General features: G+C 38.4%; 98 protein-coding genes (2 of these 98 running past the window's edge). 64 read left to right on the top strand and 34 right to left on the bottom strand.

Annotated features, from left to right (window positions below):
• The 9 genes from BUA72_RS19895 to rimP all read right to left on the bottom strand — a co-directional run.
• Positions 1-863, bottom strand: partial view of a LysM peptidoglycan-binding domain-containing protein gene (locus BUA72_RS19895; RefSeq protein ID WP_072924755.1) — the 5' end (the start) only. The gene continues 1,087 nt to the left of window position 1, outside the view; only the first 863 of its 1,950 coding nucleotides appear in the window; the start codon lies at positions 861-863; its stop codon lies off the left edge, out of view.
• A gap of 38 nt (positions 864-901) precedes the next feature.
• Complete coding sequence (gene bshC, locus BUA72_RS19890; protein WP_072924753.1) at positions 902-2,488, bottom strand: bacillithiol biosynthesis cysteine-adding enzyme BshC; 1,587 nt, start codon at positions 2,486-2,488, stop codon at positions 902-904.
• Positions 2,489-2,501: 13 nt separating this feature from the next.
• Positions 2,502-4,439 (bottom strand): putative porin, encoded by a 1,938-nt coding sequence (locus BUA72_RS19885; RefSeq protein ID WP_072924752.1) that lies wholly within the window; start codon positions 4,437-4,439, stop codon positions 2,502-2,504.
• A gap of 127 nt (positions 4,440-4,566) precedes the next feature.
• A complete protein-coding gene (locus BUA72_RS19880; RefSeq protein WP_083544257.1) occupies positions 4,567-5,244 on the bottom strand; it encodes a hypothetical protein in 678 nt (225 codons plus the stop codon).
• A 64-nt stretch (positions 5,245-5,308) separates the two neighbouring features.
• Positions 5,309-6,736, bottom strand: a complete 1,428-nt coding sequence (locus tag BUA72_RS19875) for a RagB/SusD family nutrient uptake outer membrane protein (protein WP_047450611.1) — start codon at positions 6,734-6,736, stop codon at positions 5,309-5,311.
• Positions 6,737-6,746: 10 nt separating this feature from the next.
• Positions 6,747-9,590, bottom strand: coding sequence for a SusC/RagA family TonB-linked outer membrane protein (locus tag BUA72_RS19870; RefSeq protein WP_072924751.1), 2,844 nt, complete (start codon positions 9,588-9,590; stop codon positions 6,747-6,749).
• A 659-nt stretch (positions 9,591-10,249) separates the two neighbouring features.
• The gene (gene infB, locus BUA72_RS19865) at positions 10,250-13,222 is read right to left on the bottom strand and encodes a translation initiation factor IF-2 (RefSeq protein ID WP_047450618.1); all 2,973 of its coding nucleotides are present in this window, start codon (positions 13,220-13,222) and stop codon (positions 10,250-10,252) included.
• Positions 13,223-13,302: 80 nt separating this feature from the next.
• On the bottom strand, positions 13,303-14,538 hold the full coding sequence (gene nusA / locus BUA72_RS19860; protein ID WP_034723922.1) for a transcription termination factor NusA: 1,236 nt from the start codon (positions 14,536-14,538) through the stop codon (positions 13,303-13,305).
• Positions 14,539-14,553: 15 nt separating this feature from the next.
• Complete coding sequence (gene rimP, locus BUA72_RS19855) at positions 14,554-15,021, bottom strand: ribosome assembly cofactor RimP (RefSeq protein ID WP_047450620.1); 468 nt, start codon at positions 15,019-15,021, stop codon at positions 14,554-14,556.
• 487 nt (positions 15,022-15,508) lie between these two features.
• Between rimP and BUA72_RS19850 the strand changes: the two genes are divergently transcribed.
• The 28 genes from BUA72_RS19850 (at position 15,509) to BUA72_RS19715 (ending at position 42,166) form a co-directional block, all read left to right on the top strand.
• Entirely contained in the window at positions 15,509-16,825 is a 1,317-nt protein-coding gene (locus BUA72_RS19850) for a UDP-glucose dehydrogenase family protein (RefSeq protein ID WP_072924749.1), read from the top strand.
• Positions 16,826-17,905 carry a dTDP-glucose 4,6-dehydratase gene (gene rfbB, locus BUA72_RS19845; protein ID WP_034723929.1) on the top strand — a complete coding sequence of 360 codons (1,080 nt, stop codon included), beginning with the start codon at positions 16,826-16,828 and terminating at the stop codon, positions 17,903-17,905.
• Positions 17,906-17,912: 7 nt separating this feature from the next.
• Positions 17,913-18,365: a hypothetical protein gene (locus BUA72_RS19840; protein WP_072925068.1), complete on the top strand. Its 453-nt coding sequence runs from the start codon at positions 17,913-17,915 to the stop codon at positions 18,363-18,365.
• A gap of 3 nt (positions 18,366-18,368) precedes the next feature.
• On the top strand, positions 18,369-19,232 hold the full coding sequence (gene rfbA / locus BUA72_RS19835; protein ID WP_034723931.1) for a glucose-1-phosphate thymidylyltransferase RfbA: 864 nt from the start codon (positions 18,369-18,371) through the stop codon (positions 19,230-19,232).
• 204 nt (positions 19,233-19,436) lie between these two features.
• Entirely contained in the window at positions 19,437-19,850 is a 414-nt protein-coding gene (locus BUA72_RS19830) for a sugar 3,4-ketoisomerase (RefSeq protein WP_047450633.1), read from the top strand.
• A 54-nt stretch (positions 19,851-19,904) separates the two neighbouring features.
• Positions 19,905-20,432, top strand: a complete 528-nt coding sequence (locus BUA72_RS19825) for a GNAT family N-acetyltransferase (protein ID WP_047450636.1) — start codon at positions 19,905-19,907, stop codon at positions 20,430-20,432.
• Positions 20,433-20,436: 4 nt separating this feature from the next.
• Complete coding sequence (locus BUA72_RS19820; protein ID WP_047450639.1) at positions 20,437-20,667, top strand: acyl carrier protein; 231 nt, start codon at positions 20,437-20,439, stop codon at positions 20,665-20,667.
• Positions 20,668-20,677: 10 nt separating this feature from the next.
• Positions 20,678-21,646 carry a 3-oxoacyl-ACP synthase III family protein gene (locus tag BUA72_RS19815; protein WP_047450642.1) on the top strand — a complete coding sequence of 323 codons (969 nt, stop codon included), beginning with the start codon at positions 20,678-20,680 and terminating at the stop codon, positions 21,644-21,646.
• A 24-nt stretch (positions 21,647-21,670) separates the two neighbouring features.
• Positions 21,671-22,771: a DegT/DnrJ/EryC1/StrS family aminotransferase gene (locus BUA72_RS19810; protein WP_072924748.1), complete on the top strand. Its 1,101-nt coding sequence runs from the start codon at positions 21,671-21,673 to the stop codon at positions 22,769-22,771.
• Positions 22,772-23,038: 267 nt separating this feature from the next.
• The gene (locus BUA72_RS19805; RefSeq protein ID WP_047450646.1) at positions 23,039-23,887 is read left to right on the top strand and encodes an ABC transporter permease; all 849 of its coding nucleotides are present in this window, start codon (positions 23,039-23,041) and stop codon (positions 23,885-23,887) included.
• Between the two features lie 15 nt (positions 23,888-23,902).
• Positions 23,903-25,159, top strand: a complete 1,257-nt coding sequence (locus tag BUA72_RS19800) for an ABC transporter ATP-binding protein (protein ID WP_072924746.1) — start codon at positions 23,903-23,905, stop codon at positions 25,157-25,159.
• A gap of 52 nt (positions 25,160-25,211) precedes the next feature.
• A complete protein-coding gene (locus BUA72_RS19795; RefSeq protein WP_047450648.1) occupies positions 25,212-26,189 on the top strand; it encodes a hypothetical protein in 978 nt (325 codons plus the stop codon).
• 16 nt (positions 26,190-26,205) lie between these two features.
• Positions 26,206-27,102, top strand: a complete 897-nt coding sequence (locus tag BUA72_RS19790) for a glycosyltransferase family 2 protein (RefSeq protein ID WP_072924745.1) — start codon at positions 26,206-26,208, stop codon at positions 27,100-27,102.
• 1 nt (position 27,103) lies between these two features.
• The gene (locus BUA72_RS19785) at positions 27,104-27,925 is read left to right on the top strand and encodes a glycosyltransferase family 2 protein (RefSeq protein ID WP_072924743.1); all 822 of its coding nucleotides are present in this window, start codon (positions 27,104-27,106) and stop codon (positions 27,923-27,925) included.
• 1 nt (position 27,926) lies between these two features.
• Positions 27,927-28,805 carry a glycosyltransferase gene (locus BUA72_RS19780; protein ID WP_072924742.1) on the top strand — a complete coding sequence of 293 codons (879 nt, stop codon included), beginning with the start codon at positions 27,927-27,929 and terminating at the stop codon, positions 28,803-28,805.
• A 5-nt stretch (positions 28,806-28,810) separates the two neighbouring features.
• Positions 28,811-29,479 carry an NAD-dependent epimerase/dehydratase family protein gene (locus tag BUA72_RS19775; RefSeq protein ID WP_072924740.1) on the top strand — a complete coding sequence of 223 codons (669 nt, stop codon included), beginning with the start codon at positions 28,811-28,813 and terminating at the stop codon, positions 29,477-29,479.
• 1 nt (position 29,480) lies between these two features.
• The gene (locus BUA72_RS19770) at positions 29,481-30,437 is read left to right on the top strand and encodes a glycosyltransferase family 2 protein (RefSeq protein WP_228407928.1); all 957 of its coding nucleotides are present in this window, start codon (positions 29,481-29,483) and stop codon (positions 30,435-30,437) included.
• Between the two features lie 9 nt (positions 30,438-30,446).
• On the top strand, positions 30,447-31,235 hold the full coding sequence (locus BUA72_RS19765; protein ID WP_072924738.1) for a glycosyltransferase family 2 protein: 789 nt from the start codon (positions 30,447-30,449) through the stop codon (positions 31,233-31,235).
• 10 nt (positions 31,236-31,245) lie between these two features.
• On the top strand, positions 31,246-32,208 hold the full coding sequence (locus BUA72_RS19760) for a glycosyltransferase family protein (protein ID WP_072924737.1): 963 nt from the start codon (positions 31,246-31,248) through the stop codon (positions 32,206-32,208).
• Positions 32,209-32,211: 3 nt separating this feature from the next.
• Positions 32,212-33,345 carry a hypothetical protein gene (locus BUA72_RS19755; protein WP_072924735.1) on the top strand — a complete coding sequence of 378 codons (1,134 nt, stop codon included), beginning with the start codon at positions 32,212-32,214 and terminating at the stop codon, positions 33,343-33,345.
• Positions 33,342-34,481, top strand: a complete 1,140-nt coding sequence (locus BUA72_RS19750; RefSeq protein ID WP_072924734.1) for a hypothetical protein — start codon at positions 33,342-33,344, stop codon at positions 34,479-34,481. The genes BUA72_RS19755 and BUA72_RS19750 overlap by 4 nt, the downstream gene beginning before the upstream one ends.
• A gap of 7 nt (positions 34,482-34,488) precedes the next feature.
• Positions 34,489-35,418: a glycosyltransferase family 2 protein gene (locus tag BUA72_RS19745; RefSeq protein ID WP_228407927.1), complete on the top strand. Its 930-nt coding sequence runs from the start codon at positions 34,489-34,491 to the stop codon at positions 35,416-35,418.
• A 47-nt stretch (positions 35,419-35,465) separates the two neighbouring features.
• On the top strand, positions 35,466-37,262 hold the full coding sequence (asnB, locus tag BUA72_RS19740) for an asparagine synthase (glutamine-hydrolyzing) (RefSeq protein ID WP_072924732.1): 1,797 nt from the start codon (positions 35,466-35,468) through the stop codon (positions 37,260-37,262).
• Positions 37,263-37,271: 9 nt separating this feature from the next.
• A complete protein-coding gene (locus BUA72_RS19735) occupies positions 37,272-38,210 on the top strand; it encodes a glycosyltransferase family 2 protein (RefSeq protein ID WP_072924731.1) in 939 nt (312 codons plus the stop codon).
• 2 nt (positions 38,211-38,212) lie between these two features.
• Positions 38,213-39,157 carry a glycosyltransferase family 2 protein gene (locus BUA72_RS19730; protein WP_228407926.1) on the top strand — a complete coding sequence of 315 codons (945 nt, stop codon included), beginning with the start codon at positions 38,213-38,215 and terminating at the stop codon, positions 39,155-39,157.
• Entirely contained in the window at positions 39,144-40,142 is a 999-nt protein-coding gene (locus tag BUA72_RS19725) for an acyltransferase family protein (RefSeq protein WP_072924728.1), read from the top strand. Before BUA72_RS19730 ends, BUA72_RS19725 begins: the two co-directional genes overlap by 14 nt.
• 50 nt (positions 40,143-40,192) lie before the next feature.
• On the top strand, positions 40,193-41,137 hold the full coding sequence (locus BUA72_RS19720; protein WP_072925063.1) for a glycosyltransferase family 2 protein: 945 nt from the start codon (positions 40,193-40,195) through the stop codon (positions 41,135-41,137).
• A gap of 87 nt (positions 41,138-41,224) precedes the next feature.
• Positions 41,225-42,166, top strand: a complete 942-nt coding sequence (locus tag BUA72_RS19715; protein WP_072924726.1) for a glycosyltransferase family 2 protein — start codon at positions 41,225-41,227, stop codon at positions 42,164-42,166.
• Here BUA72_RS19715 and BUA72_RS19710 read toward each other — a convergent pair.
• The 8 genes from BUA72_RS19710 to BUA72_RS19675 all read right to left on the bottom strand — a co-directional run bounded on the left by BUA72_RS19710 (position 42,158) and on the right by BUA72_RS19675 (position 49,794).
• Positions 42,158-43,081 (bottom strand): hypothetical protein, encoded by a 924-nt coding sequence (locus tag BUA72_RS19710; RefSeq protein ID WP_228407925.1) that lies wholly within the window; start codon positions 43,079-43,081, stop codon positions 42,158-42,160. The genes BUA72_RS19715 and BUA72_RS19710 overlap by 9 nt on opposite strands.
• A gap of 1 nt (position 43,082) precedes the next feature.
• The gene (locus tag BUA72_RS19705) at positions 43,083-44,495 is read right to left on the bottom strand and encodes an MBOAT family O-acyltransferase (protein ID WP_072924725.1); all 1,413 of its coding nucleotides are present in this window, start codon (positions 44,493-44,495) and stop codon (positions 43,083-43,085) included.
• A 2-nt stretch (positions 44,496-44,497) separates the two neighbouring features.
• Positions 44,498-44,878 carry a VOC family protein gene (locus tag BUA72_RS19700; protein ID WP_072924723.1) on the bottom strand — a complete coding sequence of 127 codons (381 nt, stop codon included), beginning with the start codon at positions 44,876-44,878 and terminating at the stop codon, positions 44,498-44,500.
• Positions 44,878-45,117 (bottom strand): acyl carrier protein, encoded by a 240-nt coding sequence (locus BUA72_RS19695; RefSeq protein WP_047450687.1) that lies wholly within the window; start codon positions 45,115-45,117, stop codon positions 44,878-44,880. Before BUA72_RS19695 ends, BUA72_RS19700 begins: the two co-directional genes overlap by 1 nt.
• Positions 45,118-45,122: 5 nt before the next feature.
• Entirely contained in the window at positions 45,123-46,028 is a 906-nt protein-coding gene (locus BUA72_RS19690) for a class I SAM-dependent methyltransferase (protein ID WP_072924722.1), read from the bottom strand.
• On the bottom strand, positions 46,025-47,752 hold the full coding sequence (locus tag BUA72_RS19685) for an HAD-IIIC family phosphatase (protein WP_072924720.1): 1,728 nt from the start codon (positions 47,750-47,752) through the stop codon (positions 46,025-46,027). Before BUA72_RS19685 ends, BUA72_RS19690 begins: the two co-directional genes overlap by 4 nt.
• Before the next feature lie 167 nt (positions 47,753-47,919).
• A complete protein-coding gene (locus BUA72_RS19680) occupies positions 47,920-48,948 on the bottom strand; it encodes an acyltransferase family protein (protein WP_072924719.1) in 1,029 nt (342 codons plus the stop codon).
• Between the two features lie 75 nt (positions 48,949-49,023).
• Positions 49,024-49,794, bottom strand: a complete 771-nt coding sequence (locus tag BUA72_RS19675) for a class I SAM-dependent methyltransferase (RefSeq protein WP_072924717.1) — start codon at positions 49,792-49,794, stop codon at positions 49,024-49,026.
• A gap of 105 nt (positions 49,795-49,899) precedes the next feature.
• Here BUA72_RS19675 and BUA72_RS19670 point away from each other — a divergent pair, with 105 nt between their 5' ends.
• Genes BUA72_RS19670 through BUA72_RS19660 form a run of 3 tightly spaced genes read left to right on the top strand, consistent with a single transcriptional unit; the run spans position 49,900 to position 52,454 of the window.
• Positions 49,900-50,442, top strand: coding sequence for an acyltransferase (locus tag BUA72_RS19670; RefSeq protein WP_072924715.1), 543 nt, complete (start codon positions 49,900-49,902; stop codon positions 50,440-50,442).
• 6 nt (positions 50,443-50,448) lie between these two features.
• Positions 50,449-51,288, top strand: a complete 840-nt coding sequence (locus BUA72_RS19665; protein WP_072924713.1) for a glycosyltransferase family 2 protein — start codon at positions 50,449-50,451, stop codon at positions 51,286-51,288.
• Positions 51,288-52,454 (top strand): glycosyltransferase, encoded by a 1,167-nt coding sequence (locus BUA72_RS19660; protein WP_083544256.1) that lies wholly within the window; start codon positions 51,288-51,290, stop codon positions 52,452-52,454. The genes BUA72_RS19665 and BUA72_RS19660 overlap by 1 nt, the downstream gene beginning before the upstream one ends.
• Here the strand turns inward: BUA72_RS19660 and BUA72_RS19655 are convergent.
• The 3 genes from BUA72_RS19655 to BUA72_RS19645 are packed head-to-tail and all read right to left on the bottom strand — an operon-like array spanning position 52,451 to position 54,447.
• The gene (locus tag BUA72_RS19655) at positions 52,451-53,209 is read right to left on the bottom strand and encodes an SDR family NAD(P)-dependent oxidoreductase (protein ID WP_072924711.1); all 759 of its coding nucleotides are present in this window, start codon (positions 53,207-53,209) and stop codon (positions 52,451-52,453) included. The genes BUA72_RS19660 and BUA72_RS19655 overlap by 4 nt on opposite strands.
• Positions 53,209-53,442 carry a phosphopantetheine-binding protein gene (locus tag BUA72_RS19650; protein WP_047450700.1) on the bottom strand — a complete coding sequence of 78 codons (234 nt, stop codon included), beginning with the start codon at positions 53,440-53,442 and terminating at the stop codon, positions 53,209-53,211. Before BUA72_RS19650 ends, BUA72_RS19655 begins: the two co-directional genes overlap by 1 nt.
• A 30-nt stretch (positions 53,443-53,472) precedes the next feature.
• Complete coding sequence (locus BUA72_RS19645; protein WP_072924709.1) at positions 53,473-54,447, bottom strand: ketoacyl-ACP synthase III; 975 nt, start codon at positions 54,445-54,447, stop codon at positions 53,473-53,475.
• A gap of 49 nt (positions 54,448-54,496) precedes the next feature.
• Here BUA72_RS19645 and BUA72_RS19640 point away from each other — a divergent pair, with 49 nt between their 5' ends.
• The 8 genes from BUA72_RS19640 (at position 54,497) to BUA72_RS19605 (ending at position 65,959) form a co-directional block, all read left to right on the top strand.
• Positions 54,497-55,060, top strand: coding sequence for an acyltransferase (locus BUA72_RS19640; protein ID WP_228407924.1), 564 nt, complete (start codon positions 54,497-54,499; stop codon positions 55,058-55,060).
• Positions 55,060-56,211, top strand: a complete 1,152-nt coding sequence (locus tag BUA72_RS19635) for a glycosyltransferase (RefSeq protein WP_072924708.1) — start codon at positions 55,060-55,062, stop codon at positions 56,209-56,211. The genes BUA72_RS19640 and BUA72_RS19635 overlap by 1 nt, the downstream gene beginning before the upstream one ends.
• Before the next feature lie 11 nt (positions 56,212-56,222).
• Entirely contained in the window at positions 56,223-56,774 is a 552-nt protein-coding gene (locus BUA72_RS19630) for a serine O-acetyltransferase (protein WP_072924707.1), read from the top strand.
• 461 nt (positions 56,775-57,235) lie between these two features.
• Positions 57,236-62,200, top strand: a complete 4,965-nt coding sequence (locus tag BUA72_RS19625; RefSeq protein WP_072924705.1) for a T9SS type A sorting domain-containing protein — start codon at positions 57,236-57,238, stop codon at positions 62,198-62,200.
• Positions 62,201-62,542: 342 nt separating this feature from the next.
• Positions 62,543-63,211 (top strand): carbonic anhydrase, encoded by a 669-nt coding sequence (locus BUA72_RS19620; protein ID WP_047450711.1) that lies wholly within the window; start codon positions 62,543-62,545, stop codon positions 63,209-63,211.
• 22 nt (positions 63,212-63,233) lie between these two features.
• Positions 63,234-63,533 (top strand): hypothetical protein, encoded by a 300-nt coding sequence (locus tag BUA72_RS19615; RefSeq protein ID WP_034723978.1) that lies wholly within the window; start codon positions 63,234-63,236, stop codon positions 63,531-63,533.
• 148 nt (positions 63,534-63,681) lie between these two features.
• Positions 63,682-65,274 carry a SulP family inorganic anion transporter gene (locus BUA72_RS19610; RefSeq protein WP_072924704.1) on the top strand — a complete coding sequence of 531 codons (1,593 nt, stop codon included), beginning with the start codon at positions 63,682-63,684 and terminating at the stop codon, positions 65,272-65,274.
• Positions 65,275-65,323: 49 nt separating this feature from the next.
• A complete protein-coding gene (locus tag BUA72_RS19605; RefSeq protein ID WP_047450716.1) occupies positions 65,324-65,959 on the top strand; it encodes a carbonic anhydrase in 636 nt (211 codons plus the stop codon).
• 130 nt (positions 65,960-66,089) lie between these two features.
• Here the strand turns inward: BUA72_RS19605 and pth are convergent, their stop codons facing one another.
• From pth to mfd, 7 genes are all read right to left on the bottom strand, one after another.
• Positions 66,090-66,653, bottom strand: coding sequence for an aminoacyl-tRNA hydrolase (gene pth / locus BUA72_RS19600; RefSeq protein ID WP_072924702.1), 564 nt, complete (start codon positions 66,651-66,653; stop codon positions 66,090-66,092).
• 86 nt (positions 66,654-66,739) lie between these two features.
• Positions 66,740-67,684: a hypothetical protein gene (locus tag BUA72_RS19595; protein ID WP_047450720.1), complete on the bottom strand. Its 945-nt coding sequence runs from the start codon at positions 67,682-67,684 to the stop codon at positions 66,740-66,742.
• A gap of 98 nt (positions 67,685-67,782) precedes the next feature.
• The gene (locus tag BUA72_RS19590) at positions 67,783-68,658 is read right to left on the bottom strand and encodes a hypothetical protein (protein WP_072924700.1); all 876 of its coding nucleotides are present in this window, start codon (positions 68,656-68,658) and stop codon (positions 67,783-67,785) included.
• A 151-nt stretch (positions 68,659-68,809) separates the two neighbouring features.
• The gene (locus BUA72_RS19585; RefSeq protein WP_047450724.1) at positions 68,810-69,553 is read right to left on the bottom strand and encodes a hypothetical protein; all 744 of its coding nucleotides are present in this window, start codon (positions 69,551-69,553) and stop codon (positions 68,810-68,812) included.
• A gap of 7 nt (positions 69,554-69,560) precedes the next feature.
• Complete coding sequence (locus tag BUA72_RS19580) at positions 69,561-70,376, bottom strand: hypothetical protein (protein WP_072924699.1); 816 nt, start codon at positions 70,374-70,376, stop codon at positions 69,561-69,563.
• Positions 70,377-70,379: 3 nt separating this feature from the next.
• On the bottom strand, positions 70,380-71,201 hold the full coding sequence (locus tag BUA72_RS19575) for a hypothetical protein (RefSeq protein ID WP_047450728.1): 822 nt from the start codon (positions 71,199-71,201) through the stop codon (positions 70,380-70,382).
• Positions 71,202-71,742: 541 nt separating this feature from the next.
• Positions 71,743-75,111 carry a transcription-repair coupling factor gene (mfd, locus tag BUA72_RS19570; protein ID WP_072924697.1) on the bottom strand — a complete coding sequence of 1,123 codons (3,369 nt, stop codon included), beginning with the start codon at positions 75,109-75,111 and terminating at the stop codon, positions 71,743-71,745.
• A 256-nt stretch (positions 75,112-75,367) separates the two neighbouring features.
• On the opposite strand from mfd, the gene BUA72_RS19565 reads away from it, so the two are divergent.
• From BUA72_RS19565 to BUA72_RS19475, 18 genes are all read left to right on the top strand, one after another.
• A complete protein-coding gene (locus BUA72_RS19565; protein ID WP_072924696.1) occupies positions 75,368-75,760 on the top strand; it encodes a hypothetical protein in 393 nt (130 codons plus the stop codon).
• 182 nt (positions 75,761-75,942) lie between these two features.
• Complete coding sequence (locus BUA72_RS19560; RefSeq protein ID WP_072924694.1) at positions 75,943-76,215, top strand: hypothetical protein; 273 nt, start codon at positions 75,943-75,945, stop codon at positions 76,213-76,215.
• A gap of 875 nt (positions 76,216-77,090) precedes the next feature.
• On the top strand, positions 77,091-78,590 hold the full coding sequence (locus BUA72_RS19555) for a GH3 auxin-responsive promoter family protein (RefSeq protein ID WP_072924693.1): 1,500 nt from the start codon (positions 77,091-77,093) through the stop codon (positions 78,588-78,590).
• A 69-nt stretch (positions 78,591-78,659) separates the two neighbouring features.
• Positions 78,660-79,022, top strand: a complete 363-nt coding sequence (locus BUA72_RS19550; RefSeq protein ID WP_034723995.1) for a hypothetical protein — start codon at positions 78,660-78,662, stop codon at positions 79,020-79,022.
• A gap of 93 nt (positions 79,023-79,115) precedes the next feature.
• Positions 79,116-80,351, top strand: a complete 1,236-nt coding sequence (locus BUA72_RS19545; protein ID WP_072924691.1) for an MFS transporter — start codon at positions 79,116-79,118, stop codon at positions 80,349-80,351.
• Between the two features lie 91 nt (positions 80,352-80,442).
• A complete protein-coding gene (locus BUA72_RS19540) occupies positions 80,443-82,578 on the top strand; it encodes a T9SS type B sorting domain-containing protein (RefSeq protein WP_047450739.1) in 2,136 nt (711 codons plus the stop codon).
• A 106-nt stretch (positions 82,579-82,684) separates the two neighbouring features.
• Positions 82,685-84,802 carry a T9SS type B sorting domain-containing protein gene (locus BUA72_RS19535; protein WP_047450741.1) on the top strand — a complete coding sequence of 706 codons (2,118 nt, stop codon included), beginning with the start codon at positions 82,685-82,687 and terminating at the stop codon, positions 84,800-84,802.
• A 359-nt stretch (positions 84,803-85,161) separates the two neighbouring features.
• Positions 85,162-86,751: a replicative DNA helicase gene (gene dnaB / locus BUA72_RS19525; protein WP_047450743.1), complete on the top strand. Its 1,590-nt coding sequence runs from the start codon at positions 85,162-85,164 to the stop codon at positions 86,749-86,751.
• Between the two features lie 86 nt (positions 86,752-86,837).
• On the top strand, positions 86,838-87,314 hold the full coding sequence (gene rnhA, locus BUA72_RS19520) for a ribonuclease HI (RefSeq protein ID WP_047450745.1): 477 nt from the start codon (positions 86,838-86,840) through the stop codon (positions 87,312-87,314).
• Between the two features lie 158 nt (positions 87,315-87,472).
• The gene (locus BUA72_RS19515; protein ID WP_072924688.1) at positions 87,473-89,725 is read left to right on the top strand and encodes a T9SS type B sorting domain-containing protein; all 2,253 of its coding nucleotides are present in this window, start codon (positions 87,473-87,475) and stop codon (positions 89,723-89,725) included.
• Between the two features lie 247 nt (positions 89,726-89,972).
• Positions 89,973-92,231, top strand: coding sequence for a T9SS type B sorting domain-containing protein (locus tag BUA72_RS19510; RefSeq protein ID WP_072924687.1), 2,259 nt, complete (start codon positions 89,973-89,975; stop codon positions 92,229-92,231).
• Positions 92,232-92,361: 130 nt separating this feature from the next.
• Positions 92,362-92,988 (top strand): NAD(P)H-dependent oxidoreductase, encoded by a 627-nt coding sequence (locus tag BUA72_RS19505; protein WP_072924685.1) that lies wholly within the window; start codon positions 92,362-92,364, stop codon positions 92,986-92,988.
• Between the two features lie 29 nt (positions 92,989-93,017).
• Complete coding sequence (gene nadB / locus BUA72_RS19500; RefSeq protein WP_072924683.1) at positions 93,018-94,589, top strand: L-aspartate oxidase; 1,572 nt, start codon at positions 93,018-93,020, stop codon at positions 94,587-94,589.
• Between the two features lie 12 nt (positions 94,590-94,601).
• Complete coding sequence (gene nadC, locus BUA72_RS19495; protein ID WP_072924682.1) at positions 94,602-95,462, top strand: carboxylating nicotinate-nucleotide diphosphorylase; 861 nt, start codon at positions 94,602-94,604, stop codon at positions 95,460-95,462.
• Between the two features lie 209 nt (positions 95,463-95,671).
• The gene (locus tag BUA72_RS19490; RefSeq protein WP_072924680.1) at positions 95,672-98,263 is read left to right on the top strand and encodes a TonB-dependent receptor; all 2,592 of its coding nucleotides are present in this window, start codon (positions 95,672-95,674) and stop codon (positions 98,261-98,263) included.
• A gap of 94 nt (positions 98,264-98,357) precedes the next feature.
• Positions 98,358-98,795 (top strand): hypothetical protein, encoded by a 438-nt coding sequence (locus tag BUA72_RS19485; protein ID WP_034724008.1) that lies wholly within the window; start codon positions 98,358-98,360, stop codon positions 98,793-98,795.
• 75 nt (positions 98,796-98,870) lie between these two features.
• Entirely contained in the window at positions 98,871-99,863 is a 993-nt protein-coding gene (locus BUA72_RS19480) for an aspartate-semialdehyde dehydrogenase (RefSeq protein WP_072924679.1), read from the top strand.
• A gap of 53 nt (positions 99,864-99,916) precedes the next feature.
• Positions 99,917-100,918 (top strand): cation diffusion facilitator family transporter, encoded by a 1,002-nt coding sequence (locus BUA72_RS19475; RefSeq protein WP_072924677.1) that lies wholly within the window; start codon positions 99,917-99,919, stop codon positions 100,916-100,918.
• Between the two features lie 125 nt (positions 100,919-101,043).
• On the opposite strand, the gene BUA72_RS19470 is transcribed toward BUA72_RS19475, so the two are convergent.
• Positions 101,044-101,490: an exosortase F system-associated membrane protein gene (locus tag BUA72_RS19470; protein WP_072924676.1), complete on the bottom strand. Its 447-nt coding sequence runs from the start codon at positions 101,488-101,490 to the stop codon at positions 101,044-101,046.
• Positions 101,477-102,007: an exosortase family protein XrtF gene (xrtF, locus tag BUA72_RS19465; RefSeq protein WP_072924674.1), complete on the bottom strand. Its 531-nt coding sequence runs from the start codon at positions 102,005-102,007 to the stop codon at positions 101,477-101,479. Before xrtF ends, BUA72_RS19470 begins: the two co-directional genes overlap by 14 nt.
• Before the next feature lie 290 nt (positions 102,008-102,297).
• Here xrtF and BUA72_RS19460 point away from each other — a divergent pair, with 290 nt between their 5' ends.
• From BUA72_RS19460 to BUA72_RS19440, 5 genes are all read left to right on the top strand, one after another.
• On the top strand, positions 102,298-103,317 hold the full coding sequence (locus BUA72_RS19460; RefSeq protein ID WP_072924673.1) for an aminoglycoside phosphotransferase family protein: 1,020 nt from the start codon (positions 102,298-102,300) through the stop codon (positions 103,315-103,317).
• Between the two features lie 100 nt (positions 103,318-103,417).
• A complete protein-coding gene (locus BUA72_RS19455; RefSeq protein WP_072924671.1) occupies positions 103,418-103,837 on the top strand; it encodes a RapZ C-terminal domain-containing protein in 420 nt (139 codons plus the stop codon).
• Between the two features lie 65 nt (positions 103,838-103,902).
• Positions 103,903-104,616 (top strand): nucleotidyltransferase family protein, encoded by a 714-nt coding sequence (locus tag BUA72_RS19450; protein ID WP_047450782.1) that lies wholly within the window; start codon positions 103,903-103,905, stop codon positions 104,614-104,616.
• Positions 104,617-104,624: 8 nt separating this feature from the next.
• The gene (locus tag BUA72_RS19445; protein WP_081873875.1) at positions 104,625-105,377 is read left to right on the top strand and encodes an LOG family protein; all 753 of its coding nucleotides are present in this window, start codon (positions 104,625-104,627) and stop codon (positions 105,375-105,377) included.
• Positions 105,378-105,435: 58 nt separating this feature from the next.
• Positions 105,436-105,906 carry a DUF6702 family protein gene (locus BUA72_RS19440; RefSeq protein ID WP_228383983.1) on the top strand — a complete coding sequence of 157 codons (471 nt, stop codon included), beginning with the start codon at positions 105,436-105,438 and terminating at the stop codon, positions 105,904-105,906.
• An 87-nt stretch (positions 105,907-105,993) separates the two neighbouring features.
• Here the strand turns inward: BUA72_RS19440 and BUA72_RS19435 are convergent, their stop codons facing one another.
• The 3 genes from BUA72_RS19435 to BUA72_RS19425 all read right to left on the bottom strand — a co-directional run bounded on the left by BUA72_RS19435 (position 105,994) and on the right by BUA72_RS19425 (position 110,867).
• Positions 105,994-106,362 carry a hypothetical protein gene (locus BUA72_RS19435; protein WP_228407923.1) on the bottom strand — a complete coding sequence of 123 codons (369 nt, stop codon included), beginning with the start codon at positions 106,360-106,362 and terminating at the stop codon, positions 105,994-105,996.
• Between the two features lie 210 nt (positions 106,363-106,572).
• A complete protein-coding gene (locus BUA72_RS19430; protein ID WP_072924668.1) occupies positions 106,573-107,970 on the bottom strand; it encodes a M949_1556 family lipoprotein in 1,398 nt (465 codons plus the stop codon).
• Positions 107,971-107,990: 20 nt separating this feature from the next.
• Positions 107,991-110,867, bottom strand: a complete 2,877-nt coding sequence (locus BUA72_RS19425; protein ID WP_072924666.1) for a carboxypeptidase-like regulatory domain-containing protein — start codon at positions 110,865-110,867, stop codon at positions 107,991-107,993.
• A 246-nt stretch (positions 110,868-111,113) separates the two neighbouring features.
• Here BUA72_RS19425 and BUA72_RS19420 point away from each other — a divergent pair, with 246 nt between their 5' ends.
• Together BUA72_RS19420 and BUA72_RS19415 are read left to right on the top strand one after the other, a co-directional pair.
• Positions 111,114-112,301 carry an endonuclease/exonuclease/phosphatase family protein gene (locus BUA72_RS19420; RefSeq protein ID WP_047450791.1) on the top strand — a complete coding sequence of 396 codons (1,188 nt, stop codon included), beginning with the start codon at positions 111,114-111,116 and terminating at the stop codon, positions 112,299-112,301.
• Between the two features lie 55 nt (positions 112,302-112,356).
• Positions 112,357-112,776 carry a DUF6146 family protein gene (locus BUA72_RS19415; protein ID WP_072924664.1) on the top strand — a complete coding sequence of 140 codons (420 nt, stop codon included), beginning with the start codon at positions 112,357-112,359 and terminating at the stop codon, positions 112,774-112,776.
• Positions 112,777-112,855: 79 nt separating this feature from the next.
• On the opposite strand, the gene BUA72_RS19410 is transcribed toward BUA72_RS19415, so the two are convergent.
• Together BUA72_RS19410 and rho are read right to left on the bottom strand one after the other, a co-directional pair.
• Positions 112,856-113,452 carry a superoxide dismutase gene (locus tag BUA72_RS19410; protein ID WP_034724027.1) on the bottom strand — a complete coding sequence of 199 codons (597 nt, stop codon included), beginning with the start codon at positions 113,450-113,452 and terminating at the stop codon, positions 112,856-112,858.
• Positions 113,453-113,794: 342 nt separating this feature from the next.
• A protein-coding gene (gene rho / locus BUA72_RS19405; RefSeq protein ID WP_072924663.1) for a transcription termination factor Rho crosses the window boundary here: on the bottom strand, positions 113,795-115,343 show its 3' portion. 329 nt of this gene lie beyond the right edge of the window; 1,549 of the gene's 1,878 nt are visible here — the last part of the coding sequence; its start codon lies beyond the right edge, outside the window; its stop codon occupies positions 113,795-113,797.

Here is a 115,343-nt window from a genome sequence, read left to right as displayed (position 1 = left end):
AGGGCGATCAGTTCATCAATCGAGATTCCGAATTTGTTAACAATAGAGAATACGGTATCTCCCTGCTGAACGGTATAGGTTACATAATCATCAGCTGCTCCTACGGGAGTTGCAGTGGATGTAGTCGATTTTTCGTTTCCTGAATCTATTTTGGTTTTCGGGTTTACCGGCTCAGAGACTGAGGTGGTATCCGTTTTTGAATTTTTTACGATAATGGTTTCGCCCGGCTTCAGTCCTTTTTCCTCCAATCCAGGATTTAAGGTATACAGTTCCTGCTGGCTGATTCCAAACTGTTTTGTAATTCTGTAATAATTATCTTTAGCCTGAATAACATACATGGATGCGTCTAAAGATGCTCCTGCATTGACTCCGCTATGAGGTTCTGTCGGCTTAGGATCTACAGTCTGAGGAGCAAGCTGCTGGTCTCCCCCATATTTTTTGATGCTGTCGAGCGGCAAAGTGATCTCGTCCCCTATTTTCATATGGGTATCCAATTCAGGATTCAGCTTTCTAAGGTCTGTTTCAGAGATACGGTATTGTTTTGTAATTCCGTAAACCGTCTGTTTAGGCTGAAGGATAATTTTTCCAACCTGAGCATTTGAATGACTTGGTTTTGCTTTTTCAACTACTGCAGGCTTAGACACCGGAGCGGTCTGTTTTTCAGCTTTCACTGTAACAATATCTCCAATAGCCAGCTTACCGTCTTTGAATTTTGGGTTCAGCTTTAACAATTCATCTACAGTTATCCCGTATTTTTTTGCAATATTGTAAGGATTATCTCCTTTCACAACGGTGTGTGAGTTTTGGGCAGATACTCCCAAAACCATACATAAACTGGACAAAATAAAAAACCTCTTTATCATACTCGATAATTATAATTTACAAAAATACTTCTTTAAAATTAAATGGCAACAATTATTAATTTGGATTCTTGAACCACCATTTCTTCCCAACAATTTTCAAGCCATGAATAGCCGTAATCGGAAAAGAATACACTGAAGTTATAGACTCTTTCCTGCCAGGTTTTGGAAGGATGAACATCTAAAAACAGCTTTTCCAGTCTTTCGAGCAATTCGCCCTGTTTTATCTTTTCGGCGTGTAACAGACGTTTTTTCATTCTTTTAAATGATTTCAACTGTCTTACTTCTTCTGCCTTCACCATATTCCCGAAAGAAAGTTCGGTAGTTTCTGCTATCGTTTTCAGTTCGGAGAAGCTTTTCTCCAAAAGTATTTCTTTTTCTTCAAGCAACGACAATACACTGCTGTCTTTTAAAATTTTCTGATTGGTAATGGCTGTAAAGTTTCCAAAGAAGTCTTCAATGCTCAAATCCAGTTTTTCAATTTTCCCTACTGTTTTTTCTTTAATGAAAAGCATAGAGTTTCTCGGAATCAAAACAGGGAACGGAATATTGACTGCTGCAAAATAATCTTTAAGCTCCAGCCAGTACATAATCTCTGCATTTCCTCCGATGTAGGCTAAATTGGGAAGTACTTTTTCCTGATACACAGGACGCATTAAAGCATTCGGGCTGAATCTTTCGGGATGATTCTCCAGCTCCTGAAGGATTTCTTCCTGCGTAAATTTTTTGTCTGTATCTACTGCACTATATTTTCCACCGTCAAAGTCGATTCTATCTCTGGTTTCTGAAAGGTAGAAAAGGTTGATATCTCTTGGATTCACCTGAACTTTTCCATATTTCCTGGTCAGAAAATCTACTTTTTCTTTTGAGTTTTTCTGTAAACTGAAATGAAGCAATTCATCTCTGAAAATATCTTTGATCTGGTTTTTAAGTTCTTTGGAGTCGCCATCCATGATCAAAAGACCAAATTCAGAGAACAACCTGTTCACTAAGGTTTTGATGGCCTCCGTTAATGTATTTCCAACTTTATACGCTTCCTTCATCATCAGGATCAGCTCTGTCCCGAATACGGAATCTTTAAATTCCTTTTCAAATTCTGAAATGAAAAAGGTATCGCTGATGGTAATTCTTCCTACCGGACCGCCTGACTTTTCATTGATCTCATAATAATTATTTTCCGTCTTAAAATGATTAATTTCTACGAAATCATGATCTTCTGACGCCATCCAGTATACCGGAACGAAATTGAAATCCGGAAAATTCTCCTTCAGATAGGTACAGGTTTTAATGGTCTGTAAAATTTTATAGACAAAGAAAACAGGTCCGGAAAACAGGTTTAACTGATGTCCGGTCGTTATGGTAAAGGTATTGGACTGCCTCAGGTTTTCCAGGTTCTCTTTCTGCTTTGAGGAAAGTGTGAATCCCGAAAGCTGTTCTTCCAGTACATCAGACAAGATCTGTCTCTGATCCGGTGTAAAGGAATTCTGTTTGAGATGGATATGATCTTTAAAGTGATCTAAAGAAAAGGTATTGTTTTCAAAGCCCTCAATCTTTTGGTTCAGAAAATCTTTTACCAGCTGAGGAATGCTTTCTATATCGTTAAATGATATTTTATTTATTGTTTTCAACTTGGTTTGGCTTTTAGTTGAACAAATACCACACAATCCCGATGTTTAATCTGAAATCATAAACCGGATAATGTGGAAATGCATATGCTTTATTATTGGAGATGAATGTTCCTATCTGCTGTCCTTCTACGTAGAAAAACATTTTTTTAACCTTCATATTGATATAAAGATCGGCAATAGGCTGTCCTCCGATAGAGAATGAATCTGCGCGAGGCAAAATATATTCATTAAGGATCGGGAAGTAATCTCTTGATGCAAATTTTGAGAAATAATAGACTTTCACTCCCATCTGAACCTCGGCCGCATCTTTAAAGGCTTTGCTCTGGAAGAAGAAATTGGCTCTTCCGATAAAGCTTGGCATTGGCAGAAGTTCTTTATTCGTCAATGCATTCTGGAAATGAAGTCTTGTATTCAAATGGAATTTTCCGAAACTGAATGTAGCATCACCTCCAATCTGAGAAATATTCAGCGAGCTGCTGCTCTGTTGTGGAGCTCCGTCTGCATTGAAATACGTGTAGTTGTCTATTCTGAAATAATTAGCGAAAATTTCGGTTTTGAACCATTTCAGATTAACACTTCCTCCGATTTCTGTTACCGTCTGGTTTTTAGCATTTTCCAGATAGTAATTGTATTTATTGTAAACGGACGTATTTAAAAGATAGTTAAATGAAGGATAAGCACTCTGGAAATTCACTTTCGCATTAACGAAATAATCTTTTATCGGCTCAAATTTGATGTTGTTGGTTGTTCGAAGATAACTTCCGAACTGGCTTCCATTTGAAAATTCTAAGAATGATTTCAACTGGAATTTATCCCAAAGTTTAATCTGTAAATTTCCAACTGCTCCGATTCTGTTTTCTTTAAATTCACCCGGAAGCGCTGTTCCGTTGACAGTAGCAAGATCTCTCACTCCAAATTTAATCATCTGATAACGCACTCCACCATCAAGCTTGAATTTTTCATTATTAAAAACCAAACTTACCGTATTGCTGAAGTTATCTGAATATTTTTTCGTGGTCAGCGGGAAACCGTTCGTCAGTTCTGAAGCATTATCAAACCAGTACGATTCCACAGCTCCTTGGTTATAAAAATACTTATTCCCCTGGTGAGATAAGGTATGTCTGATGCTGAAAGGAAATTTCTCAGCATTGAACGGCGTAAACTGATGGCTCAGATAATATCTTCTGTATGAATACTGAGAACTTGATGACGCCAGATTAACCTGGGCATTCTGTCTGTTTTTGTAATTACTGTCACCACTTTGGAACAGATCATCTTCTGTGATCCCTCCACTTTCCTGGTTGTTGACATTCTGATGTAGATAATGGGCAAACAATTCATAATTCCCGCTCTTGGAAGTATAGTGTCCTGAAAACAAAGTATTGTTATTGGACGCCAATGAATTCCTGTAAAACCCCTGAGAACGAAGCCCCATATAGTTGATGGCAAAGTTGAATCTTTTTCCGATATTCTGGGTATATGTAGAGTTCAAAGCTGCCCCGTTTTTCATCGCGGTATGGTAAACGAAAGTGGCTGTAGGTGTTTTTACATCATAGTACTTCACATCATTGGCACCGATAATCATGTACGATTTATTGGAAGGCAGCAGAGACAGGTTCTGCTCCGGATTTACTTCATATACCAATGGATTGAATCCGGCTCCTATATTCGCAACCTGGGCTTTCCCAAAGTTGTCTGTATTATTATACTGTGAATAGATATGGGTCTTGTCAAAAGTCATCACGGTATCAAAAATCTTCTTTTCAGAAAATTGGGTCTGATACAGATAATCATTAATGGTAGGTTTAAAAATTTTCAGGGAATCTTTTTTCCCGTTGTCTACAACAAGGGTGTCTTCTTCTTTCTGCGGGCTCTTGATATCTGTTTTATTAACAACTTGAGCCTTCGAGACAAAACCGAAGAAGATTATGATAAAAAGGATGTACTTCATGCGTTTATTTATATTGTTCAAAAGTAACATGAAACCTTAAAGTTCCATTATTGATTTTTGTACAGCAAAAATAAGAAATAAAAGGAAACAAAAACCCCTGCGAATGGCAGGGGTTTATATATGGTGTTTACTTGTTTACAAATTCTACCAGTTTTATCATATCCGGTTCTTTGTTGAAGTTGATTTTATTGGATTTCACAAAGGTTTCAAGCTCTTTTTTGTCTATTGAAAAAATTTCTGATGCTTCTGAAGCGTTCTTTGGAAATTTGGAAAACTTTTTGTCTTTGGCTACCAGATAGAGATCCTTATCCCTTTCATAATAATCGTTAGCATCGCGCGTAAAGCCATTATTACTTTTAGTTCCTCCCATAAGCTCCATTTTTTCTCTTTTGTACAAAGAAAATTTAGGATTGTTTACCAATAGTACAAGATACCCTGACTTCGTTTTGTTATCATACGAATAGTTAATAGATTCATATGTCTTTTTCAATGATGGAAACTGAACTTTAAGGCCTTCTGTTTTATTAGCATTATACAATTCGTCTCCTACTTTGAACTCCATTTCATCGCGGTAAGCGTTGTATCGGAGATCCTGAACATTTTTACTGTAATCTTTTATAATCACTTTTTCAAATTTATCTCCATTAACATATGGGGAACCATCAATTTTGTGATCTTCTTTACGGACTTTTCCAGGTTTACTGTAGAAGCCGTCTGGTGTAGTTACAACATTGAGAATATCGGTTTCCTGGGAAAAAACGCTCTGCGCTAAAAGCATTCCAGTAATAAAAAGTATTTTTTTCATATTAATATTGGTCTTAAGATTAAAAAAGCCGCTCTAGAGCGGCTTTTTTATTATTTATTTATTATTAAGCACCAAACCCAGGGTTAGGCGTTACCAATGTTCCAGGAACGTTAATTTCGTTTCTAGGAATAGGGAATGTTAATAATTGATTTCCAACATTTCTTACAGTACCAGCAGCACCGCTAGAGCTTCTTTGGATAACCGGTTGGTTTCTTCTTAGTAAATCCCAATATCCAAATCCTTCTCCTACAAGTTCTTTCTGTCTTTCTGTGTAAACATCGTTTAACGTAAGTGTTACTGCAGGTGCTAAAGCGCCAGTAGCTTTTCCACGTTTAGCCTGAATCATATTGTAGTAGGTCAATGCAGTTGCAGCAGTTCCTCCTGCTTGAAGTTCAGCTTCAGCCCCATTTAACAATACCTCTTCGAATCTTACAATACGAATGTTGTCAAAACTATTTACATATTTACCGTTAAGAACGTTCGTTGTTGAAATAACTGAACCTCTCACATCATCCGGAATATAAGAAAGTCTTAAAGCAGGAACAACTTTCATATTTCCATATCCTTTTGGAGCAATGTTTAACTTATTAGAAGTAGATGTTGTTCCAAGATCGTTAGTAGCACCTACTGCAATTTCAAAAATTGAGTTAACTGAAGAATCCGGTTTTGAGAAACTTCCGGAGAAATCAGATGCACCAATTACAGAATATTTACCTGATGCCACCAAATCAGCAACTAGAGTTCTTACTTTTGCATAATCCCCTTTGTAAAGATAGTATCTGGACATTAAAGCCTTCACTCCATACTGGTTAATTTCTGTTCTGGTTAAATGTATACTGGCTGTAGGAGTTCCCATTAAGGAAAGTGCCATATCAAAATCAGCTTCGATCTGAGCTCTTGTCTCAGCTACTGTAGAACGGGCCTGTTTAGCTTCAGCGTTGTAAACTGTAGGAACAACTACTCCTGTAGTCCCTCCAGCATACTCCTGTCCGAACATTCTTAATAAGTCAAATAATGCCAGAGCACGAGATGCATAAGCCTGACCTTTTAAATAGTTAGCTCTTGCCTGGATCACTGCAGGGTCCTGAGATTGCTTCCATGTTAACTGTCCTGAAGGTACATTGTTAATTACAATATTAGCCTTTGAAATAACTTTATACATTTCCGCATACGGGCCAGAAGAATACTGATCTGCCGCAGTCATAGAATATGAAGCAACTGTCTGATAATAACCTGCTCCATTCGCAAAATCAGAATACATATTATTACTTCTCAATTCTCCGATCATTGTGAAATCACACCCATAATAAGAAGCATTTCTCATTGACAAATACTGTCCTTTAACAAAAGCATCTAGTTCTTCAATGGTATTTAATGGTGACTGCTGAACCTGCTGAAAGAATTCAGTTTCAATGAAGTCATCACTACATGACGTTAATGTTACAGTTGATATAACTGCTAACATTCCATATTTTAAAATATATTTTTTCATTTTTTACTAATTAAAATTGAATATTAAACCCTAGTGAATAAGTTTTTTGAACCGGCAAGTTAAGGTTATTAGTTGAGTTCAAATTGTTTTCAGGGTCAAACTTAAGGTTCTTATCATAACGGTGCGTCAGGATATTGTTTCCTTGAGCATATACTTCGAATCCTTGAAGCCCTGTTCCTTTTAACATCTTAGCATCAAATTTATATCCAACTCTGATGTTGCTTAGTCTTAAATAATCTGTTTTCGCCAAGAACCTTGTTGAAGTTCTGTTTGAGTTTGTTGCGTTATTATATATCGGTTTTGGATTAGCAGCATTTGGATTAGAAGGTGTCCAGAAATCAAGTGCATCCGTAGAACCAGGGTAAGAATAAGTATACTGACCATCTGATTGAGTATATGAGCCCCAATCGTTTAGAACTTTACCACCAAATCCGAATGTTCCTAAGGCAGATAGGGTAAAGTTTTTGTATGCTACATTAAGGTTTACCCCTCCAAATACATTTGAATAAGATCTTCCCTGTACAGCAAGTGCCGCATCTGCATATTTGTTGGTAGTTTCTCCATCCATCCCGTTCTTATACCATAATGGATCTCCATTTGTAGGATCTACTCCTGCCCATTTTCTGATATAGAAAGTACCTATTCCTTCACCTTCTCTAAGAATAGTAGCACCTGTAATCACGTCTTGTCCACCATATAATGATGTAATTTCGTTTTTCAGGGTACTTAAGTTACCACCAATGCTAAGGCTGAAATCTTCTTGTTTGATCACATCGTAGTTCACTGTGAATTCAAATCCTTTGTTTACCAATGATCCTACGTTTATATCTTTGTATGGATATGTTGGAGTAGTTTCAGCAGGTAATCCCTGAGATAACTGTAAAGGCACACTGAATACTAAGTCTTCAGTCTTCTTGTTATAATATTCTGCCGTAACGGTAAGTCTGTTTTTGAAGAAGCCCATATCAAGACCGAAACTCAAAGGTTTTACTGTTTCCCATCTTAGATCCGGATTGTAAACATATCTTGGTGCAGCAGCAGGCTGATCATTATAGTTTCCTGTATATTGGTATAAAGAATATGGAATACTTGAAATAGTGTTACCTACTTTACCGTAAGATCCTCTAAATTTAAATTGAGAAATTTTGTCCCAGTCTTTTACGAACTGAAGTCTTGCCAAATCAACTCCGGCACCAATTGAATAGAAAGTTCCCCATTTCTGCCCCGGTACAAAGTTTGACAATGCATCCCTTCTTATGGAAGCATCAATTAAGATCAATTTATCATAGTCATAGTTTAACACACCAGCATAACCGTTTCTTGAGCTTACAGATCTATCTCCGGTTGCATAGATTGGCTTGATGAAGTTACTTAATGTTTCAAGGGTTGGAGAACCTACGTTCACTCCTTGTCCTGCAACAGCTCTGTAATTTCTTTGGTAAGCTTCCTGAATTGCTGAGATATTGAATCTGTTTTTGTCTCCTAACTTAAAGTTATAGTTAACAATGTTCTGTAAGTTCCAGTTGAAATATCTTGCTGTAGTTTCAGTTTTTCTACCATTTACCTGATATCCGTCACCATGAACAGGGTTGTAATATGTATCATTTTCGATGTTGTTATATTCAGCTCCGAAAACTACTCTGTATGATAAGTTCTTTAAGATTTGATATTCTCCATATACGTTACCAAATACTCTTGCGGTAGAAGCTCTGAAATAGTTATTATCCTGTACATAACCAGAGTTGAACAAGTTATTACTTAATCTTCCGCTGTTTCCTAGATAATAAGTTCCGTCCGGATTGTAAGCCTGATCTGTAGGTCTTGCAAATAATTCAAATAAGATTGGATTTGCAAATCCACCTCCGTTTGGAAGAGTATTGATTCTACTGTATGAAAGCTGAACATCTGTACCAAACTTGAATTTATCTGTAGCTTTAACGTCTACTTTTGTAGTAAAACCTAAACGTTTGAAGTCAGATCCTTTCAATTCACTTTCCTGAAGGAAATAGTTAGCAGAGTTATAATAAGTAACCTTATCATTTCCACCGCTGATAGATGCATTTACTGAATTCTGATACCCGCTTCTGCTGGTTACATCTCTCCAGTTTGTATTATTAGTTGTAGTAAATATCTGCTTTGGAGCAGCTCCGTATAAACCAGCTATCATATCTGCATAAACCCCCTCAGGAGTTGTTGTAGGATCTGCATTAGCAAAAGCATACGATAATATATGTCTATACTGCTCTGTATTTAAGCCTCTCATTCCTTCAATAGCACGAGAGTTTGTCCCTGACTCGAAGTTTAATGAAATCTTTGGTTTACCTTTTTTTCCTGATTTTGTGGTAATAACGATTACCCCAGCACCTGCATCCGCTCCATATACCGCTGTTGAAGCAGCATCTTTAAGGACCGTTACACTTTCAATATCATCACTGTTAAGGTTAGCAAGGATGTTAGCAGTAGTAGCCCCGCTGGTTAAATCCCCACTTTGTACTCTGATACCATCAACTACATAAATAGGGTTTACACCACCATTTACAGAAGCGATACCTCTTACTCGAACTGATGCGAAACCTCCAGGCTGCCCGGAAGCATTTCCTGTTTGAACACCAGAAACCCTACCTTGAAGCATTTTATCAACTGATGCTACAGGAACATCCTTGATTGCATCACTCTTCATTGTACCTACAGATCCGGTTAATTCCTGCACCGTCTTCTTCTGTCCAAATCCAACCATTACTACCTCTTCAATCTGCGTAGTAGATGCTGTGTCTTTTTTAGTTTTTTGTGCGAAAGCAGTTTGCCCTAAAAAGAACAATGCTCCAACACTCAATACACGTAGTTTAACATTCATATTAACAAATTTTAATATATTTTAATTCGCAAATATGTTAATAAATATTAACATTCACAACTATTACACTTTCGTAAGCAGAATGTTTTTTTCATATATTGTTTTTAACTATTCCGTGAAATAATAAAGATTAAGCAATAATATCTAGCTTTATTTGTATAAATATTTTTTTTTCACTATAGTTATTTTTTTTAACAAATTATTGCCAGTATAGGAAATATTATTTAGAATCAATATAAATTATATTAAAATTTTTCTTAACAAAAAATACGCTCTATAAAAAAGTGGTTTTCATACATTTATCAATCAGGTACTATTATTATAATTCCTTTTTATAAAGCTGTTTTTCCATTACTTTACACATGACCTTTGCCTCAATATAAGCTAGGGCCTTTTGGATATTCTATTATTAACTTCGCTTTCAAGAATGCTTACTACACATTCATTCCCTTAAAAAGTTCTGTACTATTTTCGTTTATTCATTTTGCTTATAAACTTCTTATATTTTAACATTTAAGTTGCATAAATTGACAACTCATTATGGGGTGAAATTATCAATATGAAAAACAGTATATGATATTAATAAAAATTAAATAATAGCAGGACACAAAAAAACCACTTTCATAAGAAAGTGGTTTTGTATTTATAGTTAAAAACTGTTATTTCAGTTTCTTCTTAACAGCTACTTGCTCGTACACTTCAAGAATATCTCCAACTTCAATATCGTTGTATCCTTTCAGGTTCAGACCACATTCGTAACCTTTTGTTACTTCTCTTACGTCATCTTTGAAACGCTTCAAGCTTTCAAGCTCTCCGTCGAATTTCACGATACCATCTCTCAGTACTCTTACTTTCGAGCTTCTCGTTACTTTTCCTGAAAGAACCATACAACCTGCGATTGTTCCAACTTTAGAGATTTTGAATACTTCTCTGATCTCAACGTTACCCATTACCTGTTCTTTGATTTCCGGAGAAAGCATACCTTCCATGGCTTCTTTCACCTCATCAATTGCAGCATAAATTACTGAGTACGTTCTGATCTCGATTTCTTCTTTATCTGCTAATTCTTTAGCATTGGCTCCAGCTCTTACGTTAAATCCGATGATAATGGCATCAGAAGCAGTTGCTAAGTTAACGTCAGATTCAGTGATCTGTCCAACTCCTTTGTGAAGGATATTTACATTGATCTCTGCTGTAGACAATCTCTGTAACTGATCAGATAATGCTTCAACTGAACCATCCACGTCACCTTTAAGGATAATATTCAATTCCTTGAATTCTCCTAAGGCAATTCTTCTTCCAAGTTCTTCAAGCGTAGTATGCTTCTTAGTTCTGATAGAAAGTTCTCTCTGTAACTGCTCTCTCTTGTTGGCAATGGTCTTAGCCTCACTTTCATCTGCATATACTTTGAACTTATCACCTGCTGTAGGCGCTCCATCTAAACCTAGAATAGTAACAGGAATTGAAGGGCCGGCTTCTTTAAGGTTTCTACCTCTTTCATCAAGCATTGCTTTTACCTTACCGTGGTTCTTACCGGCAACTACATAGTCTCCTACTCTTAAAGTTCCTGTCTGTACCAACATGGTCGCTACATAGCCTCTTCCTTTATCTAATGAAGCTTCAATCACAACACCCTGAGCGGCTCTATCCGGATTAGCTTTAAGATCAAGCATCTCTGCCTGAAGTAATACTTTCTCCAATAGAACATCCATATTGTTACCAAACTTCGCAGAAATTTCCTGCGCCTGAACGTTTCCACCCCACTCTTCTACAAGGATATTCATCCCTGAAAGCTGCTGACGGATATTATCAGGATTAGCACTTGGTCTGTCCACTTTGTTTAATGCAATGATCATTGGTACTCCTGCAGCCTGTGCGTGAGAAATTGCTTCTCTCGTTTGTGGCATTACATCATCATCCGCTGCAATTACAATAATGGCAATATCGGTGATCTGAGCACCTCTGGCTCTCATCGCGGTAAACGCTTCGTGACCCGGTGTATCTAAGAATGTAATTCTCTGTCCGTTTTCTAATTTTACGTTGTATGCTCCAATGTGCTGTGTAATACCTCCTGATTCACCAGCAATAACGTTGGTCTTTCTGATGTAGTCAAGTAGGGACGTTTTACCGTGGTCAACGTGACCCATTACAGTTACAATTGGTGCTCTGGAAGAAAGATCTTCCTCAGTATCCATATCTTCTTCAGACTCGACTTCTTCTAAGTCAGCATCCGAGAATTCAATTTTAAAACCAAATTCATCGGCAACCAATAATAAGGTATCAGCTTCCAGTCTTTGGTTCATTGTTACCATTACTCCAAGGGAGAAACAAGCAGAAATAACTTCTGTAGGAGAAACGTTCATTAAACTTGCCAATTCACCTACTGTGATGAATTCAGTTACTTTTAATGTTCTGTCCTGAGCATCAATCTCCTGCTGACGTTCGTCCTGTTCTCTACGGTACGTTCTTTTATCTTTTCTGTGTTTAGCAGATTTAGACTTACCTCCTTTGTTGGTTAGTTTTTCAAGAGTTTCCTTGATCTGGTTTTTAACCTGCTCGTCGGTAAGCTCAACAGGCATGGTTCTTTGCCCTGGTCTGTTGTTGTTTCCACCGCCTGGACCTTTCTTGAATCCGCCTCCCTGACCTGGTGGACGATTTCCCTGGTTATTTCCAAAACGGTTTCCTCCTGGGCCTCCCTGTCCTGGTGGACGGTTTCCTCCTGGGCCACCTTGTCCTGGCGGACGGTTACCTCCTGGGCCTCCCTGACCTTGAGGACGGTTGTTACCCTGACCTCCCTGGTTATTGTTATTATTTCCTGAGTTTTGATTATTCCCCTGGCCTTGTTGATTCGGGCCTCCCGGTTTTTCAATTCTCTTTCTTTTCTTTTTAGCGCCTGAACCAGGTTTTGGTGCAAATTGCGTTAAGTCTATCTTTTCACCTACGATCTTAGGACCATCAAGTTTCTGATAAACGGTTTCTATTTTCTGAGGTTCCTGAGATTCAGGCTCAGCTGGTTTTTGAGGCTCTGCTTTCTTTTCAGCAGCAGGCTCTGGCTGCTTTGGAGTTTCTTTCACAGGTTCTGCCGGTTTTTCCTCTTCTTTTTTCTCCTCCATTTTGGGTTTATCTTTTTTTACAGGTCTATTTCTAGATTCTATTTGGGACAGATCAATTTTATCCAGAACTTTGAATTCCTGCTTTTCAGGAGCAGCTTTTACTTCCGGTTCAGCCACAACTTCTTCTTTCTTCTCTTCTACCGGTGCTACCACAGGTACAGGTGCTGCTACGGGTGCAACAGGCACTTCTTCCACTTCAGGGGCTTTAGGTTCAAGATCTATTTTACCTAAAATCTTAGTTTCTGGTTTGTTTGCTTTAGCTCTTATTACTTCAGGGGTTTTCTTTTCCTCAATTTCCAGTTTTTCTTCCGGAACTTTGGTGATCACCACCTCATGGGAAGCTTTTCTTTGTTCACCGTCTTTGGCAAACTCAGCCTCCAATGCAGAATATGCCGCTTCTTCTAATTGAGCGTTAGGATTGTTTTCAACTTCGAAATCCTTTGACTGTAAAAATTCTACTAATCTGGACATCGAAATGTTGAATTCCTTAACCGCTTTATTTAATCTTATTTTTGGCATCTATATTATTTACTATTTTTTTTAATTCTTAAAATTAAAGTATTTCTTTTTTACTGTTTATTAAAATTTATTTAAAAATCTTAATCTTCAAATTCTTCTCTTAGAATACGTTTAACATCTTCAATAGTTTCCTCTTCAAGATCCACCATATTTAAAAGACTTTCTGTATCCTTATCCAATACTGATTTCGCAGTAGTAAGACCTACTTTCTTAAATTCATCCAAAATCCACTGCTCGATGTCATCGTTAAATTCTCTCAAATCAACGTCGTCATCCTCGCTAGCTTCTCTATATACATCAATTTCATATCCTGTCAACCAAGAAGCCAGTCTGATATTCTGACCCTGTTTCCCGATTACTTTAGAAATCTCTTCAACTGGTGTATAAACTAAAGCATAGTTTGAATCCTCGTTGATGTCAATTTTGTTGATGGTAACATTTCCTAAAGCTCTCTTTACCAAAATTTCAGCGTTTTTAGACCACTGAATAACATCGATGTTTTCATTTCTCAACTCTCTTACCACTCCGTGAATTCTTGATCCCTTCACACCCACACAGGCTCCTACAGGATCTATTCTGTCATCGTAAGCATCTACTGCAATCTTCGCCTTCTCACCAGGAATTCTTACTACTTTTTTAAGCATAATCGTTCCGTCCTGGATTTCAGGAATTTCCAGCTCTAATAACTTCTCTAAGAATTTAGGTGCAGTTCTGGAAATAATAATCTGTGGTTTTGAACCTTTAAAATCTACTGTTTCAACAATAGCTCTGATATTTTCGCCCTTTTTAAAGAAGTCGGACGGGATCTGGTTTTCTTTTGGCAAAATGAATTCATTCCCTTCATCATCCAATAGGATCACATGTTTGTGACGGATGTGGTGAATTTCTCCAATTACAATCTCCCCGATCTTGTCTCTGAACTGCTCATAAAGCATCGCATTGTTATGCTCCTGAAGTTTTGTAGCCAGGATCTGCTTTAAAGTAAGGATATTTCTTCTTCCCAATTGGGCAACAGGAATTTCCATGGTAAAATCTTCACCCACTTCAAAAGTAGGGTCAATTTTTTTAGCTTCAGAAAGTTCGATTTCCAGATCATCATCTTCAGACATCTCGTCCTCTACAATCGTTTTATTTAAAAATATCTGAAAATCTCCTTTATCAGGGTTCACAATTACATCAAAATGATCATCTGAATCAAATCTTTTTCTCAAAAGGGTCTTCAGTGAATCTTCAATAATTGCCATAAGATCAATCTTACTGATCCCTTTTTCGTCTTTAAAATCACCAAAGGATTCAATCAACGCTATATTATCCATCTATTCTTTTTTCTTTTAAAATTTAATTACTACTAACGCTTTTTTTATCTCAGAGTAAGGAATTTCTTTTTCCTCCTCCACATCCACTTTCCCTTTTCCGATCTCTTTCGGTTTTCGGTAGCGTAAAATAAGTGTGATCTTCTCATCATCTACTTTGGCCAGTTCACCTTCTATTTTGGTAGCATCATTCAGCATTACCTCGATCTCTCTTCCAAAATTTTTCTTGAACTGTCTGGGAGCCGAAAGTGGCTCGCTCAGTCCTGCAGACATTACCTGAAGGCTGAAGTCATGCTCTTCACGGTCCATATTAAACTCTATCGCACGGCTTGCATCAAGGCAGTCCTGAAGAGTCACTCCATTATCACCATCCAGGATTACAGTAATGTCATCTCCTGTAGAAAATTTAAGATCCACAAGAAACAAATCCTCTCTGCTATCAAGGAATTCGTTTAATAATTCTTCAATTCTTTTTCTAAACTCCATACATTAAATATCTTGATTTACCAGTACGAAAAAAGGCTTTCTTCCGAAGCCTTCCCATTTTTTCCTGTAAATCCACTGCAAATATACGCATTTTTTCTAAAAAAGCAAAATCTACTTAGTTATCAAGTAAATACCTTACAATTTTTCGTTAAAGTTACGGGATGCGGGCTTGAGCGTTGGAGCGTCAGAGAGTTTCAGGGTTTGAATGTATGAGGGTCAGAGAGTTTGAGTGCTCTCCAATAATCATTGTACTTCCAATATTAATCTTTTGCTGAGTCTTAGTGCAAAACCTAATGTCTAAATCTTTATTCTTTATTCTTTGCTCTTTGCTCTTTGCTCTTTATTCTCAGCCCTGCCATTTCCCATTCACTTGCGAAGCAAAATTGACCATTCACCTTTTTCAATCTCAAACTCAGGTTAAAGTAAATTAAACAAGCAGGTGAAAGTATTTTTATTATTTTTGTCTTAAAATTTAAAAACAGACATTTTGAATATAACAATTGTAGGAACGGGTTATGTAGGGCTGGTTACAGGTACTACCCTGGCAGAACTTGGCAATTCAGTATACTGTGTTGACATTGATGAAAAAAAAGTAGAAGGTTTGAAAAACGGCATAGTTCCCATCTATGAGCCGAACCTTGAAGAGATGTTCTTAAGAAACATTCAGTCCGAGAGATTATTTTTCACCACAAATCTGAAAGAAGCTTTGGACAAAAGCGAAGTGATCTATCTGGCATTGCCTACGCCTCCGGGCGAAGACGGTTCTGCAGATCTTTCCTATGTCATTCAGGTAGCCAACCATATTGGAGAAATGATGACTGAATATAAAGTCATCGTCAACAAAAGTACCGTTCCCGTAGGTACTGCTGATAAAGTAAGAGAAGTGATTGCTTCTAAAACAAACATCCCTTTCGATGTGGTTTCCAACCCGGAATTCTTAAGAGAAGGTTTTGCAGTGGAAGATTCCATGAATCCTTCAAGAGTGGTGGTAGGTGCCAGTTCAGAGAAAGCACAGAATATTATGGCTAAAATTTACCAGCCATTTACCAATACCGGAATCCCGATCATCTTTATGGATGAGAAATCATCGGAACTTACAAAATATGCAGCCAATTCATTCCTTGCCGTAAAAATTACGTTTATGAATGAGATCGCCAATTACTGCGAAAAAGTAGGTGCAGATGTAGATAAAGTAAGACTTGGAATGGGTAGTGATGACAGAATAGGACACCGATTTTTATTCCCTGGAATCGGGTATGGCGGAAGCTGTTTCCCGAAAGATGTAAAAGCGCTTATCAAATCCGGAATCCAGGAAGATTTCAATTTCCAGATCCTTGAAGCTACAGAAAAAGTAAATACCACTCAGAAAGTAATCCTGGTTTCAGAGATCGAGAAATATTTCGGAGGAGACATCAAAGGCAAGAAGATTGCGATGTGGGGACTTGCTTTTAAAGCCAACACAGATGATATCCGTGAAGCATCATCTTTAGACAATATCGCTTTGTTATTGGAGAAAGGCGCAGAAATTGCTGCCTATGACGCGGTAGCAGAAAGTAATGTACAGAAACTTCTGGGCGACAAAATACAGTACGCCAAAGGAATGTATGATGCCCTTGAAGGAGCAGATGCTTTATTCATCGCTACAGAGTGGCCTGAGTTTAAAAATCCTAATTTTGAACTGATGGCTAAGAAAATGAAAAACAAAGTCATTTTTGACGGAAGAAATATGTATCCACTGGAAATCCCTGAACAGAATGGATTCCATTATAAAAGTATAGGTAGAAAGACCATAGAAAATAAATAGATGAAAAATATAATTATTACCGGGGGAGCCGGATTCATAGGCTCTCATGTCGTTAGAGAATTCGTGAAAAACAATCCGGATGCTACGATCATTAATCTTGACGCCCTTACTTACGCAGGAAATCTGGAAAACCTGAAGGACATTGAAAATGAGCCTAATTATGTTTTCGAAAAAGCAGATATTACAAAACCTGAAGAACTGAGAAAGATCTTCGAAAAATACAATCCTGATGCCATCGTGCATCTTGCAGCAGAAAGCCACGTGGACAGAAGTATTACAGATCCGATGGCATTCATCAATACCAACGTCAACGGAACGGCTAACCTTCTTAATTTGTGTAAAGAATTCTGGACCCTGAATCCTGATCACACCCACGGAAGGTTCCCAGACGAAAAAAGAACTCATTTATTCTACCACGTTTCTACAGACGAAGTGTACGGAAGTCTCGGCGAAACCGGATTCTTCCTGGAAACAACGGCTTACGATCCGCAATCTCCTTATTCCGCTTCAAAAGCAGCTTCTGACCATTTGGTGAGAGCATACGGAAATACCTACGGAATGCCGTTCATCGTCTCCAATTGTTCCAACAACTACGGACCGAATCATTTCCCTGAGAAACTGATCCCGCTTTGTATTTCAAATATCATCAACGAAAGACCATTACCGATTTACGGTGACGGAAAATATACCCGGGACTGGCTGTATGTAATAGACCACGCCAGAGCAATCCACCAGATTTTCAATGAGGCTAAAACCGGAGAAACATACAATATCGGAGGTTTCAACGAGTGGCAGAATATTGATCTTGTGAAAGAACTGATCAAGCAGATGGATGCTAAACTGGGTAAACCTGAAGGCTATTCTGAAAAACTGATCACCTTTGTAAAAGACAGACCGGGACACGATAAGCGTTACGCTATAGACGCAGATAAGCTTAATAAAAACTTAGGCTGGAAACCGTCTGTAACTTTCGAGGAAGGTTTAGGTAAAACCATCGATTGGTATCTGGAGAACAAAGAATGGCTTGAGAATGTCACCAGTGGAGACTACCAGAAGTATTATGAAAAACAGTATGATTAAACCCATCATGAAGTCAATTATTCTGTTGTTTTCCATCGCGATTTCTTCTCTGGCAGGAGCTCAGACTCTCCTTCCACCTCCGGCTATGGCCAATGTAGCCCAAAAACGTCTTATCGACGAATTTATAGAAGTTTCACATTACAGGGAAGCACTGATCAATTATGCTAAAGAATATATTGAACTCAAAATGTTTGATTATAATGTAGATCCACCCAAGGAGCTGCTCACTAAAGATCAGGCCAGAAGTATCATTAAGAATTTTGATTTTGACGGCTTTAAAGTTTCAATGTACAGTTCGTTTTCTTTAATCCCGGAAGAAAACTTAAAAGAACTGATTCAATTTCATAAGACGATCGGAGGTAGTCTGTCCAGAGGAAATTCTGCTCTTTTAATGACTCCGACTATTGATCTTAATATCAAAAATCAAATAGATTACGCCATAGAAAACATAAAAAAATAACCGATGAAAGGAATTATATTGGCCGGAGGATCCGGAACAAGACTTTACCCTCTTACTATCGCCGTAAGCAAGCAGCTAATGCCTGTTTACGATAAACCCATGATCTACTACCCTCTTTCAACACTGCTTCTGGCAGGAATCAAAGACATCCTGATCATCACAACACCCCACGACCAGCCTGGATTTATTAAACTTTTAGGTGACGGTTCACAAATCGGATGTAACATCGAGTATGTGGTACAGCCAAGCCCGGACGGACTGGCGCAGGCCTTTATTTTAGGAGATGCCTTTATTGGCAGCGATCCCGTTGCATTAGTCCTAGGAGATAATATTTTCTATGGCTCCGAAATGGGGACCTTACTGAAAAACAAAACCAATCCGGATGGCGGAGTTGTTTTCGCTTATCACGTTTCAGACCCGGAACGATATGGTGTTGTAGAATTTGATGATGATTTTAAAGCTGTTTCCATTGAAGAGAAACCTTTAAAGCCAAAATCGAATTATGCGGTTCCAGGACTTTATTTTTATGACAATGAAGTCGTGAATATTGCCAAGAACATCCAGCCTTCTGCAAGAGGAGAACTTGAAATTACAGACGTAAACAACGTTTATTTAAGCAAAGGAAAACTTGAAGTAGGCGTTCTGGACAGAGGAACAGCGTGGCTTGATACAGGAACTTTTGATTCTCTGAATGACGCTTCTGAATTTGTAAGCGTTATCGAAAAAAGACAGGGCTTCAAGATAGGATGTATTGAGGAAATTGCATTCAGAAATAAATTCATCAACGAAGAGAAACTTCTCGAAACAGCTGAAAAATATGGCAAAAGCGGCTACGGTGAATACCTGAAACAGCTTGTAAAAAAGTAATCATACATTCATGTAAATGATATAACTATTGGCTTTACTGCCGATAGTTTTTTTAATGTAAAACCATCTGGTCCTTTTCCTCAAACTGAAGTATATAATTGGATGTAGATTTTTATTTGCAGTTACATAATAATAACAGGCTTCTTTGCGATAGTAATTTTATAATTAACTTTGAGGACTTTAAAGAACTATTTAGAAACATTAATGGAATACAATAAACCACAAATCATCACATTCGATAAGATAGGATCATCGCAGTTGGGTTATATCACCATAGCAGAAACCCAGAAAAATGTTCCTTTTGAGATACAGCGTGTCTACTGGACCTACTACACTCCTCATGATGTGACAAGAGGCGGACATGCTCATAAAGAACTGCAGCAGGTCATATTTGCGGTCTCGGGAACTATTGTCTTTAATACGGAAGACAAAGACGGCAATAAAGAAACTTTCACCCTGGATCATCCGACAAAAGGTTTATATATTCCTAAACTGGTATGGAGAGACATTCAGTTTTCCCACAATGCGGTACTGCTTTGTCTGGCCTCTGAAATATATGATGAGGAAGACTATTTCAGAGATTTTGAAAGCTTTAAGGAAGCAATCGACAAAAAATAAATTTTCATCCCTGAAGTTCTCTTTGGCGATGAGTATTAATACAAATAACAAAAGATGATAATTGAATACAAAGGAATTAAACTGAGATTCGTTGAGACCGATGATGCTTCATTTATAGTATCGATCAGAAATAATGAAAAAAAATCCAGGTTTATTTCAAAAACTTCTCCTGATGTAGACGCTCAAAAGCAATGGATACAAAGCTATAAAGAACGGGAACAGCAACAGAAGGAATATTATTTTATTGCCTTTGATGAAAACAATGAAGACTTTGCGACGTACAGAGTTTACAAAATAGATTCCGGACTTCCTGAAATAGGAAGCTGGGTTTCCAAACCGGAGTATTCAAACGTCAAAAACTCAGTAAAAGTGGATATGGCTGTCAAAGATTTTGTTCTGAACGAATTGAATTTCGATAGCATTCAGTTTGAAGTAAGAAAGCAGAATACATCCGTCAACAGCTATCACAAAATGTTTAAGCCGGAACTCATCAGAAGCGACGATGAAAACAACTATTATCTATTAACAAAAGACACTTTCAATACGGTAATTCCGGATATTCTCAAAAAATTTAAAATATAAGCTTATGTCAATCAATGAATTTATCAAAAATTTTCAGGGTCAACTTGAAAATACGGATACAGTAATAGAACCTGAAACTGCATACAGCCAGGAAAGCTACTGGGATTCACTTACCGCTATGGTGATCAAAGTAATGATCGAAGATGAATATGGCGTAGATATCGAGCCGGAGCAGATTACTTCGTTCAAAGACATCAACGAACTTTATTCTTTTATTGTTGAGAAAAAACAGTAAATATTAAACAATGGCTTTTATAAAACATATTTCAACCTATATTCCTGAGAACGTCATTTCCAATGAGGAGATTTCAAAAAAGTTTCCGGACTGGGAAAGTGATAAGATTCTTGAAAAAATAGGAATCAGAAACAGGAACATTACCGGAGAAGATGAGTTTACTTCAGATATTGCCGTAAAAGCACTCAATAAACTCGTTGAAGAATACCAGATCGATAAATCTACGATAGATTATCTGATCGTCTGTACCCAAAGTCCTGATTATTTCCTTCCTGCAACAGCCTGTATCGTTCAGTCGCAAGCCGGTTTAAATACCAGTTGCGGAGCGATAGATATCAATCAGGGATGTTCGGGTTATATTTATGGTTTATCTCTGGCCAATGCCCTTATTGATTCTAAAATGATGAAGAATGTTGTTTTGATCACAGCGGAAACGTATTCAAAACATATTCACGAGAATGATAAAGGAAACATCAGTCTTTTCGGAGATGCCGCAGCAGCAACGCTGATCTCTGAAGATGGTGATTATGAAATCCTGAAGTTTTCTGTAGGTACAGACGGAGAAGGCGCGAAAAACCTTATCGTTAAAAACGGTGCTGTAAGAAATAAAAAAACAGACAACACAGAAGACAAAGACAACTATCTTCACATGAACGGTCCGAAGATTTTTGATTTCACGTCAAAAGCGATTCCCGGACTTGTAGAAGAAAACCTGAAAATAAACGGCTTTGAAAAAAGTGACATTGACACTTACATTTTTCACCAGGCCAACACCTTTATGCTCGATTTCTTAAGAAAGAGAATCAATATTCCACAGGAAAATTTCGTCATCGATATGCTAGACTACGGGAATACCGTATCGTCTACCATTCCTATTGCCTTTAAAAATTCATTTGCAACAAGAGATTCCAAAAATGTGATGCTTGTTGGTTTTGGCGTAGGTTATTCCTGGGGAGCAGTCTGTTTAAGAAAAAAATAATTGAGCGTTTAAAATAATAGTATTATGATAAAATTTCTTGATCTTCAAAAGGTCAATTTACAGTATCAGGAGGAAATTGAAAACAAACTTGTCAGTGTTTTCCGAAGTGGCTGGTATCTGCAGGGCAGCGAGCTTAAAAACTTCGAAACCAATCTGGCATCATACATCGGTTCAGAATATGCTCTGGGCGTAGCCAACGGACTGGATGCGCTGCGTCTGATCTTCCGTGCCTATATTGAATTAGGATTCATGAAAGCCGGAGACGAGGTTCTTGTTCCCGCCAATACGTATATCGCTTCCGTTCTGGCTTTATCAGACAACGGACTGGTTCCTGTATTTGTAGAACCGGATGCCAATACCTATAATATTGACATCGCCAAAATTGAAGAAAAAATAAGCACGAAAACAAAGGCTATCCTGATCGTTCACCTTCAGGGAAGAATTGTTTTTTCTGAAGAGCTTAAGAATATAGCGAAAAAGCACAATCTGAAAATTGTAGAAGACAATGCACAGGCCATCGGTGCAGAATGGAACGGTATCAAATCCGGAAATCTGGGCGATGCCGCAGGTTTCAGCTTTTATCCCGGAAAAAACCTGGGTGCTTTAGGTGACGCAGGAGCTGTAACCACTAATGACAAAGAAGTCTTTGAAGCCATCCGTGCTATAGCCAATTACGGTTCAAACCAGAAATATGTCAACATCTATAAAGGATTAAATTCAAGACTGGATGAAATTCAGGCTGCCGTTTTAGACGTAAAGCTGAAATACATCGGTCATGAAAACGGAACCAGAAGAGACATCGCTAAAAGGTTTATCTCTGAGATCAACAATCCCAAGATCATCCTTCCTGAAAATCCGGCTGACGAAAATGAGCATGTATGGCACGTTTTTGTAATCCGTACGGAAAAAAGAGATGAACTTCAGGCCTATTTAACGGAAAAAGGAATCAGTACGATTATCCACTATCCTATCCCGCCTCACAAGCAGGAAGCATATAAGGAGTACAATGACCTTTCTTTCCCTATCACCGAAAAAATGCATGAAGAAGTACTGAGTCTCCCGATCTCTTCAGTTTTGGAAGAAGAAGAAATTCAGGTGATCATCGATGCTGTAAACGGGTTTTAGTTAGAAAAAGATGAAAGTAAGCTGGCTGAAATCCCATGTTCCACTACCGGAAAACAGTCATGCACAATATCATTAACTCCCCGTTATTAAATAAGAGTTATTATTATAAATTTCAAGGGCTATTGGCTTTATAGCCGATAGTTCTTTGCTCATACTAACAAATAGTAATATATTAGTTGTTATTTTCCGTTTTATGTGAATGATTATTCACTCATCAGGAAAGTTGGATAAGAATTAAATATTTTAAATTTGCAAAAACCCACACAAATGAATGAACCACAACAGAAGTGGACAGAAACGATTGAGGCCGACCATTCTTTATTTGATTTAAGACTTAAAGAAGTATGGAGATACAAGGATTTAATATATATGTTTGTAAAAAGAGACTTTATCTCAAGTTTTAAGCAAACTATTTTAGGTCCTGTTTGGTTTTTCATCAATCCTATTTTTACGACAATTGTATACCTCGTTGTATTTGGTCAAATAGCCAAACTTCCTACAGACGGGGCCCCTCCTATTCTGTTTTATCTTTTAGGAGTTACCCTCTGGAATTATTTTTCAGGCTCACTTACCGCAACCTCCAATACCTTTGTAGGGAATGCCAGTATATTTGGAAAGGTCTATTTTCCGAGACTTGTCACTCCTATTTCCATTGTCATATCCAATTTAATGCGTCTCGGCGTACAGATTTTATTATTTATCATAGTCTGGACGTACTATCTGGCAAAAGGTGAAATTCATCCGAATATATGGGTACTCGCTACTCCTTTGCTCATTATCCTTATGGTTATTTTTGCTTTAGGGGTGGGAATGATTTTTTCCTCCCTGACCACAAAATATAAAGACCTTGGAATGCTGTTAGGCTTTGGTATAAGTTTATATATGTATGCTACGCCGGTTATTTATCCCGTATCCGCGTTGGCAGGCCCTTTCAAAAAGCTGGCGTACTACAATCCTTTAACCGGTATATTTGAATGCTTCAAATACGGATGGCTTGGCTCCGGAGATTTTTCTCCGCTGATGCTGGGCATAAGCACTGCGATTATTCTTGTACTTTTCGCAATAGGCCTTGTTATTTTCAATAAAGTTGAAAAAACATTTATGGATACTGTATAATTTAAACTTAAAAAAATGCTGGCTTTAAAAGGAGAAAATATATCAAAACAATACCGCTTAGGACAAGTGGGAACAGGAACTCTTACCCATGATTTAAATAGATTCTGGTATAAAGTAAGAGGAAAAGAAGACCCTTATCTCAAAATAGGAGAATCCAATGACAGAACCACAAAAGGCGAATCGGAATATGTATGGTCACTACAGGACATCAATTTCGAGATTGCTCAGGGAGATGCCATGGGAATTATTGGAAGAAACGGGGCTGGAAAATCTACACTGCTTAAGCTTTTAAGTAAAGTTACAAAACCTACTACAGGTAAAATCCATACCAACGGAAGAATTGCATCCCTGCTGGAGGTGGGAACAGGTTTCCATCCTGAAATGACGGGACGGGAAAATGTCTACCTTAATGGAGCAATCCTTGGGATGACAAGAAAAGAAATCACAAGAAAATTTGATGAAATAGTAGATTTTTCAGGGGTAGAAAGATACATTGACACTCCTGTGAAAAGATATTCCTCAGGAATGTATGTACGTCTTGCATTTGCTGTAGCAGCCCATCTGGAATCTGAAATCCTTATTATAGATGAAGTGCTTGCAGTAGGAGATGCCGAATTTCAGAAGAAATGCCTTGGAAAAATGGGCAATGTGACCAAAGGAGAAGGGCGAACCGTTCTTTTTGTAAGCCATAACATCACTGCCATCAAAGAATTATGTAATACTGGATTATTACTAGATAAGGGAAAACTGGTCACTCAGGGTGATGTGAACAAATGCATCATCGACTATCAGAAAAACGCTGATACAAAATTGTTTTACAACTACATGGATGATCCCACAGTATTTGAAAATGAGAATATCCTGATAAAATCCTACAAAGCCGAACCGATAAACGGAGATATCATCACCGTGAAATCCGGCATTCGTGTAACGGTAACTTTTACATCCAAAATGGTGGGAGTAGATCTCGATATGTCATTCTATCTCAGAAACAGCCACGATCTTACGATCATGAGTACCGGAATGATGATCAGCGAGGATAAAAACATAGAAAAAAGGGACTATACGGCAAGCTTCGAAATTCCGCCTTATACGATTAATGAAGACTCTTATTATTTCGATTTGTTTTGGGGAATCAACAGAACTAATGTGGCATACAGAACAGAAGCATTTGGTTTTGAGATCCACGGAATACAAAATGAATTCGGAGAAATTGTAAAATCTCCGGGTATTCTGTTTCCAAAAATTACCCATTCAATAGAGAAATTGTAGTCATTTTTCCTGCTGCCATACTCTATATATCCATCTTAAACGCTTATCACATATGATACTTAATGTAATATTTTCTTACAACCGCGCTGTACAGCTGGACTATCTGCTTCAGTCTTCTCTGAAACATTTTAAAGCAGATGCTAAGCTTGTCATCTTATACCATACTACCGGCGTTCATCAACAGGGCTATGAGCTGTTGAAAAAAAAATACGCCGGATATCAACATATATCTTTCGTTGAAAGAAAACATGTCTTTTTTGACTTCTCTTACATTCATGCGCTGAATACGGAAAGAGACTGGGAATTTTTTAAAGAAAAAAATCTGTTCAAGAAAAACGGAGATAACTTTAAGGGAGCTCTTCAAAAAATCATCAAAAACAGTGGCTGTGAATTCGTCATGTTCTGTACGGATGACAGTATTTTCTTTAAAGATGTTCATATCCCGGATGAAGTGCTGGATGTCATAAGAAACAATCCTGAAAATGCTTCTTACAGACTTTATGTAGGAGACAATCTTGAAGGATATCCTGACTATCTGGAGAAAAAAGGAGATTACTATCAATGGGATTATTATACTGATACGGAGGTGCATCACTGGTCTTATCCTTTTGCTGTAGATGGTACCATTTATCATTCCGAAGGACTCCTTAAACACCTGAAACCACTGAGCTATCACAACCCGGTTACCCTTGAAGACAGGGGGTTCAGCTATATCAGATACCGTAAGCTTTTCCGCATCGGAATGAGTCCTATACGCTCACAGTTACTGGCCACCAAGCTGAACAGGGTTTCTGTAGACAGCCTTAATCCCACGCTTCATATCCAGCCGGATTTTCTTAATGAAAAATTCCTTGATGGTTATACTCTGGATCTCGTGATTCCTCAGCATATTATCAACTCCAACATCGTTCCTTCCGAAATTTATCTGGTAAAAGACGGCGTGCGTGAGATGATCTATTCCATGGATGAACAGGGGGAAAAAGTACAGGGCCTTCTGGGTATTGAAGGATCAAAAGAACAGTTAGAATAAATAGTGTGCAATAACAATGGAGCAACCGTTAGTAACAGTCGTTGTCGTTTCCTATAACCACTCAAAGTTTGTTAAGGAAAACCTGGACAGCATAAAAAATCAGACCTACAGCAACATCCAGTTGATTGTAGGCGATGATGCTTCTCCCGATAATTCGGCGGATGTTATTGATCAATGGCTGACAGAAAACAATTATTCAGCAGAAAAAAAATTCCATGCCCAAAATACGGGCCTGGCTACCATGCTCAATGAATGTATTGCTCTTGCAAAAGGAAAATATATCAAGCTCATCGCAGCAGATGATTTTCTTCATCCTGAAGCTATTGAAAAATCCGTTTCTAAGCTGGAAAGTTCAGGCGATTCATACGGAATGGTTTTTACCCATACTTATACCATCAATAACAACAGTCAGATTATGGAAGATATGGCTGATTATGATGCTTTAGGTAATATAGATCCTTATGTGTTCAGAAAAGAACTTATCAAAGGAAACCGGATTGCTGCTTTGACGGTTTTACAGAGAACTGATGTTTTAAGAGAAACCGGAGTCTACGATTCCCGATTGACGGTAGAAGATTATTACCGCTGGCTGAAAATCAACGAGAAGTATCTCACCGCTTATGTCCCTGAAAAACTGGCCTATTACCGTTTACATCCCGAAAATATTTCAAAAGTAAAAGAAGAAAAAATACACATAGAAACCATCCTTCTTCAAATGATGTTTGATAAAGAAGGTGTTGCAAAAGAAAGAATCAACGGACAGACTCAGAAATTTTACCTGACTGGAAAAACGCTGCCCCCGGAATATCGTGAGGTCTACAGCAAATATCCTTTTCATATTAAAAGATTAAGCTTTGCACTCAATAAAAGGCTGCCTGTTGTCATGTACAAACTTTTAAATAAAATCATTTAAGATGAATCCTAAAATTTCCGTCATCGTACCCTGCTACAATCAAGCCGTCTATCTTGAGGAATGTCTTGGATCTGTCCTGAATCAGACATACCCAAACTGGGAATGTATTATTGTCAACGACGGCTCTACAGACCATACCGGGGAAATAGCCCAGCAATGGACTCAAAAAGATGAACGTTTTATATACATTGATAAGAAAAATGGTGGTTTGTCCGCTGCAAGAAACACCGGAATAGAAAATGCTAAAGGACAATGGATATTACCTTTGGATTGTGATGACAGGATCGGTGATGAATATCTGAAACGCGCTGAAGAAAAATTCAATGACGGGTATACAGTCATTTACTGTAAAGCAGAATTCTTCGGGACAACCATAGAACCCTGGAATCTGAATGATTATAATTACGAACAGCTATTGGTGGAAAACCTTATTTTCTGCTCAGCCTTCTTTGAAAAAAGTGAGTGGGAAAAGGCTTCAGGATATGATATCAACTTAATTTACGGGAAGGAAGACTGGGACTTCTGGTTATCCATTTTAGATGAAAAAAAGAAGGTTCATCGTCTGGATTATGTAGGTTTCTTTTACCGCAGAAAATTAGAATCCATGGATATTGAGATCAATCAGAACAAAGCTAAAAAAGATTTTTCCTTAAATTACATCTATAAAAAACATTTGAATAAATACATTCCAGGGAATTTGAATGCTATTGAATATTACCATCAGCAGAAAAAACTTGGCGCCAATCTCAATTTTTATAATGAAGCCGTTCATAAAAATGGGGTTACCAAATTTTTATTTAAATTAATCAACAAACTGTCGTAAAATGCTATCCATTATAATTTCATCCTACCAGAAAAACTACTATGATGATCTCGTTAAGAATATTGGTGAGACAATCGGTGATGGTTTTCAGTATGAGATTATTCAGATATGGAATCCTAATCTGATGGGGATTACAAAAGCCTACAATCAGGGAGCAGAACAATCCGTTTATGAAAATCTTTTATTCATTCATGAGGATATTCTTTTTCACACCAACGGTTGGGGAGAAAAACTATTGGCTCATCTTAACCAGCCCAATGCCGGAATTATCGGTTTGGCAGGATCATCTTACGTTCCTGTGGCACCCAGCAGCTGGACGGTTTCGGAGCAATACAATTTTGTACATATTCTTCAGGGAAACAAAGAAAAATCAGCATCCACGCTCATCAATACCACCAAAGAACGCCTCCATAAAGTATATGCCGTAGACGGCGTTTTTATCGCTGTGAAAAAAGAAGTTTTCAATGCATTTAAATTTAATGAAGAGCTTCTCAAAGGGTTTCACGGGTATGATCTCGATTTCAGTTTAAGGGTTTCTAGAAAATTCCAAAACTATATTATTGATGATATCCTTATAGAACATTTTTCGCAGGGAAATTTAGATCAGAAATGGCTTGATGCCAACATTCTCATTAAACAAAAACAAGGTTCGGATTTTCAGAAAATACCGGACCCCGAAACAGAAAAAAAAATATTTTTGGGCTTTTTATATAATTACTTTCAGTATTATCCCGTTGATCAAAGAAATATCCTCTTTACGATGAAATTTTATCCGTTTAAAAGGATTAATTTTAAAGATCATTTTTTAATTGCTAAAAAGTATTACCATTATCTGAGGTATTCTTCAGACATTAATAAAAAGCTAAACACTACAAAATAACACAAATGATTGTAGGAAACGGTCTTATCGCAAACTCATTAAAAAAAATAGATTCAGAAGACTTATTATTCTTTGCTTCCGGTGTTTCAAACTCCCTCGAAACCAGGACTTCAGAATTTGAAAGGGAATTTTCTCTTTTGAAAACCATGATTGAAGAAAATATGGAAAGAAAACTGGTCTATTTTTCTACACTGAGTATTCATGACCAATCTAAACAGAACAGCCCGTACGTGCTGCATAAAAAGGCTATAGAAGACCATATACAAAACGTATGTGATCATTTTCTTATTCTGCGGATAGGCAATATCGTGGGAAAAGGAGGAAATCCCAATACCCTTTTTAATTTCCTTACGGCCCAGATCTCCGGAAACAGTGAATTCACCCTTCATTTAAAAGCAAGAAGACTGCTTTTGGATATTGATGATATTTCAAAGTTTCTGAGCTCACACTGTCTGGATATGGAAAACAAAACCCTTAATCTGGCTTTCCCGTATTATTATGATTTGAAAGAAATCATTAATGCCATTGAAGACAAAACCCGGAAAAAGGCCTGTTTTTCTGAAGTGGAAGAAGGCGACTTTTATAAGGTTGGCTTTGATGAATCTATAGAAACTTTTTTTACCGGAATACAACCGGAAGATTATTTGAAAACCTTAACCCAAAAGTATATTTAAGATGAAAATGTCTGCTATTCACGTTATCATCGTCACTTACAATGCTATGAAATGGGCGGAAAGATGTTTTACCAGTTTAAGACATTCTTCGGTTCCTGTAAAGTGTATTGTGATCGACAACGGATCTACGGACGGAAGTCAGGAATACATTAAAACCCATTTTCCTGAAATTGATCTTATAGAATCAGCCGAAAATCTGGGTTTTGGAAAAGCCAATAATTTAGGAATAGAAAAAGCTTATCAGGAAGGAGCAGATTTCTTTTATCTGATGAATCAGGATGCCTGGATTTTTCCGGACAGTTTCCAGCATATGCTGGATGTTTATAACAATGCTCTGGATAAAAGCAAGATTGGTATTTTAAGCCCAATGCATCTGGATGGAAGCGAGAAAAAATTTGACATCCATTTTGAGAATTATCTGGCCAAAGATGTCAGAAACAACAGAATGTTTTCCGATGTTTATTTCGGGGAGGCGAAACCGTCTTATGAAATCAGTTTTGTGAATGCGGCTCATTGGTTTATTCCCAGAAATATCATTGAAAAAGTAGGCGGATTCAATCCTTACTTCTTCTATGGTGCCGAAGATTATGAGTATGTCAACAGAATTACCTATTTCGGATTAAAGATATTGGTCTGCACAAAAAGTAAAGTTGTGCATGATGCCGTACAGTCTTTCCATAAAAAACAGCCGAAAGACAAAGCTGAATTACTGGCCAACACCCGTCTTTCGATGAGAATGCAGCGGGAAACCAAGTATCTTGACCCCAATTATGATTATAACGTCAAAAGAGAAAAAACGGCGATCCTTTCCTATATTTTAAAATTAAGTGCTAAAGGAAATATCAACGAATCAAAATTTTATCTGGAACAGTATCAGTACTTTTCAAAGAAATTTAAAGAGATCGAAGCGGCAAGAAAGATTTCAATGACAGGCCAACATCCTTTTCTCAATCTTTAAGGCATTCCTATGGAAAAATTACCAATAAGCATCTGCATCCTCTCCTGGAAAACCGGAGAAACGCTGAACAACACTTTGAAATCCTATAAAAAACACGGTCTTCTTGAGATGACGGATGATATTCTCGTTCTTTTTCAGGAAGTAAGTGAACAGGATAAAAAGACGGCCGGAAAGTATGGAATCCGGTACATAGGACTGGATGAAAATATCGGGATCGGGAAAGGAATGAAATTGCTGGCTGAAAACGCCTCATCTGAAAACATTCTCTTTCTGGAACACGACTGGGAGCTTATTGAAGATCAGGCAACCACCCTTTCACAGCTTAAAAGCGGCATAGAACTTCTCGATCAGGGATTTGATGTTATACGCTACCGAAACAGGAAAACACCCGGATATCCGCTGATCTCCATCAGACATAAAGGCAACGAACTTGATTACTATGACGACTGGCATGAATGTACCTCGCCACACCTCCTGGAATCTCTGCACTGGCTGGATCCTGCACAAGAATTTCCGGACAAAATACAGAAACAGGGTGACTATTTTATAACCACTTCCCGCTGGGCCAACTGGACGAATAACCCTTATCTTGTCCGAAAGGATTTTCTGCTGGGTACCATCATTCCTTTTTCAGGGGAAACTGCATCACTTGAAAGAAATATTGCCGCGTGGTGGGTAAAGCAGGATTTCAAAATTGCACAGGGCGAAGGCCTTTTCAAACACAATGATCTTACCAAGTACCCGAAGAAAAGCATCATTCGGAAAATACTTAGTAAATTGAAAAATAAATTTAAATAAACCGTACAGAATGAAAATTCTTTTCCATGAGAACGAACTCAACTACAGAGGAACTTCCATCGCATTATATGATTATGCAGATTTCAATGAACGATATCTGGGAAACGAATCATTGATTGTATATGATAAAACTTCGACAACCAATCATCCGCTGGGTATCGAAAAATTCTCCAAACGCTTTAATGTGATTGGCTATTCTGACTTTAAAGAAGTGGATGACCTCATCAGTAAAAATAATATAGACCTGTTTTATGCCATTAAAAACGGTGATATCGATCATATAGAGACCAAAGAATGTAAAACATGCATCCACAGTGTCTTCAAGCATTTTGAACCGCACGGTGATGTGTACGCCTACGTTTCCGAGTGGCTGAGCCATGAAATGACAGGTTCAAAATATCCTTTTGTTCCGCATATGGTTAATTTTGAAGAAGGAACCAACCAGGATCTCAGAAAAGACCTGAATATTCCTCCACATGCAAAAGTATTCGGTTACTATGGCGGTCATGCCAGCTTTAACATCCTATTTGCGCAGCAGACCATCGAAAAAATAGCTTCAAAATATAAGGATGTTTATTTTATTTTTATGGGCGTAGATTCTTTTGTGAAAAAAAGATGGTGGAAATCAGCTCCTTCCAACATTATTTTCCTGCCACCAAGCTCGGATATTATCATGAAACAAAAATTCATCAATACCTGTAATGCTTTGCTACATGCCCGTGAAAGAGGAGAAACCTTCGGAATTACGGTGGCAGAATTTGCCATTAAAGGAAAACCGGTGGTCGCTTTTGCAGATCCTCCTGAGAAAGCGCATATCAGTCACCTTGGAAATCAGGCCTATTATTACCGTAATGAAAAAGAGCTTAGAGATATTCTATTAGATGCGGATCTGAGTCGGTCTGCAGAAGAATTATTCCGAAAATTCCTGCCGCATCCCGTGATGGATACCTTTAAGGAGGTTTTTATTTATTAATGTATGAAAACGAAAATAATTAACTATTTAATTGGTTTATTATTAGCCATTTATTATTGCGTATATCTGCAAAATACTTATTTGCAGCTGGTCGTCAATAAAAATGACTGGCATCTTGGAGAATGGCTGATCAATTATCAGGATGGAGGATTTAAACGGCGAGGGCTTCTCGGAAGTTTATTTGTCTTCATCAATGAACTCACCGGAGTTCATCTGGCCAATATCGTTTTTGTTTTCCTGTTCATCATTTACACACTTTTCTTTATTCTCTTCATAAAGTTTATCTGGCCGAATAAGAATACCCTTTTAACGATAAGTCTTTTGCTGCTCCCTGCAGGTCTGGGAATGGTTTTAAAAGATCATACCATCATCCCTAAAAAAGAGATTATATTCTTTCTCTTTTATCTCGTGTATCTTCTATGTCTGCGGTCTAAAATGGTGATCAAAGATTATGTGATCACTTTGTTTATACTCATAGCTCTGCTCATCCATGAGGCAGCATTTTTTTATCTGCCTTTTGTGAGTCTTGCCTATTTTGTAAAAAACAGCGAACCAACGGCTCATAAAATAAAGAAAATATTTTTTTATCAGTTACTTCCGGCTACTCTCGTTATGTTGTTCTTCTATAAATTCGGGATCAGCATCAAAACGGAAAACACCGTATCATTTTTTAAAGATCATGGTTATCTGCTAAAAGAATTAAACATATACGATTATTATCAATCTGATTTTGATGTGTCCAGCATCTATAAAACCTATCTGTATGGCTATGTGACCTACAGCATCAGTCTATTTCTGGCCGCACTTACTGTATTCATCTACTGTAAGCTGAATAAGATTAAAATCAATCCTGTTTTTCTCATCATACAGGTCATTTTCCTGATTCCATTATTTATTAAAGGCTTTGACTGGGGCAGATGGATTAATATTTTCTTTTCTTTGCTGACTCTTTTTATCATTGGAGAAAAGCAATTGGTCAGCAGTCTGAAAAAAGATGGTGTTGCGATATTATTAATTATCTTTAATTCTTTTTGGACGATGATGGCCTTTTATCAGGGGTTCTCAAGCTTTACACTGCTTGATGTCATGATAAAGAAAGTGTACTATTTTTTATATTTTAATCTATTTCGCGGATGAAACCAAAACCAGTTACTTATATAATCAGCATCGTATTAGCAATTTATTATTTTGTTAGTATAAAAACTACCTATTCGCTTATTGTAGAGAATAAAGGAGGATGGTATCTTGGAGAATGGCTGATTAACTATCAGGACGGAGGCTTCAAACGGAGAGGCTTTTTCGGCACCCTGTTTATCGCGATTAATGAACTCACTAAAATAAATCTGGAGTACATCATATTCGCCTTTCTATTCATCGTTTATACGCTGTTCTTTTATTTACTGGTGAAGCTGTTCTGGAAGGAAAAAAACAATCTTCTGGTTCTAGCGCTTGTCATGCTTCCGGCTGGTTTCGGGATGATGGTAAAAGATCCTTCCATTGCATCAAAAAAAGAAATTATATTCTTCCTTTTCTACCTGATGTATATCCTTTGCCTTCGATCTAAAATCGTTGTGAAGGATTTTGTCATCACGCTGTTTATTCTTATTGCTATTTTAACCCATGAAGCAGCCTACTTTTATATTCCTTTTGTAAGCTTCACCTATTTTGTGAAAAATGATGGTTTATTATTGGATAAAATAAAAAAAATAGCCATTTATCAACTGATTCCCGCTACCATTGTTATGCTGATTCTTTATAAATTCGGGATCAGTATTAATACACAAAATTCTGTGTTATTTTTAAAGAACCATGGATTGATACTGGATGAATTGGGAATTTATGAATATGATCCGAACTACAATGTCTTAGCTTTTTACAAACAAAATTTATACAGTTATCAAACTTATATCATTAGCATACTGATTGGGGCATTTACCTTTTACTTCTACTGCAGATTGAATAAAGTGAAAATCAATGTTCTGTTTATAGTGATACAGACCGCTTTTTTAATTCCTCTATTTTATCTGGCTTTAGATTGGGGAAGATGGATCAATATTTTCTTTTCTCTACTGACTATATTTATTGTCACCGACCAGAAATCCATTCTTACCAGAAAACAGGAAATCATGACCTTTATATTGATCCTGTTTAATCTTTCGTGGACGATGATGCTGAAGACCGAAGGTTTTTTAACATTCCCGGCTCTTGACGCTTTACTTAAGAAAGTCTATTATTTTATTTACTACAAAATTCATAATATATTGATCAATTAATGCCTGTATGAAAATACCCGAAATCCATATTATAATCGTCACTTACAATGCCATAAAATGGGCAGAACGATGCTTTACGAGCCTTAGAAAATCTTCGGTTCCTGTGAAATGCATCGTGGTAGATAACGGATCTGTGGACGGCACGCAGGAGTACATCAGAAATAACTTTCCTGAAGTAGATTTTACCCAGTCTGAAACCAATCTGGGTTTTGGAAAAGCCAATAATATAGGCATCGAAAAAGCATATAAAAACGGAGCAGATTTCTTTTATCTGATGAATCAGGATGCATGGCTGTATGAAGACAGCATGGAAAAAATGCTGGAGGTATTCAACCACCATCCTCGTCAGGAAGAAGTGGGAATCATAAGCCCCATTCATATAGACGGTACAGAAAAATATATGGATATTTTCCTGGATCAGTATATTGCCAAGAACTACGAAAAGACCAGAATGATTTCAGATCTGTATTTTCAGACGCTGAAGCCTTGGTATGAGATTAATTTTATCAATGCCGCCCACTGGCTTCTCCCAAGAAAAACAATAGAATCTGTAGGTGGATTCAATCCTTATTTTTTCCATTACGGAGAAGATGATGAATATGTCAACCGCGTGCATTTTCACAACATGAAAGTGATCCTAGTTCCGGGGAGTAAAGTGGTACATGACGGTGTTCAGCTGCTTCATAAAATAGATTTTACAAAGTATGAAGATGTAAGAATAGAGATCAACGCGATGAATCCTAATCTTCCGAATGGTCTTCAGCTTGAAAAAAAATCTCTTAGACAGAGTATGTTTAAAAATATCATTACCGGAAACTTTGACCATTATAAAAAGTTGTCAAAAAAGTATAAGAAAATCTGTTCAGACAGTGCAAAATTAAGCAGTTTCAGAAATCAGGTGATGCAGAAAGGTCCGGCTTTTCTTAATCTGTCGTAAATTAGCCTGAACATAAGCGAAAAATAAATGATGAAAAATACAATATTATGTGTGGAATAGCAGGAATCATAAGCAACAATGCAAGAAACTATCAGGAGGAAATCCGGAAAATGACGGATTCTATGATACACCGTGGTCCGGATTCTTCGCATTATGAATTTTATGACCATGCCGCTTTGGGCCATCGAAGACTTTCCATTATTGATCTGTCTGAAAATGGAAAACAGCCCATGTTCTCAAGCACCAAAAATGAATGTATTGTTCTGAACGGTGAGATCTACGGCTATCAGGATATTAAGAAAAAATATGGGGAATACCCTTTTCACGGAGGTTCAGACACAGAAGTTATTCTGGCGATGTACCAGAGAAAAAAAGAAAACCTCATCCATGATCTTCCCGGGATGTTTGCTTTTGCGATCTGGGACGATCAGCAACAGCAGCTGTTCTGCGCCAGAGACAGATTCGGGGAAAAGCCTTTTTACTACGCAATAGGGAACAACAATGAATTTATTTTCGCATCAGAAATCAAAGCTATTTTAGCCTCCGGATTGATACAGCCTAAAGTAAGTTCCGAAGCCCTCTCCCACTATCTTCAGTACGGATATGTAAGCACTTACCAGAGTATCTACAGTAATATTTTCACCCTTCCTCCCGCTCATCAGCTGATCTGGAAAGACGGAAAAATTACGGTTTCCCGTTACTACAGCCTTCCGGCAAAAGACAGAACGCTAAGTCTTTCTGATGCTAAGGAAGAATTTCTGTATCTGCTGAAAAATGCAGTAAAAAAACAGCTTATTGCAGATGTCCAGGTCGGAAGTTTCCTGAGCGGAGGTCTGGATTCATCATCCATAGTCGCTTTGGTAGACGAGTTTCTGCCTCATCAGACGACCATCAGTTTCGGGTATGACCATAAAGACAATGAGCTGAAATATGCCAAAGAAATTGCCGATAAATACAACACCAACCATATAGAAGTTCACGAAAAAAAAGAAGACCTCGTTGCCTCTCTGCTGAAGATTACTCCGTTTTTTGATGAACCTTTCGCCGATGCCTCATTTATCCCGCATTATGAGATCTGTAAATACGCCAGACAAAATCTGACCGTTGTATTGTCAGGGGATGTTGGGGATGAGCTTTTTGGAGGATATCATTTCTATACCGTTGAAAATAAGTTAAGAAATCACTTCAGTTATAAAAATATCGTTGCTCAATTTGGACTGAAACTTTATCAGAAGATGAGAACAACCTCCTATTTGACGCAGAAAAATTTAAAACATTCATCCATCATGGACTTTCACCTGAACGCTGTGAGAAATGATTTCAACAAAAAAGAGCGCGATCTTCTGGGTGTTACAGCCAATTACCTTCAGGATTATAGTTTTACCCCGGATCCGGATTCTCTTAATGACATTATGAGAGTGGATCTGGAAAATTATGTTCCCGCCAATATGATGGTAAAATCAGACAGAATGGCTATGGCCAATTCATTGGAAGTACGAACACCTTTCCTTGACCTTGATTTCGCAGAATTCTGTATCCAGCTCCCGGATCAGCTTAAACTGGACGAGAAAAACGATAAGATTATTCTTCGTGAAGCGATGGGCTCTTACTGGACGGAAACCATCAGACAACGTCATAAGCAGGGATTCGGTTTGGGAGTGAAAAACTGGTTTGCAGAAGAAAATCTGATGAATCTTTCCAATGATCTGCTTCATAACCCCAATCATAAAGTGTTTAATTTTATTGATTATAAAACAACCCAGCAATTCCTGAATAAGGATGAAAAGCACTGGAACCTGTTACAGCTTGCCCTTTGGGCGGATAATAATCAATCTGTATTATAATTTTCTATAATGATTGAAATCTCTGTGATTATACCCGTTTACAATGCCGCTGATTTTCTTGAAAAAGCAGTTCATTCTGCGGCACAATTTAACGAAGTAAAAGAAATCATTCTGGCGGAAGATCAGTCTACCGATGATTCGCTGGAAATCTGCAGAAGGCTGGCTGCGGAAATATCTAAGGTAAAACTGTTTCAGCATCCGAATGGAGAAAACCGCGGTGCCGGTGCCTCAAGAAATCTCGGTATCGACAATGCAACCTCTGATTTCATCGCATTCCTGGATGCCGATGATTATTACTTATCAAACAGATTTGATGCGGAAAAAGAACTTTTTGAGGATTTAAAAATTGAAGGAATTTTTGGTGCGATCGGGACAGAATATTTAACCGAAAAAGGAAAGCACGAATTTCAGTCTAAATTCAAAGAGATGTCTTTGAGTACAGTCGAATATCCGGCGGAAGAAGAAGAAGTTTTCAGAGGGCTTTTAAGTTTAACCCCTAAAACTTTCGGTACCTCATTTCACCTAAATTCACTTACGGTGAGAAGGGATTCTCTGAGACGTAACCATATCCGTTTTAATGAAGCTCTCCGTGTTCATCAGGATTCGGAACTGATCATCAGGCTGGCTTATCATTGCCACCTGAAAACCGGTATTATCGACAAAGCGATTGCCATAAGGGGAATTCATGATGACAACAGAATTACAAAAATCATAAAATACACGCCACAATATAACCAGAGGCAGTTTCTTTTCTGGAAATCTATGAATGACTGGGCTGTTTCTCAGCAGATCGCTCCCGAATACAGAAAGAGAATTTATTTAATTTATAAATCATTCGATCTGTCTTTAAAAAATGGATTGGCGAAATATGGCAGTATTTTTCTGGAAATATTGAAAAACCCGGATATACTAAAGACGAAATACCGCTTCACTTACTACAACAGATAATCATGGAAATCTCAGTAATCATTCCTGTATACAACGCCGAAAAGTATATTTCAAAAGCTGTAGAGTCCGCCCTGCAGCTGGAGGAAGTAATGGAAGTGATCCTGATCGAGGACCAGTCTCCGGACCATTCACTTTCAGTATGCCGGGAACTTGCTCAGCAATATGAAAGGGTAAAACTTTTTCAGCATCCGGATAAAGGGAATCATGGTGCGGGAGCCAGCAGAAACCTGGGTATTGAAAAATCTACAGGTGATTTCATTGCTTTCCTGGATGCCGATGATTACTTCCTTCCCAACAGATTTGATGCGGAAAGGGATCTTTTCAGCAATCCCAATGTAGAAGGGGTATTCAATGCCATCGGTACTGAATTTTTAACAGATAAAGGAAAAGAAGAGTTCCTATCCAATATCAATGATACGTATCTGCTGACCGTCAATTATCCAGCGGAAGGTACTGAGGTTTTCAGAGGATTATTGGGGCAGACTCCAAAAGTATTCGGTACATTTTTTACGCTGGATGCCCTTACTCTGAGAGCATCTGCTCTTGAGAAAAGCGGTTTAAAATTCAACGAAGATTTACGGGTTCATCAGGACTCCGATTTTATTATCAAACTGGCGTATCACTGTTATTTAAAAGCCGGAATTATTGATGAAGCTGTCGCTATGAGAGGTATCCATGATGATAACAGAATCACGAAGATCAAAAAATATTCTACTCAGTATAACCAGAGACAGTTTCTTTTCTGGAATTCTTTATATCAATGGTCCAAAACGAACAGATTAGATCAGGATGTAAAACAACATATCAGTCTGCAAAAAAAAGCTTTTGAACTTTCTGTAAAAAAAGGATTTCCCAAAGCGAAGACTCTTCTTGCTGCCATACTTAAAGATCCAAAAATTCTAAAAACCAAATACAGATTTACGTACACAAATCATGAAGCTCAATAATTTACAAATATTAAGAGGCATATCTGCTCTTCTGGTGTGCTGTTTTCACTTCAAAGAATACATCAACTTTGAAAATCTTCCACTTGGCAATATTTTGTTTGCAAAAGGGAGTATTGGTGTAAGCATCTTTTTTGTGATCAGCGGGTTTATCATGGCGTTTACGACCTTAAAAAAGGATTTCAGCATTAATACGTCAAAGGAGATCAAGTTATTCTACAAACGCAGAATCATCAGGATTATACCTCTTTATTTCCTACTTTCCGCAGGATGGATGATTATTGGAGGAACTCTGATGTTTTATTTCCATGGGGAAGGCTTGAGAAGACTTATCCATTCCGTGTTATTTCTTCCTCAAAAAGATACGTTTCCAGTACTCTATCTTGGCTGGTCTCTTAATTACGAAATGTTTTTTTACCTGATATTCGGCCTATCTCTGTTCTTCAAAAAAAGAAGATATATTTTTATTTCCTTATTTTTCATCTTAACGTATATAGCAGGACTTTTATTCCCAACCGAAAATGCTTATCTGAAAATGGTTTCCAGTCACCTCAACCTATATTTTGTAGTGGGAATTCTGTTTGCCCTTTTGTTGGACAAAATTTCTATTAGTAAAACATGGGCTCAGGTTATATGTACTGTAGGTATCCTTTTATTTTCAGCATTTTTATTCAATTTTATAGCCATATCAGACAGTTTATTAGTATTGCTGATCGTGTCTTTATTCGTTTTATCATTTCTACTGTTTGATTACACACTTCATTTCAAAGGGAACAGGTTTCTTATCTTTTTAGGTGATATTTCCTATTCTCTGTATCTTTCACATCCATTTGTAGAACTGTTTTTCAGAAGATTTAAGGTAGAAGAATATTTCAATATTCCCTATTTCATATTAAAATTGATTATTGTCATTGGCGTTGCCGCATTTTTGTATTATTTTGTAGAGAAAAAAATAACTGAATATTTAAAGCTTAAATTAAAAGCTTAAAGCACATCGTGCCATAACACAAATATTTTTTTAATTGTTCCAAAATGAAGATGAAAATATCAATAATCATTCCCGTATACAATGCGGAGAAATTCGTTTCTCATGCCGTAGAATCAGCGCTTCAGTTTGATGATGTTTATGAAGTCATCCTGATAGAAGACCAGTCTCCGGACAATGCCCTGCAGGTATGTCAGCAACTCGCTGAAAAACACGAAAGAGTTAAGCTCTATCAACATCCTGACAAGGGGAATCATGGTGCTTCGGGCAGCAGAAATTTAGGGATAAGAAAAGCTACCGGAGATTTTTTAGCATTTTTAGATGCTGATGACTATTACCTTCCTAACCGCTTCGACGCAGAAAAAGAGCTTTTCAAGAATCCTGAAGTGGAAGGTGTATATGGTGCACTTGGAGTACATTATTATTCTGAAAAGGCTAAAGAGCAATATTACAGGATATTTAAAGACAGGCTTACTACTGTCTATAAAAAGCACCGTCCTGAAGATGTCTTTTTTGGACAGATCCATATGCTGGGAGCTTTTGGTCTGTTCAGCATTGATACTCTGACACTCCGCAGGGAGCCTTTAATGCAAAAAATGGAGGTATTATTCAAAACTCATTTAAGGCTTCACGAAGATACCGAGTTTCTTTTCCGTTTATCATACTATCTTGCCCTGTACCCGGGAAGTATTGATAAAGCAGTGGCTATGCGAGGGGTGCATGAACACAACAGAATCACCAAAGTGGATACTTTTATCATAAATCCGGCGGTCTCCAGAGCATTATTGTGGAACGAAATCCATCATTGGGCCGAGACAGAAGATACGATTCCCGAAAATGCGAAAGTTCACATCAAAAGGATGCGTCGCAGCTTTGAAATAGCCAAAGCACCCAGGTTAAAAAAATGGAGCATGGTGTTCAAATATCTGTTCACGGATTACCGAAGCATCAGATCGGGGCTGTATAATATCAACTTCAAGCGCACGCTAATTTCTTAACATAATATAAATTCCGTAACTGCATGGAATTAAAACACCTATAAAATTTAAGACTTCACTATATTTGTGGTTGCTTATTTTAAAAACATGAAAATCTCGGTAATCGTACCTGTTTATAATGCTGAAAGATTTGTTTCTCAGGCCGTGGAATCTGCGCTTCAGTTTGATGATGTGCATGAAGTGATTCTGATAGAGGACAAATCTCCTGATAACGCTTTAGAAGTATGTCAGCAGCTTGCCGGAAAACATGACCGGGTACAGCTCTATCAGCATCCGGACAAGGGCAACCATGGCGCTGGCCCCAGCAGAAATCTGGGAATAGAAAAAGCTACAGGAGATTTCATTGCTTTTCTGGATGCCGATGATTATTTTCTTCCAAACCGCTTCGATGCAGAAAAAGAACTTTTCAAAAATCCCGATGTAGAAGGAGTTTATGGTGCTCTTGGAGTACATTACTACACGGCAAAGGCCAAAGAACAGTATTATTCTTTGTTTGAAGATAAGCTGACTACCGTTTACAAAAAGCACGGTCCAAAAGATGTTTTTCCCGGCCAGATCTATATGTTGGGAAGCTTTGGGCTTTTCAGTATTGACGCGCTCACTATCCGCAGGGAAGCGATGATGAAAAAAATGGAGATCTTATTCCGGACCAATTTAAGGCTTCATCAGGACACCGAATTTCTTTTCCGTCTCTCTTTCTACCTTGATCTTTATCCCGGAATTCTGGATGAAGCTGTAGCGGTAAGAGGTGTACATGAAAATAACCGGATCACGGCAGTAGATTCAAAGAAAATAAACCCGGCAAGCACGAGGGTTCTTTTATGGAAAGAAATTGATAGCTGGGCCGCTGATGAGAAAAAGATGCCAGAAAACGTAAAACAGCACATCAGCAGGATGTACCGCAGCTTTCAGATTGCAAATGCCTCTGTACTAAACAAATGGGGAATGATTCTGAAGTATTTAGTGACAGATTATACAAGCATCCGTTCAGGACTATACAACATTAATTTCAGAGACCGTTTATTTTAATTTTCTCAGGTCTGCCTTTACAGAATCTGCGATCTGAGCAGTAAGCACCTTACTGGATTCTTTGTACATATGATTTCCGTCTGTATACACAAAATCATTACAGCGTCCGGAAAAGTCGTAAAATTTAATATTCTTTCTCGTTGAAAGATCTCTCATCAGTCCGCTAAATTCAGGGAATCTTTTGTTTTCAAGATTCATAATGTTTTGAGTGGCAGGAATCCGAACCAGATAGATAGTTCCTTTGGGCTGCAAATAGTCTATGATCTCATTAAGCGCCTTCATCCTTACCTGAGACAGCTTGTAATCCTTCAGCATAAGTTGATATTCCTGTGTTTTCTTGGCTATTCTGGCATTTACAGAATCTTTGTTCATATCAACATTTACTTCCATCCATCCGTCTTTATGAAGAAACGTATTGGACTTTACGACAGCTTCTCTGTCCAGGTATATTCTGAACCAGCTCTTATTTAAATTTTTAAGAAGATATTCGTAATTGGGCGACATGTTATAAAAATACATGTTTTTGAACGGTGATTTCTCTTCAGGGTAATCTGCTTTCGTGAATACATCATTTTTCAGGGACAGGTTCCATGGATTGACGGTAACAATAAAAATTCCGTTTTTGGTATCCGGATCCAGTTTTCTTTTTAAAGCATTGAGATAGATCTCGCCGTAAGGAGACTGGGCAATGTTCAGTGAAAAATTGTCAAAGGGAGTGGCCAGTTTATTTTTCAAAACTTCAGGCACGATTCCCTGCACACTTCTGGAATCTCCTAAAATAATATTCTTCGGTTTCTCCACTGCAAAGTGCATATAATTATCATCCGTATTACCGTCTGCATAAGAAGCCAGAAGCATCAGCACCGCAATAATTCCGATGATATAGAATGATATTTTAAATAAAAACTTTCCCATATTAAAACTGTTCGTAAATAAAGCTACCGTTGGAAAATACTCCGTAATACATGATGAGGAAGATCAGAAAAACATACATCCCTCTTCTTACCAAAGGATTCAGTCTTTTGATATCAAGCCCGTGTTCCTGATCTTTGTTGATCCAGTCAATTAAAACGACGATGGCTATTAAGGCCAAAATTTTAATTTTAATAAACTGTGGGATTGAAAAAAGCGATAGACTAAAGATCTTTCCGTACATCCCAAAAGCTTCTTTTAAACCTGGAGCCACAAATAAGATTAATGCAAAACAAACTAAAGTCATCGTATAAAAAATATTCCCCAATTCTTTAAATGTCGGGAAGTTTTTAGATAACTTTTTCTTCTTGTTGATCTGATTATTAACCACCAGAGGGATATAATACAGCCCCTGTAGCGCGCCATAACAGATAAACGTCCAATTCGCACCATGCCAGAAACCTATGATGACAAAATTGAGGAATACGGCGAGCAACAATCCTTTTTTATCATAATCACGAAAAGCAATGACCAATGGTGTAAATACGTATTCCGTAAGCCATGAGGTCAGAGAGATGTGCCATTTTCTCCAGTAGTCAGCGATATTCTGGGCAAATAGAGGAAAAGCAAAGTTCTTGGTCGTTTTGAAACCTAAAAGTTTAGCAAAACCTATAGCCATATCCGAATACCCTGAAAAATCTGCATACATCTGAAAAAGGAAAAGTATCGCTCCAAAAGCAACGGTACTTCCTGAAAGATGTTCGTAATTGGCAAAAATATTCTGAGTTATAGGAGCAATGGTATTGGAAACCACTAATTTTTTAAAAGCCCCGAATAAAATCTGTCTTGCGGCATCCGAGCCGTTTTCTAACGTAAAAACTCTTTCTTTTTTAAGTTGAGGAAGCAATAATCCACCTTTATCAATAGGTCCGGAAGTCATGCTTGGAAAAAAAGAAATATAATTAAAGAAGGCCAAAGCATCAGTCTCAGCTTTCAGTTTATTATTCTTGATGTCAATCAGATAACTGATCATTCTAAACGTATAAAAACTGATTCCAAGCGGCAGAATGATTTTTAAGGTCAGATCATTTTTAATCCCAAACAGGTCGGTAAAAGATTCAATAAAGAAATTGAAATATTTAAAATATAACAGTGTTCCCATAGAAAAGATTAAACCGAGATTGACCCAAAGCTTTGTCTTAGGACCTTTTTCAGCAATTTTTAGGCCCAGAAAGTAAATGATAGCAGAACTTCCTATCAACAGTGTGAGAAATCTCCAGTCCCAATACGCATAAAAGATATAGCTTGCCAGCAGCAGAAATATATTTTGTGCTTTAAGATTTTTCCCTAAAACCCACCAATACATGGCAAAAAAAACGGAAAAGAAGAGCACAAATATTAATGAGGTAAACTGCATCGTCAGTTACTGTTTAAAAGTTCAACAATTCCATAAGAAAGCATTAAAAAAGCAACCTTCCTGTTATTGAAAAGTATGGCTTCTTTTGGGGGTGAGATGAGCATTCCTCCTTTTTCTGTAAGGTCTTCTATCGTGGCTTCAATATCTTCCACTTCATAGCAGATGTGGTAGTATGAAATTCTTTTTTTCAAAAGATTTTCTACCGGTTTTCCGGAAACAAGCTCAATATTAAGACCGTCTTCAACCATAATCATGCATAATTCTGCTTCCTGTTTCGGGTCAAAAACAACGGGAGTTTCTTCTATGATCGTGTGCAGCTTCCTGATATTCTGGAGTTCTGCCTGTAAATCCTTACAGGCAACTCCTATGTGGTGAAACTTCATTACAGCTTTGCAGCAACAGAGTCTGCCATTTCTCCTACATTATTCCAGGTCTGGATCTCTGAAGAAGTGAAACGAATTCCAAAAGCTCTTTCTACCGCTACGATTAATTGAATATGAGAAAGGGAATCCCATTCTTCCACATCGTTTGCCGTAGTTTCAGCGGTTAAAGTAATTTCTTCATTGTCTAATTCTTCACGGAAAATTTCTGACAGTTTTGATAAAATTTCGTTCTTATTCATAGTGCTTAAATATTTTTTATTTTTAAAAATGATGCATACAATGTAGCAATCTTTCTTTTTTCTGCTTTCTCCAGATCGACATCTTCGCTTACAAAATAGCTTTCACTGACGATCTCCAAACCGGCTTCATCAATCAAATCCCTGATCTCCTGAACGGTATTAAAAAGATAAATATGATCCATTGAAGGCGCATTGGTAGGCGTTGTAATAAAGATGGTTCCTTCCGGTTTTATTAAGTTCTTGATTTTCTTTAATAATGATAAAGGATCTTCCACATGTTCCAGAACTTCACCCATTGTAATAAAATCCTTCTTCTCATCATCCCCGTAATCGAATACATTTTTAAGATGATAAAGAACTTTATCGCTTTTTATAAGGCTTTTGGTGAGTTCAAGTGAAGATTCACTGATATCGAGGGCTTCAAAAGTACAGTCGTCCCCAATTTTTTCCATCGCAGCCTCAAGATACAGACCGTGTCCGGCACCAATTTCAAGATACGTTTTTACTGGAGTATACTTTTGAATATTGTTTTTAAAATACTGATAAACAGAATAGTGATGTTTCCAAAGAAACTGTGAAAGCAATAGCCCGTGCATATGAGAAACCATCACATCGGGATTGTTATACATCGCCCTGTTCACATCATCAAATGAAGTGTTTCTGTATTTTCCGGTTCTCACGAAATCCAGCATTTCTTCATTAAAATCACCAATCATTTTTAGGTAATAATTGATAGAATCATCAAAAGTGAGGTTTTCTTTTTCAAGAATTCCTTTATACTTGTCCATAAAAACAGTATAATCGGATATATAGTTTTTTTCTTCTTTCAGTAAAGAAAAATTCTTTTGAAGCTTTTTGCCATGAATGGTATTTTTAGCTGCAATTCCTTCAATGAGTTGTTCTATTTTCATAGGTTGGGATTTATAAAAACTTCTTTAGTTTGGTATTCATTTACGTTTAAAATCCATTGATCTTCCTTAGCTGAAAACCCCAGTCTTTCATAATGGTCTCTTACCATCTGGTTTTTAGCCGTCGGGAGATATTCTCCAACTACATATTGATATCCGTTTTTCTTTGCTGTTTCTACGATGGTGTTCAGCGTGAAGTCTTCCATTCCTCTTTTCAGGACCCGGCAGCTCATCAGCCATGTATCGATAAACAGGGTTTCTGGACTTTTCTTTTCCAGGACGATCACACAGATCAGCCCGTTGTCTCCGTATTTATCTTTCAGAGTGAATGACAGGGTGTAATGATCATCAGATTTAATCAGAAGATCTACATCCTGTTCCGCATACCTTACCGTTCTCAGATTAAACTGGTTGGAACGTTGGGTCAGCTGGGAAACTCTTGGTTTTGAAAAACTGTCGAATGCTTTTACATCAGACGTCATATTCATGCTCTTCAGAAAGTCTTCCACATTGGTAAAACTGTCCAGATCCACAGCTCTTTGTGCTTCTACCTGGTACTGTTTTGTTCTTTCCGCATCATTTTCTGAGAAACTCGCTGTTTCAAAAAGATTCAGACCATATAAATATTCGAGATACCCTGCAGGATCTTCCGGTAATTCAGGAACGCAGACTTCGGGAAGGTTTTCTCTGACAATATTTCTTTCAAAAGGATTGTCGTCCAGAAAAACTATAGAATCGAATCCGATATTCAGGATGCTCTGGATCTTTCTGATGTTATCCGCTTTATTATCCCAATTGGCTACGAAAACGGCAATATCTTCCATTTTAAGGACCATATCCGGATGTTTTTCGAAAGGTTCTCTGGCTTTATCTTCATCATTTTTACTGCAAACGGCAAGGATCACACCTCTTCTCTGAAGGGCCTTGATCCAGTATTGAAACTCAGTAAATGCTTTTCCAATCCCCAGGCTTCCGATCTGTATTTTCTCCAGTCCGTCATCTCCGATGATTCCGCCCCAGGTCGTATTGTCCAGATCCAGGATCAGACATTTCTTAAACTTCCCTTCAAGAGAGGAAATAATGCCGGTGATATGATGTGCTACAATCGGCAGCGCATCCAGTGAAAGCACCATTTCGGTGTTCACATAAATACTTGGTGAGAACATAAAGTCTCGCCCCCATTTATTCTGGATTGAAAGAAGATCCGCAATAAAGAAATTATCATGGTGCATAGCAATCTGTGCAGACAGCAGATAGTTAAGTTTATTCAACTGAAAAACAAAGGAAGATTCTATCTTACCTGCAAAGTTTCCAAAGACCTGATTGTCTATTCCCGGAAAATTACAGTAGATCACTCTGCTTTTGGTTCTGCTCTGGATCGTGCGGTACAGATCCTCGATATAGGAGATCTTCTGTTCCGCGAAAATAGCCTGTGAATCGTATGATTTATAATATTGACTTAATAATTTATGGGTAGATTCAAAGATGATGGTATAATCCGGATTAAACTCATAATATTCTGAGGTAGGATCCAGGATTTGTCTTGAAATCTGACCAAAATCTGCCTCAAAAATTTCAAAGTCAAAACCATCATTCACAGCGGTTCCTCTCAAAGCAATATTGAGAAACTGAGTAGCGGTGTCGCCCAGTAATGCGATTTTGATTTTCTTAAGCTGAGGGATTTCTCTGCGGAGTTCTTTTTTCAGTTCTGAAAACGTTTTGTACATGAATTCTTTTATTTTATTAAAATATGAATGTACCGGCTCCCAATTCTATCAGTTGTTTATTGTTCGTTTTACAGGCGTCCCGAAGTCCGGGATTTTCGCTGTATATATAAGTAATGGGAACGTTTGTCATTTTTTCTTTGTGTTGTTTGATTACAAAAATAAAGATTTTATCTGATATTTACCTTTTTAAGAAGATCTCTAAGCGGTTTTTCGATAAATTGATAAAACAGCATCGAAGTAATGATCAGAACCGCAAGATATATCCAGAATACACTATTGATATCAAGCTTAAAATTCTGCCATTTCAGAACCTCTCTCAGAATATACAGGACAGGAATATGGGTAATATAAACTGCATAGCTTGCTTCGCCCAGATATTCCAGAGGTTTTAATGAAAACAGCTTGGTCACAAGCCCATTATTCCATGAGAGTAAAATAATAAGCGGAATGAAGAGTACGGCCATTAGTCCATTGTGATAAAAAAGAGGAACAAAGATCAGAGCCAGCATAATGGCTGCAAAGATCAGGATCACGGGGATATCGTAGTTTTTTTGTTTAAACTGATTGACAAAAAATAATCCAGCAAGGTTTCCCACTAAAAATTCACTAACATGCATCAGAGGAAAATAATACAGAAATTCGTGGCTTTCTGTGTGAGGTCCTTTATAAGATGGTGAAGCAGCATACAGATGGGAAAATACCTGGGTAACAATCCATAAAACAATACCTATTACCCAGATACTTTTATTCTTTTTGGAGTAAAAATAATTATAAAGCAGCGGGAAGATCAGATAAAACAGAAATTCTACTGAGATAGACCATCCCGGAAAATTTAAGATCATCGCTTTCCCGGGAATCCAGCTCTGCAGTCCAAACAGATACAGAATGCCTTTCCCTATACTGAAATTGGAATATCTTGTCACCAGATAAAGCAGCAATCCCAGCACATAGAGCGGATAGATCCTCGCAAATCTGTTTTTATAATATTCGAAATACCCTATTTTCTCTTTCTTATGATAAGCCACGATCATGATAAACCCGGAAAGGATAAAAAAATAGCTCACCCCTACATTCGCTTTCAAAAAAATATCCGCGATATAGTCTGTTTTATAAACGAACATGTCCTTGTTAAAATGAGAAATAACAATGGCTATAGCGGCAAGAAATCGGGTAAAGGTAATCTGGCTTATCTTCATTCATGAAAGCTGTTCAACAGCCTTATATGGTTTCATTTAAGTATAAAAAAGCTGAAATACGGCTTTATTTAAAAGTTACTTGACAAAAACGCCGATATACTTTCCTTCATACTCCACTACCCTAGTTTCTATGCTGTATTTTTCACAAAAATCCTGGTAAGCAGAATTGTCACCAATATCATCACTGATAAAAACACCGCCTTTCTTCAGATGTTTGTAAAGCTCATCATACGCCCACATTCTTCCGTTGTAACTCTTATCCGAGTCATAGTGAAGAACATCAAAGACCGAATTTTCAGCAAAAATTTTAGGTAACGATTCTTTATCTGCAAAGCGGAATAGTTTCCAGCTTTTTTTAAGATTTTCAGGAACTACATATCCTACATACTGATCGCCATCCTGCGCCAGATAAGGCATATCTGAGCTGTACAGTGTACCGTCTCTTTTTGCCAGCGACAGAAGAGAAGCCAGTGAAGACCATCCGTAAGCCACCCCTGTTTCCACTACGTTTTTTGCATTGGCAAATTCACATGCATAATACAGCAGTTCCAAAGCTCCGGGACCCCCCATTTTTACGGGACAGTCTTTTTCTCTTTGTGCTGCAGTTTTTAATACCTCTGCATAATCTGTACGGAACTCATCGATCTCACGGCCGAACAGCTTTGAAACAGCTTCTGTCTGGGAAACAGCTTTTCCGGCAGCCCAGGAATGGGTTTTTTCCTTTCCTTTGAAAGCATTGCCTCTGTTAACTGTATTTTTAATGATTTTCCGGCCCAGTTCCGGATAAAGATCGGGTCTTTTCAAATACCCTATAAATGTCTTGAGAACCCTTGTTATTTCACTCACTGTGTTGTATTTAATACCGCAAAAATAAATATTTTTTTTTCATTTATGTAAAAACAGATTATATTTGTGAGACCCAAGTGAAATGAAAAAAATAAAAGCCCCTATATGTTCTACAATTTTTTCGAGAAAATATACAGACGACAGCAGCTTTCTATCCTGAGAAAAAACCCTAACGTATTTTTTGACAATATCAGATTGGGTGTGGGTGGACGATTTGTCCTGGATAACCATATAAAAAAGGTAAGCATCGGAAAGTCTGTGGAATTCAGAAACTACACCTGTATTCTGGTGATGAAAGATGCCAGCCTTGAAATAGGTGATCATTTTTTCATGAATAACTTCTGCTCGATTAACTGTCTGGAGCATATCTCAATTGGTGAAAATACATTGTTTGGTGAAAATGTCAAACTTTATGACCATAACCACACATATGAAACCTCTCCGACATTCAAACTCCATCCGTCTAAATTTACAAAAGCACCTATAAAAATAGGCAATAACTGCTGGCTTGGAAGCAATGTCACGGTATTAAAAGGCGTTACGATAGGTGACAACTGTATCATCGGAGCAGGATGTACCATATTCAAAGATGTTCCTGCCAATACGCAGGTTGTTAATAAACAGGATTTAGTATTTAATTCCCTTTAAATTCAAATGAAATTCTCAGTACTTATCGCCCATTTCAATAATGCCCTGCTGTTCAAAGACTGTTATGGCTCATTGCTTACACAGACCTACAAAAATTGGGAAGCCATCATTTTAGATGACGCCTCGTCTGAAGAAGAAAAGGCACAGATAAAAGCCATCATTGCCGGTGATGAACGGTTTAAATTTTTTGAAAACGAAAAAAATTCCGGCGTGGGAGTTACCAAAAGTAAACTCATCGAGCTTGCTTCGGGAGACATCTGTGGTTTTGTAGACCCTGATGATGCTATTCTTCCTGATGCTATTGAAAAGGCTGTCAGTGTATTTGTACAGAAAAAGAATGTTGTCCTGGCCTATTCGCGGTTTATGAGCTGTGATAAGGATTTGAAGCCCATCGCTCCGTTTAAATCTGCCATGCAGGTTCAGAATAAAGATCCGTATTTCTTTAATTATCCCATTCAGATTGCCCATTTTGTCACATTCAGAAAGGATATTTACGAACAGACTGAAAAAATGAATGCTGCGCTGAAGATCTCAGAAGATCAGGATCTGTATTTAAAGATGTATGAAAAAGGGGATGTCTATTTTATCGACGAGACGAATTATCTTTACAGAACACATGGAGGCGGAATTTCTCAGAACGAGAATAAAACAAAATCTTACGAATATTTTGCTCAGGTCGTTTTCAATGCGATGAAGCGAAGAAATATAAAAACAATTAACGGAATGAAGGTTCCGGAAAATTATACCGGTCAGAAGGAAATCTTCAGGCTTTTGGAATACCAGAATTCAATTCCATATAGGATAAAAAGAAAAATCTCCATTACTTTACAAAAACTTTTCAGGTGATGTCAGCAGAAAATAAGAAAATAAAAGTCCTTTTCAGACACCGTTCCATGGAGATGGGCGGCGTGGAAAAAGTGATTCTCAGTATCCTCAACAATCTTAATCCTGAAAAATTTGATATCACAGTCTGCCTGAATCTGAACCAGGGTGAACTGAGAGATGAATTTCCCAAGCACGTAAAAAAAGTCTACATTACAGATGGTAAAGAAGATTTCTCTCAAAATCCACTGATCCATAAACTGCAGCTGTTCCGCAGAAGGCTGAAACTTTCTCGTTCTCAGAAAGATCATAAGATTTCTGACCGTCTTTTAGGAAATAAAAAGTTCGATATTGAGATCGCTCCCAGTTATTCTACATTTTCATCTGTTATCAATTCAAGCAACGCTGCTTCCAGAAAACTGGGCTGGTTTCATTCTGAGATCAATGTTCCTAAATTACAGCCACTGGTTCCTGACATCCTTAAAAACTTCCCGCAATTCGATCATATGATCTACTGTTCTCAGAAGATCAAGGATATGATGCATTTGTATTACCCGGATTTGAAATATCCGCACGAAAGTGTAGTAATCAACGCGATCCCAATTGACGAAATCAAAAGAAAAGCGGAAGAAAAAATAGAAGCTCTTCCCGAAGGACCTCTTTTTGTTTCTGTGGGACGCCTTCACGACAGAAAAGGATATCATAAACTGATTGATGCCCACAAAAAACTGATCGATGAAGGTTTGCACCACACGATTATGATTTTAGGAAGTGGCGAAGAACAGAAAAACCTTACCGAACAGATCCGTCAGAACAATGTTCAGGAGACCTTTATTTTAGCAGGTAATAAAATGAATCCCTATCCGTATGTTAAAAATGCAGATTATTTCATTCTTCCTTCCGAATCTGAGGCCTGGCCGCTGGTCATTGCCGAAGCATTAATCCTTCAGAAGCCTATTATAGCTACTGATACAGGAGATGTCGCGATGATGATCAAAGACCGTGAAACCGGCTACCTCATCAATTATGAAACAGAGGAAATGTATTCTGCTATGAAGACTTTTCTAACAGATCTGGAGCTGACTGCCAAAATCAGAAAAAACCTGGAAACCATAGAGGACCAGTTTGACAATCAGAAAATTTTTGATGCAGTGGAAGGAATTCTTGAAGATCTTTACCAAAAGAATTAATGAGCGGAATATCCTCCGTCTACCACAAGATTAGATCCTGTAATCCACTTTGCTCCATCTGAAAGCAGGAAAATACAGGCATTGGCGACATCTTCAGGCTGCCCTATTCCGAGCGGATGCTTTTTAAGGATTTCTTCGGCAGCTTCTTCACCAATGTTTTCGAACATTTTTTCCAGTATCGGCGTATTGACCATGGCGGGGCTCACACTGTTGACCCTGATTCCACTTCTTGAAAGTTCCATCGCCAGAGAACGTGCTCCAGAAACTACAGCTCCTTTACTCGCTGAATAAGCTGCTTTTCCTATTTCGCCAACCATTCCTGCTACTGAGGAAATAAAGACAAAACTAGAGTTTTCGGTTTTATATTTTTTAAGGGATAAAATCTTAGCAATTTCAAAACCAGAGATCACATTGACGGCAAAAATATCGTTGTATAATTGAGGAGTATGCTTTTTCAACGGCAGCGTTTTTTCAATACCTGCGCAATGAATAAATCCTGAGATTTTCCCTAAAACAGCCACTTTTTCAGCAATCAGCGCTTCAAGGTTTTCAGCTGTGGTGATATCTGCAATAATGGTTTCTGCTTTGGTATCAGCATTCAGCATAGATACTGTTTTCTGAAGCTCTTCTTCATTTCTTGCGATAAGAATAAGACTGGCTCCACTCCTGCTACATTCTACAGAACAGCTTCTCCCGATGCCGGAAGAAGCCCCTGTAATAAGAATTATTTTATCTTTTAAAGAAAACTGATTCATTAATTCTCGAAGTTTTCTTTACCAATTACATTCATAAGATCAGAAACGGTTTCTACATCTTTAAAGTGCCTTGTATCAACTTTCTTATCAAAATTTTCATCAACAAATGCAATCACTGAAAGCAGACTGATGGAGTCATAGCTTTCCAGACTCTTTAAATTGGTGTCCACTGTAAGCGTTTCATCTTCTTCTAATTCTTCCTGTAATTTCTCTAAAAAAACGGATGTCTTCATATATCTTTTATTTTATGGCTTTTATACTTTTTAAATGTCCAGCACGGTTGCTCCCCATGAATACCCTACTCCAAAACCGGCCATTAACACGCGGTCTCCCTCGTTCAGTATTCCCTGATCCAGCATATTCTTCAACGCAATTGGAATGGTTGCAGATACCGTATTTCCTGTGTTTTCCATATCAATATAAAACTTTTCTGCCGGAATTTTAATCTTTTTCCTTAAGTAATTCAGCATAAAAGAATTAGCCTGATGAAACACAAAATGATCAATATCTTCCATAGTCAACCCATTCTTTTCCAGCGTTTCTTTTACCAGTCCCGGAATATTTTCAATGGTGAAATTAAAAATCTCCGGTCCGTTCATGTACAGATTTTCAGGCTCAAACTCATTGTCAGGATTCAGTTCAAAATCCGTTTTGAAAGCTCCTTTCTTTACAATAAGATTCTCGGCACCGCTTCCGTCTGTTCCCAGACAGAACTGATAGTCCTTTGCATTTTCATCTTTCTCTATAATCACAGAGGCCGATGCATCCCCGAATATACTTCGGTTGGCTTTATCTTTAGGGTTGATATGCTTCGAATATGTTTCTGAGGTGATCAGTAAAATACTGTTCGCAATCCCGGACATGATTAATCCTTTAGCAAAAGCCAGTCCATAAATAAATCCGGAACATCCCAAATTAAAATCTGTAGCTCCGATATTCTTTCTGAGTCCCAACCGGTCCTGAAGAATACAGGCCGTCGTAGGAAGGAAATAATCCGGACTTTGGGTACAGAACAGAATAAAATCTACTTTGCTTCTGTCATAATTTTCGAAAAGCTTTTCGGAAGACTTTACAGCAAGCTCCAGCACGGTCTCGCTGTCTGATGAAATATGGCGCTGTTTAATCCCTATTTTCCCATGAATTTTATCTGAACTCCATTCCGGAAATTCTTTTTCAAGATCCTCATTGGTGAGAACATGGCCCGGCAAATAATATTCTATTTTGGAAACTTTTATCATAGAAATTCTTTTTCTTTGTAAAAGTAAAACAAAAAAGCAGATTACTCAAATGATGATTTTCCTATTCCGGATTATATTAAAAATCCACACTACTTATCAGCTGATGATACAAAGAATCTACCTTAAAGTCAATATTGCAAAAGGATTGAAAGTAGGAAAAAATGTACGTTTCGTAGATGTTCCTGAATTCGGAACCGAACCTTTTTTAATTGAAATAGGTGATGAAACTACCTTTTCAAATAATGTGAGATTTATTAATCATGACGGAGGCTATAATGCCCTTCATTTCTTTGAAAAATATAAAGATGTAAGAGCATTTGGGAGAATAAAAATTGGTAAACAATGCTTAATCGGGGCAGATACTACGATTATGCTGGGCGTGGAAATGGGTAATAACTGTGTTTTAGGAGCAGGATCTATCCTGACGACTTCTATGCCTGCGGGCAGTGTTTTTGCCGGTGTTCCTGCAAAATTTATCTGTACTATCGAAGAATATGGAGACAAAGCCCTTAAAAATAATGTCATGTATCCACGGGAGCTTGAATTAGACCGCCCAAAATTGGAAGCCTACATCAAGGAACATCTTCCACACAGTTATAAACCTGTAAGATAATGGCTGCAAAAAAGAAAATTCTAATACGCATCGGTTCACTCCGACATGGTGGTGCAGAAAAAGTTTTGATCAATTTTCTCAAAAACCTTCCGGAAGATAAATACGAAGTTGATTTACTGATCAACCTTTATACAGGCATGTACATCAAGGAAGTTCCGTCATGGGTCAAACTTCACTATCTTTTGAAGGGAGAGATGATCACCACGAACAAGCCTCACGAAATTCCGGTGAAAGCATTCAGGGTGCTGTATCAGAAAATGTTTCTCTGGTTCCCTTCCCTGCTTTATAAGTTTGTTTTAAAAGATAAAAAATACGACGTAGAAATAGGTGCTATCCACGGGATGTACAGAGAAATGTTATCCAGCCCACAGAAGGATTCGAAGAAAATCATCTGGATTCAGAATGATATTTTCAACCTTAAAGAATATACACCGGATGTCATCCGACAGCTTTTCCAATTTGACAGAATACTGGTTATTTCCAATAAACTGAAAGAAGAAATGCAGAAGGTCGCACAAAACGACAGGGAAAAACAGGCAGTGGTGAAAATTTTCAATCCGATCGATAAGCAGGATACGTTAAAAAAAGCGAATACGGCCATTGATGATTACCCTTTTTCCAATGACATTCCTACGTTTATTACCATCGGAACGGTTTATCCACAGAAAGGCTACGACAGGCTTCTGGATGTTCATAAAAAACTGATTGATGAGGGATTAAAGCACCAGATCATCATCATTGGGGACGGTTTTGAATTTGAGAAAACCCAAACCCAGCTCAACGAGCTCGGACTTCAGGAAACTGTAAAAATGCTGGGCTTCAGAAGCAATCCTTATCCGTATTTGAAAAAGGCTGATTTTTATGTGATGTCCTCCAGGCATGAAGGTTTCCCTACCATTATCGCCGAAGCACTGATCCTGAATAAACCGGTGGTATCTACTGATGTGTCGGGAATTAAAGATCTTCTGCAGGATGGAAAATTAGGACTGATCATGCCCAATTCAGAGGACGGAATCTACGAGGGGATGAAAAAGTTTCTTACCGACCGGGAACTTGTCAGCCGTTACGAAAACGAAATTAAAGCAGCAGATCTGCCTTTTGTACTGGAGAAGTCTGTGGCACAGCTTCAGGAAATTATTGATGAATTATAAATAGTTTAAGAATGGATTATACACTTATACAAAAGGATTTTTACCGGGAAAGCGGACAATGGCTCTCTTCATTTGAGATCTGGAAAAAATGTATCAATCCGAATCTTCATTTTATTTATGTTTTAAGAAAAGCCCAAAAGTATTACAACAAGCCTGTTCTGGGAGTATTCTGGAAATTTGTTCTCAGACATTATCAGATCAAATATGGGTATCAGATTTATCCTGAAACTGAAATCGGGGAAGGTTTTTATCTGGGCCACTGGGGAAGTTTGGTCATCAATCCTAAGGTTAAAATCGGTAAAAACTGCAATATTGCGCAAGGGGTGACTATCGGGCAGCAGAACCGTGGTAAGCTTCAGGGCTTTCCTACCATCAGTGATGAAGTCTGGATCGGAGCCAATGCTGTTATTGTAGGCGGAATTACAGTGGGAAGTAATGTGTTGATTGCTCCCAATTCATACGTTAATTTTGATGTTCCTGCCAATTCTGTGGTCATGGGAAATCCGGGGACTATCTATCCAAACGAAAGAGCTACAGAAGCTTACATCAATCATAAGGTCTAAGAAATCTTTCTATAGATTTATATCGATATTGGTGATTTTTTCTCTAAAAACCAATATCCCTATTGTGGGAAAAAGTTTTTTTATCGATTTTTGTTAGAGAATTTTTGAAAATTAAACTTTCTGGTTAAAATTTTTAATCATTTAAAAACAAAACACAATAACTTAAAAACACACCCCATGAAAAAAAAATACTTCCTAAGGATCACGCATTCTTCTATGATGCCTCCTTTTCCCTCAATACTGGAAACATCACTGTTTCAGAAATCCCATCAAGTCACTGATTTATTTTAAATTAAGAAACAGCAATAGCTTTTAATTGTAAAATTTCCATCTCCTATTACTCAGGTTGGGATTAAAACCAGCATTGATTATAGAAATTTTCACTGCTTTTTATCTACTGATTGTTAACCATTTACAGTGCCTTACTTTCTTCCGTAAAAACACTTTTAATTTTAATACGTATGAAAAAAAAATCAACATTTAAGATTTTTGCTGCAGTCTTTTGTATTGCATCGTCTCATGCATTTTCGGGGACCATCCCTATCCCGAAACCAGATGAGAAACCCAGTGGGTCCAGACTTAAAACGCCAACACCACCCGACGTTTATGATCTGGATCCTCTTCTAATCATTTCACAAAATGTGAATGAAAAAGGGCTGGTCGTCATGAACGGCCAACTCTCCAAACCCTTTACCGACAGCAACATTCTGCTTTCCATTAAGTATCAGAATGTTCAGGGAGAATGGGTAACCGGCTGGTGTAAAACCTTGTACTCGTACAACCAGTACAACGAAAATTTAAAAGCAACTTTTGAATTGCCAGCTTCCGTAAACCCTAATTACAATGTAAAGGTTGAATTGAGTTCCGATTCAGGTACAGCCAATTTCAGCAGTGTAGTCTGGGGTAAAACGGTCAACCATTACAAACAGGGAGATTATGCTATCGGCAACTGTGAACTGGATGAAAATGAATACACCATGCTTCTAACACCTAAAAAAGCAGGTACAATCATCACAGACGCTAATGGAAAAGCTACAGGAATCAAAGACAGGGTAACTTCAGCCTATTCGTGGAACAAACTGAGTAATGTTTTAATGGATAATAAAAAAAACGATGTTGTTTTTTCTCCAGCCAACCCATCTGACATTATAACGGAACTTAATGACACGAAATCTGTAAAACTGCTCAATACGGGAGCCATTACCAACGCACTTGGATCTACTCCCGAATTTATCTACTATGAAGCAGCCGGACACCCGATTCCATATCTGTACAGCTATGATGATCCGGTGTATATTTTTGCCGGTAAATTTTCAGCCAGTGGATTTTTCATGAAATTCAGTCAATGGCCGGGAGATGCTGACGGTCCGGGATATTTCAACTTCAAAGATCCAACCCGTTTGGAAAGCAGATATTTCAATCTCTATAACAGAACGTGGAAAAATTTATCTGAAATCATTCCTGATCAGCAGCCTGTAGTCATTGTATCCAGTCTTGCGACAGGCTTAAGAATTTATAAAAATGATGGAACCTATATTGACTTAAACCCAAATACAACAAGTAATTATGGCGGTCCCTATTTTGGCTATACCAATGGTCAGGGAGTCCGCAGAGGGCCGGGGTCTGAAAATTTAATGATTTCCGATACCTCTGAAATGACTCTCTATGGCGTAGGAGCATTGAGAAACGCTGCTACATCAACGTATCAAACTGTAAGATCACTACAGGATATCGAAAGAGAGATTTCCAGGTTCATTAAGTATACCGGTATTTTTGGAAATACAACAGCCTATAAAAATGAAGCATCGGAATGTTCTGTTAACTGCTATACCATTAATCCGGGAGCACAGCCAACGCTTGTCACAGACTGGACCAAAGCTCCCAACAGTTATGTCTTCACTGGAAAAGATAAAAACGGAAGCCAGGTAGACGGTTTGTACATCCCCGTCAAAAAAGCATACGAAATGTGGGCTAAAGGCGGTGATTTCATGAAGAACGACAACGGAGTCTACACCAAAATTCCTGATGGCATCGCTAAAGCAGGATTATACTGGGAAGATGAACCGGGTCTTATCAAATCTGTTACCCTGGAAGGAACTGGAGAAAATGCTAAGATCAAAGTTTTAATCAATAAAATAAAAGAAGGTAACGCTGTCGTATCCTACAAAGTGAATGACCAGATCTACTGGACATGGCACGTATGGGCAACGGACGATCCTTCTGTAAACGGAAGCACTTACCATCACGGTTTCGAAAAAGATAAAGATGGTAATCCTGTTACCAACTGGAAGTGGATGGACAGAAACCTGGGTGCCACCAGCGCGAATTTCGTAGGCAACGACTGGCATAAATCTGCCGGACTGCAATACCAGTGGGGAAGAAAAGACCCGTTCCCATCGTTTGGTCTTAAGGATTTAAGCCTCTACCCAATCAATGGGGAGATTAATTTGTCTTATACAGATCCTGCTTTTCAGTCTAAATTCATAAAAGTAAGAGGAAATAAATATACTGCCCAGATCAATACGGGAACAGATACACCTAACGGAAATATCAGATTTTCGATACAAAACCCAATTAGCTTTATCGCAACACCGGTGTTTGTCGCTAAAAAAGGAGAAGCCTTATTAAACGATCGTGAAGATTTCCTAAAACAGAATGACAACAACAGCTGGACACAGGTTGGTATCACGACGTGGTTTTCAAAGGAAAAATACAAAAAATACCTTCCTCCTTACCGCGAAAATATAGCTGCATGGGATCTTTGGGGAGATACTCGCCAGGGTAATTATTCAGATATTGATGATGCCGTGGTGGGAGAAGCCAGTTCAAGATATGCGCTGAAATCTCCGTATGACCCTTGTCCTTGTAACTGGAGAGTTCCTTCAAGTTACTTTTCAGGAGGAAGAAATTCCGGTACTCCAATGCCTAATGAAAACAGATACAGCCCTTGGGGAAAACATACCGGAAATACAGTTGATCCTGAATTTAATGCTACAGCTTTAAATGCGGATTATCCGGGTATCAAAGTTTATCCTCAGTTCGGATTTGACTTTTCAGGCGTTTCCGGAATGAATCTTGGCAAATTCCCTATCAACGGAAATTATGAAAACTATCCAAACGGTACCAGTCCTTTAAAATACGGAACAGGATGGATCACTCCTGTGGTTAATTTCCAGGATCAGAGTGCAGATGGTGGTTTATTAACGGCAACATTTATGACGGCAACAGAAGTGATCAATCAGGTAAGATATCCTTCATTTGGTGCTGCAGGTCTTACTTTAATTTCAGATCCGTTAAGCGGTTCCAAACCAAGACCGGGATGGCACAGATTCTCAACAAGTGCTTACACCAGCAGCGGTGGTGTTCGTTGTATATACGATCCTAACAGTGCCTTTATGCCGGCAGCTTTTGAAACGGAATTCGTAGCTTCAACTACGGAAACCTATTCTACGGAAACTGTAAAAGCATGGACTAAACTACCCAACAGTTATGTAGAATACACCAATTCTGCTCTGGTAACTCCTAATCCGAATGGAAACAAAGTAGATCCTAATAAAGACAATGACAGGATCATTGAAATTCCAATAAGAAAAGCCTACGCGATGCACAAGCTGCATTTAAGCACAGATTTTTCTTTCCCTGCAGAAAGCACAAAGTCTTCTTCCGTGGTATGGACCAACAATACAAGCCTGATCCAAAAGATGGAAATTGTAGATGGCCCGATAGATACTGCTATCTTAAAGGTTACTTTAAATCCTAATGCTACAGGAAATGCCGTAGTTGCCCTTCACGTAGGAAGCGGTACATGGACAGCGAACAAGCACAATGATCCGGTAGTATGGAGCTGGCATATCTGGGCGCCAAGATCTGTTATTGAAACCTATACATTTGATCCGGAAAACGCGACCAACGGTGGAGTTATTCCTGCCAATGATCAGTTTGTAGACCCAATGACCAGCGCGGGTGTTCCTATGAAAACTACCTTTATGGACAGAGATTTAGGAGCAAAACTTCCTTTTATCAGTGAACATATTTACGGATATAATACCGCTGCTTATACAGGTCCGTTAGGTTCTTATAACAACAATAACCCTGCTGCAGTGGCCAGATTGGACCAAATGCATGACAGCGGTGGCCTTCATTTCCAGTGGGGAAGAAAAGATCCGTTGCCTGTATTTTACAATCCGGGAATGTTTTATAATCATTTTGTGAGTGGTAAAAGACCATTCAATGACTATTTTGTGTACAGACAGAATAACCCTGCCAATGCCACTACAGGAGCTATTCCGTATGCGAACAATATGCTGGAGCCTGAGTATTTAACGAGCTACACCCAGCCTTACACCACTTATTCTGCAACAGCGAATGTTTCACCATCTGATTCTAAAGCTGATAAACTGAAGAAAGTAGTGAAGTATTCCGTTACCAATCCTTTAAGTTATCTGTATCAGTCTGATGCCACAAAATTGGACTGGGTTTCGGATGAAAACGGCAATATGCCTGAAAGATGGGGACATGCTACTGAAAAATCGGCTTACGACCCTTGCCCGGCAGGCTGGAGAATTGTGGATATGGAAAGTGTATCGACCGGTGTCATCCTTGGAAACCTTATTTCAAAAGGAAATACGCCATGGTTCTACAATGCAAAATTCACAAATTCTTACGGGATTGATCCTGGTAAAGACAACACCTATGTAAGCAATGAGACTTATGACATCAACAAAATGAATTATCTGGGTGGTTTTGTTTATGGAAATGCCGCAGGGACAGGTTCATTCAGATATGGATTTATTTTAAACAGACCTGAATACAATATCGGAACATTCCCGAACAACGGAATAAGAGGATTCAATGGAGGAAATGCATTAGATGCTTCAAAACTGGGAGGAAATCCGGATACCTTTATGAAGTCAGGAATCTGGACAGCCGCCAATCAGGGTGGTGCCGGTTCTTCTTTAGGAATGTTGTTTAATGCGGTCATCACTCAAACTGTCGGGGCTACGGATAAATTGTATTATTTAACACCAACATTCGGTTTCCGTCCGCAGGCCGCAATGTCATGCCGTTGTGCAGAAATCAAGTACGATGTCAATGGAAACGAGATCGGAAGATATGAGCCTTTCGCGATTCCGGTTCCTAAAAATGCTTTGGCTAAAGCAAAAGATGTTCTTGCAAAATCAGTGATTGAGGAAAAAGTAGCTCAGAACAAGCTTGAGTTCTTCCCTAATCCTGTGAAAAGTGTATTGTATATCAAAGGAAACGACAGAGCAAAAGACTATTACTATCAGGTTTATAACCTTTCCGGCCAGCTTGTGAAATCCGGGAAGTTTGAAAATGACCGTACGGATCTCTCTTCTTTGATATCGGGCGCTTATCTAGTAAGAATCAACAATTCTGAAACGATAGTGAAAATTATCAAGGAATAATATTAAAACAAAGTAAAATTTGAACCGTCTCAGTTTTTGAGGCGGTTTTTTTGTAGAATTAATAATATTTTAATCTCTATTTTTAATTTTATCGTTTATAGTTTGTAAATTTAGATAGCCTTTTTGAGTTTGGATTATTAATTTTTCGGGTCAATTCATCCGGAAACTGCATCTATCAGTCATTTTAAACATGATTTTAAGCATATTTTAATATTAAATATTGTTAAAAGTGATTGCATTTTCCGCAAAAATTATATTTTTGCATAATTATTGATTTGATCTATTGAATTTGAAAATAATTTAAACGAAATAAATAATTGTAAAACTTTAGTATTTAAAATTATGTCACAATCGTATAAAGATATTTTCGAAAACAACAGACAATGGGTAGCATCTAAAATTTCAGAAGATCCTGAATTTTTCCATGAGCTCGCCAAAACCCAAAACCCCGATTATCTGTACATAGGATGCTCGGACAGCAGGGTGACAGCAGAAGAAATCATGGGAGCAAAGCCGGGAGATGTTTTTGTTCACAGAAATATTGCTAATGTAGTCAATACTTTAGACATGAGTTCCACAGCGGTTATTCAATATGCCGTAGAACATCTTAAAGTAAAACACATTATCGTATGCGGACATTACAACTGCGGTGGCGTAAAAGCAGCGATGACTCCTCAGGATTTAGGATTACTGAATCCTTGGTTGAGAAACATTCGTGATGTTTACAGAATTCACCAAACTGAATTAGATTCTATTGAAGATCAGGCAAAACGTTATGACCGACTTGTTGAACTTAATGTTCAGGAGCAGTGCATCAACGTAATTAAAATGGCCTGCGTACAGGAAAGATATATTTTAGAAGAATATCCTACTGTTCACGGCTGGGTTTTTGACCTTAGAACGGGTAAAATTATTGATTTGGATATTGATTTCGAGAAAATCCTGAAAGACATCCAAAAAATATATAACCTTACAAGTTCTGATTGGGTAATGAGTAGAAAAACGACATAGTTTTTCTAAAAATGAATGTAAGATGAAATTCTGGAGTATTATTGTATTGACCTTCTTTCTCAACTTCACAGCACTGCCTGGCATTGCTGCGATAGCTGGCTGGGATATCGCAAGGACCAATGTGATCATCAATGAAGAAGAACCGCATTCTCACCCATCCTCTTTTATTGTTTATGAAAAAACGCTTCCGAAAACCTTGGACGTATTCGATTACGTGAAGTTTTCCGAACCTGACCTTCAGGGCGTTTCTTTTGTGCTGATAGATGATTCCTTTCATCTGTCACCTTTACTTACCATATTTTCTCCGCCTCCGGAAGCTTAAATTTAAAGTATAGTTAGATTTTTTTTAATAGTATTCATATCAGAAACTGGTATAGGATACGTGTGCTTTTTAAATTTAAATTTCCAATCTTTTATAACTGATCATCTGCGTATAGATCAGTCGGTTATAGTATTTTTCAAGAAACATTATGAAAAAAACATCATTCATAGGAGGAATCAAGGAGAATTTCCCTTCCGGACTCGTTGTATTCTTAGTAGCGCTTCCATTATGTCTCGGAATCGCTTTAGCATCAGGAGCACCACCCTTATCCGGAGTCATTTCCGGTATTGTAGGAGGATTAGTCGTAGGATTTCTAAGTAATTCCAATATATCGGTATCAGGTCCGGCAGCCGGTCTTACCGCGATTGTTTTAACAGCGATCACAGATCTTGGCGCTTTCGAACTTTTCCTTTGTGCAGGAATCATTGCGGGACTTCTCCAGCTAATTTTAGGATTTATCAGAGCCGGAAGTATATCCAATTATTTCCCTAACAATGTTATCGAGGGAATGCTTGCCGCCATTGGGATCATCATTATTTTAAAACAAATTCCTCATGCCATGGGGTTCGATAAAGATTACGAAGGGCATGAATCTATATTTGACAACGGTCTGAATTTCGGATATTTCACGGAATTATTCGGAGCCATACACATGGGCGCTATTGTGGTAACCCTGTTTTCGGTAGGTATTCTTATCGCCTGGGATAAAATTCCGGCTTTAAAAAGAATGAAAATGCTTCCGGGAGCACTGGTAGCGGTAGTGGCAGGAATACTTCTTAACGAACTGTTCAAACTGTCCGGAAGTTCATTGGCCATCGGTACACAGCATCTGGTTTCACTACCCGTTCCCAAGTCATTGGATGATTTCAAAAATCTTGTTACGATGCCTGATTTTGGAGGATTCACCAATCCTAAGGTATGGATAGTAGGAGCAACGATTGCCATTGTAGCTTCTATTGAAACCCTGCTTTGTATCGAAGCTTCTGACCGACTGGATAAGCAGAGAAGAATTACAGATACCAACCTTGAGCTTAAGGCACAGGGAATCGGTAACCTGATCAGCTCATTCATCGGAGGACTGCCTATGACTTCTGTAGTGGTAAGAAGTTCTGCCAATGCCAATGCGGGAGCTACTTCAAAGCTTTCTGCGATGATCCATGGTGTACTTCTACTGGTATGTGTATTGACCATTCCGTTTATCCTTAATCTTATACCGCTGGCTACCCTTGCCGCAGTACTGATTCTTGTAGGATATAAACTGGCAAAACCAGCGACCTTCAAACATTTCTGGCATTTGGGTAAATTCCAGTTCATTCCGTTCGTAGCGACTGTAGTAGCTGTAGTGGCCACTGACCTTCTGAAAGGGGTAGGTATCGGTCTGGCGATCTCCGTGTTCTATATCCTTCAGGGAAATATGAAGCGTGCCTATTATCTGAGCAGAGAAAAGCTGGATAATGCAGACGGAATTAATATCAAGCTTGCTGAGGAAGTTTCTTTCTTAAATAAGGCAGCTATTAAAAAGACATTGAAAAACATTAAATCTAATTCTACGGTAACCATTGACGCAAGAGGAACTTCATATATTGCCACCGACGTACTGGAAATGATCCAGGATTTCGCCAATATCAGGGCAAAGGAAGAAGACATTAATGTGGAACTATTAGGTTTCAAAACGTCATACAAGGACTATGAAACAGATGAAGATTCTCATATCTTAATCACACACAAAAGAGCAATGTAACCTCACATTACAATAATTTTATTAATTTTAACAAGAACAAACCAATCATATGAAAGCACATACTTCTGAAACTCAATCTACAATTACACCTGAAAAAGCACTGAATTTCCTAAAGGACGGAAACCAGAGATTTGTCAACAATCTAAAAGCAAACAGAGATCTTTTAGAACAGGTGAATGCAACACGTGAAGGACAATGGCCTTTTGCAGTCGTTTTAAGCTGTATAGACAGCCGTACTTCTGCAGAACTGATCTTTGATCAGGGATTAGGCGATGTTTTCAGCATTAGAATTGCAGGTAATTTCATCAATCAGGATATTTTAGGCTCCATGGAATTTGGCTGTAACGTTGCCGGTTCCAAGCTTGTTGTCGTTTTAGGACATACGAAATGCGGTGCATTAAAAGGAGGTCTGGATGCAGCACAAATCCAGGGAATGGGAATGGATAACCTGAACCACCTGATCAATCACTTCGACCCGATCATCAATGAAATCATTGAAGAAGGTGAAGAACGTTCATCAAAAAATGGGGCACTTCTGGAAAGGCTGAATCAGCAAAATGTAAAAAGTGCAATCGAAGATATCCGTACACAAAGTTCAACCCTTAAAAACCTTGAAGACGAAGGTAAGATCAAAATAGTTGGAGCCAACTATGATGTTGAAACAGGAGTTGTAACCTGGTTATAAGACATAAAAACTTGCACATTTTTATTACACATACCTAAAAAATCATGTTATAGTTAGATTGGAAATTGATTTTTTAAGCATAAAAAGACCACCGAAATATCGGTGGTCTTTGTTTTATACTGGTATATAATTACTTCCCGTTAAATGCAGACATGGTATTCCCGATTCCGGCAAAAACAAAGGACAGACTGGCTTTAGAGAACTTCTCAATTCTCTCACCAAGCTTTTCATTTTCTTCTTCATTCCATGTTCCCAGGACATAATCTGCCTGGCGGCCTTCTGAAAAGTCTGCAGAGATCCCAAAACGGAGTCTCGCATAATTCTGGGTCTGCAACATTTCATTGATGCTTTTAAGTCCGTTATGACCGGCATCGGAACCTTTCATTTTCATTCTAAGAGTACCAAACGGAAGGGCAAGATCATCAGTAACAATCAGGACATTTTCCAAAGGGATATTCTCTTTCTGCATCCAGAACCTCACGGCATTTCCGGAAAGATTCATGTACGTGTCCGGCTTCAGAATGAATACTTTTCTTCCTTTATACTTTCCTTCTGCCATCCATCCGAAATTGGTGGTATTAAATGAAGCATCAAGCGTTTCTGCTATTTTCTCTGCAACTTTGAATCCTATATTGTGACGTGTATTTTCATATTCCGGGCCTTTGTTTCCAAGACCGACTATTAAATATTTCATTGAGAAATTTTTTGCAAAATTAAGAGATAAAAAATAAAAAAGCCCAATCTTATGAAGATTGGGCCTGTATATTATAAAGATTCTTTTTAGAAAGGCTTATAAATGTAGTTTACACCAAACCCTCTTGTCATATACGTCTGAGGATCGTAGTTGTAATTGGTTGTTCTGATCACCGGTGAAGGTATCGGAGGTAAAAGATCTGTTACAGATGCTTTCTTAGGGTTGTTTGGAGAAAGAATATGACTTTCTTTATCATTAATTTCCGTAGATAAAAGTCTTGAAATTTTATATACTGAAGGAAGCAGTGTAAAAGGACTGATCTCCGTATCATAATTAAAGAACTCGTAAGCAAATTTAGTGTTAGGTCTTCCGAAAGTCGTTGCAGTCATAGTTCCTGTCGCAGGTCCGTAATGTCTTACCACTTTAGAAACATTGTCTCCTAAATACGTATATCCCGTTCTTGAATAATTGGTAACAGCAAAATTGGTTCCTGAAACATCCGGGCCGGTTCTCATAATAATGGAATCCATCTTGGCCGTAGAAGCGTTATATATTAAACTGTAAAGCGTCTTTGCCTTTCTTAAAAGGGTCTGAGGCCCCGGATTGGTTGCCGGTGGTACAGGCGGAGGTCTTCTGAAAACAGAACGGTTCTCAGAAACGGTTACCAGTCTGTCGTTAGGTCCATAAGTAAATAACTGACTGTAAGAAACACTGTCTTTATCCAGTTTGCCATTACCGTCAAGATCTAAAAACCCGTTGAAGTTGATCTGGCTTATTTTGTTTCCGCTGTAAGCAATATCTGTGATAGAAGCACTGTCTGTGATCACTCTTGTTACCAAAAGTCCACTATAGTGATATTCTGCTAATGTATCTTTATTTGTAATTTCTCTGTATAATCCTCTTGGACCATTCAATCCTCCGGTGTCATTCAGATCCAATAATGGATCCCCGTCTTCGTCTAACATGTCTTTGCAGGAATGTATTGAAGAAAACCCTGCTATTAATAAAATAAAGTAGAAAAGTCGTTTCATTTCCAGGTAATTGTTTATTTTTTGACAAATATAACTTTTTTCTGAATAAAAGTTATGTTTTTATTTATATTCAAGTAAAACCGATAATCAAATCCGGTTTATAAAGTTCTGTAAACATATTTAAGTGCCTGGTTCTTATCAGAGACAGGATAATTATAAGCATCATACAGATACGTCATCGGAGTATCCACACCCGGTGCCGGAGATGGAGGCATTACAAATACCGATGTAGGATTGTTTGGAGAGATTCTGTAGAAGTTCTCAGGACGGAGAAGGCTCCACGCTGTGAAGAACGACTTAGGAAGTGTAGAGAATGGGCTGATCTTTGAATCATAGTTCTGGTAGCTGTAAACAGTTTTCTTAGCTGTTGCCATATTAGGATCTCCAGTTCCTGTAAGGGTTCCTTTAAGACATTCCGCCTTGAAGATATTATCTCCCATATACGTAAAGGTACTTTCTGTAAACAGGCTGTATGCCGTATTTCCAGCCACCTTTCTTTTCTCCATGATTTTCACAAGTTTTTTCCCCGCCGTATCATAGGTGAAAATATAATCACTTACAAAAGAATCCAGTGCCACTGCAGCTGTCGCAGTACATGTTGCACTGTACACATAGCCGTTGCTGTTTTCACTTACACTGAAATCGTAAACTGTACTGCCGGTAAGGCTTCCGACAAATTTTATTTTCCCGATCTTGTTATTGATGTATGTAGCAGTTCCTGTATAGTAATTATTGGTAGTTCCGTCTTTTAACATTCCCTTTTGAAAAACGGCTCCGCTTACGGTATACTCCTCCTGAATGTTGGAATTTAAAGTGATCTTTTCCAGAACTCTGGCAGGCGGAGGTGTTGTGTTCCCATTGTTTCCGCCATCATTGGCACTAGGCTCGAATTGGTCTGAAGAAGAATTGTCACAAGAAACCAGAAGTCCGAAAAACACTCCGGTAATGACTTTAAAAAGATAGTTTTTTCCCATGAAAAAATATTTTAGTGAGTTTACAAATATAATTCATTTTTTCGATGAAAACATTTACTTATTCAACAAATTCGTAATAATCTATATCTTTTTTCAAAAAAAACCTAAAAACATGATGCTTTTAGGTTTTTATATAAGTTGTCTTATGAAATTAATAAGGCTGCAATACTGAAGTCGTTAAAACAGACTGTGACATTTCATTATTCAGAAATTCATTATTAACAGCTGTTCCTATTCCCAATGTACCTGAATTCAGGTTTCTCTTGGTACAGGCCACTTTTACAGCATAATTATTCTTTGGGGTAAGATTAGTCAGCGTAGCATTCAGATTAAAAATCTTATAGCTTCCCTCGGAACCGATTAATACATCTGTTCTCACTGCTCTCAGGGTGTTATCTACAAAAACACCGCAGGCAAAACCTGAGGACGAATTATTGTTCCCTGTTTTCTGCGCTGTAGTCTGGAACGTAAAAACCACTTTATTTACACCATTCGTAATAGAGAAAGTATCATTTGTCCCGGGCAGAACCGTCCATGCACTGGTAAGAGCCGCACCCTCCGTATAAGGAGTCGTAACTCCGTTTGGAGAAGAAAACACCGCTCCGGTCTGATCTGCCACTGTATTCAGTGAAAATACAGACATACTCCCCTGTCCGTCTGCAATTTTAATGCTTTTCCAGTCATTGGTATTCATTTCAGAATTGTTATGAAGAATAGTTCCGGCAGCTCCGGCTGATCCTTTCAAGAGATTTGTCCCTCCTGTTCTTACTTCTTTTCTTACATTGATATCCCCGTTTACATCCAGCATATTAACAGGATTGGGTGTATTGACTCCCACCTGTGCAGTGGCCACTACAGCCCATAGCAAAGATTGTATGATAATAATTTTTTTCATGCCTGGATTAATTTATAATTGGGTTAAATACCTGAGGAATCTCGTATACATCCACTTTCAGGGAAGACTGGGCGATAAAGCTGTTGATATTCGTCTCCGCATTGATTCCCACAGCCAGCACCACATCATTGTCCGTTCTGTAAGAGGCCAGCCTTGAGCAGGCAACACTTACCGTGTGCTGTCCTTTAGACAAATTCGCTACAACCCCGATTTGATTGTGTGTGATGAAAGTACTGGTTGCGCTACTGGCTTTTAAGTTTCTCTGTCTAAGATTAACCAGCTTGTCATCCACAAAAATACCACAGGCATAATCTATAGAAATATCCGTCGTTCCATTGGCCGGAAGATTGGCCTGTACCACCGTTTCAAACTGAAAATACGTCTTACTGTCTGTACTGAATACACTGATAGGCTGTGACAGACCAGCGATTTTCTTAAATCCCGGAAGGCTGGTAATATCAGCACCTTTAGTAAAGGCTGTATTTTTTGCAGCGATGGTAGACTGTTCTCCGCTGGTAAATTTCACCCCTACTCTGTCTGAAAAGGAGTTATTGAATATTAAATAGAATTTATTCGGTTCATATTCAGGAATACGAAGACTTTTCCAGATGGGTGCATACCCTACTCCCTGAGAAACAAGGATCTGATCATTATTCCCTTGAGAAAGGGTATTGTCCTGAGCGTTCAGAACAACGATTTTATTTCTTAAATTGACATCACCATTGACATCCATCTTTGCTTTCGGTGAACCTGTATTGATTCCCACCTGAGCAGAAAGAGACAGTCCTGCCATGACCAACAGGATTGATATAATATTTTTCATCAATTAATTGCTTTTATAAGTTACGTACTCAATAACATCTATTTTCATGATAGACTCAAGGGTAAATGCATTGGAAACCGTATTGGTATCGGAAACATTACGTCCGACCGTAAATTGTGAATTGAGATTGGAAGTATTGATTTTTCTACAGGCCACTTCAAGTTTCTGCGTTCCCACAGGAACATTCTGCTCTGTATAGTTCAGTGTGAAAATATAATCCTGAATACCGGATTTCTCTGTATTGTTATTGGAAACCACTTTATCAGGACGTACCGCTACCAGCTTTCCGTTTCTGAAAACACCACAGGTAAACGTCACAGACTGAGACGTTGTTGAATTCGGAGCCTTCATCTCTATACCTGTCTGAAACTGATACGTCAGTCTGTTTTTTCCATTCTTGATGACAAAATTGTTCGCAAGTCCGGCTATTTTAGACCACTTTCCTTTTGTCACATCCGTAATATCGTCACCTACATTATTTTTATAGATATTGTCTGCCTCTATACCGTTTGAAAGGTCTGTAATACCTGCTTGATCTGATGACAGGTACGAATTGATCAATTTGTACTGTCCCTCTTCCATAAAGGAAACATTCAATGATTTCCAGACAGGAGGCAAACCTTCTCCCTGTGAAACCAAAACCTGGCCGTTCAATCCTGCATTTCCTGCCTGATCTGAAGTACCGCCTACTCTAAGTTCTTTTCTTAAGGTGATTTTCCCGTTGACATCGAGAGTAGATTTAGGAGAAGCTGTCCCAATTCCCACCTGCGCGTTGGCACAAAACGATAAGAAACCGGCTGCGCAACAATAGATAATTTTTTTCATAATTAAGGGCTGCAAAGGTATGAATTTAATTCATAAAAAACCATTTATAAGCCTTTAAACACGTAGAAATAAAGTGATTACGGTGTAGAATTAATTGTACAGAAAAGTAGAATTATTACTACAAACCTTCACTTTTTTTCACGTTTAAAAAGACCGACAGTCTCCAAACTCCTTAATAATGGTAGATACAGCACTATTTTTTATCATTATACTGTGATTTTAAAACACGTTAAAACAGGCGTGGTACCACATTTTTTTTGCTTTTAAGTCAAACTTTTTTAACAAAAAAAAGAGACCTGAAAACTTAAATTCACATCTCTTTTTAATTTATGGGCACAAAAGTGTGGTACATTTGTTCTAATTATCCTGAGTCCATAACGCCAAGATTACGAAAAGTGAATGGTCAATTTTGCTTCGTAGGTTAATGGTGAATTTGGGTAGACTTGAGACTTAAGGTATTAGGTAACCGAAGACAAAACTTTCAAACCTTAAAACTCTCCCACTCTCAAACCCGTTCCATACCCAAAAAAAACGTATCAGCTTATTGATGCCCGATGATGGTCTTCAGAAGTATATTCACCTCATCTACATTTTTCACCTTTTCTTTTCTCATCATCAGCAGATTTCCCTCTTTCCCGATCTTTTCTTTCAATTGAGCTTCTGCAGGATTTTGTGTTAAATAACTGATGATATGTCTGAATCTGTCTGTCTGATAAAATTTATCCTGAGGATTAGCCGGAAAATATCCTAAAAACACCCCATTCTTCATAACGATCTTTTCAAACCCTATATCAGCAGCCAGCCACTTCAGCGCAACACTTTTCAATAAATTGACAGCTTCTTTCGGCAGTGCTCCAAAACGGTCTATCAGTTCAAGTTCGAACTGATAAAGATCCTTTTCATTATCAATTTCAGCAATTTTCTGATACAGTAAAAGTCGTTCTTCCGTATTCGAGATATAGAAATCAGGGAGCATCAGTTCAAGGTCAGTATCAATATTGACGTCTTTGACAGATTTAAACAGCTTCTGTCTGTCCTCTTCATTATCGAAAAGGTTTTCAAAATCTGCATCATCTTTTAATTCCTCCAGAGCTTCCTGCATCAGTTTCTGATAGGTTTCAAAGCCCATCTCATTGATAAATCCACTCTGTTCCGCACCCAGAAGATCTCCCGCACCACGGATTTCAAGATCCTTCATCGCAATCTGGAAACCGCTTCCCAAATCAGAGAACTGTTCGATAGCTTCAAGACGCTTTCGTGCATCAGAAGTAATCATATCATATGGAGGCGTGATCAGGTAGCAAAATGCTTTCCTGTTGCTTCGTCCTACCCTTCCTCTCATCTGGTGAAGATCTGCCATCCCGAATCTTTGGGCATCATTGATGAAGATGGTATTGGCATTCGGAACGTCTACTCCACTTTCAACAATGGTAGTAGCGACCAGAACGTCATATTTCCCTTCCATGAAATCAAGGACGTTCTTTTCCAGCTGCCTGCCTTCCATCTGGCCGTGTCCTGTAATAACTCTCGCATCAGGAACCAATCTTTGGATAAGTCCGGCAATATCTTTAAGGTTTTCCACCCTGTTATTGATAAAATAAACCTGCCCATCTCTCTGAAGTTCATAAGAAACAGCATCTCTCAAAATTTCCTCACTAAACCCAATCAGCTGGGTATCCACAGGCTGTCTGTTGGGCGGTGGCGTTTTGATCACCGAAAGGTCTCTCGCTGCCATTAATGAAAACTGAAGCGTTCTCGGAATCGGAGTCGCCGTTAAGGTAAGTGTGTCTACATTATTTTTCAGTGTTTTCAGTTTATCTTTCACGGATACACCGAATTTATGTTCTTCATCAATGATTAACAGGCCAAGATCTTTGAACTTAACCGAACTGCTGACCAACTGATGGGTTCCTATAATAATATCTACTTTTCCGTTTTTAAGGCCGTCCAGCGCTTCCGCTTTCTGTTTGGCCGTTCTGAATCTGTTGACATAAGAAACATTCACTGGAAAATCTTTCAGTCTTTCTTTGAAACTTCTGAAATGCTGGAATGCCAGAATCGTTGTTGGAACCAATACAGCAACCTGCTTTCCGTCTGTTGCCGCTTTGAATGCAGCACGAATCGCCACCTCCGTTTTACCGAAACCTACGTCACCGCAAACAAGTCTGTCCATCACCGTATCCGCTTCCATATCTCTTTTTACATCAATGGTTGCTTTTTCCTGATCCGGAGTATCTTCATAAATAAAGCTCGCTTCCAGCTCATTCTGCAGATAAGAATCGGGTGTATATGAAAATCCTTTTGCCGTTTTTCTTTCGGCGTATAGTCTTATAAGGTCAAAAGCAATCTGTTTTACTTTCGTTTTTGTTTTCTGTTTTAATGATTTCCAGGCCGGAGAACCGAGTTTACTCAGTACAATTTCTTTTCCGTCCGGACCGTTGTATTTTGAAATCTTATGAAGGGAATGGATGCTTACATATAACAAGTCTCCATTTTTATAGGTTAACTTAAAACATTCCTGAATTTTCCCGTCATTATTCACTTTAACCAGTCCCATGAATTTTCCGATTCCATGATCAATGTGAGCAATATAATCTCCGATTTTCAGAGACATAAGATCTTTCAAGGTAAGCTGTTCAGATTTTGCAAAGGTATTCTTGGCTTTATATCTCTGGTAACGGTCAAAAATCTGATGATCGGTGTACACCAAAATCTTGTGCACATGGTCTACAAAACCTTCATGCAGCTCAGATCTGAAACTTTTAAAAGGAAGTTCATTCTCCAGCTCTTCGAATATAGATTCCAGTCTTTCTTTCTGCTTTTCTGTAGAAAAAGAGATCCAGGTATCAAAACCTTCGTTCTGCTTTTCTTCCAAGTCCTCAATCAGCAATTCAAAGTTTTTATGGAAAGAAGGCTGTGGAAGCTGCTCCACTTTGATCTCAGTGAGTTCTTTAAGCCCTTCCATGGAAGTGCCCGCGAAATCAACGGTTTTAAACTTTTTAAAATCAAACAGGAATTCCTGATCTGAAATAAAAAGCTCCTGAGGCCTTCTGTGGGCAATATCTTTATTTAATGTTTCGTATTTCTCCAGTGATCTTTCGTAAAATGATCTGATCTTCTGCATCCCGACAGCTCCATTTCTGGACACTACAAAACTTTCTTTAGGCAAAAGCTGAAGCAGAGAAACTCTGGTTCCGGTTACCGAAAAATTCATATTGGAAACCAACTGAAAGTCTTTTACTTTATCTACGGACAACTGGGTTTCAATATCAAAAGTCTTGATGTTTTCCACTTCATTTCCAAAGAATGTAAGACGGTACGGCTTTTCATAAGAGTAAGAGAATACATCAACGATTCCTCCTCTCACGGAAAATTCTCCCGGTTCTGAAACGAAATCTGCCTGCTGGAAGTTATAATGATTCAGCAACTCATCTACAAAATCAAAATCCAGCTGGTCACCTACTTTTATATGATGCGAAATCGCTTTAAAGTCTTCTTTCTTTAATACCTTTTCAGATAATGCTCCCGCATATGCCACAATCACTTTGGGTGACTTCCCGGAATTGATTTTATTTAAAACCTCCGTTCTCAACACAAGATTGGCATTCTGCGTTTTCTCTACCTGATAAGGCTCAAGATGAGTAGCCGGAAAATACAAAACCTTTTCTTTCCCAAGCAGATCTTCCATTTCCGTATTGGCGTACAGGGCATCTTCCTTGTCATCTACCAGATAGAGAATAGTTTTTTTCTGCGTTAAAAAAAGTTCGGCAACAAAAATGGAAACCGACGAGCCTGCACTTCCCTTCACGGAAATATGCTGGCTGCTTTCTAACTGAGTAAAGATTTCCTTTCCAAATTCTTTCTGAAGAAGATCGGGAAGAAATTTTTCGTGAATAGGTTTTAGCTGCATAAATAGTAATGGTATAAAACGACAAAAGCGATTTCGGGAGTGTTCCGAAACCGTTGATGCTCAACAAAGGTAAGGATAATTTTTTCTTCACAGGATAAGTCTTATTTTACCAAAACCTACACAAAACAACTAAATACATACCCAAATCTTAATTTTTTACAAACTTATCTAATAAAAAGTTAAAAAAATTCTCATTTTATTGCATGGCACAGTGTTTGGCCTTTTACTCTCATCAAACTTTTAAAGAAATAGTATTATGAAAAAAGCAATCAGAATCTTAGGGGTACTTATGCTGGTATTAGTGGCCACATTATCTTTCGCTTCATGCAGTAATGACGATGATCCTGTAAACAATGATTTCTTCGCAGGAACTTACAAAGGAAGCATCTCTTACAATGACGGATCTACCAACAACAGTACAGATAACGGAAGTGTTTTTGTAACAAAAATCGCCAGTGGAACGAAATATAATTTTGCTTTCTCAAACGGCATTCCGGATCTTAACGGAGTGGAATTTCAGCAGTCAGGGGATCATACCCTTGTGATGATCGGTGCCAGTGCTACATCTTATATAAGAATTGACAATAATGAATTGAAAATCTTATACATCAAGGATGGCAAAACGTGGACCGCAAACTGTACACGATAAATCAACATTCATATTTACAATTGAGCCTGTTTTCATTATGAAAGCAGGCTTATTTTATTTTCAAAACGTTTGCTTTAAGTTTTTTTTAAGCAGTAATAAACTTTAGTTAAGGTTCTAAATCTCAGTTTTTCAGCCCGTTTTTTGTATATCTTTACTCAAGAAAAAATAAACAATACACCCTCATGAAAAAATTATTAACAGCAATGTCACTAGCATTAGGACTAGGATTTGCAACTGCACAGCAAACCGCTCCGGCAACTACCGCAGCTCCTCATCACACGGCAAAAACAGTAAAAGCTCCGGCCGCTAAAACGGCTCAGCCGGCAGCAACGGCTAAATCAGCTCAACCTGCAGTAAAAATGAAAAAAGACGGAACACCGGACAAAAGGTATAAAGAAAACAAAAACCTTAAGAAAGACGGTACTCCAGACAAGAGGTACAAAGCCAACAAGTAAACTTTAACATATAGTTGTTATTTTCATAATCAAATTTCGAAGAACCGGTGAAACTCATTCGCCGGTTTTTTTTATGGTTTATCCGGATCAAAATGATTCCATATTCTACAAAGGAAAAGCACAGGTGGAACCAATTTCATTCATTCCGATGAAGGGAATGGATACAGATCACGGATTAATTTCAAAACTTGGGAAGCAATTTTTTTTAAAACATTAAGACATTAAGGTCTTAAAAGATGGGATGCTTAAAGATCTTAAAAAATTCAGTTTACTGATTTCTTCATTCATAACAATAGTATATTGCTTAAATCCTTAATGTTTAGATTAACGTGAGTTCGAGATAAGAAAATTAAGATTGAGAGGTTTCGGGAAGCGGGTTTGAGATGCGAAAGTATGTAGGATTACTTATAAAATATTTTTAAATTCTTTTTTTAACGCAAAGCTTTATCTTTGTTAACGTTTAGTTTTGAGGAAGGCAAAGACTATGACTGCGTCACTGATGAAGCGGTCTGTATACAACATCCGCTTCATAGAATCAATGAAATTGATTCCGCCTTTGCTCCCCTTTATCAATAGAATAATCAATTCCTTTGCGTCAAAAAAATCTTGTCAGCGCTCCCCAGATTTTGAAATTGATCCCAGATCACATGATTTTAAAATTTCACGCAGATTAACCAGATGATGCAGATTTTTACTTTTACTCATCTGCTTTATCCGTATCATCTGCGAGAGCTCATCATTATAAACACTCTTCTGTTGCTAAAAAAACTGAAGAAATATTTAAGATAGCGAACCCTTATAGATTCGCTTGTATTTATTTTTTATTTTATTCCCAAAGTTTTGAGACTGACCTTACTTATTTATAAATTTGAGGCATGTTAAATTTCTTCAAGAAAAACGCGGCATTGGTCTGGGCAAAAAAACACGTTCAGAAAACCGGGGAATTCAAAAAAAACTCAGAGAAAAATCAGGAAGCTCTTTTGCTGTCTCTTGTAAAGACGGCTCAGAAAACTCTTTTCGGAAGGGAGCATGATTTTGAGAACATTCATTCCATCCGGGAATTTCAGGAAAAAGTTCCTGTTGCCGACTATGAAGATCTGAAACCTTATATCGAAAGGGTAAAAAAAGGACAGGCCAATATCCTCTGGACAGATACTCCGGAATATTTTGCAAAAACTTCGGGAACCACTTCAGGCTCAAAATACATTCCTATTTCAAAAGAAGGAATGCCGTTTCAGATTGCGGGTGCTCAAAGTGCGTTGTTTCATTATATCGCACAGAAAGACAATGCCGATTTTGTGAACGGAAAAATGATTTTTCTTCAGGGAAGTCCGGAAATGGAAGAAGTTTTCGGTATCAAAACCGGAAGACTTTCAGGCATTGTCGCCCATCATATTCCTGCTTATCTTCAGAAAAACCGACTTCCAAGCTGGAAGACGAATATTATGGAAGACTGGGAAGCCAAAGTGGACAAGATCATTGAAGAAACGGAACATGAAAATATGACGTTGATCTCCGGAATTCCGCCATGGCTGATCATGTATTTTGAAAAACTAACAGAAAAACACGGTAAAAAGATCAAACAGCTTTTCCCGAATCTCCAGCTCCTTGTAACCGGCGGTGTCAATTACGAACCTTACCGTGATAAAATGGAGGATTTGTTGGGCGGAAAAGTTGATATTATCCAGACCTTTCCTGCATCTGAAGGATTTTTTGCTTTTCAGGATGACTACACCAAAGAAGGACTGCTTCTTTTAACCAATCATGGGATTTTCTATGAATTTATTCCGTTAGAAGAATATGGGAAACCGGGAGCCAGAAGATTAACGATAAAAGAGGTGGAACTTAATAAAGATTACGCTTTGATTCTTACGACCAATTCAGGTTTATGGGCTTATTCAATAGGTGATGTCGTACGGTTTATTGATAAAAATCCTTACAGAATTCTGGTAAGTGGAAGAACGAAGCATTTCACTTCTGCTTTTGGAGAACACGTGATTGCTTTTGAAGTAGAAGAAGCGATGAAAGCTACTCTGGAAAAACATCCTGCCCAGATTGCAGAGTTTCATCTTGCCCCGCAGGTGAACCCGGCTGAGGGACTTCCGTATCATGAATGGCTGATCGAATTTGAAAAGGAACCTGAAAATGTAGAATCCTTCAGAAATGAGCTTGACACTGAGCTGCGCAAGAGAAATACCTACTATGATGATCTCATTACGGGAAATATTCTTCAGCCGCTTCATATCAGTCTGCTGAAAAAGAATGCTTTCCATGAGTATGCAAAATCTCAGGGTAAACTGGGTGGACAGAATAAAACACCAAGACTTGCCAATGACAGAAAAATTGCAGATCTATTAGAAATTTACAAACTTTAAAGATATTTTTTCAATTCAAAAAACATATATTCGAAAAAAATTATAAATTTGGAAAAATAAAAAATAATAATGAGAGCATCTGTACTTTTAAAATCATCTTTACTAACATCTTTATTTGTGATTTCATCCTGCGCGACGACAAAGTACAGCGATGACATTTCAAAAAACAATTATTCTAATCTTCAAGCCGGAAAGGTTTACGTAGTTACCATGAAAGATGGTTCCAAAAAACAGAAGATGCTTTTCCGAAATACGGATGCTGAAAATCTTATCGGAACCGCCGGTAAAAAAGACAGCACGGAGGTCATTATTCCTAAATCCAATGTTGCTGCCGTAAAAGACAGAAGCAAAGCAAGAGTTACAGCAGGTGCTACCGTAATCGGAGCAGCAGGTGTTGCAGCGATCGTGATCAGTTCACTGAGAGCGGACTAAAATAGATTTTATCTTTCGGGACCTATTTGATTTATCATTTAAAAAAACAGCATATAAACAGCCTTAAATAAATATTTAGGGCTATTTTTGTGCATGATTTCCTTTACGCCGTTAAAAACATTGCAAAATGTTGAATTCAGGAATCTTCTTACCGGAAGATTTTTTATTGTTTTAGCCTTCAGAATGCTTGCTACTTTATTAGGATGGTGGGTGTATCAATTAACAAAAGATCCGTTTTCAATAGGCCTTATCGGTCTCTCGGAAGTCATTCCGGCGGTAAGCTGTGCCCTGTATGCGGGCCATGTGATCGACATGAACGAAAAAAAGAGACTGCTCTTAATCTGTAATTATGCTTATATTTTTCTGATCGGTCTACTTCTGATTCCTGCATTTTTCAATGTAGAAATGCATTTCAACGGACATGAGATCACGTATTTTATATATGGTGTCATTTTTTTCACAGGAATTGCCCGGGCATTCATAGGACCTATCGTTCCTTCAATGATTCCAAAAATCGTAAAGAAAGAAAATCTTCCCAATGCGGTTACACTGAATCAGGCTACTTTTCTTATTTCTTCAGTATGCGGACATGCCGCGGGTGGCCTTCTCATTGGGTTCTTCGGAGTAAAATGGACGCTGATCGTTATTATTTCGTTAATATTTGTGGCTTCATTATTTTTCTGGCAACTGAAACAGCAACATTCGGAGTATAAGAAAGAGGAAGTGAATATGGTTGAAAGTATGCGTGAGGGTATTTCCTATATTTTTAAGACCAAAGAAATTCTGGGTGCTCTATGTCTGGATATGTTTGCGGTTCTTTTCGGAGGAGCTGTTGCCATGATTCCGGTATTTGCCACTGATATTCTGGATGCAGGTGCGGAAGGTTTCGGGCTTCTGAATGCGGCTTCTGATATTGGTTCTATGTGTATTATCACGCTTCTGGCCGTGGTTCCGTTAAGAAAAAATCAAGGAAAGATTCTTCTGGTTGTTGTGGCCGGATTCGGGCTCTGTATCATTGGTTTCGGATTATCCAAGCTTTACTGGCTATCATTTATATTCCTAGTCATGAGTGGAATGCTGGATGGAATTTCGGTTGTGATCAGAGGAACTATCGTACAGTTGAAGACTCCGGATCACATCAGAGGGCGTGTACTGAGTGTAAATTCTATATTCATCATGTCCAGTAATGAAATGGGGCAGTTTGAAAGCGGACTGATGGCAAAGTTACTAGGCGTAGTGCGGTCTGTAGTCTTTGGGGGAAGCATGACGGTACTCGTAGCTCTCTTAGTAGCAAGTACCAATCCCAAGCTGAGGAAAATGAATTATTAGGCAATAATATGTTCATTCTATTAAATATATCACAAAAACTTTAATTTAACTTTAATAATTTTTTATATTTGTTTTTTTTAAATCCCCCTTTATGAAAAAAGCATTACTCGTTTTTCTAATCATCTGTTCACGCATCTTATATGCCCAGTCAGATTGTATTAGTGCAATATCTGTCTGCGGAAACTCAGACATCTCATACACCCCTTCCGGACCTGGACTTATCCTCGAAGGTATTGGTGCCAACTCATGTTTGAGTGACACTGAAAATGAACACTTTTCGGTGTGGTATTCTTTTACGGCAGCCACTTCGGGAACATTGGCATTTGTTATTAATCCGGTGATTGATACCGATGATTATGACTTTGCCGTATATGGCCCTACCACAAACGGCTGTACTTCTTTGAACAACGCCAACGTTTTCGTAACGCCTGTAAGATGTAATTTCAACGGTACAGGGGCATCTCAGGGAAATACAGGATTACTGCTTACCATACCTCCTCCGCCACCACCCAATACAAACGGAAGCGCAGGAAACCAGGCAGAATGGAGCCCTCACATGGTAGTACAGGCTGGCCAGACCTATTATCTTGTGGTGGATAACTACAGAAGTTCACCGGATGGATTCTCACTGACATGGACCGGGACTGCAAGCTTAAGCTCTGCATTCAATGATCCTGCATTAGCTCCGTTCCCGTTTGTAACACCAGGACAGCCTGCAGCAAACCCTGCAAACCCGAATGAAATAGCCGTATGTTCACTGGCTACTCCTTTCAACTTTACTGCCCTTAGCGCAGGAATTATCAACGGTAACAGTGCCAACTTCAAAGTAAGCTACCATAAAAACACCAATGATGTTATTACAGGAGGAAACCCTGTGACTTCAGAGGTCGTAAACTTTACAACAACTTACCTTTACAGAATTGTATATCAGGATCCGACGAATCCGACAAATCCTATGAACGGTTGTTTTATTACAGGTAAATTCAAATTCAAGGATGGAAGTTTTACTTTAAACAACGCCACGCTTACAAGCTGTAGTAATAATAACTCAGGCACCGCCATGTATGATCTTACGACTGCAACGATTGGAGCCTTACCTAGCCATACGCTAAAGTATTATCCTACGATGTTCGACCTGAATGCAGGAACAAATGAGATCACGAGCCCATCTATATACCAGTTCGTATCTGCTGAAGGAAAAATATTTGTAAAAGCTACTAATGAATTCGGATGTACGGCAACTGCTGAAATCACACTGAAATTCCATCCGTTGGTAGCGGTAACTGATGCTTCTTTAAGAGAGTGTTTCATTGAAACCAATCATTCATTGGGTGTATTCAATCTTAACAATGCACCGGTAACAGCAGGAACAGCAACGAAAAAATATTACCCATCTGTAGCAGATGCGGTAAGCGGAACGAACGAAATCTTAAACTTCCTTACTTATACAGCCCCAACGGGAGTAGTGTATGCGAAAGTATTCAATGCACAGGGATGTTATAATATTGCGAAAATAACACTGACTGTAATGGGTCCAGTTTATTCAAGCGTTTTAAAAGATAAAATCATCTGTATCGAGGATAAAACGACACTGGATGCAGGACCTGGATTCAACGGTTACGAATGGAGCACAGGAGCTACTACACAGGCTATTAACAATGCAGCTGTAGGAACTTATTGGGTTAAATTAAAAACCGGAAACTGTATCACACTACAGAAAGTGAAAGTGTATGCTTCTGAGCAACCTGTGGTATCAAGCATTGATATTTCAAACACTACAATCACAGTGAATGTTATCGGAGGAAATCCGGATTACAAGTATTCTATGGATAATATCAACTGGCAGGATTCTAATGTATTCACCAATATTTCAAGAGGTGACCACAAAGTATATGTGAAAGATGCCTATGATTGTGAACCTATAGACATTACAGTTCTGGTTCCGAATCTTATCAACGTAATCACTCCAAACGGAGATGGTGTAAACGATGTGATAGATTATTCAGCGTTATCTGGAAAACAAAGTCTTGTGTTGAGTATCTTTGACCGATATGGTACAAAAATCCATCAGGCTGATAAGTCTAACGGATATAAGTGGGACGGAACAGTAGCCGGCAAAAAGATTCCTACAGGAACCTACTGGTACTCTGTAACATGGAATGAAAATGATAAAAAGAATACACCATTCAAGTTTTCAGGATGGGTAATGGTAAAAAACAGAGAATAATCATTATAGAAAAACAGAAAACCGCTCTACGGGGCGGTTTTTTTTCAACATAAATGCTGATAACTTTATTTTTCTCAAATCTTGTTTCACGAAAATCATTTTAAACATGAAAAAAACATTACTTCTTTTAATTCTATTTGTAGCGCAGGTGTTTTATGCACAGTCCGACTGCGTTACAGCTATTCCACTCTGTGGAAACTCGGATATTTCCTACACACCATCAGACCATGGAACTATTGCTGAGAATCTTTCAGCAAACGGATGTCTGGCCATCAATGAAAATCGCTCAGTATGGTATACTTTTACGATAGCAACACCCGGAACATTAACCTTTGTGATAGATGCCAACGTTAATACAGATGACTACGATTTTGCTGTATATGGCCCAACTTCTAACGGATGCACCTCGCTACAATCAGGTAACGCTTTTGTAACGCCCCTTAGATGTAACTATGTTGGTACTGTTGCCAGTGGAAATACCGGACTCAGCCTGACCGTGCCGCCGCCTGCAACTCCCAATGCAAACGGAACCGGAGGTAACCAGGCAGAATGGAGCCCTTACATGAATGTACTGGCTGGACAAACGTATTATCTTATTATAGACAATCACAGAAATTCTGATGATGGATTTAAGTTGATCTGGGGTGGTACTGCTACCTTAAGCTCTGCATTTAACAACCCAACTCTGGCCCCTAATCCATTTATTCCACCTGGAATTCCAGGAGCTACTCCAACCGATCCTACAACGGTGATGGTATGCGGACTTCCTTCACAGTTTAATTTTAACACCCTTACTGCAGGCATCATCAATGGAAATAGCCCTAACTTTAAAGTTACTTACCATAACGACACCAATGATGTGATAACAGGAAATAATCCTCTAACGATCACAACGGTAAATGCAACAACTGATTATTACTACAGAATCCGATATCTGGACCCTGACGACCCTAACAATGTGGTCAATAAATGCTTCATCAGCGGGAAATTCAAATTTGTAAATGCCAGCATCACGGCGAAAAATGCTACTATTTTCGCATGTAATAATGACGGTGAGGGAACCGGAAAGTTTGACCTTACCACAGCAGATGTATTCACTGGTGGTACAAAAAAATACTACCCAACACTGGCTGATCTAAATGCTGACACCAATGAGATTACAAGTCCTACCGATTATATTTCTCCTCAGAAAACTGTCTATGCAAAAGTAACTTCTGCTTTTGGATGTACTGCTGTAGGAAATATTACATTATCATTCCATCCGGTAGTCACGTTAAGAGATGCACTGGTTGAAGAATGTTATATAGAAAACGACATCCTGCAGGCTAAGTTTGACCTTACAAAAGTTAACGTAGGTTCAATAGCAGGACAAACAAGTAAATTCTATAAAACACTAAACGATGCGAAAGCCGAAACGAATCCTATTGCGAATCCGGATGCTTACATTACAACAAGTACTGAAGTTTATGTAAGAGTGACCAACGCTAATCAGTGTTATGATATTGCCAAAATCACATTAAGAGTTCTTCCTCCTGTAAAATCTGCAGTTCTGAAAGACAAAACGATCTGTGCTGAAGCTAAGACAACATTAGATGCAGGACCTGGATTCGACGGATATGAATGGAGCACCGGTGCGACTACTCAAACCATCAGCAATGTAGGAATCGGGGTATACTGGGTAAAACTGAAAACAGGAAAATGTTTTACATTACAGACGGTAACCGTTTTTGCTTCTTCGCAGCCGGTCATTTCTTCTGTAGACATCAGCAACAACACGATCACCGTGAATGCTTCAGGCGGAACTCCTCCTTATATGTATTCATTAGATGGTGTCACCTGGCAGGCAGCGAACACATTCAGTGGACTTCCTAGAGGAGATAACAAGATCTTCTTAAAGGATTCTTTCAACTGTAACCCTATCCAGATTACAGTGACCGTACCGAATCTGATCAACGCCATTACTCCAAACGGAGATAAGATCAATGACGAGATCGATTATTCTGCTCTGTCTTATAAGAAAAACCTTGTTTTCATCGTGTATGACCGATATGGAAACAAACTTTATGAGGCTAACAAAATGAGAGATTACAAATGGGACGGAACCGCTTCAGGTAAGAAAATTCCTACAGGAACTTACTGGTATACGATCTCATGGAACGAAAACGATAAGAACAGTACCGAAACGAAATATTCAGGATGGATCCTGTTAAAAAATAAAGAATAATAAATCAATTCTTACATCACAAGAAAAGACTGTCGTAAATGGCAGTCTTTTTTTTATTTGGAAGTTTCCGGGATACGAAGTACTGGTTTTTGCGTTTAAGAATCGGAGAGTTTCCGGAGTACGGGATGCACATTTAGCCCTTCTGTTGTCTGATGTCTCACGTCTGAAATCTGACATCTAAAAAAACACTTATCATTTTCATCCGATTGAGTAATACTTGTTGAAATTTTTCTATTTTTGATCCCCGCTTTTTACTAACATTCTCATACTTTCTGTCCATTGCATCTTACAGAGGAATGCTGATAACTTGTTAGTTACTATTTTTTAATTATTTTTTTTAAATAAACTATCTTTGCATCATGGCGCAGAAAGAAACATTATCATCCCTTACACACGGAAACTTTGCAAGAGAACTGTCTATTGCGGATGGAAAAATGCCACCCAATGCTGTAGATTTTGAAAGACTGGTGATAGGAACTTTTCTTATTGACAAGAAAGGTCTTGACCACTCTATTGACCTTCTTACTTCAGAAGTATTTTACGATCCCAGACATCAGGTCATTTTTGCTACGATTTTAAAACTTTATGAAGGCAACCATCCTGTGGATCTTATGACGATCATTCAGGAGCTAAAGAAAGAAGATAAATTAAGCCAGGCCGGCGGAGACCATTATATTATTGATCTTACCATGGGCGTAAGTTCATCTGCCCATATTGAATACCACGTACGTGTCATCCTTGAAAAATATATCTTAAGAAGTCTGATCAATGTATCTGCCAATGTGATTGATTCTTCCTATAAAGAATCTACGGATGTATTTGAACTTCTGGACAAAGCAGAACAGTCATTCTTTGAGATCACGAACGGTACGATCAAAAAAGGATTTGACACGGCTAACTCATTGGTAAAGCAGGCCATTGACACCATTAAATCTTTGAAAGATAAAGAAGGACTTTCCGGTGTTCCTTCAGGATTCAGAGATATAGATAAAGAAACCGGAGGTTGGCAGAATTCCGACCTCATCATTATAGCAGCCCGTCCCGCGATGGGTAAAACAGCATTCCTTCTGTCTATGGCCAGAAACATTGCTGTAGGTCACAAAATTCCAATGGTGCTGTTCTCTCTCGAGATGGCATCCGTACAGCTGATCACCAGGATGATTGCTTCCGAAACGAAAATTTCTTCTGAAAAACTGAGAAAAGGAACTTTGGACGATGAAGAATGGCAGAGACTATTCTCCAACGTATCCGAACTGGAAAACGCACCGCTTTTTATTGACGAAACCCCTTCCCTTTCTATATTCGACTTCCGTGCAAAATGCCGAAGACTGGTAATGCAGCATGGCGTAAGACTGATCATGGTCGACTACCTTCAGCTGATGACCGCAGGAGGCGGAGGAAAAGGAGTCGGGAACCGTGAACAGGAAATTTCCATGATTTCACGTTCACTGAAAGCGATTGCTAAAGAACTTAACGTACCGGTAATTGCTCTTTCCCAGCTGTCGAGAAGTGTGGAGGCCCGTCCGGGAAAACGACCTCAGCTTTCCGACCTGAGGGAATCCGGAGCGATTGAGCAGGATGCGGATATCGTATCTTTTATCTTCAGACCGGAGTACTATAAAATTGCAGTTTGGGATAATGACGAAGAAGGCGCGGAAACCCCAACGGAAAACCAGGCCGAGCTGATCATTGCTAAACACAGGAATGGTGCTACAGCCGATGTGAGATTATCCTTCTTAAAACATTTTGCAAGATTTGGTGATATTGAAGCTGCGTTAGATGGCGGTATGGGAGGTTATCCTTCCAATTTTGGATCTAATGAACCAAGTGGTTTTGATAAGATTAAGACTACCATTCAGCCAGGTGCAGCATTTGATCTTCCGGACAGTTCAAAACTTTCCGGGTCTTCCATGAATGATTTCGATGACGATGATGATTTCCCGTTCTAGAAACCCTATCATTTTAAATTAAATAACAGCTCGGTATCCTGTAAGCTATTTGTTGCAGAATACTGATTTTATATATACCAGAACTTTTGAGAATAGAAATATACACGGACGGTGCCTGCAGCGGAAATCCCGGAAAAGGAGGTTACGGAATCCTTATGCGCGTTCCTGAAAAAAACTATCAGAAAACATTCTCCAAAGGATTCAGAAAAACCACCAACAACAGGATGGAACTTCTGGCTGTGATCTCCGCTATGGAAAAACTAAAGTCTTCGGAGAACGACATTCACATTTATACAGACAGCAAATATGTAGCGGATGCGGTGAATCAGAACTGGATCGCGGGATGGATCAAAAGAGGATGGAAAAATGTGAAAAACCCCGACCTGTGGAAAAGATTCATCGAGATGTACAATAAGCATACTCCAAAAATGCACTGGGTAAAAGGTCATGCAGGACATTTTGAAAATGAACTTTGTGATAAGCTTGCTGTAGCTGCTGCCAACTCATCCGATCTGGAAATCGACTCTTATTTTGAAGGTTTGGAGAGCAACTCTCTTTTTTAATGAATCTAAATTACTACTCATTACATACGACATTCTTTAGTTTTCCTTATCATTATTGAAAATTTATCATCATATTCAGTAAAATTAACATTAAACATACATAAATTAATTGGGATTTAATATATTTACAGCATCTAATTAAAAGTAATCCCAATTCAATGAATAAAATTTTACTGTCTTATATTTCATTCTTTCTGATCTTTTTGTCAGGCGGAATGTTTTCTCAAACCTATCAGTTAACAGGAAATCCGGTGGCTACCACAGGATGGACAATGGTGAATCCCGCACAGGTAAACGGTGATTTTATTCAGCTTACTCCGGATACGAATAATCAATCCGGATCCATACGTCTGAATGATCAGATCAACTTAAAATACTGTGACAAGTGGAGAGTAGAATTCGATTTTAGAATGGATTCCAACCAAACGTCCAACGGAGACGGTATTGCTTTCTGGTATCTGGCCAATCCTCCTGTTGCAAGCGTATTAGGTTCAGGTCTTGGAGTTTCCCAAAATGCCGTAGGATTTATTGTAGGATTTGATACGTACAACAACACAACTACCGCTACTATGAGTAAGGTGCATGTGGCTTACGGACAGGTAGCCAATACCTCTGATACCAACAACGTAGAGTTTTTCAATACTCCCGGAAGTTCTTTTCACTCACCGGATCTGAATACAACGATTCCTTTCCAGGGAGCCACCTATAAACATGTTGAAGTAACGGCTCAGGTAGATCCTGCCAATCCGGTTAACTGGATTGTAAAAATTACTATGGACGGAACACTGATCTGTAATCAGTCATTCGCACCTTCAGGTACTGCAGCTGCTATGACGATTGGATATTTCGGGTTTTCAGCTTCTACCGGAGGGGCGAGATCCAGACATTCTATTAAAAATGTAAAAATCTATACAGACAAAGTTCCAATTTTACAGGCTACAGCAACACAGTCTTTCTGTCCAAATCCTGCGACCGGATTCGGATCTGTGAATTTAACGACTTTTAATTCTCAGTTTGTAAGCAATCCTTCCAACTATACATTTACTTATTTTCAAGGTGGGACGCCCATTACAACTCCTACAAACTTCCAGTTCAATGCAAATACTACGGTAACCGTAGTGGTAAAGGATAACGCAGGAATATTATGTGATAACCCTGACGGAAAAATACAGCTTGTTCTTGCTCCTCTTCTTCTCACGGATAAAACTTTACTGGCATGTAATAACAATAAGGCAGGAAACGGATTATTCAACCTCAACGCTGCGGATGTCGCCGGCGGACTTACTGTAGTCAAAAAATACTACAGAACACTGGCTGACCTGAATGCCGGAACCAATGAGATTACCAATCCGGCCACCTATACTTCTGCGCCGGGAAGTGTTTATGTAAAAGTAACCACACCACTTGGATGTACGGGCAATGCAAAAATTACACTTGCATTTTTACCGGAAACTCCTGTAAGAGAAGTCACGCTGCGCTCATGTTTTATACAGAACAATATTACGAGTGCTGTCTTTGACCTGACTTCCGCTAATGTAACAACCCTGACAAGCGGTTTCACCAAAAAATATTATACCTCTGTAGCAGATGCTTTAGCAGGAACCAATGAGATTGTCAATCCGCTTCAGTACATGTCGGTGAGCACTGCGATCTATGTAAAAGTAACAGACTCTAATAACTGTTTTGCTCTGGCAAAAGTAAATCTTAACGTATTACCACCTGTAACCTCTTCTGTATTAAAAGACAAAATAATCTGTGTAGACGGAAGAACCAATCTGGATGCAGGTCCCGGTTTTGACGGCTATGAATGGATCACCGGTGCGACAACACCTTCAATTCAAAATGTTGGAGTAGGTCTTTATTGGGTAAAATTAAAAACAGGAAATTGTATTACGACCCAAATGGTAAAAGTGGTTGCTTCTGCCAATCCTGTGGTAACAAGCATCGACATCAACAATACCACAGTAACGGTCAATGTTTCAGGAGGCACCCCGCCTTATAAATATTCGCTGAATGGTATAGACTGGCAGGATTCGAATACGTTTACAGGACTTCACAGAGGGGAAGCTAAAGTTTTCGTGAAAGACTTTTACAACTGTACACCTGTTGAAGTACAGATCACCGTTCCAAACCTGATCAATGCGATAACTCCAAACGGCGATAATGTAAATGATTTTATTGATTATTCTGCTCTGGCTTATAAGAAAAATCTTTTATTCATCGTATATGACAGATATGGTAATAAACTTTACGAAGCTGACAAAATCAGAAACTTCAAATGGGATGGAACTGCTTCCGGCAAGAAGGTCCTTACAGGAACTTACTGGTATTCTATCTCCTGGAATGAAAATGACAAGAATAATACCGCTACCAAATACTCAGGCTGGGTATTGGTAAAAAACAGAGAATAAACTTCTATTATAAAAAAAAATCACTCTTTCCCTGGAGTGATTTTTTTAATAATATAAATCTAAAATGAATTAATCATGTATTTTTTTATCTAATACAAGAAAAGCGCAATATCATTTTAATGTTTTTATTATTCGCCAAAAATTAACTTTAAATTGACAATTTTAACCAAACAATTGACAATTATTCATTATACAGTCACAAACAAAATAAATATATTTATATCAATAACCTTAAACCAATCGCTTCATGAAAAGAAAACTACTCATTTACTATTTATTTATTTTTTTAGGCTTTTCAGGGCAGCTGTCTTCACAGACCTATCAACTGGCTGGAAACCCTGTCAATACTACGGGTTGGGACCTTGTTTCCAACGCAGTTGTTGAAAACGATTTCATCCGTCTTACCACAGACAATACCAGTTTGTTTGGCGCTGTAAAGCTGGCTACTCCCATCACATTAAGCTATTGTGACAAATGGAAGGTAGAATTCGACTTCAGGATCGATGGAAACGGAACCACACAGTTCGGGCGCGGTGACGGATTTACATTCTGGTATCTGGTGAATCCTCCAACAGGATTTGTATCCGGGGGCGGACTTGGAATTCCAGCGAACGCATCAGGACTGATGGTAGGATTTGATATTTTCAACAATTCCACAGAAGGACAGATGAGTAAAATACATTTACTGTATGGAACCAATGATACCGCCGGAAATAATATTGAATACAACACAACTCCCGGAAGCACATTTCACTCTCCGGATCTTATCACGACCCAGCCTTTCGTAGGGCCTACCTATAAACACGTAGAAGTAAACGGAGAAACAGACCTTACGAATCCTACGAACTGGATCATTAAAATTAAACTTGACGGTGTCCTTATTGTTGACCAGTCATTTGCCCCTTCCGGAGGAGCCATAGGAATGTCTCAGGGATATTTCGGTTTCTCAGCCGCTACGGGAGGTGCGAGTGCGAGACATTCGATCAAAAATGTAAAAGTTTTCGTAGATAAAGTTCCTATCCTGAACGCTACTGTCACTCCGTTTGTGTGTACGAATCCGGCAACAGGAGCAGGATCTGTGGATCTTACCTCTTTCAATGCACAGTTTGTGAACAATCCGGCAAATTATGTATTCACTTACTATGTTTTAGGAAGTTCAACACCTATAACGAACCCTACCAACTTCCCATACACAGGGAACACCACAATTAAGGTCGTCATCAAAGACCCGAGTTCTACGCTCTGTGATAATGGAGATGGTGTCATACAGCTTAATCCTACACCATTTGCCGCTACAGATGCCACACTCACAGGCTGTAACAACAACAATGCGGGAACAGCCACATTTGACCTTACAACAGCCGCTCTGACAACGGTTCCAGGCTGTACAATGCAGTTTTACAATACGATGTTCGACCTGAATGCAGGCATCAACCAGATTCCTAATCCTACGGCTTATGCATCGGGTGCAGCAGTATTATTCGCCAAAGTAACAACTCCTCAGGGGTGTGTCAGCAATGCAAAAGTTACTCTGAATCTTAACCCGGTTGTCGTTGTTACGGATGCTTCCTTAAGAACATGTTTCCTTGAGACCAATCCGTCACTCGGGACATTCAACTTAGCCAATGCTCCGGTCATTGCAGGAACAGCCCCTAAAAAGTATTATCCATCTATGGCTGATGCCGTAGGCGGAACGAATGAAATATTAAATTTTGCCACCTATACAGCACCATCAGGAGTTATCTATGTGAAAGTATTTAATGCGCAGGGATGTTATTCTATTGCAAAAGTTACCCTTACGGTGATTGCACCGACTCTGTCCAGCGTATTAAAAGACAAGATCATCTGTATTGAAGATAAAACCACATTGGATGCAGGACCTGGATTCAACGGATATATCTGGAGTACGGGTGCCACTACACAGGCAATCACCAATGTAGGCGTTGGAACTTACTGGGTAAAACTAAAAACCGGAGACTGTACGATCTTACAGACGGTAAAAGTATATGCTTCAGAGCAGCCGGTGGTGACAAGCATTGATATCTCAGGAAGCACAGTCACTGCTTTTGTGAACGGCGGAACTCCTCCTTACAAATATTCAATGGATAATGTAAACTGGCAGGATTCCAATGTCTTCACCAATGTTGCAAGAGGAGAAACCAAGATCTATGTAAAGGACAGCTATGATTGTGAACCTATCGAAATCGATATTACCGTTCCTAATCTTATCAACGTTATTACTCCAAACGGAGACGGTGTGAATGATGCCATAGATTATTCTGCGCTTGCCAACAAAAAAAATCTGGAAATCGGAATCTTCGACAGATACGGATACAAAATGTTCCAGGCTGACAAGTCCAACAGATACACCTGGGACGGAACGACCAACGGAAGCAAGAAAGTGCCTACCGGAAACTACTGGTATTCTATCACATGGAATGAGAATAACAGCAAGAACACCCCTATCAAATTCTCAGGTTGGATTATGGTGAAAAACAGGGAATAAACTGAAATTGATTATTTTTTAAATACCCCGGGATCACGTCAAATTTGACGTGATTCTTTTTTGTTTTTTCAAACCGGAGATATTTCATTTTAAACACTCTTTATTCATATTCAATTCTTAAATTTGTCCTATGAATTATTTGGAAGCTTTAAGCAGAAGATATTCTGTGAAAAAATTTAATCACGAGATCATTCCTCAAGACACCCTGTACAACATTCTTGAGTCAGGAAAACTGTCTGCCAGTTCGCTTGGGCTTCAGCCTTATAAAGTATTGGTGGTGGAAAGTGAGGAAATGAAGCAGAAATTAATTCCAGCTTTCTATAATCCATCGCAGATCTCCACCTGCTCTCACCTCATTGTCATTATTTCAAAGAAAACCATTGACGAAAGCTATATTCATGGCTACTTCAATCATATTTCCGAGGTAAGAGAAACTCCCATTGAGAAACTTGATCTGTTCAGAAAAAGCATTAACCAACACATTGTTCAAAAAACACAGGATGAAATTTTCAACTGGGCAGAGAAACAGTCTTATATCGTACTGGCGAATCTCATGTACGCCGCTGCGATTGAAAATATAGACTCGTGCCCTATGGAAGGCTTCCGCCAGGATATGATAGAAGAGATTCTCAACATCAATCCGGAGACAGAAAAAGTAACCGTTACCCTCGCTTTAGGCTACCGTTCTGAGGAAGATCATTTCCAGCACATGAAAAAAGTAAGAAAACCAAACGAAAAATTGTTTAAATTTATTTAATATTAAACGATTGTACCTAAAGCAAGCATATGATAAAAGCGGATGTATTAGTAATCGGTTCCGGCATCTCGGGACTTTCCTATGCCATTAAAGTTTCTGAACAGTTCCCTGATGCCAAGATCATCATCGTAACAAAATCAGACGAAGACGAAAGCAATACTAAATATGCACAGGGCGGACTGGCCGTAGTCACCGATTTCAAGAATGATAATTTCGAGAAACACATCGATGATACTATGCGTGCCGGAGACGGAGAAAACAAACGCGACGTTGTAGAAATGGTCGTAAGAGAAGCTCCCGCAAGATTCAATGAAATCGTAGAATGGGGTGCCAACTTCGACATGAAAAACGGAGAGTTCGCTTTGGGAAGAGAGGGCGGCCATACTGAAAACAGAATTGTTCACCATAAAGACATTACGGGATTCGAGATCGAAAGAGCTTTGCTGGAAACGGCGAAAAACAGCCCTAACATTGAAATCCTTGATCACCATTACGTTATTGACATTATTACCCAGCACCACGTTCCTGGGAAAGAAGTGAACGAAGGTGAAATCAATTGCTACGGTGCCTACATCCTTGATGAAAAATCAAAGACCATCAAAAAAATTACCTCGAAAATAACACTGGCAGCCACCGGAGGGGCAGGACACGTTTATAAAAACACCACCAATCCTACCATTGCTACCGGAGACGGAATTGCGTTCGTAGCCCGCGCCAAAGGTAAGGTTTCGAATATGCAGTACTACCAGTTTCATCCGACAGCTCTGTACAGCAAGATCAATGGAATGCTTTTCCTTATTTCTGAAGCCGTAAGAGGAGACGGTGCTAAATTAAGAACCAAGAAAGAGGAAAAATTCATGCACAAATATGATGAGCGTGAAGAACTGGCCTCAAGAGATATTGTAGCCAGAGCCATCGACAACGAAATGAAAATTTCCGGTGACGAGTATGCCGGTCTCGACTGCCGCGATATGGATCACGAAAGATTCTTGGAACACTTCCCGAATATATATAAGAAATGCAGAGAAGAAGGAATTGATCCTTTTACACAATTAATCCCAGTCGTTCCTGCCTGCCATTATTTGATGGGTGGTATTGAAGTAGACCGTGATGGACAGTCTTCTATCAGAAACCTCTTTGCTGTAGGTGAATGTACCAACTCAGGACTTCATGGCGCGAACAGACTTGCTTCCAATTCTTTACTGGAAGGTTTGGTTTTCGGACACAACGCCGCAATCAAAACTGTTGATTTACTTAAAGAAAATAATTTCAATTTCGATGACCTGAAAGCCGTTCCGGAGTGGAATGAAGAAGGCATGAAAATCATGGATGAAATGGTGATCGTGAGTTACCTCAGAAAACAGCTTCAGGAAATGATGAGTGATCTGGTAGGCATTGTAAGAAGCAACAGACGTCTGAATATGGCCCTGCAAAAACATCAGGAAATCGCTGCAGCTGTTGATGAAATTTACCACTACTCTATTCTGTCACCGCAGTTATCTGAATTGAGAAACCTGACAACCGTTGCTCACCTCATCATTACCCAATCTATGGAGATGACGGAAAATAAGGGCGCATTTTATAATAAAGACCTAGTCTAAAAAACATCCATAATGAAAAGACCAAGCTACGCAACAGATAAAGTATTAAAAACATTTATAAAAAATGCCTTAGAGGAAGACATCCAGGATGGCGACCACTCTACCCTTTCCACGATTCCGAAAGATCTGGAGCAGAGTGCTAAACTTCTGGTCAAGCAGGACTGTATTTTAGCAGGGGTTGAGCTGGCAGAAATTATTTTTAAAACTTTTGATAAGGATTTAAAGGTCGAAACTTTCATTAAAGATGGAGAAGCAGCCAAAGTAGGTGACGTCGCAATGATCGTAACCGGAAGTGCAAGATCCATCCTTTCCACGGAAAGACTTATCCTGAACTGTATGCAGAGAATGAGTGGAATCGCTACCCTTACCCATGACTGGGATTCCAGATTAGTAGGCACTAAAACAAAACTTCTCGACACCAGAAAAACAACCCCGAATTTCAGGGTTTGTGAAAAATGGGCAGTAGCTATCGGTGGCGGAACCAACCACAGATATGGCTTATATGATATGATTATGTTGAAAGACAACCATATTGACTACAACGGAAGCATTACGAATGCTGTGAAAATGGCAAAAGATTATGTTAAAAGCACCAAGAAAAAGTTAAAAATCGAGGTTGAGACAAGAAATCTGGAAGAAGTTAAGGAAGCCATCAAAGCAAAAGTGGATAGAATCATGCTTGATAATATGAACGTAGCTATGATGAAACAGGCTGTAGAGATGATCAATGGGTCTTGTGAGTCTGAAGCATCCGGTGGAATTACCCGCGAAATGTTAAAAGAAATCGCTTCTACAGGCGTTACTTATATCTCTGCAGGAGCCCTTACCCACTCTGCTGAAAATATAGATTTGAGTCTCAAAGCAGTGAAATAGCGTTGTATTTTTAACAAAAACAGCCCCTGTTTATTAAAAACTCAATAATATGATTTTTTTCATGCTAAAATTCAATTTTTATACATAGCACTGATAATCAGTATTTTAATTCTTATTAAGATTGAGTAAAAATTAACATACAGTTAATATTAGTTAAATTTTATTTCGCGAATTTTGCAGAAAATTAAATCTAACTATTACTAACGATTATGAAATTAATCAACAAATCGATACTGACTGTAGCTATCACATTATCTACAGCTAGTGTTTATTACGCTCAGCAAGTTCAAGACACTGTAACGAAGTCGAAAGATATTGACGAGGTAATTCTAAGAGGTGTTACGGATATCGCTAAAGATAGAAAAACACCAGTAGCAGTTTCTACAGTAAAAGCAGCACAAATTCTTGAAAGACAAGGAAACCAGGAACTTGTTGAACTTTTAAACACAACACCATCTGTATACGCAACAAAAGGCGGCGGTGGTTTTGGAGACTCTCAGATTGTTATGCGTGGTTTTGAATCCAGAAACATTGCAGTAATGGTAAACGGTATGCCCGTGAATGACATGGAAGGTGGTACTGTTTATTTCTCAAACTGGACTGGGTTATCTGACGTAACAAGTTTTATGCAGGTACAAAGAGGTCTTGGTTCTTCTAAACTGGCTATCGCTTCTGTTGGAGGTACAATGAACTTCATCACGAAGTCAGCAGATATGAAAAAAGGGGGGATTGTAAGATTAGGAGTTGGTAACAATGACTTTTTAAAAACATCATTCGCCTACAATACTGGAAAATCTGACAAAGGATGGTCTACTTCATTCTTAATGAGCAGACAAAGCGGATCTACCTATATTCAAAATACAGACTACGAATCTTATGCTTACTATTTTGCATTAGGTTGGGAGCCAAACAAAAAACACAATTTCCAATTCACAATCACTGGAGCTCCACAATGGCATGATCAAAGATCTTACGCTCCTTCTATTAGTGATTATGTAAGATATAACCCGGATAATGACGGAACTCCTGACAGAACTTATAATTCAGACTGGGGATATTACACTAACGCTGAAGGAAGAAGAGTTGCTCTTTCCAACAGATCAAACTATTATAACAAACCAGTTATCATGTTTAACTGGGACTGGACTATCAATGATAAATCCAAGTTGAGCACAGTAGCCTACATGTCTAACGGTAGAGGTGGTGGAACTGCTGATCTAGGAAGAGTTAACGGTAGAGGACTAACAACTTTAGTTAATGGCCAAGGATACTTTAGAGACGCACAAGGTCTTTATAATTATGACAAATTATTCGCTGAAAATGCTGCAGTAAACGCAAGTACAGCAGGTGCAGGTGCAACATTAGTACGTAGAGCAAGTATCAATTCTCACAACTGGTATGGTGTATTAGCCAATTTCCAACATAAGATTAATGATAACTGGAATTTCTCTGTAGGTACTGATGACAGATACTACTACGGATATCACTATCAGGTGGTTTCAGATCTATATGGTGCACAGGGATACAAAGATTCCAATAACAAAAACATCGCTCCAAACCTTGTTTCTCAAACTTCTGATTACAAAAAACTATCATGGAATCCTTTCGGAGGAAGCCAGGTTCCATTGAACGAAAGAGTTGGATTCAGTAATGATGGAGAAGTAATCTGGTACAGTGGATTTGGTCAGGTAGAATATACAAAAGATAAACTATCTGCATTCTTACAAGGATCAGTTTCTAATCAGGGATACCAAAGAATTGACGAGTTCGTTCAAGATGGTATCACCGTACAAAGAAACCAAACTGTAAACAGAAAAACAGGTTTCAAAAACATCTTTGGATACAACATCAAAGGGGGTGCTAACTATAATATCAATGAAAACCATAATGTTTTTGCAAACATTGGTTATTACAGTAAGCAGCCATTCATGAACACGGTATATCCAAGTAACCAACAAGTTGTTAACCCTCAGTTAACTAATGAGAAAATTTTCTCTGCTGAAGTTGGGTACGGATTCAGATCTGCAAACTTCAGTGCAAATGTTAACGTTTACAGAACACAGTGGAAAGACAGAGCTTTAAGAAGAACGATCCAGGTTCCTGACGTAACAGATGCTTATGCAGAAATGAACGGCATCACAGAAATCCACCAGGGAGTTGAATTTGATGCAACATATAAACTGAATAAGTTCTTAGAAATTAATGGTATGTTCTCTTGGGGAGACTATTATTACAAAGGAAATGCAACAGGTACAACATTTGACGGAAACAACAATCCTCTAACTGTAGCTGGAGATTCAAACACAACTACACTTTATATTGATAAAGTAAAAGTAGGAGGAACAAGCAGTAACAGTATTCCACAAATGACTGCATCATTAGGAGCTACCGTTAAGCCGGTAAAAGACCTAAGCATCTATGCAGGATGGAGATTTGTAGGTAAGCTTTATTCTTCTATTGATATTGCTACTTTCTCAAATATTGCTAACCAGGACAGAGGGGTATTAAAATTACCTGATTATAACCTGACTGATATTGGTGTATCATATAAAATCAGATTAAGAGACGCTAACCAGTATTTTACTGTTGGAGCTAACGTTTACAACTTATTTGATACTACTTACATCCAGGATGGCGCAACAAATATCTTTGGAAGTGACAAAATCACAACAGCAGGAGACCCTGACTTAGGTAAAACATACCAGGATGCAGGAAGAATGTACAAAGGTATCGCTAATGGTAACAGAGTATTCTTCGGATTCGGAAGAACATGGGCAGCAACATTGTCATTCAACTTCTAATAAGATCATTATATTAGATTTTATAAATATCTATCCCGGCTTTTCGCCGGGATTTTTGTTATATTTGTACCTAGAAAAATAGAAAAAATTGAATATGGATTTTTACAAGATTTTGCTTAATGCACACAAAGGATTTGGGTATCTTGAACTTCTTTTGGCCTCATTATTTATTATTGCCCTTTTAGCTACTATGTTTGGCTTCAGTGGTAAAGTGAACAAATTTTTAAAGAAGATCACGCTCTTCACGATGATTTTCTTCCACGTTCAGTTTTTACTGGGCGTATGTTTACTGTTCACCTCTCCGGGCTTTAAAGCTGCCATAGCTGCCGGAACATTAATGAAAGATGCTTACAGCAGACAGACATTTGTAGAACATCCATTTTCTATGCTAATCGCAGCGGTATTGATGACGATCATCAATAAGAAAGTAAAATCTAATGACACCATTTCTTTAGGAATTGTGATTATGGGTCTTATTGCGGTAGGTTTATTTGCATTCGCGTTCCCTTGGACAAGAGTCTTTGGGGCTTAAAAAATAAAATACTAAGTGATATACAATGAGTTGATCACTTGGTAATAGTTTAACCTTAAATTTTTAATTAAATCAATGAAAGTAGCTGTAGTCGGTTCAACAGGAATGGTTGGACAAGTTATGCTGAAAGTTTTGGAGGAGAGAAACTTCCCTGTAACAGAATTAATTCCGGTAGCATCCGAAAGATCTGTAGGTAAGAAGGTGAAGTATAAACAGGAGGAATTTACGATTGTAAGCATGAAAGACGCTATAGCTGCCAAACCTGATATCGCTATTTTCTCTGCCGGAGGAGACACTTCTCTTGAATTCGCCCCTCTGTTTGCAGCAGCTGGTACTACAGTCATTGACAATTCTTCTGCCTGGAGAATGGATCCTACCAAAAAACTGGTGGTTCCGGAAATCAATGCGAATGTATTGACCAAAGAAGATAAGATCATTGCCAATCCAAACTGTTCTACCATTCAGTTGGTGATGGTATTAGGTCCATTGAATAAAAAATATGATCTGAAAAGAGTCGTTGTTTCTACGTATCAGTCTGTGACCGGAACAGGGAAAAATGCTGTGGATCAGCTTAATGCCGAAATAAACGGAGACGACAGCGTTGCCAAAGTTTATCCTTATCAGATCTTTAAAAATGCTCTTCCTCACTGTGATGTATTCAGTGATGATGATTATACTAAAGAAGAGATCAAGTTAATGAAAGAGCCTAAGAAAATTTTAGGCGATGATACATTCAACCTTACCGCAACTGCAGTGAGAGTTCCTGTTCAGGGAGGTCACTCAGAAAGTGTAAATATTGAATTTGAAAACGAATTTGACCTTGACGAAGTAAGAAAAATCTTATCTGAAACACCGGGTGTAGTTGTAATGGACAATGTGAAAAACAACGAATATCCAATGCCACTCTACTCCGAAGGTAAAGACGATGTATTCGTCGGCAGGATAAGACGGGATCTCTCCCAGCCCAAAACGCTGAATCTCTGGATCGTAGCAGACAATCTGCGAAAAGGAGCAGCAACGAACGCTGTACAGATTGCAGAATACTTAGCAGCCAACAACTTAGTTTAAACTAACAAAATAAAAAAGAGTCTCAGAATTGAGATTCTTTTTTTTATCAAACTATGGAAAATAAAAAGACCATTACCCACAAAGACAAAATTGGATTCCAAAAAATCATTGCTGTTTTCGGAGTCATTTTATTCATTGGAAAAATCATTGCATGGAAGCTCACCAATTCCGATGCTGTATTTTCAGATGCCATGGAAAGTGTCGTAAATGTCATCAGTGCATTTATGGGGCTCTACTCTCTTCATTTGGCCGCCAAACCAAAGGACGAAGACCATCCGTACGGCCACGGAAAAGTAGAATTCGTAACATCCGGCATTGAAGGCGCTTTAATCGCCATTGCGGGGATCATGATCATCTATGAAGGTGTCAACAGCTTAGTTGTAGGAAAAACTTTAGCCAAACTGGATCTGGGAATATGGATCATCGCTGCAACCGCCATCGTTAATTATCTTTTAGGCTATATTTCCATTAAAAAAGGAAAGGCTGAAAACTCGCTGGTTTTGGTTTCATCCGGAAAACATCTTCAGTCTGACACCATCACAACATTAGGGGTGGTCATCAGCTTAGTTATTGTTTATTTTACCAAAATTTATTGGCTGGATTCTGTGGTAGCCCTTGTTTTTGGTTTCTACATCATCTATGTCGGATATAAGATTGTCAGAAAGTCGTTAAGCGGAATTATGGATGAGCAGGATCCTGACCTTCTGAACCAGATTATCAAGGTACTGGAAGATAACAGAAGAATAGAATGGATAGACGTTCACAATATGAAAATCCAGCAATTCGGGGCCAATCTCCATATCGATGCCCATATTACTCTGCCCTGGTATTACAGCCTTCGGGAAGCGCACAATGAAATGGAAAAAATGATTATTCTTTTAGCTAAAAATACCAAAAGAAGCGTAGAATTTAACTTTCATATGGATGATTGTAAAACCGTCTCATGTTCTGTCTGTCAAATCAAAGACTGCCCTGTCCGCGAAAAAAACTTTGTGAAAAGAGTAGAATGGACTCCGGAAAATGTAACGAGTGTAGATAAACATACCGTAGATTAGGGTTCAGAGTGTTGTCAGTTGATCTTACTTCTACTTCTATCATTCACCATTGACTTGCGAAGCAAAATTCACCATTGACCTTTCCAAATATTCCAAAATTCTAAGGCAACCTGTAAGTAATGAATCTACCCGTTTATTTGTCTGTCCTTTTCTAACTGTTTCCTGTAATAAAACATAGGAACAATCAAAAGCAGCGCCAGCGGCTGAATGACAAACCTTCTCATGTAAAAGGAGAAAAGATACCCCACATCAAACCGGTCATAGATACAGTAAAGATAAATCGGGAAAGTAATAACAAATATAATGGTGATGAGCAATGCGCCCTGCACCGTCCACTGTTTATTTTTAAAAAGACACTGAATGATCAGGCAGGACAAAGCAAGATTAAGAATAAACCTGAAAACATGACCAACTATTAATTTGCCCCACTCAAACTGCGGAAATGCAATATGTTTATTCGCCTCATGAAAATATCTCAGGAAAGGATCATAGAAAATTTTATCCTCCAGCACACGTACGCTGATAAGGCCGCAGATTCCTGCTATGAAGAGAAGCCAGTTAAGAATTTTCATTTTTTAATGCAAAGAATTTAATCCATACCAGCCAAAGAACCACCACCGTTCCATAAATAACCGCCGGAAAAATAAAATCATGAAACATTTTTCCATATTCTTTATAATCCGACATCACAACGTTCAGTCCAACGATGCGGAGAAGATTCATGATATACAGCAGAACAAGTCCGGCAAGAGCAAAAACAAAAGTTTTAGCCCCTTTATAAAACGCAAATACGAATGCGACAAACAGGATCATTACTGAAATGGCATTACACCCTTCCACCATTCTGGTCACGTAATTTTTCTTTACATAAAACCAAACCTGCTCATTTTTCACATCATCATAAAGTAACGTAGGAAATCCCGAAGCTTTCTGAATAGAGGCCACCTGATCCGCGATTATTCTCGAAAAAGGATCCAGTCCGCCTGCTTTACTAGCATTCAGATAAAACTGGTAAGCAAACAGCAACACCAGATAAATGACGATGAACCTCAGCAAAATGTTTAAAACTGGTTTAAAATCCTTTAGCATAATACAAAGATAAAAATTCGACTGAAATGTAAGCTAAATTAAGACATCAGATTGCAGACACCAGATATCAGACATGAGATTTCAGATTTTTAGGTTGTGATTAAGGGATGTGAATTGTGAACTTTGCTGCGCAAGTGAATTGTGAAAGTCCTCCAACTCCGGAACCCACTCGAAATAACTCATAATTTATAACTGATAACTTTTCAAACCTCTCAAACGCCAACACCCTCATACTCTCCTACTCCAAAACTCTCAAACTCCCATTAAATTAGTATATTTGTTTCCATATTATGACTTCCGAAAACGCAAAACGATTTTTTGAAAACTATCTCGGTGAACCATCTTCTGAGTTCGTTACACTGGCTCAAAGCGGTTCTGCGAGGGTGAATTTCCTGGCCAAATCCGGCAACAGAAAATACATCATCACCAGCAATGAAAATATCCCGGAAAACGAAAGTTTCCTGTATTATTCTGAAATTTTCTCTGAACTCAACCTCAACACACCTGGTATTTTTGCAGTCTCTGATGACAGGAAAATGTATGTACAGGAATTCCTGGGAGGACAGACCCTTTCCGAGATTATTACCAAGGAAGGACTTTCTCCACATGTGCAGGCATTGGTAAAACAGACCCTGGAAAAACTTTTTGAACTTCAGATCCGGACGCAGGGGAAAATTGATTTCTCAAAAACTTTTGAATATGAAAGTTATGACGAACTTCCCGTGATCCATGACCTGTATTATTTTAAAAACTTTGTCGCGGATGTTCTGGAACTGGAATACCGTAAGTCTGCTCTGTTGAAAGAATTTAAACAGATCGCTGCACTTATTGAAAGCCTCGAACCTACAGGAATTATGATCCGCGATTTTCAGGCCAGAAACATCATGGTAAATGAAGAAAGTAAAGTTTCGTTCATCGATTATCAGTCTGCTATGAAAGGTCCATTGATGTATGATGTGATCTCTTTTCTTTTCCAGGCAAAGGCTGATTTCCCGGAAGACTTCAAAAACGAAATGCTTAATTATTACATCGGACAATTTGATAATGAGGAAATTAAAATTCAACTAAAAAAATCGGTAAAACCAATCCAGATGATGAGATTCCTGCAGGTACTTGGAGCTTACGGCTTCAGAGGACTGATCCAAAGGAAACAACATTTCATATCAAGTCTGGAAAAAGGAATTCAAAACATCACGCAGTTCGCAGCATCATGGGAACAGATGAACAATTATCCGGAACTTAAAAAAGTAATAGAACAGCTGGCTACAGAAGAATCAAAATTAAAAATTAATGCGATTTTGAATCATTAACAACCTCATATTAACAATGTCAGCCTGAGCGGAGTCGAAGGCTTTACTACCAATAAAAAATAAAAACCTTAAATGGTTTAAATAAAAAAATATAAACAAAATGCTACACATCGACATACACAGTTTTTCGTACAAAAAAGGAGGAATTCCCAAGGATCTTTCAGGAAACGGCGGAGGTTTTACTTTCGACTGCAGAGGGATTTTAAACCCGGGAAGAATTGAAGAATATAAAATCCAGACAGGAAACGACATCGGCGTTCAGGAATATCTTGAAACCAAAACAGAGATGCCTAAATTCCTGGAACTGGTAAAATCTATCGTGTCCATTAATATCGATAATTATCTGGAAAGAGGTTTTGAAGACCTTCAGATCAGTTTCGGATGTACAGGCGGACAGCACAGATCTGTATATTCTGCCATCAAAATTGCTGAATTCATCAAGGAAAAATATCCTGAGGGAACAGAAATAAGCCTTCATCATGACGAACAGCACCAACTGAACGTGAGTAATGAGCAATAAGTACTATTTTACTTGTTCATCAACCCTGAAATTACTCATTATTTATCACTCATTACTTATACTATATGAAAGCTTTAATTTTCGCTGCCGGAAAAGGCACAAGGCTCAAACCCTTTACGGATCATCATCCGAAAGCACTGGCCAAGGTAAACGGCATACCGCTTTTGGAAAGAAATATCAAATATCTTAAAGGCTTCGGAATAAAAGATTTTGTGATCAATATCCATCATTTTGGAAATCAGATTGTTGAATTTTTAAATAAAAACAGTAATTTCGGATGCAACATTGAAATCTCAGATGAGACCAATGAACTGCTGGAAACCGGCGGCGGCTTGATTTTTGCTAGAAAGTTCCTCGATCACGGGGAAGATTTTCTGATCATGAACGCTGATATTTTAACGGATATCAATATCAATGCTCTGGTGGAGTACCACAAAAAGATAAAAGATTTTGCTACTTTAGCGGTTTCAGACAGAGATAGTTCGCGAAAATTACTTTTCAACGACGATATGGTTTTGAGAGGCTGGCTGAATGTACAGTCGGGAGAACAGAGGCTTGCAGAATTCAACAAAGGCTTTAAGGCTCTTGCTTTCAGTGGCGTTCACTGTATCAACCCCGCTATCTTTGAAAAAATAAAGAGAACCGGCAAGTTTTCTGTTATGGAGGAATATCTGGATCTGATGCAGACCGAGCATATCCACGGATTTGTGCACGACAGCATTCTGATAGATGTGGGAAGACCCGAATCTGTAATAGAAGCCGAAAAACATTTTAAATAATTTTTGTAATGGAAATGGATGGAAACAGGGATGAAAGTTTAGTAAATCCGGCCTTAGATATTAATGAAACAAAGCTTCACAACAGTCTCAGACAGAAAACCTGGGACGAAACCATCACCAAAGACAGCTGGATGGTTTTCAAAGTGATGGCTGAATTCGTGGATGGCTACGAAAAACTGGCCAAAATCGGACCATGTGTTTCTATTTTCGGATCTGCAAGGCTGAAGCCTGAAAGTAAATATTACGCGATGGCGGTGGAAATTGCTGAAAAGATCACCAAACTGGGCTTCGGAATCATTACCGGAGGCGGTCCGGGGATCATGGAAGCAGGAAATAAGGGCGCTTTTAATGCACAGGGAAGATCTATCGGACTTAATATTGATCTGCCGTTTGAACAGCATTTTAATCCGTATATTAACAAATCTTATTCTATGAACTTCGATTACTTTTTTGTAAGAAAAGTAATGTTTGTAAAATATTCTCAGGGATTCGTGGTCATGCCGGGAGGTTTCGGGACACTGGATGAACTGACGGAAGCTATGACATTGATCCAAACCAATAAAATTGGTAAATTTCCGATCGTTCTCGTAGGAAGTGAATTCTGGGGCGGACTGTTGGAATGGTTCAAGGCAACACTGTTAAAAGAAGGGATGATCGCAGAAGATGATCTGGACTTATACAGAGTGGTAGACACGGCTGATGAAGCGGTGGCCCACATCAAAGCATTTTATGATAAGTATTCTGTGAATGTAAATTTTTAATTGGCATATTATTTGTGACCTATAATTAGCAAGTATGATTGTAAATCTATTAATTAAGATGAAAAAACTTTTATATATATCAGGAATTTTAACATTTTTTGTGTTAATGAGTTTTATGTATGTAGACTTTTTCTCTTCAATGACCAAAGTTGATTATATAGATGGAAGCAAAACATTGAAGTTTACCACAAAGATGAATACCAACCATATTTCTGACGCTATTAAAATCAATCCCAATACAGCCGGATTTGAAGCAGAAGTAAAAAAATATGTGAACAATAATTTTGATGTGTACGTCAATGGCTCTCCGAAAACTATAACCTTCACCGGAAGTCAGGTAAGCGGAGAAACGGTATGGGTATATTTTGAAACCGGCGGTGTTCCGGACATCAGTACCATGAAGATTAAAAACACCATTCTTTTAAGTTCTTTTCCTAAGCAGTTCAATATTGTGAGTGTTTCTTACAAAGGAAGCCAGAAAGTAATGAACTTCCAGAGAGGAAAAGAAGTGAATGAGGTTTCTTTCTAGTCGGAATAATTTAAAAATAAATAAACCACTGCAGATGCGGTGGTTTTTTTGTGTCCTATCAACTTTTGTTTTACCAAATAATAGTTATTAAGATCCTTTCTTGAGCGTAGCATCTATTTCATTACATTTCTCCCATTCATGCGTGATCACTGTATCTTTCTTGTGAATATTAAACGTTAATTCCCCTCTCTTTTTTACAACCGTATCTCCAAGTTCTATTTCATCAGCATATAAATTCCACCATCTGTTGTGCGTTTTACAAACTTTAGGCTCTTGCGTTATAGGATCATGTCCTTTAATCTCAAACCAGACCGAATTAGCAGGTTCCAGATCTACAATAATGTTACATTCTTCTTTGGAAAGTATCTGACTGTATTTCAAACATTCGTTTTTTTCACAGGAGAAAAGCATGATAAACACGAACAAACAGGTCAATGTTTTGGTTATTTCGTTCATACAGGATGAGTTTAACTTTTATATATTCCAATATACTCATTCTAAAAAAGAGAAAGCTTATCCTTGTCAAGGTTTTGAACCTTGACAAGGATAAATAAAAAATATCAGGATTTAAATAATTTCAAATTTACTGATCATTATAAAAATCATAACTAAACAAAAAAGGCCGTCTCCTAAAAGACGGCCTGTATTTAAAATATCAGATTTTGATTACTGAATCTGAATATTATCTAACTGAAGAGTAGTGGTCACACCCGTAGATGCTCCTGTATATTCAAATAAGATAAATCCGTTACCCGTTAATCCGGCAGGTAGCGTATAAGTTCCCGCAGGAGCTAACGTACCATAATTAACAGCCGGAGCCTGTGGAATTGTAAATGCAGATGTAATATCTGTTTTAGTTGCCGTTGTAATATCTCCAAGCGGAGTATAGTTGGTCGTGTAATATACTTTTAAAGCATTACCATTCCAGAATCCAACGTTAACGTCAAATTTCACGGTGTTGGCTGCTGTAAAGTCAACCGGTACAGCAAAATAAGTCAAGTAGTTTCCAGAACCTGAATTAGCTCCCAACTGGATATATTTATTGTTGCTGAAAGTCTTTAACTGCCAGTATCTGTTTCCTAACACCGCATCATTTACATATTTAGGATATACTTCAAGGTTAGTAGGCGTCAGAGAATAGCTTTCAAAGTTTTCAAGGAATGAACCTGAATAAGCAATCTCCGTACCTCCTTTAGGCGGCGTTGCATCTACTCTTGTTCCTGTGAAGTTGATATCAGATAAGCTTCTGATCAGCATCTGCCATGTAGAATTGTATCTGCTTACTACGAAAGTAACGGTACCGTTTCCTTTTGGTATAAGCTCTCCTCCACTCTTGAAGAATCCTGAGTTTCTGATTACTGCTGCACCTCCTAATTTATCTTCAATATTTCTGTCTGTATCCAAACCTTGGTTTCCGGCATCATAATCAAGATATTTTTTCTGAACCGGGAAGATTTCACCGATACCAAACTGTACGTCAGATACAGTAACTAACGTATTGATCAGGTTAGCCTGCTTTGCATCATTTAATGAATTAAGCTTTGTAGGGACAAGAGTCTGGATATCCAAACCGTTTCCTGAACATACTCCGGAAACATATCTTCCTACAAGAGCCTGAGGAATTCTACCGATCGCGAAGTTCGGATCTTCAGAACCTAATTTAATAGAACCTCTGTCAAGACCTAAACGCAATCCTTTAGCATTAATTCTGATGTGTGCACCTACCGGGAAATCTGCAAAGTTACTTGCTTTATCCACCTCGATCTGAAGACCTACTGTAGGGTTAACCGTTTTATCCTGGAAAGAGATGGTTTTGTAGAAATTTCCCTGAGCATCAGAAGAAACGATATAACCATCGAAGATCTGATCTGTAGTAATTAATTTATATCCTGTAGCAGGAGCCTGAGCCGAAAAATCTGCCATTGAAATGTTTGGCGCTTCGAACTTATTGGAACAGGCGATCGGGGGAGTTTCCCAATCATCATTCTTTACACAAGAAGACACTGCAGACAGTACACCTACTACTACGAATGTCGTTTTGAAAAAGTTAGTGAAATTATTCATTGTTATTTTTTTATTTTTTATTAGAATCTGAATTGTAAGTTAACAAAGTACGAACGTCCCTGAGTATACCAGTATTTCGGTCCGAAAGAAGGTGTAGGACTGTAATAATCCGAAGCAAAATCTTTCGCTTTCGTTTCTCTCGTTTGCTCAAAACCTCCTGTAATGAATCTCTTGTTGTTTAAGATGTTATTCACAGAAGCAGTTAATAATATGTAATACTTTCCAATCATGAATGATTTCCCTGCATTGGCATTTAAGAAAAATGCAGAAGGAAGTTGTACAGGCTTCAGCATATCACGTACATCACCATCGGTAAGACCAATGTAAGGTGTACTTGAATAAGGGTTTTGAATAAAGTTATTCGTTCTTAAAGCCGGAGCCGGATCCAGATAATTGTTATCAAAATAGTTCCAGTTGGCACCTACCCACCAGTATTTCGGGTTGTTGTAACGGAAACCTAAAGAGAAAGCACGCTGAGGAGTTCCCCCTTGCTTATAATCTTTCAAATAGGCTTTTCCGAAAGAAGTCACACTACTTCCTGAAGCATCAGAAACCAGATAAACTTCCGGATTGTTTCTGTATGTATACTCACCTAAACTGGCAAGACCCTGTAAAGATAAAGTAGGAAGAACTTTAAGGTCAACCCCTAATTCAACCCCCATATTTCTTTTCTCTAGGTTGGACATTACCTGAGTAACGAATGCACTCTGTACCTGAGAAACAGATCCGTCCGGATTTGTGCTGCTCAGCTGAATTCCGTCTGCAAAGAATCTCTGTACATTGGTTTCATTCTGAGTATCTACAATAAATCCTGATGCTCTTAATTTAAGGAAAGGTGTATTGATCACATAACTTAAATCATTCGCTGTATATACGGTACTTCTGATATTAGGATTAACAAGTGCGTTGATTCTAGGATTGATGAACAAATCTTCCAGGAATGGTGCCTGATTGTACATCGCTCCGTTATACACTAAGAAGTTACGTCCGTTGATACGGTAAACAATCTGTCCTTTCAGACCAAAGTTCCAGAAATTGTAATCTTTGCTTTTCCCGTAAGAGTTTTCATATAAATAATGCTTGAAAAGACCTTCTCTGTTTGAAGTAGAATATCCTGCCATAGCAGAAACAAATACATCAAAATTACCTGTAGAAAATTTCAGTCCCGGATTTACTTTCGCCTCCTGTCTTCTCAGGATATAATTGTAAGTCATACGGTCCCCTTCTTTCAGCTGAACGTTGGAATCTAACGTATTATACAATCCTGAAGAACCAGGTTTTGCAGATTCTTTAAACGGATCTACACCAATAGCGTAATCACCTCCTAAAAGATCTTTCATTTCACGGTAAAGCTCAGATTTGTAGTTCTGATAAGAAACGTTCATGATAAACTTCGTACGGTCGTTAAAGTTGTACGTATAGTGTGTACCAGCATTGAAAATCTTATCATCACTTACGTCATCTACCAGATATACTTTAGAACGCTTTCCGGATATTCCGTACAAACGGGCCATTTCAGCCTGGTCTGCAGCATCTACCTTTTGGTTGTTCGCATAGATCTGTCCCCAGTTAAGCTGAGTAACATTAGGATCTCCGTTCTGCCAGCTTGACAAACTTGTATTGTAAGCATCGATCAGAGTTCCGTACTGTGTAGGATCTGGCTGTGTATTATTGGTAGCGTTATAAATAATACTGTTGATATAGTAACTTGGTAAGTTTCTGTAGTAGGTAGGAGAAGGATTGGTAACCCCATTCCAGTCTAAACGGGAACCTTTATCTTTTCCAAACTGGTAAGATGCAGTCGTCCAAAGACTGGATTTTTTATTAATTTTCCAGAAGTCCTGAATCTGGAAAAGCGGCTGAAATCCTCTACGAACTCTTTCGCTTCTCTTTTCTCCATCCTGCCATCCCCAGTACGAGTTGTAATGTACCCCTCTGTAGTCATACACTTCCTGAGTATTCGGGCTGGATGTAGATCTTCTGTAAGGCGCACCGATCGCATTGAAGGTAATCGTGTGGCTGTCGCTGAATTTCTTTTCAACCCCAAGGTAAGCTCCGTAAGCATCATAGAAAGTTCCTTCCTGGATTCCTTCATCAGCCCATCTTCTGGCCCCCATTGCAGTAAACGCCCATCCTTTCTTGCTCATTCCTGAGGTATATCGTAAAGATGTTCTGTTTCTGTAATTTCTGTTGGTTAAGGATTGTGTAAACTGGAATCCTTTTCTATACTCACTTGCTTTTGTGTTTTTGTAAACCACAGAGCTGTTTCCTCCAAAAGCATATTCAGACGGAGAATGGTTAGACGCGATTTCAGGATATCTCGTGATCTCGTTTAGTCCACCCCAGTTACTGAAGTCAACATTACCATTATCAGATTTTACCATGGAAACACCGTTCAGCATAGATTCACCAGTTCTTCCATCGATACCTCTTGGGCGGAACCAGTAAAATCCTAAATCAAACGCAGCAATTCTACTGAATACATCCATTGATGATTGTAGCAAACCTACTGTGGAAGCCTGTCCACTGCTGTTGCTGTCATCATCATCATTGTCTATAATAGCTAAACCTTGATCTGCGCTTGTAAGATTAGAATACAGGGTAATTATCCCCAGATCCTTTTTTTTCTCATCGGCTACGTCAAACTCCATCATTTTGGTTTCGAAGTTTGGTTTCGTAATCATAATTTGATAATGGCCCGGCTGCAGGTCTACAAACTGGAAATATCCAATTTTATCAGCCGTTACATCATTCTCACTCCCTTTAAGATCTACTTCTGCCCTTTCAATGGGCTTTCCTTCAGCATCCTTAAGATACGCAAACACAGTGGTCTGCGCAAAATAGAATGAAGCAGGAAGTAAAGTAAACAAAGAGACTAATGATAGTTTTTTAATCATGAGTATATTTATTTTTTTTAATACTTTTCTTATTAGTTTTCAACCGTTTAAAAGTTGGGGGCACAAATTTAGTCAAAATTTGGAATTTCCAACTTTTTTAACATTATTTTTTCTTAACATTGCAAGCTTTTATGATTCATTATATAAGAGAATTATTTTATATTGTTTTAAATTTACAAATATTTAAAATGGAGTGAATTAAAAAAAGGTAAATTTGTCGTTTAAATAATTTTAATACTCTAGAGGATGAAGAGATTTATGAGTTTTATGGCCATCGTTTTTTCGGTAATGGCTTTTGCACAACAGGGCAAGCTTAGAAAAGTGGCTGCTGTTGGTTTTTTGAATGTTGAAAACCTTTGGGACACTATACGTTCTGCAGATTATATAGATGGGACTAAAGACATCCATAATCCGGCTTTCCATAGAAGTATACCCTTAGATTCCATCAAATTTTTAGAAGCTGAAAAGCATGACGGACCTTGGAGCGACAGTGCTTTAAAGGGAAAGAAAGCCGTAAGATACCAAAGCGGTTCTGAAGAATTCACCCCAAGCAGCGGTAAAAACTATAATACCAAAATCTACAAAGCAAAACTGGCCAACGAAGCAAAAGTAATTGCAGAACTGGGTGCTCAGTATACCAAAACAGCTCCTGCCGTGGTAGGGCTTATCGAAGTAGAAAACAGACAGGTGATCGAAGATCTTGTAAAACAGCCTGCTCTTGCCAAATATGATTACGGAATCGTACACTACAACTCTTATGACTACAGAGGAATTGATGTAGCACTAATCTATCAGAAAAGAAGATTTACAGTAACCAACTCTTTAAAGAAAGAACTGAAAGTATTCGGTGATGACGGTAAAAGAGAATACACCAGAGACATCTTGGTAGTAACTGGTTTCCTTGATAATGAAAAAGTAGCATTCTTCATGAATCACTGGCCTTCAAGAAGAGGTGGTGAAGCCGTTTCATTACCTAAAAGAAATGCAGCAGCGGCTTTACTGAAGCAGCAAATGGACAGCATCAGAACAGCAGATCCTACGACAAAGCTTTTTGCTATGGGTGACTTCAATGATGATCCTGTAAGTTCAAGTTTAAAAAATTATCTAAAAGCGGCAGCAAGTCCTAAAGATTTAAGCGAAACGACACCTTACCTTAATTTAATGTATCCTTTATATAAGAAAGGTATTGCTTCACTGGCTTATCAGGATGCGCCTAACCTTTTTGACCAGATCATCGTTTCCAAGAATTTGGTTTCGGATCAGGTAACTAAAGAATACTCAGTATACAAAGCAGAAATCTTTGCTCCCCCATATTTAGTGAACAAAGAAGGAAACTATAAAGGTTATCCTTTCAGATCCTGGAACGGAGACCAGTTTACAGGAGGATACAGTGACCACTTCCCGGCATTTGTTATTCTTCAGAAAGAACCATAAAAAATTAACTTAGGCACTCATTTTGAGTGCTTATTTTTTATACAATGCTTTTATTATGAAAAATATAATCACCCTACTTCTCTTTGCACTGATTCCTTTCAGCTGTTTTTCTCAGGACGGCCCTAAGAAAGGTGAAGAGAAGTCTGAAATGAAGCCTTCTAAAAATGATGACGGCGAGTGGGATATTACTGTGATCGACACCCAGTTCGATTACTTTTTAAATGCGGTAGCCAAACCGATGAGTCAGTATTCGGAATCTTATCTGAAAACAAAAAACACATTTCTGGTTACTGAATGGAATTCTTATTACAGTTCAGGAAAATACAGGAATATTATAGAGTCCGGCATAGATTACGATCCGAGAGAGAAATACGGGATTAAATTTGAATACAAGCTCTATCAGGTCTTTGCCTATGTAAGCTGGAAATACGGATTGAAAATGAACGGGCTTTCTCCAAGTGATGCTACGAGATAGTCTTAAAAAGAAAGATCATAACAATAAAAAAAGGTTCAGAATTTCTTCTGAACCTTTTTACTTTTATAATAGCTGAAAATTATTTGTTAAATAATTCCTCTACTTTATCCCAGTTTACTACGCTGAAGAACGCTGCTACATAATCAGGTCTTCTGTTTTGGTAGTTTAAATAGTAAGCGTGCTCCCAAACGTCCAATCCTAAAACCGGAGTTCCTTTCACATCTGCAACAGGCATTAACGGGTTGTCCTGGTTCGGAGTAGATGAAACAGATACAGATCCGTCTGCATTTTTCACTAACCAAGCCCATCCTGAACCGAATCTTGTTTTAGCAGCGTCAGAAAAATCATTTTTGAATTTTTCAAGACCTCCGTAAGCTTCAATAGCAGCTTTTACGTTTCCTACAGGCTCATTGCTTCCGCCCGGAGTTAAAATTTCCCAGAATAAAGAGTGGTTGAAGTGTCCTCCACCATTGTTTCTTACAGCTGGCTTGTCAGTTCCTGTCTGGCAGATCTCTTCGATCGTTTTACCTGCTAGCTCAGTTCCTTCAATGGCTTTATTTAAATTGTCAATATAAGCCTGGTGATGTTTTGTATGGTGGATTTCCATAGTTTTAGCATCAATAGTAGGCTCCAATGCATCGTATGCATATCCTAATTTAGGTAATTCAAATGACATAATTTTTATTTTTAATGTTATATCCAAATTTAGCCAATATTTAGGCGATTATCAAATACTGGGTATTACTTTAATAAATCTTTAACATTGATATATTGATTTAGAATGAATTAATTTTTATAGGAGGGAAGCGGGAAGTTGGAAGAGGGAGGTTATCGCAGTCTAAAATAAATCTCAAAGCCTTTTTTGAGTTAATGAAAAAACAAATTACAATCTTACTCTTTTTAAAAACCCTCAAACCCTTTTACACTCAAACTCTCAAACTCAAACCTCTCCAACTTCAATAAAAAAGCACGAAAATCCGCTGATTTCCGTGCTTTTTTTAACAACAATTAAATTAATCTATTTATTCATAGACATCAGGAATTCTTCGTTATTTAAAGTTCCTCTGATGTTTTTGTTTACAAATTCCATTGCTTCTACAGGATTCATCTCAGAAAGGTATTTTCTGAAGATCCACATTCTCTGAGAAGTTACTTCGTCTAAGAGAAGGTCGTCTCTACGCGTGCTTGAAGAGACAAGATCAATCGCAGGATAAATTCTTCTGTTGGCAATTTTTCTATCTAACTGAAGTTCCATGTTACCCGTTCCTTTGAATTCTTCAAAGATCACTTCGTCCATTTTAGAACCTGTGTCGATAAGTGCCGTAGCAATGATGGTTAATGAACCACCACCCTCAATTTTTCTGGCCGCCCCGAAAAATCTTTTCGGTTTGTGAAGCGCATTGGCATCTACCCCACCGGAAAGTACTTTTCCTGATGCTGGTGTCACCGTGTTGTATGCTCTTGCTAATCTCGTAATAGAGTCAAGAAGGATCACTACATCATGTCCGCATTCTACCATTCTCTGAGCTTTTGCTAAAACAAGGTTGGCCACTTTTACATGCTTGTCAGCTGCTTCATCAAATGTAGAGGCGATAACTTCTGCATTTACACTTCTTTCCATATCGGTAACCTCTTCAGGACGTTCGTCGATCAGAAGGACCATCATATATACTTCAGGGTGATTGGCTGCAATAGAGTTGGCGATATCTTTTAGCAACATCGTTTTACCCGTTTTAGGCTGGGCTACGATCATGGCTCTCTGTCCTTTTCCGATTGGTGCAAAAAGATCTACAATTCTTGTTGAAAGCGTAGATCCGTTTCCGGTAAGATTAAATTTTTCTTCAGGGAAAAGCGGCGTTAAATATTCAAATGCCACACGGTCTTTGATGAACGCAAGATCACGTCCGTTTACTTCCGTAGGTTTTAATAATGAAAAATATTTTTCTCCTTCTTTCGGAAGTCTTACAATTCCTTTAACAGTATCTCCGGTTTTAAGACCGAAATTTCTGATCTGTGCCGTAGAAACATATACGTCATCAGGAGAAGAAATATAACTGAAATCAGATGAACGAAGGAATCCGTAGTTATCCGGAAGGATTTCTAAAACCCCTTCAATACTTACCATTCCATCGAAACTGAATTCTTTTCTGTGTTCAGAATGATGCTCCTCATTTCTGTCAGCGTGTTGTCTTTGCTGATTTTGATTAGGATTCTGATTCTGGTTAGGATTCTGGTGTTGGTTAGGATTATTTTGGTTCTGACCCTGATTTTGGTTTTGATGCTGATTAGGGTTCTTATGTTGGTTTCCGCTGTTTTGCGGATTGTTTTGTCTTTGTTGGGATCTGGCCTGATTTTGAGGAGTATTAGGCTTTTCTTCAGATGGAGCAGATTCTTGAGGTTCTGCATTTTTAGGAGCTTCTGCTCTTTCCTGTGGAGTTTCTGTAGTACCAGTGTTATTGGCTACTACTCTTTTTCTTTTTTTCTTGGCTTGTGCCTGATTGTTTTCTTCAGGAGTGGAAACTGTTTCAGCTTTAGGTTCTTCCTGTTTGGGTTCTTCAGCAGCCGGC

The sequence above is a fragment of the Chryseobacterium sp. OV279 genome, from assembly GCF_900128945.1.
GTDB lineage: Bacteria > Bacteroidota > Bacteroidia > Flavobacteriales > Weeksellaceae > Chryseobacterium.
This window is presented reverse-complemented; position numbering and strand designations above follow the sequence as displayed.

Bases quoted from the DNA above. Each gene is read 5' to 3' on its own strand.
- BUA72_RS19885 (WP_072924752.1), bottom strand. From the start codon at position 4,439: ATGAAGTACATCCTTTTTATCATAATCTTCTTCGGTTTTGTCTCGAAG.
- BUA72_RS19880 (WP_083544257.1), bottom strand. From the start codon at position 5,244: ATGAAAAAAATACTTTTTATTACTGGAATGCTTTTAGCGCAGAGCGTT.
- BUA72_RS19875 (WP_047450611.1), bottom strand. From the start codon at position 6,736: ATGAAAAAATATATTTTAAAATATGGAATGTTAGCAGTTATATCAACT.
- BUA72_RS19870 (WP_072924751.1), bottom strand. From the start codon at position 9,590: ATGAATGTTAAACTACGTGTATTGAGTGTTGGAGCATTGTTCTTTTTA.
- infB (WP_047450618.1), bottom strand. From the start codon at position 13,222: ATGCCAAAAATAAGATTAAATAAAGCGGTTAAGGAATTCAACATTTCG.
- nusA (WP_034723922.1), bottom strand. From the start codon at position 14,538: ATGGATAATATAGCGTTGATTGAATCCTTTGGTGATTTTAAAGACGAA.
- rimP (WP_047450620.1), bottom strand. From the start codon at position 15,021: ATGGAGTTTAGAAAAAGAATTGAAGAATTATTAAACGAATTCCTTGAT.
- rfbB (WP_034723929.1), top strand. From the start codon at position 16,826: ATGAAAAATATAATTATTACCGGGGGAGCCGGATTCATAGGCTCTCAT.
- BUA72_RS19840 (WP_072925068.1), top strand. From the start codon at position 17,913: ATGAAGTCAATTATTCTGTTGTTTTCCATCGCGATTTCTTCTCTGGCA.
- rfbA (WP_034723931.1), top strand. From the start codon at position 18,369: ATGAAAGGAATTATATTGGCCGGAGGATCCGGAACAAGACTTTACCCT.
- BUA72_RS19830 (WP_047450633.1), top strand. From the start codon at position 19,437: ATGGAATACAATAAACCACAAATCATCACATTCGATAAGATAGGATCA.
- BUA72_RS19825 (WP_047450636.1), top strand. From the start codon at position 19,905: ATGATAATTGAATACAAAGGAATTAAACTGAGATTCGTTGAGACCGAT.
- BUA72_RS19820 (WP_047450639.1), top strand. From the start codon at position 20,437: ATGTCAATCAATGAATTTATCAAAAATTTTCAGGGTCAACTTGAAAAT.
- BUA72_RS19815 (WP_047450642.1), top strand. From the start codon at position 20,678: ATGGCTTTTATAAAACATATTTCAACCTATATTCCTGAGAACGTCATT.
- BUA72_RS19810 (WP_072924748.1), top strand. From the start codon at position 21,671: ATGATAAAATTTCTTGATCTTCAAAAGGTCAATTTACAGTATCAGGAG.
- BUA72_RS19805 (WP_047450646.1), top strand. From the start codon at position 23,039: ATGAATGAACCACAACAGAAGTGGACAGAAACGATTGAGGCCGACCAT.
- BUA72_RS19800 (WP_072924746.1), top strand. From the start codon at position 23,903: ATGCTGGCTTTAAAAGGAGAAAATATATCAAAACAATACCGCTTAGGA.
- BUA72_RS19795 (WP_047450648.1), top strand. From the start codon at position 25,212: ATGATACTTAATGTAATATTTTCTTACAACCGCGCTGTACAGCTGGAC.
- BUA72_RS19790 (WP_072924745.1), top strand. From the start codon at position 26,206: ATGGAGCAACCGTTAGTAACAGTCGTTGTCGTTTCCTATAACCACTCA.
- BUA72_RS19785 (WP_072924743.1), top strand. From the start codon at position 27,104: ATGAATCCTAAAATTTCCGTCATCGTACCCTGCTACAATCAAGCCGTC.
- BUA72_RS19780 (WP_072924742.1), top strand. From the start codon at position 27,927: ATGCTATCCATTATAATTTCATCCTACCAGAAAAACTACTATGATGAT.
- BUA72_RS19775 (WP_072924740.1), top strand. From the start codon at position 28,811: ATGATTGTAGGAAACGGTCTTATCGCAAACTCATTAAAAAAAATAGAT.
- BUA72_RS19770 (WP_228407928.1), top strand. From the start codon at position 29,481: ATGAAAATGTCTGCTATTCACGTTATCATCGTCACTTACAATGCTATG.
- BUA72_RS19765 (WP_072924738.1), top strand. From the start codon at position 30,447: ATGGAAAAATTACCAATAAGCATCTGCATCCTCTCCTGGAAAACCGGA.
- BUA72_RS19760 (WP_072924737.1), top strand. From the start codon at position 31,246: ATGAAAATTCTTTTCCATGAGAACGAACTCAACTACAGAGGAACTTCC.
- BUA72_RS19755 (WP_072924735.1), top strand. From the start codon at position 32,212: ATGAAAACGAAAATAATTAACTATTTAATTGGTTTATTATTAGCCATT.
- BUA72_RS19750 (WP_072924734.1), top strand. From the start codon at position 33,342: ATGAAACCAAAACCAGTTACTTATATAATCAGCATCGTATTAGCAATT.
- BUA72_RS19745 (WP_228407927.1), top strand. From the start codon at position 34,489: ATGAAAATACCCGAAATCCATATTATAATCGTCACTTACAATGCCATA.
- asnB (WP_072924732.1), top strand. From the start codon at position 35,466: ATGTGTGGAATAGCAGGAATCATAAGCAACAATGCAAGAAACTATCAG.
- BUA72_RS19735 (WP_072924731.1), top strand. From the start codon at position 37,272: ATGATTGAAATCTCTGTGATTATACCCGTTTACAATGCCGCTGATTTT.
- BUA72_RS19730 (WP_228407926.1), top strand. From the start codon at position 38,213: ATGGAAATCTCAGTAATCATTCCTGTATACAACGCCGAAAAGTATATT.
- BUA72_RS19725 (WP_072924728.1), top strand. From the start codon at position 39,144: ATGAAGCTCAATAATTTACAAATATTAAGAGGCATATCTGCTCTTCTG.
- BUA72_RS19720 (WP_072925063.1), top strand. From the start codon at position 40,193: ATGAAAATATCAATAATCATTCCCGTATACAATGCGGAGAAATTCGTT.
- BUA72_RS19715 (WP_072924726.1), top strand. From the start codon at position 41,225: ATGAAAATCTCGGTAATCGTACCTGTTTATAATGCTGAAAGATTTGTT.
- BUA72_RS19710 (WP_228407925.1), bottom strand. From the start codon at position 43,081: ATGGGAAAGTTTTTATTTAAAATATCATTCTATATCATCGGAATTATT.
- BUA72_RS19705 (WP_072924725.1), bottom strand. From the start codon at position 44,495: ATGCAGTTTACCTCATTAATATTTGTGCTCTTCTTTTCCGTTTTTTTT.
- BUA72_RS19700 (WP_072924723.1), bottom strand. From the start codon at position 44,878: ATGAAGTTTCACCACATAGGAGTTGCCTGTAAGGATTTACAGGCAGAA.
- BUA72_RS19695 (WP_047450687.1), bottom strand. From the start codon at position 45,117: ATGAATAAGAACGAAATTTTATCAAAACTGTCAGAAATTTTCCGTGAA.
- BUA72_RS19690 (WP_072924722.1), bottom strand. From the start codon at position 46,028: ATGAAAATAGAACAACTCATTGAAGGAATTGCAGCTAAAAATACCATT.
- BUA72_RS19685 (WP_072924720.1), bottom strand. From the start codon at position 47,752: ATGTACAAAACGTTTTCAGAACTGAAAAAAGAACTCCGCAGAGAAATC.
- BUA72_RS19680 (WP_072924719.1), bottom strand. From the start codon at position 48,948: ATGAAGATAAGCCAGATTACCTTTACCCGATTTCTTGCCGCTATAGCC.
- BUA72_RS19670 (WP_072924715.1), top strand. From the start codon at position 49,900: ATGTTCTACAATTTTTTCGAGAAAATATACAGACGACAGCAGCTTTCT.
- BUA72_RS19665 (WP_072924713.1), top strand. From the start codon at position 50,449: ATGAAATTCTCAGTACTTATCGCCCATTTCAATAATGCCCTGCTGTTC.
- BUA72_RS19660 (WP_083544256.1), top strand. From the start codon at position 51,288: ATGTCAGCAGAAAATAAGAAAATAAAAGTCCTTTTCAGACACCGTTCC.
- BUA72_RS19655 (WP_072924711.1), bottom strand. From the start codon at position 53,209: ATGAATCAGTTTTCTTTAAAAGATAAAATAATTCTTATTACAGGGGCT.
- BUA72_RS19650 (WP_047450700.1), bottom strand. From the start codon at position 53,442: ATGAAGACATCCGTTTTTTTAGAGAAATTACAGGAAGAATTAGAAGAA.
- BUA72_RS19645 (WP_072924709.1), bottom strand. From the start codon at position 54,447: ATGATAAAAGTTTCCAAAATAGAATATTATTTGCCGGGCCATGTTCTC.
- BUA72_RS19640 (WP_228407924.1), top strand. From the start codon at position 54,497: ATGATGATTTTCCTATTCCGGATTATATTAAAAATCCACACTACTTAT.
- BUA72_RS19635 (WP_072924708.1), top strand. From the start codon at position 55,060: ATGGCTGCAAAAAAGAAAATTCTAATACGCATCGGTTCACTCCGACAT.
- BUA72_RS19630 (WP_072924707.1), top strand. From the start codon at position 56,223: ATGGATTATACACTTATACAAAAGGATTTTTACCGGGAAAGCGGACAA.
- BUA72_RS19625 (WP_072924705.1), top strand. From the start codon at position 57,236: ATGAAAAAAAAATCAACATTTAAGATTTTTGCTGCAGTCTTTTGTATT.
- BUA72_RS19620 (WP_047450711.1), top strand. From the start codon at position 62,543: ATGTCACAATCGTATAAAGATATTTTCGAAAACAACAGACAATGGGTA.
- BUA72_RS19615 (WP_034723978.1), top strand. From the start codon at position 63,234: ATGAAATTCTGGAGTATTATTGTATTGACCTTCTTTCTCAACTTCACA.
- BUA72_RS19610 (WP_072924704.1), top strand. From the start codon at position 63,682: ATGAAAAAAACATCATTCATAGGAGGAATCAAGGAGAATTTCCCTTCC.
- BUA72_RS19605 (WP_047450716.1), top strand. From the start codon at position 65,324: ATGAAAGCACATACTTCTGAAACTCAATCTACAATTACACCTGAAAAA.
- pth (WP_072924702.1), bottom strand. From the start codon at position 66,653: ATGAAATATTTAATAGTCGGTCTTGGAAACAAAGGCCCGGAATATGAA.
- BUA72_RS19595 (WP_047450720.1), bottom strand. From the start codon at position 67,684: ATGAAACGACTTTTCTACTTTATTTTATTAATAGCAGGGTTTTCTTCA.
- BUA72_RS19590 (WP_072924700.1), bottom strand. From the start codon at position 68,658: ATGGGAAAAAACTATCTTTTTAAAGTCATTACCGGAGTGTTTTTCGGA.
- BUA72_RS19585 (WP_047450724.1), bottom strand. From the start codon at position 69,553: ATGAAAAAAATTATTATCATACAATCTTTGCTATGGGCTGTAGTGGCC.
- BUA72_RS19580 (WP_072924699.1), bottom strand. From the start codon at position 70,376: ATGAAAAATATTATATCAATCCTGTTGGTCATGGCAGGACTGTCTCTT.
- BUA72_RS19575 (WP_047450728.1), bottom strand. From the start codon at position 71,201: ATGAAAAAAATTATCTATTGTTGCGCAGCCGGTTTCTTATCGTTTTGT.
- mfd (WP_072924697.1), bottom strand. From the start codon at position 75,111: ATGCAGCTAAAACCTATTCACGAAAAATTTCTTCCCGATCTTCTTCAG.
- BUA72_RS19565 (WP_072924696.1), top strand. From the start codon at position 75,368: ATGAAAAAAGCAATCAGAATCTTAGGGGTACTTATGCTGGTATTAGTG.
- BUA72_RS19560 (WP_072924694.1), top strand. From the start codon at position 75,943: ATGAAAAAATTATTAACAGCAATGTCACTAGCATTAGGACTAGGATTT.
- BUA72_RS19555 (WP_072924693.1), top strand. From the start codon at position 77,091: ATGTTAAATTTCTTCAAGAAAAACGCGGCATTGGTCTGGGCAAAAAAA.
- BUA72_RS19550 (WP_034723995.1), top strand. From the start codon at position 78,660: ATGAGAGCATCTGTACTTTTAAAATCATCTTTACTAACATCTTTATTT.
- BUA72_RS19545 (WP_072924691.1), top strand. From the start codon at position 79,116: ATGATTTCCTTTACGCCGTTAAAAACATTGCAAAATGTTGAATTCAGG.
- BUA72_RS19540 (WP_047450739.1), top strand. From the start codon at position 80,443: ATGAAAAAAGCATTACTCGTTTTTCTAATCATCTGTTCACGCATCTTA.
- BUA72_RS19535 (WP_047450741.1), top strand. From the start codon at position 82,685: ATGAAAAAAACATTACTTCTTTTAATTCTATTTGTAGCGCAGGTGTTT.
- dnaB (WP_047450743.1), top strand. From the start codon at position 85,162: ATGGCGCAGAAAGAAACATTATCATCCCTTACACACGGAAACTTTGCA.
- BUA72_RS19515 (WP_072924688.1), top strand. From the start codon at position 87,473: ATGAATAAAATTTTACTGTCTTATATTTCATTCTTTCTGATCTTTTTG.
- BUA72_RS19510 (WP_072924687.1), top strand. From the start codon at position 89,973: ATGAAAAGAAAACTACTCATTTACTATTTATTTATTTTTTTAGGCTTT.
- BUA72_RS19505 (WP_072924685.1), top strand. From the start codon at position 92,362: ATGAATTATTTGGAAGCTTTAAGCAGAAGATATTCTGTGAAAAAATTT.
- nadB (WP_072924683.1), top strand. From the start codon at position 93,018: ATGATAAAAGCGGATGTATTAGTAATCGGTTCCGGCATCTCGGGACTT.
- nadC (WP_072924682.1), top strand. From the start codon at position 94,602: ATGAAAAGACCAAGCTACGCAACAGATAAAGTATTAAAAACATTTATA.
- BUA72_RS19490 (WP_072924680.1), top strand. From the start codon at position 95,672: ATGAAATTAATCAACAAATCGATACTGACTGTAGCTATCACATTATCT.
- BUA72_RS19485 (WP_034724008.1), top strand. From the start codon at position 98,358: ATGGATTTTTACAAGATTTTGCTTAATGCACACAAAGGATTTGGGTAT.
- BUA72_RS19480 (WP_072924679.1), top strand. From the start codon at position 98,871: ATGAAAGTAGCTGTAGTCGGTTCAACAGGAATGGTTGGACAAGTTATG.
- BUA72_RS19475 (WP_072924677.1), top strand. From the start codon at position 99,917: ATGGAAAATAAAAAGACCATTACCCACAAAGACAAAATTGGATTCCAA.
- BUA72_RS19470 (WP_072924676.1), bottom strand. From the start codon at position 101,490: ATGAAAATTCTTAACTGGCTTCTCTTCATAGCAGGAATCTGCGGCCTT.
- xrtF (WP_072924674.1), bottom strand. From the start codon at position 102,007: ATGCTAAAGGATTTTAAACCAGTTTTAAACATTTTGCTGAGGTTCATC.
- BUA72_RS19460 (WP_072924673.1), top strand. From the start codon at position 102,298: ATGACTTCCGAAAACGCAAAACGATTTTTTGAAAACTATCTCGGTGAA.
- BUA72_RS19455 (WP_072924671.1), top strand. From the start codon at position 103,418: ATGCTACACATCGACATACACAGTTTTTCGTACAAAAAAGGAGGAATT.
- BUA72_RS19450 (WP_047450782.1), top strand. From the start codon at position 103,903: ATGAAAGCTTTAATTTTCGCTGCCGGAAAAGGCACAAGGCTCAAACCC.
- BUA72_RS19445 (WP_081873875.1), top strand. From the start codon at position 104,625: ATGGAAATGGATGGAAACAGGGATGAAAGTTTAGTAAATCCGGCCTTA.
- BUA72_RS19440 (WP_228383983.1), top strand. From the start codon at position 105,436: ATGAAAAAACTTTTATATATATCAGGAATTTTAACATTTTTTGTGTTA.
- BUA72_RS19435 (WP_228407923.1), bottom strand. From the start codon at position 106,362: ATGAACGAAATAACCAAAACATTGACCTGTTTGTTCGTGTTTATCATG.
- BUA72_RS19430 (WP_072924668.1), bottom strand. From the start codon at position 107,970: ATGAATAATTTCACTAACTTTTTCAAAACGACATTCGTAGTAGTAGGT.
- BUA72_RS19425 (WP_072924666.1), bottom strand. From the start codon at position 110,867: ATGATTAAAAAACTATCATTAGTCTCTTTGTTTACTTTACTTCCTGCT.
- BUA72_RS19420 (WP_047450791.1), top strand. From the start codon at position 111,114: ATGAAGAGATTTATGAGTTTTATGGCCATCGTTTTTTCGGTAATGGCT.
- BUA72_RS19415 (WP_072924664.1), top strand. From the start codon at position 112,357: ATGAAAAATATAATCACCCTACTTCTCTTTGCACTGATTCCTTTCAGC.
- BUA72_RS19410 (WP_034724027.1), bottom strand. From the start codon at position 113,452: ATGTCATTTGAATTACCTAAATTAGGATATGCATACGATGCATTGGAG.